Origin of the sequence: Nonomuraea sp. NPDC047897, assembly GCF_043204415.1 — a bacterium.
GTDB lineage: Bacteria > Actinomycetota > Actinomycetes > Streptosporangiales > Streptosporangiaceae > Nonomuraea.
Genome location: NZ_JBIDCC010000006.1, coordinates 284241 through 395350 on the forward strand (window position 1 = coordinate 284241; position 111110 = coordinate 395350).

104 protein-coding genes and 4 pseudogenes (1 of these 108 only partly in view) are annotated in these 111110 nt (G+C 73.7%); 48 read left to right on the forward strand and 60 right to left on the reverse strand.

Translation table 11 applies throughout. The annotated features are described in order from the left end of the window. Nucleotides 1–1000, reverse strand: partial view of a sensor histidine kinase gene (locus ACGF0J_RS16135; RefSeq protein WP_393146318.1) — the 5' portion only. It extends 281 nt beyond the left edge of the window; the window shows 1000 of its 1281 coding nt (coding positions 1–1000); its start codon is at nucleotides 998–1000; its stop codon lies beyond the left edge, outside the window. 186 nt (nucleotides 1001–1186) lie between these two features. Between ACGF0J_RS16135 and ACGF0J_RS16140 the strand changes: the two genes are divergently transcribed. Genes ACGF0J_RS16140 through ACGF0J_RS16150 form a run of 3 tightly spaced genes read left to right on the forward strand, consistent with a single transcriptional unit; the run spans nucleotide 1187 to nucleotide 3060 of the window. Then, nucleotides 1187–1750, forward strand: coding sequence for a ClpP family protease (locus tag ACGF0J_RS16140; protein ID WP_393146320.1), 564 nt, complete (start codon nucleotides 1187–1189; stop codon nucleotides 1748–1750). Nucleotide 1751: 1 nt separating this feature from the next. Continuing rightward, nucleotides 1752–2369 carry an ATP-dependent Clp protease proteolytic subunit gene (locus ACGF0J_RS16145; RefSeq protein ID WP_393146322.1) on the forward strand — a complete coding sequence of 206 codons (618 nt, stop codon included), beginning with the start codon at nucleotides 1752–1754 and terminating at the stop codon, nucleotides 2367–2369. 58 nt (nucleotides 2370–2427) lie between these two features. Further along, on the forward strand, nucleotides 2428–3060 hold the full coding sequence (locus ACGF0J_RS16150) for an IMPACT family protein (RefSeq protein ID WP_393146324.1): 633 nt from the start codon (nucleotides 2428–2430) through the stop codon (nucleotides 3058–3060). An 81-nt stretch (nucleotides 3061–3141) separates the two neighbouring features. Here ACGF0J_RS16150 and ACGF0J_RS16155 read toward each other — a convergent pair whose 3' ends face one another. After that, nucleotides 3142–4365, reverse strand: a complete 1224-nt coding sequence (locus ACGF0J_RS16155) for an isochorismate synthase MenF (RefSeq protein WP_393146326.1) — start codon at nucleotides 4363–4365, stop codon at nucleotides 3142–3144. A 205-nt stretch (nucleotides 4366–4570) separates the two neighbouring features. Between ACGF0J_RS16155 and ACGF0J_RS16160 the strand changes: the two genes are divergently transcribed. Continuing rightward, nucleotides 4571–5407 carry an SGNH/GDSL hydrolase family protein gene (locus ACGF0J_RS16160; RefSeq protein WP_393146328.1) on the forward strand — a complete coding sequence of 279 codons (837 nt, stop codon included), beginning with the start codon at nucleotides 4571–4573 and terminating at the stop codon, nucleotides 5405–5407. A gap of 239 nt (nucleotides 5408–5646) precedes the next feature. On the opposite strand, the gene ACGF0J_RS16165 is transcribed toward ACGF0J_RS16160, so the two are convergent. Beyond that, complete coding sequence (locus ACGF0J_RS16165; protein WP_393146330.1) at nucleotides 5647–6378, reverse strand: HNH endonuclease family protein; 732 nt, start codon at nucleotides 6376–6378, stop codon at nucleotides 5647–5649. Between the two features lie 684 nt (nucleotides 6379–7062). Between ACGF0J_RS16165 and ACGF0J_RS16170 the strand changes: the two are divergent. Both ACGF0J_RS16170 and ACGF0J_RS16175 read left to right on the forward strand, forming a co-directional pair. Continuing rightward, a pseudogene (locus ACGF0J_RS16170) lies at nucleotides 7063–8922 on the forward strand (N,N-dimethylformamidase beta subunit family domain-containing protein); the annotation flags it as partial. A gap of 73 nt (nucleotides 8923–8995) precedes the next feature. Then, entirely contained in the window at nucleotides 8996–9637 is a 642-nt protein-coding gene (locus ACGF0J_RS16175) for a DUF4082 domain-containing protein (protein ID WP_393146611.1), read from the forward strand. A 40-nt stretch (nucleotides 9638–9677) separates the two neighbouring features. Here the strand turns inward: ACGF0J_RS16175 and ACGF0J_RS16180 are convergent, their stop codons facing one another. Both ACGF0J_RS16180 and ACGF0J_RS16185 read right to left on the reverse strand, forming a co-directional pair. Then, the gene (locus ACGF0J_RS16180; protein WP_393146332.1) at nucleotides 9678–11099 is read right to left on the reverse strand and encodes a glycosyltransferase family 4 protein; all 1422 of its coding nucleotides are present in this window, start codon (nucleotides 11097–11099) and stop codon (nucleotides 9678–9680) included. Between the two features lie 488 nt (nucleotides 11100–11587). Then, a complete protein-coding gene (locus ACGF0J_RS16185; protein ID WP_393146334.1) occupies nucleotides 11588–12646 on the reverse strand; it encodes an Rv2578c family radical SAM protein in 1059 nt (352 codons plus the stop codon). A gap of 132 nt (nucleotides 12647–12778) precedes the next feature. Between ACGF0J_RS16185 and ACGF0J_RS16190 the strand changes: the two genes are divergently transcribed. Continuing rightward, nucleotides 12779–13057: a DUF3040 domain-containing protein gene (locus ACGF0J_RS16190; RefSeq protein WP_393146336.1), complete on the forward strand. Its 279-nt coding sequence runs from the start codon at nucleotides 12779–12781 to the stop codon at nucleotides 13055–13057. A gap of 100 nt (nucleotides 13058–13157) precedes the next feature. Here ACGF0J_RS16190 and ACGF0J_RS16195 read toward each other — a convergent pair whose 3' ends face one another. From ACGF0J_RS16195 to ACGF0J_RS16215, 5 genes are all read right to left on the reverse strand, one after another. Then, nucleotides 13158–13649: a general stress protein gene (locus ACGF0J_RS16195; protein WP_393146338.1), complete on the reverse strand. Its 492-nt coding sequence runs from the start codon at nucleotides 13647–13649 to the stop codon at nucleotides 13158–13160. Nucleotides 13650–13881: 232 nt separating this feature from the next. Then, the gene (locus ACGF0J_RS16200; RefSeq protein ID WP_393146340.1) at nucleotides 13882–15492 is read right to left on the reverse strand and encodes a penicillin-binding transpeptidase domain-containing protein; all 1611 of its coding nucleotides are present in this window, start codon (nucleotides 15490–15492) and stop codon (nucleotides 13882–13884) included. Between the two features lie 60 nt (nucleotides 15493–15552). Continuing rightward, nucleotides 15553–16212: a lysophospholipid acyltransferase family protein gene (locus ACGF0J_RS16205; protein ID WP_393146342.1), complete on the reverse strand. Its 660-nt coding sequence runs from the start codon at nucleotides 16210–16212 to the stop codon at nucleotides 15553–15555. 462 nt (nucleotides 16213–16674) lie between these two features. Continuing rightward, nucleotides 16675–17631 (reverse strand): polysaccharide lyase family 1 protein, encoded by a 957-nt coding sequence (locus ACGF0J_RS16210; RefSeq protein WP_393146344.1) that lies wholly within the window; start codon nucleotides 17629–17631, stop codon nucleotides 16675–16677. A gap of 164 nt (nucleotides 17632–17795) precedes the next feature. After that, nucleotides 17796–19784, reverse strand: a complete 1989-nt coding sequence (locus ACGF0J_RS16215) for a HelD family protein (protein WP_393146346.1) — start codon at nucleotides 19782–19784, stop codon at nucleotides 17796–17798. Nucleotides 19785–19853: 69 nt separating this feature from the next. Here ACGF0J_RS16215 and ACGF0J_RS16220 point away from each other — a divergent pair, with 69 nt between their 5' ends. Then, nucleotides 19854–20453 carry a TetR family transcriptional regulator gene (locus tag ACGF0J_RS16220; RefSeq protein WP_393146348.1) on the forward strand — a complete coding sequence of 200 codons (600 nt, stop codon included), beginning with the start codon at nucleotides 19854–19856 and terminating at the stop codon, nucleotides 20451–20453. A 360-nt stretch (nucleotides 20454–20813) separates the two neighbouring features. Next, nucleotides 20814–20954, forward strand: a pseudogene (locus ACGF0J_RS16225) (hypothetical protein); the annotation flags it as partial. 71 nt (nucleotides 20955–21025) lie between these two features. Here ACGF0J_RS16225 and ACGF0J_RS16230 read toward each other — a convergent pair. Then, complete coding sequence (locus tag ACGF0J_RS16230) at nucleotides 21026–21871, reverse strand: SDR family oxidoreductase (RefSeq protein WP_393146350.1); 846 nt, start codon at nucleotides 21869–21871, stop codon at nucleotides 21026–21028. Nucleotides 21872–21940: 69 nt separating this feature from the next. Between ACGF0J_RS16230 and ACGF0J_RS16235 the strand changes: the two genes are divergently transcribed. Beyond that, nucleotides 21941–22888, forward strand: a complete 948-nt coding sequence (locus ACGF0J_RS16235; protein ID WP_393146352.1) for an AraC family transcriptional regulator — start codon at nucleotides 21941–21943, stop codon at nucleotides 22886–22888. A 7-nt stretch (nucleotides 22889–22895) separates the two neighbouring features. Here ACGF0J_RS16235 and ACGF0J_RS16240 read toward each other — a convergent pair whose 3' ends face one another. Next, the gene (locus tag ACGF0J_RS16240; RefSeq protein ID WP_393146354.1) at nucleotides 22896–23867 is read right to left on the reverse strand and encodes a tyrosine-type recombinase/integrase; all 972 of its coding nucleotides are present in this window, start codon (nucleotides 23865–23867) and stop codon (nucleotides 22896–22898) included. Nucleotides 23868–23958: 91 nt separating this feature from the next. Beyond that, on the reverse strand, nucleotides 23959–24426 hold the full coding sequence (locus tag ACGF0J_RS16245; RefSeq protein WP_393146356.1) for a MarR family winged helix-turn-helix transcriptional regulator: 468 nt from the start codon (nucleotides 24424–24426) through the stop codon (nucleotides 23959–23961). A 72-nt stretch (nucleotides 24427–24498) separates the two neighbouring features. Between ACGF0J_RS16245 and ACGF0J_RS16250 the strand changes: the two genes are divergently transcribed. Then, nucleotides 24499–25323 carry an SDR family oxidoreductase gene (locus tag ACGF0J_RS16250; RefSeq protein WP_393146358.1) on the forward strand — a complete coding sequence of 275 codons (825 nt, stop codon included), beginning with the start codon at nucleotides 24499–24501 and terminating at the stop codon, nucleotides 25321–25323. Between the two features lie 12 nt (nucleotides 25324–25335). Here ACGF0J_RS16250 and ACGF0J_RS16255 read toward each other — a convergent pair whose 3' ends face one another. The 3 genes from ACGF0J_RS16255 to ACGF0J_RS16265 form a co-directional block, all read right to left on the reverse strand. Beyond that, nucleotides 25336–26526 (reverse strand): cysteine desulfurase-like protein, encoded by a 1191-nt coding sequence (locus ACGF0J_RS16255; RefSeq protein WP_393146360.1) that lies wholly within the window; start codon nucleotides 26524–26526, stop codon nucleotides 25336–25338. A 101-nt stretch (nucleotides 26527–26627) separates the two neighbouring features. Beyond that, a complete protein-coding gene (locus tag ACGF0J_RS16260) occupies nucleotides 26628–28148 on the reverse strand; it encodes a serine/threonine-protein kinase (protein WP_393146362.1) in 1521 nt (506 codons plus the stop codon). A 93-nt stretch (nucleotides 28149–28241) separates the two neighbouring features. Further along, nucleotides 28242–29636, reverse strand: a complete 1395-nt coding sequence (locus ACGF0J_RS16265) for a hypothetical protein (RefSeq protein ID WP_393146364.1) — start codon at nucleotides 29634–29636, stop codon at nucleotides 28242–28244. A gap of 163 nt (nucleotides 29637–29799) precedes the next feature. Between ACGF0J_RS16265 and ACGF0J_RS16270 the strand changes: the two genes are divergently transcribed. Both ACGF0J_RS16270 and ACGF0J_RS16275 read left to right on the forward strand, forming a co-directional pair. Further along, on the forward strand, nucleotides 29800–29928 hold the full coding sequence (locus ACGF0J_RS16270) for a hypothetical protein (RefSeq protein ID WP_393146366.1): 129 nt from the start codon (nucleotides 29800–29802) through the stop codon (nucleotides 29926–29928). Beyond that, on the forward strand, nucleotides 29925–30728 hold the full coding sequence (locus tag ACGF0J_RS16275; RefSeq protein ID WP_393146368.1) for a hypothetical protein: 804 nt from the start codon (nucleotides 29925–29927) through the stop codon (nucleotides 30726–30728). Before ACGF0J_RS16270 ends, ACGF0J_RS16275 begins: the two co-directional genes overlap by 4 nt. Before the next feature lie 55 nt (nucleotides 30729–30783). Here the strand turns inward: ACGF0J_RS16275 and ACGF0J_RS16280 are convergent, their stop codons facing one another. The 3 genes from ACGF0J_RS16280 to ACGF0J_RS16290 are packed head-to-tail and all read right to left on the reverse strand — an operon-like array spanning nucleotide 30784 to nucleotide 35269. After that, nucleotides 30784–32376, reverse strand: a complete 1593-nt coding sequence (locus ACGF0J_RS16280) for a bis-aminopropyl spermidine synthase family protein (RefSeq protein WP_393146370.1) — start codon at nucleotides 32374–32376, stop codon at nucleotides 30784–30786. Nucleotides 32377–32423: 47 nt separating this feature from the next. Further along, nucleotides 32424–33677, reverse strand: coding sequence for an aminotransferase class III-fold pyridoxal phosphate-dependent enzyme (locus ACGF0J_RS16285; RefSeq protein ID WP_393146372.1), 1254 nt, complete (start codon nucleotides 33675–33677; stop codon nucleotides 32424–32426). A 41-nt stretch (nucleotides 33678–33718) separates the two neighbouring features. Further along, nucleotides 33719–35269 carry a GMC oxidoreductase gene (locus ACGF0J_RS16290; RefSeq protein ID WP_393146374.1) on the reverse strand — a complete coding sequence of 517 codons (1551 nt, stop codon included), beginning with the start codon at nucleotides 35267–35269 and terminating at the stop codon, nucleotides 33719–33721. Between the two features lie 296 nt (nucleotides 35270–35565). On the opposite strand from ACGF0J_RS16290, the gene ACGF0J_RS16295 reads away from it, so the two are divergent. From ACGF0J_RS16295 to ACGF0J_RS16345, 11 genes are all read left to right on the forward strand, one after another. Then, complete coding sequence (locus ACGF0J_RS16295; RefSeq protein ID WP_393146376.1) at nucleotides 35566–36543, forward strand: hypothetical protein; 978 nt, start codon at nucleotides 35566–35568, stop codon at nucleotides 36541–36543. Next, a complete protein-coding gene (locus ACGF0J_RS16300) occupies nucleotides 36531–37988 on the forward strand; it encodes a condensation domain-containing protein (RefSeq protein ID WP_393146378.1) in 1458 nt (485 codons plus the stop codon). Before ACGF0J_RS16295 ends, ACGF0J_RS16300 begins: the two co-directional genes overlap by 13 nt. Further along, on the forward strand, nucleotides 37985–38896 hold the full coding sequence (locus ACGF0J_RS16305) for a transglutaminase domain-containing protein (RefSeq protein ID WP_393146380.1): 912 nt from the start codon (nucleotides 37985–37987) through the stop codon (nucleotides 38894–38896). Before ACGF0J_RS16300 ends, ACGF0J_RS16305 begins: the two co-directional genes overlap by 4 nt. Further along, nucleotides 38893–39192: an acyl carrier protein gene (locus tag ACGF0J_RS16310; RefSeq protein ID WP_393146382.1), complete on the forward strand. Its 300-nt coding sequence runs from the start codon at nucleotides 38893–38895 to the stop codon at nucleotides 39190–39192. The genes ACGF0J_RS16305 and ACGF0J_RS16310 overlap by 4 nt, the downstream gene beginning before the upstream one ends. Continuing rightward, complete coding sequence (locus ACGF0J_RS16315; RefSeq protein WP_393146384.1) at nucleotides 39189–40388, forward strand: acyl-CoA dehydrogenase family protein; 1200 nt, start codon at nucleotides 39189–39191, stop codon at nucleotides 40386–40388. The genes ACGF0J_RS16310 and ACGF0J_RS16315 overlap by 4 nt, the downstream gene beginning before the upstream one ends. Further along, a complete protein-coding gene (locus tag ACGF0J_RS16320) occupies nucleotides 40388–41593 on the forward strand; it encodes a glycosyltransferase family 4 protein (RefSeq protein WP_393146386.1) in 1206 nt (401 codons plus the stop codon). The genes ACGF0J_RS16315 and ACGF0J_RS16320 overlap by 1 nt, the downstream gene beginning before the upstream one ends. Next, nucleotides 41590–42429, forward strand: coding sequence for a PIG-L deacetylase family protein (locus tag ACGF0J_RS16325; RefSeq protein ID WP_393146388.1), 840 nt, complete (start codon nucleotides 41590–41592; stop codon nucleotides 42427–42429). Before ACGF0J_RS16320 ends, ACGF0J_RS16325 begins: the two co-directional genes overlap by 4 nt. 76 nt (nucleotides 42430–42505) lie before the next feature. Further along, a complete protein-coding gene (locus tag ACGF0J_RS16330) occupies nucleotides 42506–43444 on the forward strand; it encodes a phytanoyl-CoA dioxygenase family protein (RefSeq protein ID WP_393146390.1) in 939 nt (312 codons plus the stop codon). Between the two features lie 47 nt (nucleotides 43445–43491). Next, a complete protein-coding gene (locus ACGF0J_RS16335) occupies nucleotides 43492–44013 on the forward strand; it encodes a GNAT family N-acetyltransferase (protein ID WP_393146392.1) in 522 nt (173 codons plus the stop codon). A 36-nt stretch (nucleotides 44014–44049) separates the two neighbouring features. Next, nucleotides 44050–45069 carry a phytanoyl-CoA dioxygenase family protein gene (locus tag ACGF0J_RS16340; protein ID WP_393146394.1) on the forward strand — a complete coding sequence of 340 codons (1020 nt, stop codon included), beginning with the start codon at nucleotides 44050–44052 and terminating at the stop codon, nucleotides 45067–45069. After that, nucleotides 45066–46865, forward strand: a complete 1800-nt coding sequence (locus ACGF0J_RS16345) for an ABC transporter ATP-binding protein (protein ID WP_393146396.1) — start codon at nucleotides 45066–45068, stop codon at nucleotides 46863–46865. Before ACGF0J_RS16340 ends, ACGF0J_RS16345 begins: the two co-directional genes overlap by 4 nt. On the opposite strand, the gene speB is transcribed toward ACGF0J_RS16345, so the two are convergent. Further along, entirely contained in the window at nucleotides 46862–47701 is an 840-nt protein-coding gene (gene speB, locus ACGF0J_RS16350) for an agmatinase (protein WP_393146398.1), read from the reverse strand. The two genes, ACGF0J_RS16345 and speB, sit on opposite strands and share 4 nt — an antisense overlap. Before the next feature lie 170 nt (nucleotides 47702–47871). Between speB and ACGF0J_RS16355 the strand changes: the two genes are divergently transcribed. Together ACGF0J_RS16355 and ACGF0J_RS16360 are read left to right on the forward strand one after the other, a co-directional pair. After that, the gene (locus ACGF0J_RS16355; RefSeq protein WP_393146400.1) at nucleotides 47872–49113 is read left to right on the forward strand and encodes a YcaO-like family protein; all 1242 of its coding nucleotides are present in this window, start codon (nucleotides 47872–47874) and stop codon (nucleotides 49111–49113) included. Further along, nucleotides 49101–50993, forward strand: a complete 1893-nt coding sequence (locus tag ACGF0J_RS16360; protein WP_393146402.1) for a TfuA-like protein — start codon at nucleotides 49101–49103, stop codon at nucleotides 50991–50993. The genes ACGF0J_RS16355 and ACGF0J_RS16360 overlap by 13 nt, the downstream gene beginning before the upstream one ends. Here the strand turns inward: ACGF0J_RS16360 and ACGF0J_RS16365 are convergent. Genes ACGF0J_RS16365 through ACGF0J_RS16380 form a run of 4 tightly spaced genes read right to left on the reverse strand, consistent with a single transcriptional unit; the run spans nucleotide 50965 to nucleotide 57119 of the window. Next, nucleotides 50965–52386 carry a hypothetical protein gene (locus ACGF0J_RS16365; RefSeq protein ID WP_393146404.1) on the reverse strand — a complete coding sequence of 474 codons (1422 nt, stop codon included), beginning with the start codon at nucleotides 52384–52386 and terminating at the stop codon, nucleotides 50965–50967. The genes ACGF0J_RS16360 and ACGF0J_RS16365 overlap by 29 nt on opposite strands. A gap of 23 nt (nucleotides 52387–52409) precedes the next feature. Further along, nucleotides 52410–53831 carry an asparagine synthase-related protein gene (locus ACGF0J_RS16370; protein WP_393146406.1) on the reverse strand — a complete coding sequence of 474 codons (1422 nt, stop codon included), beginning with the start codon at nucleotides 53829–53831 and terminating at the stop codon, nucleotides 52410–52412. Next, nucleotides 53828–55705 carry an alpha/beta hydrolase family protein gene (locus ACGF0J_RS16375; protein ID WP_393146408.1) on the reverse strand — a complete coding sequence of 626 codons (1878 nt, stop codon included), beginning with the start codon at nucleotides 55703–55705 and terminating at the stop codon, nucleotides 53828–53830. The genes ACGF0J_RS16370 and ACGF0J_RS16375 overlap by 4 nt, the downstream gene beginning before the upstream one ends. Nucleotide 55706: 1 nt before the next feature. Next, nucleotides 55707–57119, reverse strand: a complete 1413-nt coding sequence (locus ACGF0J_RS16380) for an asparagine synthase-related protein (RefSeq protein ID WP_393146410.1) — start codon at nucleotides 57117–57119, stop codon at nucleotides 55707–55709. A gap of 368 nt (nucleotides 57120–57487) precedes the next feature. Here ACGF0J_RS16380 and ACGF0J_RS16385 point away from each other — a divergent pair, with 368 nt between their 5' ends. After that, entirely contained in the window at nucleotides 57488–59497 is a 2010-nt protein-coding gene (locus ACGF0J_RS16385; protein WP_393146412.1) for an AMP-binding protein, read from the forward strand. Nucleotides 59498–59511: 14 nt separating this feature from the next. Here the strand turns inward: ACGF0J_RS16385 and ACGF0J_RS16390 are convergent, their stop codons facing one another. Continuing rightward, nucleotides 59512–60000, reverse strand: coding sequence for a nuclear transport factor 2 family protein (locus ACGF0J_RS16390; RefSeq protein ID WP_393146414.1), 489 nt, complete (start codon nucleotides 59998–60000; stop codon nucleotides 59512–59514). Between the two features lie 112 nt (nucleotides 60001–60112). Beyond that, nucleotides 60113–62800 (reverse strand): AAA family ATPase, encoded by a 2688-nt coding sequence (locus ACGF0J_RS16395; protein ID WP_393146416.1) that lies wholly within the window; start codon nucleotides 62798–62800, stop codon nucleotides 60113–60115. A 141-nt stretch (nucleotides 62801–62941) separates the two neighbouring features. Here ACGF0J_RS16395 and ACGF0J_RS16400 point away from each other — a divergent pair, with 141 nt between their 5' ends. After that, nucleotides 62942–64819, forward strand: coding sequence for a thiol-activated cytolysin family protein (locus tag ACGF0J_RS16400; protein WP_393146418.1), 1878 nt, complete (start codon nucleotides 62942–62944; stop codon nucleotides 64817–64819). Between the two features lie 32 nt (nucleotides 64820–64851). Here the strand turns inward: ACGF0J_RS16400 and ACGF0J_RS16405 are convergent, their stop codons facing one another. Then, on the reverse strand, nucleotides 64852–65532 hold the full coding sequence (locus ACGF0J_RS16405; RefSeq protein WP_393146420.1) for a TioE family transcriptional regulator: 681 nt from the start codon (nucleotides 65530–65532) through the stop codon (nucleotides 64852–64854). 90 nt (nucleotides 65533–65622) lie between these two features. Here ACGF0J_RS16405 and ACGF0J_RS16410 point away from each other — a divergent pair, with 90 nt between their 5' ends. Further along, a complete protein-coding gene (locus ACGF0J_RS16410) occupies nucleotides 65623–66789 on the forward strand; it encodes an erythromycin esterase family protein (protein ID WP_393146422.1) in 1167 nt (388 codons plus the stop codon). A gap of 43 nt (nucleotides 66790–66832) precedes the next feature. Here the strand turns inward: ACGF0J_RS16410 and ACGF0J_RS16415 are convergent, their stop codons facing one another. Next, entirely contained in the window at nucleotides 66833–67747 is a 915-nt protein-coding gene (locus tag ACGF0J_RS16415; protein ID WP_393146424.1) for an NAD(P)H-binding protein, read from the reverse strand. 62 nt (nucleotides 67748–67809) lie between these two features. Here ACGF0J_RS16415 and ACGF0J_RS16420 point away from each other — a divergent pair, with 62 nt between their 5' ends. Next, nucleotides 67810–68580, forward strand: a complete 771-nt coding sequence (locus ACGF0J_RS16420; RefSeq protein ID WP_393146426.1) for a helix-turn-helix transcriptional regulator — start codon at nucleotides 67810–67812, stop codon at nucleotides 68578–68580. A gap of 28 nt (nucleotides 68581–68608) precedes the next feature. Here the strand turns inward: ACGF0J_RS16420 and ACGF0J_RS16425 are convergent, their stop codons facing one another. Beyond that, nucleotides 68609–69235: a TetR/AcrR family transcriptional regulator gene (locus ACGF0J_RS16425; RefSeq protein ID WP_393146428.1), complete on the reverse strand. Its 627-nt coding sequence runs from the start codon at nucleotides 69233–69235 to the stop codon at nucleotides 68609–68611. Between the two features lie 148 nt (nucleotides 69236–69383). On the opposite strand from ACGF0J_RS16425, the pseudogene ACGF0J_RS16430 reads away from it, so the two are divergent. After that, nucleotides 69384–70319, forward strand: a pseudogene (locus tag ACGF0J_RS16430) (RNA polymerase sigma factor); the annotation flags it as partial. A gap of 69 nt (nucleotides 70320–70388) precedes the next feature. Continuing rightward, entirely contained in the window at nucleotides 70389–71597 is a 1209-nt protein-coding gene (locus ACGF0J_RS16435; protein WP_393146430.1) for a winged helix DNA-binding domain-containing protein, read from the forward strand. Between the two features lie 208 nt (nucleotides 71598–71805). On the opposite strand, the gene ACGF0J_RS16440 is transcribed toward ACGF0J_RS16435, so the two are convergent. The 4 genes from ACGF0J_RS16440 to add form a co-directional block, all read right to left on the reverse strand. Next, nucleotides 71806–72309: a hypothetical protein gene (locus tag ACGF0J_RS16440; protein ID WP_393146431.1), complete on the reverse strand. Its 504-nt coding sequence runs from the start codon at nucleotides 72307–72309 to the stop codon at nucleotides 71806–71808. After that, the gene (locus tag ACGF0J_RS16445; protein WP_393146433.1) at nucleotides 72306–72668 is read right to left on the reverse strand and encodes a PadR family transcriptional regulator; all 363 of its coding nucleotides are present in this window, start codon (nucleotides 72666–72668) and stop codon (nucleotides 72306–72308) included. Before ACGF0J_RS16445 ends, ACGF0J_RS16440 begins: the two co-directional genes overlap by 4 nt. A 220-nt stretch (nucleotides 72669–72888) precedes the next feature. Next, a complete protein-coding gene (locus ACGF0J_RS16450) occupies nucleotides 72889–73815 on the reverse strand; it encodes an AEC family transporter (protein ID WP_393146435.1) in 927 nt (308 codons plus the stop codon). A 70-nt stretch (nucleotides 73816–73885) separates the two neighbouring features. Then, nucleotides 73886–74878 (reverse strand): adenosine deaminase, encoded by a 993-nt coding sequence (add, locus tag ACGF0J_RS16455; protein WP_393146437.1) that lies wholly within the window; start codon nucleotides 74876–74878, stop codon nucleotides 73886–73888. Between the two features lie 83 nt (nucleotides 74879–74961). Between add and ACGF0J_RS16460 the strand changes: the two genes are divergently transcribed. The 3 genes from ACGF0J_RS16460 (at nucleotide 74962) to ACGF0J_RS16470 (ending at nucleotide 76944) form a co-directional block, all read left to right on the forward strand. Further along, nucleotides 74962–75678 carry an ArsR/SmtB family transcription factor gene (locus ACGF0J_RS16460; RefSeq protein ID WP_393146439.1) on the forward strand — a complete coding sequence of 239 codons (717 nt, stop codon included), beginning with the start codon at nucleotides 74962–74964 and terminating at the stop codon, nucleotides 75676–75678. 1 nt (nucleotide 75679) lies between these two features. Beyond that, nucleotides 75680–76411: an SRPBCC domain-containing protein gene (locus ACGF0J_RS16465; protein ID WP_393146441.1), complete on the forward strand. Its 732-nt coding sequence runs from the start codon at nucleotides 75680–75682 to the stop codon at nucleotides 76409–76411. Between the two features lie 152 nt (nucleotides 76412–76563). Then, nucleotides 76564–76944 (forward strand): DUF4180 domain-containing protein, encoded by a 381-nt coding sequence (locus ACGF0J_RS16470; RefSeq protein WP_393146443.1) that lies wholly within the window; start codon nucleotides 76564–76566, stop codon nucleotides 76942–76944. Here ACGF0J_RS16470 and ACGF0J_RS16475 read toward each other — a convergent pair. The 7 genes from ACGF0J_RS16475 to ACGF0J_RS16505 all read right to left on the reverse strand — a co-directional run bounded on the left by ACGF0J_RS16475 (nucleotide 76926) and on the right by ACGF0J_RS16505 (nucleotide 82960). Continuing rightward, entirely contained in the window at nucleotides 76926–78041 is a 1116-nt protein-coding gene (locus ACGF0J_RS16475; protein ID WP_393146445.1) for a methyltransferase domain-containing protein, read from the reverse strand. The two genes, ACGF0J_RS16470 and ACGF0J_RS16475, sit on opposite strands and share 19 nt — an antisense overlap. Nucleotides 78042–78209: 168 nt before the next feature. Continuing rightward, entirely contained in the window at nucleotides 78210–78992 is a 783-nt protein-coding gene (locus tag ACGF0J_RS16480) for a TetR/AcrR family transcriptional regulator (RefSeq protein ID WP_393146447.1), read from the reverse strand. A gap of 122 nt (nucleotides 78993–79114) precedes the next feature. Then, nucleotides 79115–79735, reverse strand: a complete 621-nt coding sequence (locus ACGF0J_RS16485) for a class I SAM-dependent methyltransferase (RefSeq protein WP_393146449.1) — start codon at nucleotides 79733–79735, stop codon at nucleotides 79115–79117. Next, nucleotides 79732–80211 carry a MarR family winged helix-turn-helix transcriptional regulator gene (locus tag ACGF0J_RS16490; RefSeq protein ID WP_393146451.1) on the reverse strand — a complete coding sequence of 160 codons (480 nt, stop codon included), beginning with the start codon at nucleotides 80209–80211 and terminating at the stop codon, nucleotides 79732–79734. The genes ACGF0J_RS16485 and ACGF0J_RS16490 overlap by 4 nt, the downstream gene beginning before the upstream one ends. Before the next feature lie 16 nt (nucleotides 80212–80227). After that, nucleotides 80228–80500: a hypothetical protein gene (locus ACGF0J_RS16495; protein WP_393146453.1), complete on the reverse strand. Its 273-nt coding sequence runs from the start codon at nucleotides 80498–80500 to the stop codon at nucleotides 80228–80230. A gap of 139 nt (nucleotides 80501–80639) precedes the next feature. Continuing rightward, nucleotides 80640–81299 (reverse strand): response regulator, encoded by a 660-nt coding sequence (locus tag ACGF0J_RS16500; protein ID WP_393146455.1) that lies wholly within the window; start codon nucleotides 81297–81299, stop codon nucleotides 80640–80642. Continuing rightward, complete coding sequence (locus ACGF0J_RS16505; RefSeq protein WP_393146457.1) at nucleotides 81296–82960, reverse strand: sensor histidine kinase; 1665 nt, start codon at nucleotides 82958–82960, stop codon at nucleotides 81296–81298. Before ACGF0J_RS16505 ends, ACGF0J_RS16500 begins: the two co-directional genes overlap by 4 nt. A gap of 165 nt (nucleotides 82961–83125) precedes the next feature. Here ACGF0J_RS16505 and ACGF0J_RS16510 point away from each other — a divergent pair, with 165 nt between their 5' ends. Beyond that, entirely contained in the window at nucleotides 83126–84676 is a 1551-nt protein-coding gene (locus tag ACGF0J_RS16510; protein ID WP_393146459.1) for an FAD-binding oxidoreductase, read from the forward strand. A 205-nt stretch (nucleotides 84677–84881) separates the two neighbouring features. Here ACGF0J_RS16510 and ACGF0J_RS16515 read toward each other — a convergent pair whose 3' ends face one another. Together ACGF0J_RS16515 and ACGF0J_RS16520 are read right to left on the reverse strand one after the other, a co-directional pair. Further along, nucleotides 84882–85208: a branched-chain amino acid transporter permease gene (locus tag ACGF0J_RS16515; protein ID WP_393146461.1), complete on the reverse strand. Its 327-nt coding sequence runs from the start codon at nucleotides 85206–85208 to the stop codon at nucleotides 84882–84884. Then, on the reverse strand, nucleotides 85201–85950 hold the full coding sequence (locus tag ACGF0J_RS16520) for an AzlC family ABC transporter permease (protein WP_393146463.1): 750 nt from the start codon (nucleotides 85948–85950) through the stop codon (nucleotides 85201–85203). The genes ACGF0J_RS16515 and ACGF0J_RS16520 overlap by 8 nt, the downstream gene beginning before the upstream one ends. A gap of 80 nt (nucleotides 85951–86030) precedes the next feature. Between ACGF0J_RS16520 and ACGF0J_RS16525 the strand changes: the two genes are divergently transcribed. Further along, the gene (locus ACGF0J_RS16525) at nucleotides 86031–86471 is read left to right on the forward strand and encodes an Lrp/AsnC family transcriptional regulator (protein WP_393146465.1); all 441 of its coding nucleotides are present in this window, start codon (nucleotides 86031–86033) and stop codon (nucleotides 86469–86471) included. A 174-nt stretch (nucleotides 86472–86645) separates the two neighbouring features. On the opposite strand, the gene ACGF0J_RS16530 is transcribed toward ACGF0J_RS16525, so the two are convergent. From ACGF0J_RS16530 to ACGF0J_RS16550, 5 genes are all read right to left on the reverse strand, one after another. Further along, a complete protein-coding gene (locus ACGF0J_RS16530; RefSeq protein ID WP_393146467.1) occupies nucleotides 86646–87200 on the reverse strand; it encodes a calcium-binding protein in 555 nt (184 codons plus the stop codon). A gap of 181 nt (nucleotides 87201–87381) precedes the next feature. After that, nucleotides 87382–87570, reverse strand: coding sequence for a DUF4236 domain-containing protein (locus ACGF0J_RS16535; protein ID WP_393146469.1), 189 nt, complete (start codon nucleotides 87568–87570; stop codon nucleotides 87382–87384). Nucleotides 87571–87634: 64 nt separating this feature from the next. Beyond that, nucleotides 87635–87835 (reverse strand): DUF4236 domain-containing protein, encoded by a 201-nt coding sequence (locus tag ACGF0J_RS16540; protein ID WP_393146471.1) that lies wholly within the window; start codon nucleotides 87833–87835, stop codon nucleotides 87635–87637. Nucleotides 87836–88009: 174 nt separating this feature from the next. Then, the gene (locus tag ACGF0J_RS16545; RefSeq protein WP_393146473.1) at nucleotides 88010–88804 is read right to left on the reverse strand and encodes a Clp protease N-terminal domain-containing protein; all 795 of its coding nucleotides are present in this window, start codon (nucleotides 88802–88804) and stop codon (nucleotides 88010–88012) included. A 223-nt stretch (nucleotides 88805–89027) separates the two neighbouring features. Continuing rightward, nucleotides 89028–90773, reverse strand: a complete 1746-nt coding sequence (locus tag ACGF0J_RS16550) for a right-handed parallel beta-helix repeat-containing protein (protein ID WP_393146475.1) — start codon at nucleotides 90771–90773, stop codon at nucleotides 89028–89030. A 53-nt stretch (nucleotides 90774–90826) separates the two neighbouring features. On the opposite strand from ACGF0J_RS16550, the gene ACGF0J_RS16555 reads away from it, so the two are divergent. Continuing rightward, nucleotides 90827–91750, forward strand: a complete 924-nt coding sequence (locus tag ACGF0J_RS16555) for a TetR/AcrR family transcriptional regulator (RefSeq protein WP_393146477.1) — start codon at nucleotides 90827–90829, stop codon at nucleotides 91748–91750. Between the two features lie 75 nt (nucleotides 91751–91825). Here the strand turns inward: ACGF0J_RS16555 and ACGF0J_RS16560 are convergent, their stop codons facing one another. From ACGF0J_RS16560 to ACGF0J_RS16570, 3 genes are all read right to left on the reverse strand, one after another. Then, entirely contained in the window at nucleotides 91826–92944 is a 1119-nt protein-coding gene (locus ACGF0J_RS16560) for a S1 family peptidase (protein WP_393146479.1), read from the reverse strand. Between the two features lie 163 nt (nucleotides 92945–93107). Next, the gene (locus ACGF0J_RS16565; RefSeq protein ID WP_393146481.1) at nucleotides 93108–93245 is read right to left on the reverse strand and encodes a hypothetical protein; all 138 of its coding nucleotides are present in this window, start codon (nucleotides 93243–93245) and stop codon (nucleotides 93108–93110) included. Further along, nucleotides 93242–93517 (reverse strand): hypothetical protein, encoded by a 276-nt coding sequence (locus tag ACGF0J_RS16570; RefSeq protein ID WP_393146483.1) that lies wholly within the window; start codon nucleotides 93515–93517, stop codon nucleotides 93242–93244. The genes ACGF0J_RS16565 and ACGF0J_RS16570 overlap by 4 nt, the downstream gene beginning before the upstream one ends. A gap of 955 nt (nucleotides 93518–94472) precedes the next feature. On the opposite strand from ACGF0J_RS16570, the gene ACGF0J_RS16575 reads away from it, so the two are divergent. Both ACGF0J_RS16575 and ACGF0J_RS16580 read left to right on the forward strand, forming a co-directional pair. Beyond that, the gene (locus tag ACGF0J_RS16575; protein WP_393146485.1) at nucleotides 94473–95684 is read left to right on the forward strand and encodes a cytochrome P450; all 1212 of its coding nucleotides are present in this window, start codon (nucleotides 94473–94475) and stop codon (nucleotides 95682–95684) included. Nucleotides 95685–95745: 61 nt separating this feature from the next. After that, the gene (locus ACGF0J_RS16580) at nucleotides 95746–96507 is read left to right on the forward strand and encodes an ankyrin repeat domain-containing protein (RefSeq protein ID WP_393146487.1); all 762 of its coding nucleotides are present in this window, start codon (nucleotides 95746–95748) and stop codon (nucleotides 96505–96507) included. Nucleotides 96508–96514: 7 nt separating this feature from the next. Here ACGF0J_RS16580 and ACGF0J_RS16585 read toward each other — a convergent pair whose 3' ends face one another. Continuing rightward, complete coding sequence (locus tag ACGF0J_RS16585) at nucleotides 96515–96934, reverse strand: helix-turn-helix transcriptional regulator (protein ID WP_393146489.1); 420 nt, start codon at nucleotides 96932–96934, stop codon at nucleotides 96515–96517. Nucleotides 96935–97222: 288 nt separating this feature from the next. On the opposite strand from ACGF0J_RS16585, the gene ACGF0J_RS16590 reads away from it, so the two are divergent. Further along, nucleotides 97223–97567 (forward strand): STAS domain-containing protein, encoded by a 345-nt coding sequence (locus ACGF0J_RS16590; RefSeq protein WP_393146491.1) that lies wholly within the window; start codon nucleotides 97223–97225, stop codon nucleotides 97565–97567. A gap of 11 nt (nucleotides 97568–97578) precedes the next feature. Here ACGF0J_RS16590 and ACGF0J_RS16595 read toward each other — a convergent pair whose 3' ends face one another. Both ACGF0J_RS16595 and ACGF0J_RS16600 read right to left on the reverse strand, forming a co-directional pair. Continuing rightward, entirely contained in the window at nucleotides 97579–98358 is a 780-nt protein-coding gene (locus tag ACGF0J_RS16595; RefSeq protein ID WP_393146493.1) for a protein phosphatase 2C domain-containing protein, read from the reverse strand. 32 nt (nucleotides 98359–98390) lie between these two features. Continuing rightward, nucleotides 98391–98822: a hypothetical protein gene (locus tag ACGF0J_RS16600; RefSeq protein WP_393146495.1), complete on the reverse strand. Its 432-nt coding sequence runs from the start codon at nucleotides 98820–98822 to the stop codon at nucleotides 98391–98393. 169 nt (nucleotides 98823–98991) lie between these two features. Between ACGF0J_RS16600 and ACGF0J_RS16605 the strand changes: the two genes are divergently transcribed. From ACGF0J_RS16605 to ACGF0J_RS16615, 3 genes and pseudogenes are all read left to right on the forward strand, one after another. After that, a complete protein-coding gene (locus ACGF0J_RS16605; protein ID WP_393146497.1) occupies nucleotides 98992–99507 on the forward strand; it encodes a universal stress protein in 516 nt (171 codons plus the stop codon). A gap of 329 nt (nucleotides 99508–99836) precedes the next feature. After that, a pseudogene (locus ACGF0J_RS16610) lies at nucleotides 99837–100729 on the forward strand (serine hydrolase domain-containing protein); the annotation flags it as partial. A 57-nt stretch (nucleotides 100730–100786) separates the two neighbouring features. Continuing rightward, nucleotides 100787–101215: a DUF3471 domain-containing protein gene (locus ACGF0J_RS16615; RefSeq protein WP_393146613.1), complete on the forward strand. Its 429-nt coding sequence runs from the start codon at nucleotides 100787–100789 to the stop codon at nucleotides 101213–101215. Between the two features lie 50 nt (nucleotides 101216–101265). Here ACGF0J_RS16615 and ACGF0J_RS16620 read toward each other — a convergent pair whose 3' ends face one another. The 3 genes from ACGF0J_RS16620 to ACGF0J_RS16630 form a co-directional block, all read right to left on the reverse strand. Continuing rightward, complete coding sequence (locus ACGF0J_RS16620; RefSeq protein ID WP_393146499.1) at nucleotides 101266–102471, reverse strand: MFS transporter; 1206 nt, start codon at nucleotides 102469–102471, stop codon at nucleotides 101266–101268. Between the two features lie 47 nt (nucleotides 102472–102518). Then, nucleotides 102519–103619 (reverse strand): glutamate--cysteine ligase, encoded by a 1101-nt coding sequence (locus ACGF0J_RS16625; protein ID WP_393146501.1) that lies wholly within the window; start codon nucleotides 103617–103619, stop codon nucleotides 102519–102521. Between the two features lie 71 nt (nucleotides 103620–103690). Next, nucleotides 103691–104038: an anti-sigma factor antagonist gene (locus ACGF0J_RS16630; RefSeq protein WP_393146503.1), complete on the reverse strand. Its 348-nt coding sequence runs from the start codon at nucleotides 104036–104038 to the stop codon at nucleotides 103691–103693. A 246-nt stretch (nucleotides 104039–104284) separates the two neighbouring features. Here ACGF0J_RS16630 and ACGF0J_RS16635 point away from each other — a divergent pair, with 246 nt between their 5' ends. The 3 genes from ACGF0J_RS16635 to ACGF0J_RS16645 all read left to right on the forward strand — a co-directional run bounded on the left by ACGF0J_RS16635 (nucleotide 104285) and on the right by ACGF0J_RS16645 (nucleotide 107124). Continuing rightward, nucleotides 104285–104698 (forward strand): hypothetical protein, encoded by a 414-nt coding sequence (locus ACGF0J_RS16635; protein WP_393146505.1) that lies wholly within the window; start codon nucleotides 104285–104287, stop codon nucleotides 104696–104698. A gap of 181 nt (nucleotides 104699–104879) precedes the next feature. Next, the gene (locus tag ACGF0J_RS16640; protein WP_393146507.1) at nucleotides 104880–105845 is read left to right on the forward strand and encodes a hypothetical protein; all 966 of its coding nucleotides are present in this window, start codon (nucleotides 104880–104882) and stop codon (nucleotides 105843–105845) included. A gap of 433 nt (nucleotides 105846–106278) precedes the next feature. Continuing rightward, nucleotides 106279–107124, forward strand: a complete 846-nt coding sequence (locus ACGF0J_RS16645) for a nitroreductase/quinone reductase family protein (RefSeq protein WP_393146509.1) — start codon at nucleotides 106279–106281, stop codon at nucleotides 107122–107124. A 33-nt stretch (nucleotides 107125–107157) separates the two neighbouring features. Here the strand turns inward: ACGF0J_RS16645 and ACGF0J_RS16650 are convergent, their stop codons facing one another. Next, nucleotides 107158–107685 carry a GNAT family N-acetyltransferase gene (locus tag ACGF0J_RS16650; protein ID WP_393146511.1) on the reverse strand — a complete coding sequence of 176 codons (528 nt, stop codon included), beginning with the start codon at nucleotides 107683–107685 and terminating at the stop codon, nucleotides 107158–107160. Between the two features lie 33 nt (nucleotides 107686–107718). Beyond that, a complete protein-coding gene (locus ACGF0J_RS16655; RefSeq protein ID WP_393146513.1) occupies nucleotides 107719–108291 on the reverse strand; it encodes a helix-turn-helix domain-containing protein in 573 nt (190 codons plus the stop codon). 83 nt (nucleotides 108292–108374) lie between these two features. Between ACGF0J_RS16655 and ACGF0J_RS16660 the strand changes: the two genes are divergently transcribed. Then, a complete protein-coding gene (locus ACGF0J_RS16660) occupies nucleotides 108375–109259 on the forward strand; it encodes a DMT family transporter (protein WP_393146515.1) in 885 nt (294 codons plus the stop codon). Nucleotides 109260–109383: 124 nt separating this feature from the next. On the opposite strand, the gene ACGF0J_RS16665 is transcribed toward ACGF0J_RS16660, so the two are convergent. After that, complete coding sequence (locus tag ACGF0J_RS16665; RefSeq protein ID WP_393146517.1) at nucleotides 109384–110034, reverse strand: hypothetical protein; 651 nt, start codon at nucleotides 110032–110034, stop codon at nucleotides 109384–109386. A 79-nt stretch (nucleotides 110035–110113) separates the two neighbouring features. Then, nucleotides 110114–111061, reverse strand: coding sequence for a prolyl aminopeptidase (gene pip, locus ACGF0J_RS16670; protein WP_393146615.1), 948 nt, complete (start codon nucleotides 111059–111061; stop codon nucleotides 110114–110116). Between the last annotated feature and the right edge of the window lie 49 nt (nucleotides 111062–111110).

The window sequence follows — 111110 nt, forward strand, 5'->3', positions numbered from 1 at the left end:
ACTTGATCGCGTTGGTCAGGGCCTCCTGGATGATCCGGTACGCCTCGCGGGAGACCACCGCAGGGACGCCGGACAGGTCGCCGGCCTCGTGCCGCACCCGGGCCCCGGAGGCGGCGACCAGCGCGTCCAGGTCGGCCAGCGTCGCCTGCGGTGCGCGCGGGCCGGGTCCGGCCTCCTCCTCCCGGCCGGGAGGAGTCTCCCCCCGGCGCAGGACGCCCAGGACGTGGTCGAGGTCGTCGAGCGCCGAACGGGCCGACTGCTCGATCGCGGCCAGCGCCGTGCGTGCCGTGGCCGGATCGCGGTCGAGCACGCGCCCCGCAGCGGCCGCCTGCAGCGTGACGACGCTCAGCGCGTGGCCGACCGAGTCGTGCAGCTCGCGCGCGAGCCGGTTGCGCTCGGCCAGGGTGCGGGCGTGCTCCTCGGCCGCCGCCAGCCGCTCGGCCGGGGTCGGGCCGAGCAGGACGGGAGCCAGCCGGGCCAGCAGCGCCCCCGACCCCGCCGCCATGGCCACCAGCCCCGCCAGCGTCACCACGCCTACCAGCGCCCACCCCACCTCGGGCGCGCCCGCCTCCACCCGCAGCGAGAGCACGTCGATCGGCCCCGGGACGAACGGCTGCGCCAGCGTGAACAGCGTGAACGGCACCACCGCCAGCGTGCACCCGCTGACCACGCCGCCGACCGCCAGGTGCAGCGTGAACCAGGCCGCCGTGCGGCGGCGCTCCTGCCACGACCGGCGCTCCTGCCGCGGGGGCGTCAGCACCTTGGCCCCGAGCAGCCCCTGAGCGGCGCTCACCGCCAGCCCGCGCACCGGGAGGAACAGGCCGGTGAGCGCGACGACCGGCAGCACCGCCACGAACACCCCCAGCTCGACCGGCAGCATCAGCGTGGCGGTCCCCTGGCCGGCCAGGCCGCCGACCAGCACGCCGACCATCATGTACGGCATCAGCAGCGCCCCGCCCAGGATCAGGCACGCCCAGCGCCGGGCGAGGTTCACTCTCACATCCGGCATTCTATGTCGACGTGAATTCACTCTCGGAGTAATGCGCTTTCAGAGAAATGCGCCGCCAGCGAAAAACTCCAAGAATGGCCCTCCGCCGGGTCTAGCGTTTGAGGGGCAGTTCGACACGCATTCGGCGGCCGCGAAAAGCCCGGACGGCTGCCGCGGTCCCCGAAGGAAAGGCGACCGATGACGGAGACCATGCGCGCGTCCTGGCCCGACCAGCTCAGCCAGCGCCTGCTCAGGGAGCGGATAATCGTTCTCGGCCAGGAGGTCGACGACGATATATGCAACCGGCTCTGCGGCGAGTTGCTTTTGCTCGCCGCAGAGGACCCGAAGCGCGACATAACCCTTTACATCAATTCGCCCGGCGGCTCGGTGCACGCCGGTCTGGCGCTGTACGACATGATGCAGTTCGTGCCGTGCGACGTGGCGACGGTGGCCATGGGCTTCGCCGCGTCCATGGGGCAGGTCCTGTTGTCCGCCGGCGCTCCCGGCAAGCGCTACATCCTGCCCAACGCCCGGGTCGTGATGCACCAGCCGCTCGGCGGCATCGGCGGCTCGGCCGCCGAGATCCAGATCCAGGCCGAGAACATGCTCTACACCAAGCGCCGGATGGCCGAGATCATCGCCCACCACACCGGCCAGCCGCTGGAGCGCATCCAGGCCGACTCCGACCGCGACCGGTGGTTCACCGCCCAGGAGGCGCTGGACTACGGCTTCGTCGACCACATCGCCGAGGGGACCAACTGACATGAGTGGACGCTACGTGCTGCCCTCCTTCACCGAACGGACCTCCTACGGCGTCAAGGAGCTCAACCCGTACAACAAGCTGTTCGAGGACCGGGTCGTCTTCATCGGCGCCCCCATCGACGACACCTCGGCCAACGACGTGATGGCCCAGCTCCTCACGCTGGAGTCGATCGATCCCGACCGCGACATCAGCCTCTACATCAACTCGCCGGGCGGCTCGTTCACCGCGATGGCCGCCATCTACGACACGATGCAGTTCGTCCGGCCGGAGATCCACACGGTCTGCATCGGCGAGGCCGCCTCGGCGGCGGCGGTCCTGCTGGCGGCCGGAGCCCCCGGCAAGCGCGCAGCCCTGCCGCACGCCCGCGTCCTGCTCCACGAGCCGGCCGCCGAGGGCGGGCGCGGCCAGTCCAGCGACCTGGAGATCCACGCCCGCGAGATCCTGCGGATGCGCGACCAGCAGGAGGCGATCCTCGCCCGGCACACGGGCCGCCCCGAGCCGGACATCCGGCGCGACATCGAGCGTGACCGCATCTTCACGGCCGAGCAGGCGCGCACGTACGGGCTGATCGACGACATCTACGCCTCCCGCAAACGCGCCCTCACCCCGACCCGCTGACCCGCTGACCCACCCGTCACGTCCCTGATCTACGTTGTAAAGGCGGTAGCTTGGCAGCGTGACCTCCTACCTCACCGTCAAGGGCCGCGTCGAGCACGAGACCGAGGCCAAGCGCTCGCGCTTCCTCTGCGCCGTGGCCCCGGCGCGCACCGTGGAGGAGGCGGTGGAGTTCATCGCGGAAAGGCGCCGGCTGCACCAGGCCGCGACGCACAACTGCACGGCGTACGTGGTCGGCCGGCGGGTCCAGAAGGGCGACGACGACGGCGAGCCGGGCGGCACGGCCGGCACCCCGATGGTGCAGGCGCTGGTGGGGCGGGGGTTCAGCGACGTGGTTGCCGTGGTGACGCGCCACTTCGGCGGGGTGCTGCTGGGAGCGGGCGGGCTGGTCCGCGCGTACGGGTCGGCGGTGACCGAGACGCTGGACCGGGCGGAGGCGGATGGGGCGGTGGCGCGCATGGTTCCCGCGACGGTGGTGCGCGTGTCCGTCGCCCACGACCAGGCCGGGCGGGTGGAGAACGACCTGCGCGCCTCGCGGTACGCCCTGCGCGAGGTGGCCTACGGGACAGCCGTCGAGTTCGCGGTGGCCGTGGGCGAGGACGAGGTGGACGCGTTCGCCGAGTGGGTCGCCACGCTCACGGCCGGGCGGGCGCGCCTGGAGCGGGGCGAGGGCATCCACGTCCCCGCCGGGTGAACCACCAGCCGTATGGGCGGGCGGTCGGCTTCGACCCGGCCTTGAGGTCCTGAGCGGCCGCGGCGAGCGTGCTGTGGCTGGTCAGCCTTCCAGGGCGTACTGCATGACGCGGAACTTGGCCTGGGCCTCGGCCAGTTCGGAGCCGGGGTCGGAGTCGCCCATGATGCCGCCGCCGGCGAAGAGCCGGGCGCGGCGGCCGTCGATGAGTCCGGAGCGCAGGGCGATGCCCCACTCGCCGTCGCCGTGGGCGTCGATCCAGCCCACCGGCCCGGCGTAACCGGCGCGGTCCATGCCCTCCAGCTCGCGGATCACCTTGATCGCGGTGTCGGTCGGGGTGCCGCCGACGGCGGCGGTGGGATGCATGGCCGCGACCACGTCCAGGACGGACGCGCCGTCGGCGAGCCGGCCGCTGACGTGGCTGGCCAGGTGCTGGACGTTCGGCAGGACGAGCAGTTCCGGCTCGGCGGGGGTGTGCAGCTCGGCGCAGAGGGGGGCGAGGGTCTGGCGAACGGAGGCGATGGCGCACTCGTGCTCGTGCCGGTCCTTCTCGGAGGCGAACAGGGCTGCGCCGCGGGCTATGTCGTCGGCGGCGCTGGTGCCGCGCGGGGTGGTGCCCGCGAGCACCAGCGACTCGATCTGCTTGCCGGTGCGCCGGACGAGCAACTCGGGGGTGGCGCCGACGAGTCCCGCGACGGAGAAGGTGTAGCAGTCGGGATAGCGGTGCGCGAGGCGGGACAGCAGGAGGCGTACGTCGATCGGATACTCGGCGGTGGCGAGCAGGTCGCGGGCGAGCACCACCTTCTCCAGTTCCCCGTCGCGGATGCGGCGGGCGGCGCGGGCGACGATGTGCTCCCACTCGGGGGCCGTCAGGCTGCCGTCGCCGTAGCGGATGCGGCCGGGCGGGCGCGGCGGGCCGAAGGCGTGCAACTGCGACTCGCCGACAGTGGTGAGCCAGGTACGGCCGTCGCGGCGGGACAGGACGGTCTGCGGGACGACGAGGGTGGAGCCGGGGGAGTCCTCGTCGAAGGTGAACGTGCCGAAGGCGACGGGCCCGGGGCCGTCGAGCGGGCCGGCGGTGTGAGCCTCGCCGAGGACGGTGGCGAGCCACCGGCGCGCCCAGGCGAACCGGCCCGGCCCTGGCGGGACCGTGACGCGGGCGGCCTCCCCCCAGCCGACGAGCCCCTCGCCGTGCCGGACCCACGCGTACGGCGCGGTCCTGGGCAGGGCTGCCAGCAGGTCGCCGGGGTCGCTCGCAGGGGTTGTGCGAACCGGCAGCGGGCGGGTTGTTCCGAGCGCGACACTCACCCAAGACACTCTATGCGGGAACTGAACACGTTCGACTGGGACCCCCGCGAATGCCCGGATACCGTGCCGATCCAGGATATGGCCCTCATTGGGGGCATCCACCTCGACTCCGGACTGTCAAGCGGCGATATGCAGTGGGTTCGGAAACGGCCCTTGTGGCGGTGACGTCATGGTGGGGCGCGGGCGCGATCCCTACCGTGGGCGCATGATCAGTCACCTGACTCCCGTGGTCGCCGCCGTCGTGGTGTTCGCCGGGTCCGGAACGGCGCAGGCCGCGTCGTCGCGGGTGCCGGTGCCGGGCACGATGGTGGCGCTGGGAGACTCGATCTCGGCCGGGTACAACGGGTGCGGCTGGTACGTCGCGTGCACGTCCCGGTCCTGGTCGACCGGCGACCATGCCCCGGTCGACAGCCACTACCGGCGGCTGCTGCGGCTGGACGGCGGCATCAGGGGCCACAACACCAACCTGGCGGCGCCGGGCGCGACCAGTGCCGGTCTGATGGCCCAGGTGCGGCGGGCGATCGAACTGAAGCCGGGCTACGTGACGATCCTCATCGGCGCCCAGGACGCCTGCGTGCGCACCGAACGGGAGATGACGCCGGTCGAGACCTACCGGCGGCGCCTGGACGACGCGCTGGCCGCGCTGCGCGACGGGGTGCCCGGCGTGCGGGTGTTCGTGGCGAGCATCCCCGACCTGCGGCGGCTGTGGCAGGTCGGCAAGGGCAACGGGTTCGCCCGGGCGTTCTGGGCGGTGGGGCGGATCTGCCAGACGATGCTGGCCCGGCCGACGTCGGTCAAGCGGGCGGACGTGGAGCGGCGCGACCGGGTCCGGGAGCGGGTGATGGCCTACAACCGGGAGGCCGCCGAGGCGTGTGCGGCCCTGGGGGAGGCGTGCCGCACCGACGGGGGCGCGGTGTTCGGCTTCAGGTTCACCCTCGATCACATCAGCGGATGGGACTACTTCCATCCGAACGCGGACGGTCAGCGAGCGCTGGCCCGGCTGACCTTCCCGCGCGGCTTCGACTGGGCCGACACCCGCTGACCCGCGTCGGACCGCGTCGGACCGCACCGGACCGCGTCGGACCGCATCGGACCGCGTCGGACCGCATCGGACCGCATCGGCCCGCATCGGCCCGCATCGGCCCGCGTCGACACTTTGCCGACGCCCGACCGCGTGCCGACACGTGCCGACACCCGACGACGTCCGCTGAACCCCGCTGACATCAGCGTCGCAGCTCGGCCGGTCTGCCCGCTCGCCGCGGGCTCCGCGAACGGCCGTGGTCAGCGGCACTGGGCGAGCATGGCGTTCCGGTCGGGCCTGGTGACGGGCATGTCGTACTTGAGCGCCACCTGCGCGAAGCGGGTGACGTAGGCGCAGCGGACGCGGCGCTGCGGGGGCAGCCAGCTCGCCGGGCCGGAGGCGTCCTTCTGCTCGTTGGCCGCCCCGTCGACGGGCAGCAGGTTGAGCGGGTCGTTGGCGAAGTCGAGCCGCCTGGACATCGGCCAGCGGGCCGAGCCCATGCGCCAGGCGTAGGCGAGCGGTACGACGTGGTCGACCTGGACCTCGTCGGCGTCGCTCTTGCTCCAGTCGATCGTCCTGCCCGTGTAGGGATCTGCGAGCCGCATGGCGACCACCACGCACCGCGAGCCGTCCCGGTAGACGACGTCCTGCCCGTCGCGGGCGAGGAGGTCGTCGCGGGTACGGCAGCCGTTGCGGGCATAGGGGACGCCGGTGGCGGAGTCGGCCCAGTTGTCGCCGTAGCGGGTGCGGGCGTAGCCGGTGCTGGGGCCGCGTCCCCGCACGCGCAGGTCCTGGATGAGGGCGCGGGCGGCGGCTCGGTCGGCGCGGCCGGTGACCGGGGCCAGGCCCGGCAGGGTGCCTGCGGCGTTGCCGAGCGGGCTGGCGGCGGTGGTGTGCCCGGCGGCGGCCTCGCCCGCGCCGGTGCCCTTGCCGGCGAGTGCGGCGAGGATGACGACTCCGGCCAGCACGGCGACGACGTCTTTGGTGGTCAAGCGCGCCTCCGGGGGTGAGGAGACCGGGCACCTCTCTAGAGAGATGCCCGGGTTCGGCTGCTTCGACACGGTGTCGTGCCGGCGGTACTGCGGTAACCTCCGCCCTTCGTCTGGCGAGCACCGATATATCCGGCTATAGGTATGCGACTTGGATCGACACGCCCTTTTCCTGTCTAGAGCCGTCGTTTCATCACCAGGGCGATATGCGGCCCCGTGTTCTGCCTACCATCCCCGAGTACCGATGATCTTCATGGGGGTGCAGGGGTGACTGGGCGCATGCTGTTCCGGATCTGGTCCGCCGTCGTGCTGGCCGCCGGCGTGGCCCTGGTGCCACCGCCGGCGGCGGCCGCCGAGAGCCGCCCGCCGGGCGGGCGCACCGCGGGCGCGGCCGCGTTCGCCGCCCTGGCCGCCGACGGGGCCAGGCGGCAGGAGCGGGAGATCCGCGCGGGTGGCGGCGTCGCGGCGCAGGCGGCGGTGTGCGCGGGCGTGTCCGTCATCTGCGAGGAGAACAACAAGCCCGGCAACCCGCCCAGCGAATGGGACGTCGTGGGGTCGGGCAGCAGCGCCATCCAGGGTTACGCGACGCAGATGAGCGTCGGCCTGGGCGAGACCGTGCGGTTCAAGGTGGAGACCGTGGCGACGAACTATCGCCTGGACATCTACCGCATCGGTTACTACGGCGGGATGGGCGCGCGGAAGATCGCGACCGTCGAGCCGTCGGCCGCGCTGCCGCAGCGGCAGCCCGCGTGCGCCGTCGAGACGCAGACGGGGCTGATCGACTGCGGACGCTGGGCCGTGTCGGCGTCGTGGGCCGTGCCCGCGAACGCCGTGTCCGGCGTCTACATCGCCAAGCTGGTCCGGGAGGACGGGCCGACCGGCGCCAGCCACATCATCTTCGTGGTGCGCGACGACACCCGCGGATCGGACATCCTGCTGCAGACCTCCGACACCACCTGGCAGGCGTACAACAGGTACGGCGGCAACAGCCTCTACTTCGGCTCGCCCGTCGGCCGCGCCTACAAGGTCAGCTACAACCGGCCGTTCCGGACCCGGGGGACCACGACCAGCGACGCCCCGGAGAGCTTCTTCTTCAGCGCCGAGTACCCCATGGTGCGCTGGCTGGAGGCCAACGGCTACGACGTGAGCTACTTCTCCGGCGTGGACACCGCCTCCCGCGGTCAGGAGCTCGTGGAGCACCGGGTGTTCCTGTCGGTCGGCCACGACGAATACTGGTCGAACGAGATGCGGGACCACGTGGAGAGCGCCCGCGACGACGGCGTCAACGTGGCGTTCCTCTCCGGCAACGAGGTCTTCTGGAAGACCCGGTGGGAGCCGAGCATCGACGGCACGGACACGCCGTTCCGGACGCTGGTGTGCTACAAGGAGACGCACGCCAACGCCAAGATCGACCCCAGTCCCCAGTGGACCGGGACGTGGCGCGACCCGCGGTTCTCGCCGCCGTCCGACGGCGGCCGGCCGGAGAACCGCGCCACCGGGACCCTGTTCATGGTCAACGGCCCCGTCAACGACACCATGAGCGTCCCGGCGGAGTACGGGCCGATGCGGTTCTGGCGCAACACCTCGGTGGCCGCCCTGCAACCCGGGCAGTCCGCGACGCTCCCCGCGGGGACGCTCGGCTTCGAGTGGGACGAGGCGCCGGACGACGACTTCACGCCGCCCGGCACGGTGCGGCTCTCCCGGACGACGGTGACCACCTCGTCCAAGTACCTGCAGGACTTCGGCACCGTCTACGGCCCGGGCACGGCGACGCACAGCCTGACGCTGTACAAGGCGCCGAGCGGCGCGCTCGTCTTCGGCGCCGGCACCGTGCAGTGGTCGTGGGGCCTGGACGCCACCCATGACTTCCCCGGCACCCCCACCGACGTCCGGATGCGGCAGGCGACGGTCAACCTGCTCGCCGACATGCGGGCCCAGCCCGCCAGCCTCCAGCCCGGCCTGGTGCCGGCCACCGCGTCGACCGACACCGTCGCGCCGACCGTCACGATCACCACCCCGGCCGCCGGGGAGAGCGTGAGCTCCGGCACGATCGTGGTCCGGGGCACGGCGGCCGACACCGGGGGAGGCGTCGTGGCCGCCGTCGAGGTGTCCACCGACGGCGGCGCGCGGTGGCGCCAGGCGACGGGCCGCGCCGACTGGCAGACCACCTGGACGATCGAGGGCAGCGGCGAAAAGACGATCATGGTGCGGGCGGTGGACGACAGCGGCAACATCCAGGCGCCCCCCACCACCCGAACCGTCTCCTCCGGCTGCCCGTGCAGCATCTTCCCGTCGTCCGCGGTGCCCGCCGTGGCCTCGGCGAACGACGTCCGTTCGGTCGAGCTCGGCGTGAAGTTCCAGGCATCGACCGCCGGCGTCGTGACGGGGATCAGGTTCTACAAGGGCCCGGAGAACACCGGCACGCACACCGGCAGCCTGTGGACCAGCGGCGGCCAGTTGCTGGGCAGGGTGACCTTCACCGACGAGACGGCCAGCGGATGGCAGCAGGCCCGATTCGCCACCCCGGTCCAGGTGAGCCCCGGCACCACCTACATCGCCTCGTACTTCGCCCCCCGAGGGCGAGTACTCGCAGAACACCTCCTACTTCACCGCCCCGGTGGTGAACGGCCCCCTCACCGCCCCGGCCAGCGGGGCGAGCGGCGGCAACGGCGTCTACCGGTACGCGTCGGGCAGCGCCTTTCCCAACAAGACGTACGCCGCCAGCAACTACTGGGTGGACGTCCTGTTCACCCCGTCCGGGCAGCCTCCCGTGACGAGCAGCCTGTGGAGCGACGCGACGCTTCCGGCGACGCCGTCGGCGGACGACCCGAGAGCGGTGACGCTGGGCCTGAAGTTCAGGGCGACGACGAGCGGGACGGTGCGGGGCGTCAAGTTCTTCAAGGGAGCCCAGAACACCGGCACGCACACCGGCAGCCTGTGGACGGCCGACGGCCAGCCGCTGGCGTCGGTGACGTTCAGCGGCGAGACGGCGAGCGGCTGGCAGCGGATGGACTTCGCGACGCCCGTGGCGATCAACGCGAACACCACGTACGTGGTCTCCTACCACACCACGTCGGGGTTCTACGCGCTGAACAGGTCGTACTTCTCCGCCCCGTACGCCAACGGACCGCTCGTCGCGCCGGACAGCGGCGCGGTGGGCGGCAACGGGGTGTACCGGTACGGGGCGGCCAACAGCTTCCCCACCGGCAGCTACCAGGCCAGCAACTACTGGGTGGACGTCGTGTTCACCGCCGACCCGTGACCCTGTCTCGCGCGCCCGGCCCGCCGCCGCCGATCACCGCCTACCGCGACGGCGCGCTGGCCGACGTCATCGCCGAGCCGGTCGAGCGGTCGGCCCTCGAAGGGCCGCCGGCCGTCTCAGGACCGCCGGTCCTCTGCCGGCCGGCCGTCTCAGGGCCGCCGGACGGCCGCGAACCGGCCGTCTCAGACCCGCCGGCCGGCTGGGGCCGGACATAGGTGCCGTTGCGGCGGGCGACCAGCTCGTCCAGCAGGGCGTCCCAGCGCGCGCCGACGGCGTCGAGGTCATAGGTGCGGGCGGTCTCCAGCGCGCCGGCCGCCAGCCGCCGCCGCAGCTCCTCGTCCTCGATGACGCGGATGATGGCGGCGGCGAGGTTGGCGTTGGTGCGCGGCTTGACCAGGAGACCGTCGACCTCGTCGGTGATCATCTCCTTGGGCCCGTGCGGGCTGTTGAAGCTCACGATCGACAGCCCCTTGGCCATGGCCTCGAGGATGGTCATGGGGAAGCCCTCGTGCCGGGAGCTGAGCACGTAGATGGAGGCCCGCTCCAGCTCGGCGCCCACGTCGGTGGTGGCGCCGGGCAGGACCACCTTGCCCTCCAGGCCGGCCTCGGCGATCTGGGTGCGCAGGTTGTCCTCCTGCGGGCCCGCACCGAAGATGCGCAGCTGCCAGTCGGGATGCGCCTGGGCGACCTGCTCCCAGGCGGTGATGAGGCGGTGGAAGCCCTTGATCCGGGTCATCCGGCCCACCGCGATGGCGACCTTGGCGTCCAGCGTGGCGACGCCACCGGTCATCGGCGGCACCGCGTTGGGGATGCGGACGAGCCGCTTCGGCTTCTTGGGCAGGGTGTCGCGGTAGTCGCGCAGGTCAGCCTTGGTGAGGGTGACGAGGGCGTCCATGCGGCGGTAGCGCCACTTGATGAGCTCCTGCATCGGCTCGGCCTGGGTGCGCAGGGCGACGTGCTCCTGTCCGACCGTGATGACGCCGGGCGGCGCGAGCTGCGCCATGGCGAGGTTGAGCCCCGGCCGGGTGGCCATGAGCACCCCGCCGTCCAGTGAGCGGATGTAACGCGCCAGCTTGAGGTCGGTCCACAGGTTGAACCGGTGGTAGGCCGTCTCCTCCTGGGGGATCAGTTTGCTCGGCATCTTCGACAGCATCGCCCGCAGCGGGTCCGAGCTGGGGTTGAGCCGGTCGTCCAGGAAGCGGAACCTGACCCGGGGGTCGATCGGGAAGAACGGCTCCTCGGCCTCCTTGAGGATGGACACGATCTCCACGTCCCGGTCGCGCGCCAGGTAGCTGGCGAGATTGAACACGGTACGGATCGTGCCGCCCATGCCGTTGGCGTGGAGCAGCAGGATGCGGACCCGGTCGGCGGAGGGGGGCGGCGCGTTGCGCGCCTTGCGCCGGTTGTACCCCCGGTACAACCGGACCATCGCCGACTTGCCCTTGCGTGCCAGTGCGCGCACCTGTGGGATCCCCCTTGGCGTCAAGTGTCGTAAACACGCTTGGCCGACGATGAGGACACACCTCACCATCGGCACACTGTCTCGTTGAGGTGGAGTGCACCGTGCATCCCCGTGGCACTATCCCCACCTATGATCTTTAGACGCGATAAATGGTCTTAAGGTTGCATCTTGATCGAGACGAGTCTCGCGCGGCGGCGCGAAAGGCGGGTGAGAGGCGGGCGGCGGCCGCGCCGCCCGCCCAGGTCACCGGCTCAGGCGGGGTGTCACGCCTGGTCCGGCTTGCCGGCTTCCTTCTTGGCGTCCTTGGCCTGGCGGCCGGTCTTGATCGCCTGCTTCTTGGCCTTGCCGGACTTGGCGGCCGGTTTCTTCTTGGTATCGGACATGGCTATACCCCCCGTATGAACCATGCATGCCTCTTCGGCACACTAAGCCGCTTAGTACCCATTTGGCACTGAAAACCGACATAGTGCCATTAGTTACATGGCGATCTACAGCAGGGTGAGCTGCTCGGGCCCGGCGGGCAAAGGCGCGGGTCGGGGTGCGGACGGTGGAGCGGCCGGCCGGGCCGGGAGGCGGCGGGCCCGCGCCGGGGTGGCCCGGCCCATGCCATGGCGCTCGGCCAGCTCCCTGACCAGGCCCGTCACGCGCTGCTCGTAGGCCCGGGGAGCGTAGGCGCCCCTGCCGTACAGCTCCAGGTAGCGCGGCAACAGGCGCGGATGCTCGCGGGACAGCCACGCCAGCCACCACTCGCGTGCGCCGGGACGCAGGTGCAGCACGATGGGCGTGACGTGGGTGGCGCCCGCCTCGGCGATCTCCTTGACCGTGCGTTCGAGCTCGCCGGGGGAGTCGGTGAGGTAGGGCAGGATCGGCGCCATGAGCACCCCGCACGGCACGCCGTGGTCGTTGAGCGTGGCGCAGGTCTCCAGGCGCCTGGCCGGGTGCGGGGTGCCGGGCTCGGTCGAGCGCCAGGCGTCGGGGTCGAGGAAGCCCGCCGAGACGTTGGTGGCCACCTCGGTGACGCCGGCCGCCTCGGTGAGCAGGTCGAGGTCTCGCAGGATGAGGGTGCCCTTGGTGAGGATGGAGAAGGGGTTGGCGGCGTCGCGCAGGGCCGCCAGGACGCCGCGCATGAGCCCGTAGCGGCCCTCGGCCCGCTGGTAGCAGTCGACGTTGGTGCCCATGGCCACGTGCTCCCCGCGCCAGCGGGGCGAGGCCAACTCCTTGCGGGTCAGCTCGGCCGCGTTGACCTTCACGATGATCTTGGAGTCGAAGTCGGCCCCGGCGTCGAGGTCGAGGTAGCGGTGGGTGGCCCGGGCGAAGCAGTAGAGGCAGCGATGCCCGCAGCCCCGATAGGGGTTGATGGTGTGGCCGAACGGGACGTGGCTCCCCGCCGGGACCCGGTTGATGATCGACCGTGCGTGGATCTCGTAGAAGGTCGTGCCCCGGAACTCGGGGGTGTCGAACGTCCGGGCCACCGCGCCGCGTGCGAACAGCGGCACGACCGGATCGTCCTGATCAGTGCCCTCAAGGCGCAGATTGTCCCAACGCATGCCTTATTAGAACAGGCATTCGACCGTGATCGCAAAGGGAAAGAGGCTGCAATTACCTCACCAGGCGGCGGCTAATGATCTTCAGGGTTGGGCAGAAACCCCGCACAGAGCTTGCGTTCCGGAGGTGCATCTATGGCCTGGTCGCAGGACGAGGAGAGGATGCTGGCCCAGATCGAGCGTCACCTCGTCGACGACGATCCACGTCTCGTGGCGCGACTTGAGTCGTTCAACGAGCGGGCGCGGCGCAGTGAGGCGCAGGCCTCCGGCGTCGCCGGGCCTCGGCGCATGCCACGCCGCTCGACCGTCATCATCCTGGTGAGCTGGCTGCTCATCGCGACGTTGATCGCGACCTTGCTCATCATGGTCCTGCGTCAGGAGGCCGCCGGCCTGGCCCTGGCCGCCACTCTCTGAGCTGCCCACTCTCTGAGCCGTCCACTCTTTGAGCCGTCCACTCTTTGAGCCGTCCACTCTCTGAGCCGCCTCTCTCTGGCTCGTCGTCCCGCCCCACCGTTCAGGTCGTACGCCACCCGTGCTTGATGAGCAGGTTGCGTGCGTCCTCCGCCACGGCGTGGTCGGTGAGCACCTCGTAGCGGTCGGCCACGATCGTGCTGCACGACACCAGGTCGCCGCGCCCCCGCGTGGCCAGCCGGGTGCCGAGGGCGAAGAGTGCCCCGAAGACCGCGCCGTAGAGCAGCCCGCCCACCGCCATGGCCGGCAGCACGGCGCCGGGGGTGATCAGGCCCAGCAGCAACCCGGCCAGCAGGCCGAACCAGGCCCCCGTGACGGCCCCGGCGCCGGCCGCGCGAGCGCGGGTGAGCCTGCCCATGATCGTTTCCACTGTTCTCAGGTCGGCGCCCACGATGGAGACCCGCTGCACGGGGAAGTCGTTGCCGGCCAGGAAGCGCACCGCCTCCCGGGCCTGCTCGTAGGTCGGGTAGGTGCCCACGGAGGTGCGGAGTGCCACGTCGGCCGACGGGGTGGCGGGCGTGCCGGTGGGGAGCATCGCGGCTCTCCTTTCGGCTGGGCGGGCGGAGGGCGAAGGCGTTCTCCCTCTCATAGATCTCCGCTTGGAGAAAACTTAAACATGAAGTTATAGGTTTCGTCCCCGAAGGTTGCTCTCGCAGCGGTCGCCGCCCCGCCCGTTCGCCGCTGTCCGCGTCCCGGCCCGCGTCCGGGCCCGCCGCCCGTTCGCTGCTTCGCCCGGTCTTCCGGGCGGGGCTTCGGTGGTCCGCTCCCTACGTCGCGGGCAGGCCGCGGAGGAAGTCGGCCGCGATCGGGGCGGCGACCTTGCCGCCCCCGCCGCCCCCCTCGACCACGACCGCGAACGCCACGTCGCCCCTGAAGCCCATGAACCAGGCGTGCGAGTCGAGCTTCTCGCCCGAGCCGTACTCGGCCGTGCCGGTCTTGCCGCGGGTCCCCGCCGGCAGGCCGGCGGCCTTGGCCGTCCCCTTGGTCACCACGGCCGCCATCATCGCGTGCAGGTCGTCCTTGACACCGTCGGGCAGCGGCCGCTCGGCCGCCTTCTGCTCCAGGCCGGGCACCAGCGTGGGCGGGCGCCAGGTGCCGTCGGCGATCGCGGCCGCCACCGACGCCATCGACAGCGGACTCGCGGTGATCTTGGCCTGCCCGAACGACTCGGCCGCCAGCTCGGCGTCGGACGTCGCGCGGGGCAGGCTGGCCTTGGTCGCCGGGACCCCGATGGACAGCGGCTGGTTGAAGCCCACCTGTTCGGCCGTCTCCAGCAGCTTGGCCGCCCCGAGGCGCTGCTGGGCCAGCGGCGCGAACGTGGTGTTGCACGAGTGGGCGAAGGAGTCGAGGAACGACAGCGAGCCGAACTCCGCCCGCTCGGAGTTGCGGATCCGCAGCCCGCCCACGGTCGCGTACTTGGGGCACGTCACCGTGTCGCGCGGCGACATCCCGTCGGCCAGCAGCCCGATCGCGGTGACGGCCTTGAACGTCGAGCCGGGCGCGTAGCGGCCGTCGAGCGCCCGGTTGAAGCCGCCCCGGTTGTTGACCACGGCCAGGATCTCGCCGCTGCCCGGCTCGATCGCCACCAGGGAGGCGGGTTTGTCGACGTCCTTCACCGCGGCCACGGCTGCCGCCTGGACCTCCGGGTCGAGGGTCGTCCGCACCGGCTCGCCGGTGGCGCCCTTGATCCTGTGCAGCGTCTTGCCGCCGGACTGGATCTCGGTCGTCGGCGTGCCCGCGAGCCGCTTCTGGAACGTCTCCTGCAGCCCGCCCCGGCCGATCGCCTGTCCGGGCCGGTAGGCGGAGCCGAGCCGGGCGACGTCCTTCTTGGTCGCCTTGTCGAGGTAGCCGACGAGCTGCTGCACCGACCCGCCGGCGGTGCCGGTGTCGATGCGGTCGCCCTCGGCGTCGGTGATCGCGGCCCGCTCCGGCCATCGCGTCCTCAGCGTGAACGTCGTGCCCGAGGTCAGTGACGGGTGCAGCGCGGCAGGCGTCCAGGCCACCTTCCAGGTGCGGTCGGTCACCGCCAGGTCGAGATCTCCCTGGTAGGTCCACGAGCCGAGGTTCTTCAGCGTGAGCGTCGCCGTGTAGGGGACGCTGGCCCGGCCGTCGGTCTCGGTGGCCCGGCCCAGCCGCACCTTCGTCGACTCCACGCCGAGGCCGGTGCGCATCTGCTCGTACGCGGTGAGCGCCTGCGGCGCGGCCAGTTGGGCGCTCATCGCCGTGGTGTCGCCCCGCTCCCAGGCGGCGGCGAAGCGCTGCGCCGTCTCGGTGGGTGACCCCCTCGTGTGCAGCAGCCAGTAGGCGCCACCGCCGGCGGCCCCCGCCACCAGCACGGTGATGCCCGAGACGATCATGATGGTACGGCCACGCGCCACTGTCAGCCCCCTGATTGGTCGGCAGCGCTCGCTGGACAGGATCTCAGAGCCCGGCCAAGGCTAGGGCATCCCCTGCGCCGCCTTGAAACTCGCCGCGTAGGTCGGGACGTACTCCTGGCCGGACAGCTTCTGGATGGCGGCCATGATGTCGTCGGTGACGCGACGGCGGGCGCGGGCGTCGCGGTGGTCGCCCTCGAAGGTCAGCGGCGCGCCGATCGTGATGCCGATCCGGGCCGGCCGGGGGACCGAGGCGCCGACGGGGAGCACCTTCTCGGTGCCCTCGAGCGCGACTGGCAGCACCGGGGCGCCGGTCTTGAGCGCCAGCCAGGCCACGCCGATCTTGCCGCGGTAGAGGCGGCCGTCGGGGGAGCGGGTGCCCTCGGGGTGGATGCCGAACAGCTCTCCCCGCTCCAGCAGGTCCGCCGCCGCGTCGAGCATGGCCTGCGCGGCGTGGGCGCTCTCGCGGTCGGTCGGCAGGCTGCCGCCGAGCCGCATCAGCCAGCCGGAGACCGGGTTGCCGTTGAAGTACTCGTTCTTGGCGGCGAACGTGACGTGCCGGGGCAGCAGCGCGGGCAGCAGGAACGAGTCGAGCACGGACAGGTGGTTGGCGGCCAGGATCGCCGGACCCGTCCTCGGCACGTGGGCCGCCCCGGAGATGTGCGGGCGGCACATCATGTGGGCGAGCGGTGTCGCGGCGAACTTGACCACTTGGTACAGCAACGGGCTCTCCTGGGAGGGTCGTCGGACGGCCACCCCACCATAGAGCAGGCGCCCCGGCCGGAGCCGGAGCGCCTGGGAAAAGCGTTGAGGCCGATGTGGCGGTCGCCTCCTCGGCGAGATGCACAACACGGCTCCAGCCGAACGGTATTCCGTGAAGGCGGTAATTTGCGGCCCGGGGGACACAGACCACATCGGCCATTCGACTCTAACGGACATCGGGTGATCCGTATTCCATCCGGCCCAAAGATTCGGTCACGTCCTCGCCTGGTGTGGCTGGGCGACAGGCGAGAACCGCAGGTCACGGCCAGGCGGGCCGCCTCGGCGCGGGACGGCGATTTCGTGCGACCGGCGAGGATCGACGTGCTGGGCGGAGCCGCCGGCGGGCCGGGCGCCTCGGCGACGCCCTGGGGCGCACCGCCGGTTCTTCGCCACGGAGGAACCGGCGGAGACCGGGGTGGGCGATCAGAGGGACACGCGGCCCGCTCCCGCGCCGCTCGTCACGATCGACTTGACGGCCGCGGGCGCGTCGAGCCGGTACGGGTACGGGATCGGCTTGACGCTGCCGCCGGCGTCGCCGCTCCCGGAGTTGACGAGGAGGTTGTCGCGGGCCACCAGGGCGCCGGCGGGGGAGCTGCCCTCGCCGCGGTGGTAGGGGTCGTCGACGTTCTCGAAGGAGTTGGCCTCGACCAGGACGCCCGCCTCCTGTGTGGAGGCGACGCCGTAGCCGCCGTTGTCGGCGTAGAAGTTGTTGAAGACGTGCACCGGGTTGCCGAAGCGGACGCGCGGGTGGCGCTGGTTGGAGCCGTCGAACCAGTTGTGGTGGTAGGTCACCCTCAGCTTGCCGCGGTCCTCCGAGCCGTTGCCGTCGCTGTGGCCGAGCAGCATGGACTTGTCGTGGTCGTGGACCCTGTTCCAGGAGACGGTGACGTAGTCGCTGGCGCGCTTGACGTCCACCGCGCCGTCGTTGCCGTCGGTGAAGGTGTTGTGGTCGATCCACACGCGGGTGGAGTACTGCACGTTGATCGCGTCGTCGTTCCAGCCGCGGAAGGTGAGGTTGCGGATGATCACGTTGGACGCGCGGGAGACGTTGAATCCGCACCCGGAGATCGTCGCGCCGGAGTTGCCGATGACGGTCTTGTCGGAGGCGACCCGGAGCATGCCGGAGCAGGAGATCGTCCCGGACACCCGGATGACGGCGGGGGAGCCGGATGACAGGGCGCTGGACAGCGCCGAGGACGAGCTGACCGTGGTGGGCGGGGTGGAGCCGCCGCCGGTCGTGCCGCCGCCCTGGGTGGCCCAGCCGAGCGGGGTCGTGTCGGCCGCGGCCTGCCGCGTCGTGGCGGCGGCGGGCCACAGCGCGCCGGTCAGGGTGAGGGCGGCGGTCAGGCCGGTGATCAGGGTACGTCGTGGTGCGCGCATCGCTGGATTCCTCCCGTGGGGATGGGTGGGGGTGGAACACGTGGACGCCGCAACCGTAGGAAAGCGCTTTCCTTGCCGTCAAAGCCGCCTGCCCGCCCGCGCCGCCGCCGGTGACGTCGCCGCAGGCCAGGGCATGACAGCTCTCTTGACAGGTGGTGAAAGTTTCAGACACGCGCCGGGTCGGGGGCCCCGAGCTCGGCGGGCAGCGGCCGGGCGTGCACCACGTCGAGGCGGGAGACGGCGCGGGTGAGCGCCACGTACAGCCGATTGAGGCCGCGTCGCTCCGCCTCGACGATGGCGGCCGGCTCGGCCACCACCACGTGGTCGAACTCCAGCCCCTTGGCCAGCGACGCGGGGAGCACGCTCAGCCGCTCGCCGAGATCGAGCCCGCCGTCCCACAGGGCCGCCCGCAGCGCCTCGGCGTGGTCGTCGGCGGCGATCACCCCGACCGACCCCTCGAAGCCCAGCGCCTCGCGCGCCGCCGCGACGACGCCCCGCTCCAGGCCCGGCACGCGGACGACCCGCAGCCGTCCGTCGCGGCGGTGCGACCGCGCCTCGGGCACGTCGGCGTCGAGCGCCGCCAGCAGCCGGTTCGCCAGCTCCACCACCGTGGCCGGCACCCGGAACCCCGTCGTCAGCGCCACGACCCGCGCCTCCGGCTTGCCCAGCGCCGCCATCACCTCGGGCCAGGAGCGGGCGGCCCACGGCGTGGTGCCCTGCGCCAGGTCCCCGAGCACGGTGAGCGAGCCGTGCTCGCTGCGCCGGGCCACCGCCCTGCACTCCATGGGCGACAGGTCCTGCGCCTCGTCCACGATCACGTGGCCGTACCCGGCCGGCCGCTCCAGCAGCCCCGCGACCTCGTCCAGCAGGACCAGGTCGGCCCGCGACCAGGCGGCGCCCCGGTACGTGCGCGGCGACCTCGACCACGCGATCGCCCGTCGCTCCGCCTCGGTCAGCGGCCCGTCGCCCGGCGGGCGGGACAGCACCTCGCACAGCACCTCCTCCGGCCGCGCGACGGGCCACACGGCGTCCAGGAACGGGGTGACGCCCCGGCCGATCCGCCGCACCCAGGCCGCGTTCGCCGCCTGGCCGCGGGCCTCGGCCTGGCGGCGTACCAGCTCGACCACGCGGGCGCGCACCCGTTCGCGTCCGGTCAGGTACGGCAGGTCGTCGCGCAGCGTGCCGGCGACGACGTCGCGCAGCTCGTCCTCGCCCACCCGCCACCGGTAGGAGCCGTCGGGCACCGCCAGCGGCCCGTCCGGCTCGGCGATCCGCGCGTACAGGGCGCGGCGTAGCACCTCGGCCATCCGGGTGTCGTGCTTGACCGCCTCGGCGGCGGGGGCGTCGGTGGCCGTGACGGCCGCTGCCGGGAACGCCGTGGCCAGCAGCCGTTCGAGCGTGGTCTGCGCCACGCCCGACTCGCCCAGCGCGGGCAGCACGGCCGCGATGTAGCCGAGGAACGCCGGGTTGGGCCCCAGCACCAGCACGCCGCCGCGCTCCAGCCGCTGCCGGTGCGCGTACAGCAGGTAGGCGGCCCGGTGCAGGCCGACGGCGGTCTTGCCGGTGCCGGGCGCGCCCTGCACGCAGATCGACTGGCCGGCCTCGGCGCGGACGAGGTCGTCCTGCTCGGGCTGGATGGTGGCGACGATGTCGCGCATGGGGCCCACCCTGGGCCGCTCGATCTCGGCGGCCAGGATGCGGCTGTCGCCCTGCTCGCCCAGCTCCAGCCGTTCGTCCTCGTACGAGGTGAGCGCGTCGCCGGACCAGCCGAACCGGCGGCGCACCGCGACGCCCTGGGGATCGCGCGCGCCGGCCTGGTAGAAGGCGCGGGAGACGGGGGCGCGCCAGTCCACCACGAGCGGCGGGGCGCCGTGCTCGCCGGGGACGTGCCGCCGTCCGATGTGGTAGGCCCGCCCGGCGTGGTCGGCGGAGTCGCGGCCGAAGTCCAGCCGGCCGAAGAACGGCGGGCCGTCGGGCTCCTCGCTCAGCTCCTTGGCCAGGCTCTTGAGGTGCCTGCCCAGGCGTTCGGCGCTGTAGCGGTCGGCGGCCACGGTCTCGCCGGTGATCACGTTGTCGCGTGCGGCGTCGAGCATCCGGCGCAGCCCGTCGCGGCAGCGCTCGGCGTGCCGCCTCTCCTCGTCGAGGCCGTCCACGGCTGAACCTCCCAAAGCGTTAACCGAGTAAAAATTTTGACCAGGTTAACACTTTGCTAGAGTGGCCGCATGACGGGACTACGCGAACGGCAGCGGCGGCGGGTGCACGAGGCGATCTCGGCGGCGGCCGTCTCCCTCTTCCTGGAGCGCGGGTTCGAGGAGGTCAGCGTCGCCGAGGTGGCCGCCGCGGCGCAGGTGTCCAAGCCGACGCTGTTCAAGTACTTCCCGGCCAAGGAGGACCTGGTGCTGCACCGCATCGCCGACCACCGGGCCGAGGCAGCCCGCGTGGTGCGGGCCCGCGATGCGGCGGAGCGGCCCGTCGAGGCGCTGCGCCGCCACTTCCTCGACGGGCTGGCCCGCCACGACCCCGTCACCGGGCTGAACGACCAGCCGCAGGTGGTGGCCTTCCACCGCATGGTGTTCGGCACGCCCAGCCTGGCGGCCCGGCTGCTCCAGCACATGGCCGACGATGAGCGGGCCCTGGCCCGGGTCCTGGCGGAGACCACCGACGAGCTCACGGCCGACCTGCTGGCGGGACAGGTGCTGACGGTCCAGCGGGTCCTGGCCCGCCGCAACTGGGCGGCGATCGCCGCCGGGCGGCCCCTGGCCGAGGTCGAGCCGGAGGCGATCCGCGCAGCCGAGCACGCCTTCGCCCTCCTCGACCGCTGAGCCGGGGGCGCGCCCGCCTGCTCAGCCGGTCAGCCAGGTCTCGTGCAGGTGCAGCCAGCGCAGCCCGGCCCGGCCCCGCTCCAGGACGACCGTGGCGCGGCGGCCCGCGGCGTGCTGCCACTCGTCGTAGCGGGCGACGACGAGGCCCGGCGCCGTGGCCACCACGGTGACGGCGCGGATCTCGATCCGCGCGCCCGGCACGCGCCCGTACGCGGCCGCCACCTCGGCGAGCACCTCGGCCCGCGACAGGAGCCGCCCGTCCGGGCCGGCCAGCGTGAAGCCGGGCGCGTGCGCGTCGGCGAACCGCCCGAACGACGCCCGCGGCGCCGTCCCGGCCAGCCACCGCTCGATGACCTGGTGATGCCGCACCACCTCCGCCCGCACCACCTCCGCCCGCACCACCTCTGCCCGCACCACCTCCGCCCGCACCACCTCTGCCCGCACCGCCTCCGTGACGCCCGCCTCCGTGACGCCCGCCTCCGTGACGCCCGCCTCCGTGACGCCCGCCTCTGTGACGCCCGCCTCCGTGACGCCCGCCTCTGTGACGCCCGTCGGGGCGTCTGGCCGGGCCGTCATCGGGACGCCCGGGGCAGGGCGGACGCCCAGGCGGCCGGCGACGTCACCGCGATGCCGAGCCGCTTCGCGCCTCCGGACGGAGCCGCGTACAGGTCCCGTCCCCGCGCGGCGATCCACCGGTACGTCGACGCGACCCCCGCGGCCGTCCGCGGCCCCGCCGCGGCGGCCAGCCCCGCCTCGAAGGCGTCCACGTCCGCCTCCTCGTACCGGGCCCCGAAGGCCGACGCCAGCTCCGGCCCCGTCACCGGTTCCCCGCCGAGGTCCAGGGCGGTGCCCTCCAGCCCGTCGCCGGTGAGCGCGGCCAGGGTGGCGGCGGCCAGGTCGGCGTGGCTCAGCCAGGCCACGGGCACGTCCGCCGGCATCGGGTAGCGCAGCACCCCTTCGGCGGCCAGCCCCTCCCGCACCCACGGCGCCGCCAGGTTCTCCAGGTACAGCGGCGGGCACAGCACCACCGCCGGCACCGGTGACCCCAGCACCGCCCGCGCCGCGGCCCGCCGCGTCTCGAACGCCGCCACGCCCGTCTCGGCCACCGGCAGCCGGTTGCCCGTGCAGAACACCAGCCGCCGCACCCCGGCCCTCGTCGCCGCGTCCACCACGTGCCGCACGTAGGCGGCGACCCGGTCCGGCTCGAACTCCAGCGGCAGCATCACCGAGGCGTGCGTCACCTCCGCGAACGCCGCCGCGACCCGCCCGGCGTCCCCCAGATCCGCCCGGAACGGCTCCACCCCCTCGGGCGCGGCCCCCGTCCGGGACAGCCCCCGCACCGCGTGCCCCTCGTCCACCAGCCGCCGGGCCACGGCCCCGCCCTGGGCGCCGCCGGCGCCGAACACCAGAACTCTCATGCTCCCAGCCTGCGCGGCGCGGCCGGTACGCTCCATAAGGCCGGGTCCGCGAATCTTTAAGGATCGTCCATGAGTGAGGATCTGCTGAGCGAGCTCCTCGCGCCGCTGCGGCTGGAGGGCGTCTTCCACAGCCGCTGGACGGCCCGGGCCCCCTGGGGTGTGGCGGGCGAGGGCGAGGACTGCGCCCTCGTCCACTACGTGCAGGCCGGGACGTGCACGGTCGAGCTGCCCGGTCACGACCCGGTGCGGCTGGCGGCCGGCGACCTGGCCGTCTTCCCGCACGGGACCGCCCACCGGCTGGCCGACGCGCCCGGCCGGGCCACCGTGCCGCTGGCGAGCCTGCTGCCCGCCCGGCCGCCCGGCGTGGCGGGCACCGTCCGGATCGACGGCCCCGGGGCGGAGACCACGATGCTCTGCGGCGGCCTGCACTACGCCGCGGCCGCCGCGGCTCCCCTGTACCGGGCGCTGCCGCCCGTGCTCGTCCTCGACCGGGCCGCGCTGGCGGGGCAGCCGCTGCTGGCCGGCACGCTGGCCGGCCTCACGGCGGAGTGGGACGAGACGGCGCCCGGCCAGGCGCTGGTGGCCCTGCGGGCGTTCGAGCTGGCCTTCGTGCTGGCGCTGCGGGCGGCGCTGGGCGGCCTGGCCGCCACCGAGCCGGTGCTGCGGGCGCTGCGCCACCCGGCCGTGGGAGCGGCGCTGCTGGCGGTGCAGCGCAGGTTCGCCGAACCGTGGACGCTGGACCGGCTCGCCGCCGAGGCGGGACTGTCGCGCTCGGCGTTCGCGGCGACCTTCCGCGAACTGGTGGGCGAGGCGCCGATGCGCCACCTGACCGCGCGGCGGATGCAGGAGGCGGCGCGGCTGCTGGCGGAGACCCCGCTGCCGCACCACGCCATCGCCCGACGCGTCGGCTACCGCTCCGACGTCGGCTTCCACCTGGCCTTCAAGCAGTGGTACGGCACCACGCCCGGCGACTACCGCCGGGCCGGCCGCCCCGCGCGGGGGCGGGCGGCCACCTAGCGGCCACCTACGCGAGAGGACGGGGGGCGGGCAGGCGGATGCGGTCGACGGCCTCGCGGCGGGTCTTCTCCGGGCGGCGGTCGTAACGCGCCGTGGTGGCCGGAGACGAGTGGCCCACCAGGGCCTGCGCGGTCGCCAGGTCGACGCCCGCGTCCAGCAGCTCGCCGATGAACGTCCGGCGGAAGTCGTGCGCCGTCCGCCGCGACGCGCCCGCCGCGCCGAGCCGCCGCGCCAGGATGTCGGCGATGCCCTGCCCCGTCAGCCCCACCGGGCGGCCGTCGCGCACCCGGACCCGGCCGGCCCTGCTGACCGGGCTGAACAGAGCGCCCGGCGTCGCGCCGCGCACCGCGAGCCACCGCTCCACCAGCCCGATCGCGTCGGCGGTCAGGTAGACCAGGCGCTCCTTGTCGCGCTTGCCGCGAACGCGCAGCGACCGGGCGCCCGGGTCGTAGTCGGTCAGGGCGAGCCCGCCGATCTCGGCCCGGCGGCAGCCCGTCGAGTACAGCACCGCGATCAGGGCCGCGTCGCGCACCCCGGCCGGGGAGTCGTCGCAGGCGGCCAGCGCCGCGCCCACCACCTCCGGCGGGACGTGCTGTCCGGCCGGCAGCCGGCTCTGCCGCACCGGCGCCAGGTCGGAGGCGCGGGCGTAGTCCTCGGCGCTGGTCTGCCCGAGCCGCCACGCCTCCTTCAGCACCCGGCGCAGCGCCACGATGTGCTTGTTGACGTACGCGGCCGACCACCCCTGCTCGGTGAGCATGGTGCGGATGCGCACCGTGTGCTCGTAGCGCAGCAGGTGCCACGGCTGGCCGGCCCCGGTGGCCGTCTCGTCGCCGGTCAGCAGGCGGGCGAGCCGGTCCAGGCATCCGCGCATGGTGCGGCGCGATTCGGGGCTGGTGAGGGAGTCGAGGTAGACGTGGTAGGGGTCGCGGGCCGGCTCGACGGGCGGCGCCGCCAGGTCGGGTACGGCGGGCAGGCTCACCCCGCCGATCCTAACGGCGCTCTCCCGCCCGGCCCGGCCCTGACTCTCTCGGGCGGCCGAGCCGGGGCGGGTGTCACGTCGCAGGGGCCGGTCACCGGTTCCCGGCTCCGAGCCGTTCGGCCTGGGCGAGGCCGACCTCGGTGGTGCGCCGCAGGAAGCCGGCGATGAGCTCCAGCTCCGCCTCGGAGTAGTCGCCCAGCACCTTCTCGTAGGCCGAGCCGGGCTCGTCCCAGGCCTGGCCGATCCGCTCCCGAACGCCCGGCGCCAGCGACACCAGGGCCCGCCTGCGGTCGGCCGGGTCGGCCTCCCGCACCGCCAGCCCCGCCTTCTCCAGCCGGTCGACCAGGCGGGACGCCGAACCGGGGGTCAGCCCGGTGAGCCGGGCGATGTGGCCGGTGGTCACCGGAGCGGTCTCCAGGTCCAGCAGGGCCACGCACTGCAGGTCGGTGGGATGTAGGCCGAGCCGGTCGGCCATGGCCTGGTTGAACAGCACGTATGCCGCGTAGTTGCGCTGGCTCTCCGCGATGATCCGCTCCCGCAGCTCCCGCCGGTTTGACAATGCCCTCTCCTGCCGCGAATCATGTGCGTGACACACAATATTCGTCACACACATATTTGTGAAGGAACAACCATGTCCATTCTCGTCACCGGCGCCCGCGGCGGCGTAGCCCGGCACCTCATCGGCCTGCTGCGCGAGGCCGGCCAGGAGGTCAGGACGGCCTCCTCGTCACCCGGCGCCGCCGAGGTCGTCTGCGACCTGGCCGACCCCGCCACCTTCCCGGCCGCGCTCAAGGGCGTCACCGCCGCCTTCGTCTACGCCGAGCCCACCGGCGCGGCGGCCTTCGCGAATGCCGCCGCCGAGGCCGGCGCCGAGCACCTCGTGCTGCTGTCGTCGGCCGCCGTCCTCGACCCCCGCGCCGACGACAGCCCGCTGGCCAAGTCGCACCTCGACGCCGAGCGGGCCCTGCTCGCCGGCCCGGTCCCGGCCACGCTGCTGCGGCCCGGCTCGTTCTCCTCCAACGCCCTGGCCTGGTCGTGGCCCGTCAAGGCCGGGCGGCCGGTCAGCCTGCCGTACCCGGACTCGCACAACGACCCCATCCACGAGGCCGACGTCGCCGACGTGGCCTTCGCCGTGCTGACGAACCCCGGCGCGCCCGGCACGCCCCACACGCTCACCGGCCCGGCGTCCGTCACCTTCGCCGAGCAGATCGACATCCTGGCCGCGGTGACGGGCACTCCTATCGCCGTCGAGCAGGTCAGCAGGGAGCGGTGGAAGGAGGAGATGGCCGACTACATCGCCGGCCCGCACGCCGACGCGCTGCTCGACTGGTGGGAGGCGAACGTGGACAGGCCCGCCCCCATCACCGGCACCGTCGAGCGGCTCACCGGCCACCCCGCCCGCGACTTCACCACCTGGGCCCGCGAGCACGCCGACGCCTTCCGCCCGTCCGCCTGAGCGGCGGGGTGGTCACGGCTGCAGCGCGGCCACGCCGTCCAGCAGGCGGTCGACGTCCTCCCGGTCGTTGTAGTGGACGAGGCCGGCCCGCACCGCGCTGCCCGCGTCGCGGATGCCCAGCGCCGCGGTCAGCTCCCAGGCGTAGTTGTGGCCGTTCCACACGTTCACGCGCCGGGCGGCGAGCCGCTCGGCCACCTGACGCGGCGTGAGCCCGGCCACGGTGAAGTACGCGGTCGCGGTCCGCCGCGCCGGCTTGCCGTAGAGGGTGACGTGCGGCATCGCCTCCAGGCCCGCGACCAGCGCCGCGAACAGCTCCAGCTCGTGCTCCTCCGCCGCCGTCATCGACGCCAGCAGCCGCTCCCGCCGCGTCCCCGTCCCGGGCGTCAGCCCCGCCAGGTGGTCCACGGCGGCCGTCGCCCCCGCCAGGTCGGCGAACGCCGCCGTGCCGGTCTCGAAACGCTCGGGCACGGTGGCGGGGGAGGAGGCCAGCTTGTCCGGATGGATTCGCTCCAGCAGCGCGGGGTCCGCCACCACGGCGCCGACGTGCGGGCCCGACCACTTGTAGGCGCTCGTGGCGTAGCAGTCGGCGCCCAGCGCCCGCATGTCCACCGGCCCATGCGCGGTGGCGTGCACGCCGTCCACGTACGTCAGCGCCCCGGCGGCGTGCGCCAGCGCGCAGATCGCCGCCACGTCCGGCCGGGTGCCGAGCACGTTGCTGGCCGCGGTCACCGCCACCAGCCGTGTCCGCTCGCCGATCAGCTCCGCGTACTGCTCCACCGGCAGTTCCCCGGTCACCGGGTCGACCTCGGCCCAGCGGACGGTCACGCCGGTCTGCGTCCACGGCCGCACGTTGGCGTCGTGGTCGAGCCGCGACAGCACGACCTCGTCTCCCGGCCCCCACTGCCTGGCCAGCGCGGCGGCCAGCCGGTAGGTCAGCGTCGTCATGTTCGGACCCAGGATCACGCCGTCGGGGTGGCCGCCGACCAGGTCCGCGACGGCCTGCCGGCAGCCGGCCACGATGGCGACCGAGCGGTGGCTGGCCGGGAACGCCCCTCCGACGTTGCCGATGCCGCTCCGGTAGGCGCCGGCGATGGCGTCGATCACCGCCTGCGGGGTCTGCGTGCCGGCGGCGCCGTCGAGGTAGGCGTGGCCGTCGGCCAGCGCGGGATAGCAGGTTCGTACCTTTTGTACGGGAAAGGGCATGGTGTCTTCATGCTCACCCGCGAGAGGGCTCAATCCGGTCACCGGGCGGCGCAGCCGGGCCCCGGCGGCGGGGCGACCCCGAGCCGGCGCCTCCCGCCCCGCTACCCGCTTCCCGCCTCTGCCGTTGCCGTGATCTCCCGTACCAAGGCCGTGAACTCCTCCGGGTCGAAGAAGTCGCCGCTGTAGCGGACCTCGATCGTCAGGTTGCTGATCCGGATGCGGGCCTCACCCCGATCGTCGGAGTCGTCGATCACGAGTTCCGCCTCGTCCCCGAGCCGGGGGCGACTCGTCGTCGCAGCGCCCTGTCCGTCGGCCGCTCCGGCCGACTCCTTGAGGAGGGCGGCTGCCGACCCGGCGCTGCCATGAATCATGACGTTCACCCGTAATTCGGACTGGACCATGTATTTCCTGTCGGACCTCCACTCGCATCGGCTCACCTGACCGGTGTTGATCATGACGCCAGGCCGCGGATTCGACACGAGCTCCTCGACGCGAGCCGCGCTGAACAGGCCCGACCGGCAGACCTCGGGCACCGTCACGAACCTGCCGGTCTCCTGCGCCGTGGCGGATGCAGTGGCAGACGGCGTCTTCGGTGCCCCGCCGGGTCCCGCCGCACCGCCCTCGCCCGCCAGCAGCATGCCGGCGGCCATCCCGCCGGCGACGAGCGTGACAGCCGCGACGCCGGCCCCCGCCCACACCCGCCCGCGCCGGACGAGCAGCCGATCGGACGACCGTTCGGGACCCGGCGTGACCGGCGGGACGTCCTGTCCCCGCAGCGCGTCCAGGACCGGCCCGTTCGGCGCATCCGGATGGGAGAGACGCTTCGTCACGTCGACGAAGCCTGATCGACCCGAGAGCGCCGACCTCAGGTGCTCTCTGGCGGCCGAGGCATCCAGACGTGCGTCCGCGTCGCGGGCCATCAGCCCCGCGATGACCGGAACCAGCGGGCCGGCGCGCCGCATCGGCTCCGGCTCGCGGGACACGATCGCCGCGATCGTGGTGACGACATCACCGGTGTCGTAAGCCTGACGCCCTTCGACGGCGAAGTACAGCGTCGCGCCGAGCGACCACAGATCCGACGCCGGCCCCGGCGCGGCGCCCGCCAGCCGCTCCGGAGCCACATAGCCCAGAGTGCCGACCACCAGGCCGCTCTCGGTCATGGGTCTGGTGGCACCGGCGAGCAGAGCGATCCCGAAATCGCCCAGCACCGCGTTGCCGTCGCTGTCCAGGAGGACGTTCTGCGGCTTGACGTCCCGGTGCAGGACGCCTTCGGCGTGCGCGGCGGTCAACGCGTCGAGGAGTTGCAATCCCACCTCGGCCGCTCGGCGCGGACTCAGCGCCCCTGACGCCTCGACCTCCTCCGCCAGGGATCGCCCCGCGACGAGGCGCATGACGATCCACGGCCGACCGTCGTCCTCGATGACGTCGTACACCGAGACGATGCCGGGGTGGTCCAGACGGGCGGCCACCCGCGCCTCGGTCATGACCCGGGCCCGCTGCCGGTCGCGCTCGGACTCGCTCAGCCCTTCCGGAAACCGAAGCTCCTTGAGAGCCACGGCGCGCTTCAGCTTCCGGTCATAGCCACGCCACACCGTTCCCATCCCGCCGGACGCGATCGGCACCCGGTCGAGAACGTACCGGCCCTGGTCCAGCTCCCGCTGATCAGACATGTGCACGGACGATAGCGGACAGTGGGTGGCCGGGAGGCGGGACGTCTACCCCTGGTACTCGTAGGCGCCGGCTTCGATGCCGCCGTCGCCGCCCACCGCCGCCCCGTCGAGGTCCAGCTCGGCGTACCTGGTGACGCCGAGCCCGATCGCCGGGCTGCCTGCGCGCAGCCGCATCGGCCGGGCGGGGTCGAACAGGGGGTCCCGATGGACGTTGTCCCGGCCGGGCCGCATCTGGAACTGGCCGCCCCAGAAGACGTTGTGGTGGTTGTCGGTGAAGCCGGGGTCGGCGTACCCGCTCTTCCTGGCGGCCGAGACGACGTTCTGCGACAGCGACAGGTGGGCGTCGGCGCAGCCGGCGTAGCAGACGACTCCCTCGGAGTCGGGGTGGGTGAGGTGGACGGAGTTGTTGCGGAAGACGGTGCCGAGCACGGGGCCGTTGGGCTCGATGGGCCCGCCCTCGTCGCGCGGACCCCGGGTGATCAGCCCGGCCCGGGTCTTGGGGCCGTACACCGCGTTGTACTCGAACACGTTGCCCGTGGTGCCGTCCGGGTCGTTGGTGGTGCCGTCGGCGTCGGTGGAGGTGCCGAGTTCGGTGAACGTGTCGTTGTCCACCGCGATGTTGTGGTGGATCCGGTTGCGTGAGCCGAGGAAGATCTCGACGGCCGCGCCGTCCCATTCGTAGTCGTGGCTGAAGGCGATGGAGCCGCTGATCCGGTTCCAGCCGATGTTGGAGTCGTCGCCCTGGACGAGCACGGCGAACGCGCCGGAGTCGTCGTTGGGGTCGACGTCGGTCGGGGTGAGCGTGCTCATGTGGTTGTTGTCGACGAAGTCGTTGTCCGTCACCGCGGTGTGGCGGGCGGTGGTGGCGATGAACACGCCCGCCGCCGCGCCGGTGATGAGGTTCTTCTCCACGACGTTGTCGTCGCCGGTCACCTTGACACCGGCCCAGGAGCAGCGGCCCGCGTCCTGGCCGACGCCGATCTGCAGGTTGTACAGCTCGATGTGGTCGCCGGCCAGGTGGACGCAGCTCTCGGTGTCGCCCTTGACGACCGGGCGGGCGCCGCTGCCGTAGGCGTCGATGACGATGGGGGCGGCGGCGGTGCCCGACCGGGACACCGACAGGCGGCCGGTCCACGATCCGCCGCGTTTGAGCAACAGCCTGGAACCGGGTGCGAGGGCGGCGGCCGACGCCCTGGCCAGGGTCCGCCACGCGGTGGCGGCCGAGGTGCCCGCCGCCGAGTCGTCGCCGTTGACGCTGTCGAGGTAATGGACGGCGGGTGCCGACGCGAACGCCGACGCCGGTCCGGTGGCCGCGCCGGTCCCGGCGATCGCGACCGCCAACGCGACGGCCCCGGCCGTGCCCGCCCTGATGTTCCTGCCCGTCCTGATGTTCCTGCCCGTCCTGATGTTCCTGCCTGCCCTGATGTTCCTGCCTGCCACGTGTTCAGCCTCCCGATCGACCGTCGGCGGGCTCCGCGCCCACCCGAACGAAGATCACTCAGTGACTCGGGGACACCCTAGGCGGTCGATGATCGACGCGCCCGGTCTTTCGCGATCTTCAAGCGCGGTCCGTGAGCCGTCGCGCATCCCGCTGGAGGATGCGATGCTGCTCCTCGCACGCCTGCCGGACCACGCGCGAGGGGAGCACGGGATGGACGACCGCCGGCCGGACTCGTGGGGGGTGCCGGGCAGGGCCGCGTTCCTCGCCGACGGGTCGGTGAGCGGCCGGTGACCCCGGACCCGGTGGTCCCGCCCGTCACCACGTCCGCGCCCGGCGTGCTGGTCACCTCGGCGGGGGAGGAGGAGGTGCTCGCCGCCGTCGTCGCCGCGTTGCGGCGGCTGTGCGCGGGGGAGGCCGAACGGCACCTGAGGGCGCCGCCCGTGCTCGACGCCACGGTCGCGGACCGGGCCGGCTACAGCACTTCCTTCCCGCATCTGCTCGGCGCCGTGAGCCGGGGCGGGGCGGTCACTGATCTGGTGCTGACGCCCGCGGCCTGTTACCACGTCTACCCGCTGTACGAGGGCCGCGTCCTCGCCGCGCCGGCCGAGGTCAGCGTGCTGGCCGACTGCCACCGGCAGGAGGCCACGGCCGAGCCGGGCCGGCTGAGGTCGTTCCGCATGTTCGAGACGGTCCGGCTGGGTGGGGCTGCCGACTGCCTCGCCTGGCGGGACGACCGGCTCGAACGGCTCGGGCACTGGCTGCGGACCCTGGGCGTGCCCGCCGAGCGACGGCCGGCGAACGACCCGTTCTGGGGGCGGCCGGGCCGGCTGCTCGCCTCGGCCCAGCGGGCGGACGGGCTCAAGTGGGAACTGGCCGCCGACGTCGCCGACGGGGTCCGGCAGGCCGTGGTGTCGGTGAACTACCACAAGGAGCACTTCGGCGCCGAGTTCGGCATCCGGACGGCCGACCGGGAGCCCGCGCACACCGCCTGCCTGGGCGTCGGCCTCGAACGTCTGCTGCTGGCCCTGCGCCACGCCCACGGCCCCGCTCCGGAAGGCTGGCCCGCCCGCGTACGCGACGCCCTGTGCTGACCGGCCGCCGCCTGCCCGGCCGGGCTGTGGCCGTCGGGGTGGTGCGCGGCGGGCGTCAGGCTTCGGCGGCCGCCAGGCGGACAGTGGCGGGGACCGCCTCGGCGAGGTCGGCGAGCCGGTGGGCCGGCAGTTCGAGGGCGGTGACACCGTCGGCCCAGGGAGCCGCCCGCAGGACGAGGTCGCGGGCCTGACGCTTGGTGAGGCCGGGGTGGGCGGCGATCAGCGCCTCCCGCCAGGTGTTGACCAGCTTGCCGTGCGCGCGGTCGAGGAGCCGCCGCACCAGGGCGGCGCCGGGCTCGCCGGCGGGGTCGGCGACCGGCGGGCGGCGTACGGCGTCCACGGCGCCGCCGTGGACGGTGATGTCGTAGACCGGTGAGAGCAGGCGGGCCAGGCCCGTCACGTCGCCCGGCGGGTCGGCGGGGAAGGCGCGGACGTGGCCGGCGCGGGCGGCCAGCAGCAGGCGTGGCAGCGCCGCGTCCAGGCCCGGCGGCACGGCGATGGCCACCCGTTCGGGGGAGGCGGCGTAGGGCTTGGCGAGCCAGGTGGCCAGTCGCACGCGGGGGGTTCGCGGCAGGAATCCGGCCGGCCACTCGCCGACGAGCAGGTCGGGGGCGAAGTCGGTGGCCTCGGCCCGCAGGCGCGCGTCGTCGGCGCCGGCCTGGCTCTCCACCGACTGCGGCCCGTGGGTGTAGATGGCCGCGCCGAAGCGCTCCACTCTCGCCGCCACGGCCGGCTTGGACTTGGTGGTGGGGCGCAGGATGTAGAGGTCGGCCGCCGAACCGATCGCCTCCGCCCCGAAATAGCGGTTGAAGTCGGGATACATGGCTTCGTAGGCGAGGTTGAGGTCGTGCAGGGAGTTCTGCACCTTCAGGGCGAGCATCGGCGTGCGCTCGCTGGCCCCGTACGCCAGCAGCACCCGCCCCTGCTCGGGGTCCTGCAGCCCCTCCACGCACCGGGAGACGAACAGGCCGACGCCCTCCGGGGTGTAGGGCGGGTCGGTCACGGCCACGTCGGCGTAGCCGTGCAGCGACGGCGGCAGGCCCAGCCGCAGGTCTGCCCAGCGGGTGCGGACCGACAGCCGGAGCTCGGCCGCGCACCGGTCGATGTAGGCGAGGACGCGCTCGTCGATGTCGGCCACGGCGACCTCGGCGTCCGGGTAGATCGACGCTATGGCGAGCGAGGTCAGGTCGTGGTCGCCGACGCACAGCACGCGCGCCCCCGACGGCCAGAACCGGGCGCCGAGCAGCAGCGCGCGCCGCACGACGGTCTCGGGGGTGGCCGAGACGTGGTCGAGCGCCTGCCGGCCGCGCGGGGCGCCGGCGATCAGCTTCGCCATCCGTTCCACGGTCTCGGCGTGGCGGGGCAGGGCGTGGTCGACCGGGCCGGCGGGGTCGATCGGCCGGTGACCGGTGGCCGGCAGGTCGCGCCCGGCTTCGGGGCGGACCCGGAACCGGTCGCCGGAGCGCTCCACGTCGAGCCCGCGCAGCACGGCCTCGACCGAGCGCCTGGACGTGGCCGTGCGGCGCACCAGGTCGGCGAGGGTCCACCACGAGCCGTCGCCCAGCGCGGACAGCACCTCGTAGGCGCGCCTGGGGTCCAGGCCGGCGGCCGCCGACAGGGCGGGCACGTTCTGCTGCTCCTGTTCCACAGCGAGAACCCTAACGGGCCGCGGGAGCGGCGGCGACGTCTACGCGATCATGTGGCGGACCCGGCGGCCTGCCACCAGCGCTCGACCGTCTCGCGGGTGGCGGCGAAATGGTCGGCGGCGTACCGCACACCCGCCTGCGTGCCGTCCCCGCGCGAACCGTCGCCCGCCGCGGCCGCGGGCAGGGCGCGGGCTGCCGCGTCGAGGAAACCGGCGACGTCGTCGTCGGTGAGCGCCGCCGACGGCATGAAGCGCTGGCCGTACTCCATCGGGTAGCCGCTCTCCCGCAGCAGCGCGAAGAACCGTCGCCCCTGCCGCGGGTCGGCGAACACGACGTCGAACATGGTGGGCCAGGCACGCGACCAGGCCGCGACGGACTCCCGTGCGAACAGCTCGTCCAGCCCGGTCATCAGCCGGGCGCCCGCCGCCCGCATCGCCTCGACCGCGGTCCCGCCGGCGCTCGCGTCGAGGGTGGCCAGGGCCGCCGCGAACGGGGTGACCTCGCGCTGGTAGGTGTTGCTGAGGTGGGTGCGGCGCGCCGCCTCCATGACCGTGGCGCTCCCGGCGACGGCCGACAGGGCGACGCCGTTGGCCAGGCCCTTGCTCAGCGTGACGAGGTCCGGGGTCGCCCCGATGGCGGCGTGGTAGCCGCCCCAGGCGTAGCGGAAGCCGGTCATGACCTCGTCCAGGACGAACAGGCCGCCGTGGGCGCGGGTGATGCGCTCGGCCTCGCGGACGAACTCCGGGGGGAAGGCGTTCACCTCGGGAGTCACGATCACCGCCGCCAGGTCGCCGCGCCGCCGTGCCAGCCGGTCGAGCAGCGTGAGGTCGTAGCCGAAGTCGGCGGTGTCGGGGTCACGGTCGGCCAGGCCCATGCCCGGCCGGTACTGGACCTGCCAGTCATGCCATCCGTGGTAGCCGGCGGTGAGCACCGTCCGGGCGCCGGTGTGCACCCGGGCCAGGCGCACCGCGGCGGTCGTCGCGCACGACCCCGTCCGGAAGAACTCGACGGCCTGCGCGGCCGGGAAGATCTCGACGAGCCGGTCGGCCACCGCCTGGCGCAGCGGCGAGGTGGCCTCCGGCAGGATGCCGCCGCCGCGGCGCAGCTCGGCGACCATGGCGTCCACCACGGGCCGGTATCCGGCGCCGAGCGGCGCGGCCCCGCTGCAGGACGACAGGTCCACGTGGCAGCGGCCCTGCGTGTCCCACACCCTCGCGCCGGACGCCCGGTCGAACACCGGGCCGGTGCCGGGCCGCGCCAGGCTGGCCGGCCGGGCGGTGGAGGTGGGCGCTGTACGGGGCATGGGCTCTCCCTCGGGTCGGAAAGGGTGAAGGCGGCCGTCGGTCAGCCGGCGGCCGTGGCGAGGTTCCGGGCGATCAGCCGGGCGATCCGGAAGGCGTTGGCGAGGATGGTGAGGGTCGGGTTCACGCCGCCCGGATAGGGGAAGAACCCGCCGTCCACCACGTAGACGTTCTCCTGGTCGTGCACCCTGCCGTGCGCGTCGACCACGGAGGTCCGCGGATCGTCTCCGGCGCGGCACCCGCCGTGCAGATGGCGACTGCCGCGCTCGTATGCGGACGCTTCTCGGGTGATTTGTGTTGCCTCGGCGGAAATGAGCAGTTTGGTGGCCTGTTCTGCGAGGTAATTCAGCCGGGCGCCATCTAACGGGTGCGTTTCATACTCCATTACCAGCTTTCTGGCGCCAAGTCCGTTTCTCTGTTTCGACAGGCGGACCCGGTTGCGCCACATCGGCTGGTCGGCGGCCAGAAAGTGCACCCGCAGCGGCATTCTCCCGTCGCGCGGCTCCCGTTCGGCGGGGCTGGCCTCGTACAGGATGCCGCCGAGACCTCCGGGACAGGCGTCGGCGAGGTAGTGGTCGGAGAAGGCGACGGTCGAGAACGGCCCGCCGGAGCGGACCACCCCGCGCTCGGGCGCGGGCACCGTGCCGCGCACGTAGCCGCTGACCTTGAAGCACAGGCCCCGCCCGACGACGTCGTGGCGGTTGCCCAGCCCGGACGGCGACCACCGGGAGCGGGAGCGCAGGAGCAGGGCGGCGGACTGCACGGCGTTCGCGGCCAGCACGACGCACCTGACCCGGGTGGTGTGCCGCACCCGGGCGCGCAGGTCGAGCCATTCGACCGCGCCCGCCCGGTCGCAGGAGGCGGCCCGCACGCGCAGCGCCCGCGACCCGGTCGCGACCACGAGCGAGCCGTCGGCGCGGGCCGGGTCCAGCAGCGTGGCGACCAGGTCGGCCTTGGCCCCCGTGGGACAGGCGTGCTCGTTGCACGGGCCGCAGGCGTGGCAGGCGGGCCGGTCGCGGTAGGGGGCGGAGTTGATGAGCAGCGGGGTGGGGAAGGGGCGCAGCCCCAGGCGGCGGCCGGCGGCGGCGAGCAGTCGGCCGTGCGCGCTGTAGGCGTGCGGGGGTAACGGAGGGTGGGCGCTGTCGGGTTCGAGCGGGTCGGCGCCTGCCGCACGGGCCACGCCCATCAGGCGCTCGACCGCGTCGTAGGGCTCGCGCAGGTCCGCGTACGCGAAGGGCCAGCGGGGGTCGAGGGCGTCGTCGGCGACGTGCTTGCGGGCGTCGAAGTCGACGTGCCTGAGCCGGAAACCGATGCCGGCGAACAGGCCCATCCCGCCGCCCAGGCCCCGCGCCGACCACGGGCGCCCGACCGGGACCAGCCCCTGCGGGCCGGCGCGCACCAGGGCCGGCTCCCAGGCGGGTTCGAGTTCCTCCAGCGTCGCGCCTAGCGCGATCCGGTCGCCCTCCTCCAGCAGGAGCACCCGCAGGCCGCTGCGGGCCAGCAGATGAGCCGTGACGGCCCCGCCGGGGCCGCTGCCGATGACGCACACATCGGCCGACCGATAAGGGGCCGAGCTGTTCCGCACAGCGTCCACCCGCTCCTGGGGTGCATCATTCTTCGCGATGGCCACAGGCTAGCAACGAACCCGGCGATCACGTCAACATCGGAACATAACTACTTGTCACTAATAAGTGACAGACCGCGGTTAATTGAACCGTGTATCAGCAGCTCCCGACCAGAGCCGCGTTATGGACTATCCGGATCTTGTGTGCTCTCATATGTCCCTGTCCGCGGCGACGCGCGCTCGCACCGGTGACCGTCTCACACACCGGGGGTAATGTGGGAGTTCAGTCAGACCACGAAATAGATGAGCCGCGTCAGGTGTACGCGGTGCACATCAAGCTGTTGAAACGGGGAGACTCGCCTCGCGTCCTGGGCGTCGACGCCGACCACGTCCGCCGTCTGGCCGAGGTCGAGACCGCTCTGCCGCCCATCCTGGTCCACCGCGAGACCATGCGGGTGATCGACGGGATGCACCGCCTGGGCGCGGCGATACTCAACGGCCGCCAGATGATCGACGTGTGCTTCTTCGAGGGCAGCGAGGAGGCGGCCTTCCTCGCCGCCGTGCGGGCCAACACCGCGCACGGCATGCCGCTGTCGCTGCAGGACCGGCGGGTGGCGGCGTTACGCATCCTCGAATCCCGCCCCGGCATGTCCGACCGCGCGATCGGCGAGACGACGGGCCTGTCGGCGAAGACGGTGAGCGGCCTGCGCCGCTGTTCGACCGCTGATTCTCCACAGTTGAACACCCGCATCGGCAAGGACGGCCGGCGCCGCCCGCTCAACGCCGAGGAGGGCCGGCTGCGCGCCGCCCGCGTCATCGCCGCCAACCCGGACGCCTCCCTGCGGAAGATCGCCCAGGACGCCGCCGTCTCCGTCGGCACCGCCCACGCCGTACGCCAGCGGATCCGGCGCGGCGAGGACCCCATGGCGCCGCGCCCCACGGAACGGATCGGCGGCGCCGCGGCCACCGCGCAGCCCACCGCCGCGGCCACCGCCGAGGCGCGGCGCCGCCGCGCCGGACAGGGGGCCGACGTGCTGCTGCGGCTGCGGTCCCTGCAACGGGACCCCTCGCTGCGGCTGTCGGAGTCCGGCAGGCACCTGCTGCGCTGGATCCACGGCCACGTGATCGCCCAGGACATGCGGGGAGACCTGCTCGACGCCGTCCCCACGCACCTGGCGCCGATCGTGGCCGACATGGCGCTGCAGTGCGCCGAGATCTGGAACGACTTCGCCCACGACGTCCAGGAACGGATGCGGGAGCAGGCGGACCGCACGCAGGCCGGGGGGCGGACGTGGAACGGGTGACGCACCGCCCGATCCGGTTCGACGGGCAGAGCACCGGCTCCGGCCCCGCCACCTGCGGCCAGGTGTCCATGTGGCTCGACATCACCGACAAGGACCCGCGCGAGGCGTTCTTCAACCCCTCCGGCGAGGTGGAGACACCGGCCGGGCTGACCCTCGACGACCTGCTGGCCGAGCTGGGCGCGCTGGTGTGCCGGCACGAGTCGCTGCGCACGTTCCTGACCGACGACGCCGACGGCGGGCTGACGCAGACGGTGACCGGCTCCGGCGAGCTCACCGCGAGCCTGATCGACCTCGGGGACGACCCCGGCTCGCTGTGGGAGGCGCTCGCCGAGCGCCGGCGGGTCGTGGAACGCCTGCCCTTCGACCTGACCTCGGAGCTGCCCATCCGCCCGACGATCTTCCACGGCTCCGGGGAGCCGCTGGCCGTGCTGCTGAGCGTGGCGCACACCGCGGCCGACGGCACCGGCGTGCGCAACCTCGTCGCGGACCTGACCGCCCTGGTCCAGGCCCGCGCCAAGGGACAGGACCGGCCGCCGCCGCCCCCCGGCCGCCAGCCGCTGGAACAGGCCCGCTACGAGGCGTCGCCCGAAGGCCGCCGGCGGCTCGCTCGCGCGCTGACCTTCTGGGACGCCGGCCTGGCGACGGTGCCGCCCACCATGTTCCCCACGGCGTCCCCCACGGCGCTCCCCCCGGTGGTGGGCCCGCCCGCCTACCACGCCGCCGTGCTCCACTCCCGCGCCGCGGATCTCGCCCTGAACCTGCAGGCGCTGCGGTACGACGTCAGCGGCACGGCGGTGCTGCTCGCGGCCACGGGCCTGGTGCTCGGCGCGTACACCGGGATGCTGAGCTGCGCCGTTCGGCTCATCTGCGCCAACCGCACCAGCGAGCCGGAGCGGCGCGCCGTCGCCTGCATGATCCAGGGCGTGCTCGTCTCGCTCGACCTCGGCGGCGCCGGCTTCGGCGACGTCGTCGCGCGGGCCTGGCCGGCCTCCGTCCGCGCCTACCGCCACGGCCTGTACGACAGGCGCGCGGTGCGCCGGCTCACCCGGTCGGCCGAGCGGCGGCGCGGCGTGCGGCTCGACCTGTCGTGCGTTTTCAACGACATGCGCGAGGAGACGCGGCCGGACCGCCGGCTGGCCGCCCACCGGGCCGCCCGCCCCGGAGCCGCCGAGGAGGCGGCGGTCCGGGCGGCGACGCGGGACAGCGTGTTCCGGCCGGAGCCCGCCGTGGAGCAGGAGACCTTCGCCCTGTACGCCGAGGACACCCCCGAGACGCTGCGGCTGACCCTGCACGCCGACGCCCGCCACCTGGGCCCCGACGCCGTCCGCGGCGTGCTGTTCGGCATCGAGCGGCTGCTCGTCGAGTCCGCCTTCGGCGACGTCCGGCCGGCGGAGGTGGCCGAGCTGACCGGCCTCGCCGGCCCCGGGGCGGGTGAACCGGGATGACGGCGACCACGGTGAACGGCCCCGTGCCGGACGCCACCCTGCGCGCGCTCAGGCTCGTCCCCGACGGCGCCCGCGGCTTCGACGTGCCGTGGGACGCGGCCGCACGTGACTACGGCCTGGGCCCGGACGTGCTGCGGGCGATGCTCGCCGAAGGGCTCGGCCGGCCCTCCGGGTTCGACCACTTCGACCTGCTCAACGTCGCCCTGGACGTGGGCGCGCGATCCCTGTGGACGTTCGGGCCGGCCTCCTGGGCCAGGGGGCTGCGCGCGCCCGCCGGGACCGTCGTGCGGGCCGACGTCGAGTTCGTGCCCGAGTGCGCCCACGAACCCGGCGAGGGCGGGGTGTGCGACCTGCGGGTCCGGCTGCCCGACGGCTGGGCCGCCTGTCCCGGCGGCTCGGCCGTGACCCGCTTCGAGCTGCCCACCTCGTGGCCGCCGCCGGGGCCGGGCGCCGCCGAGTTGCTGCGGGAGTTCGGCCGGGTCAGGTTCGTCCGCCTGCCCATGACGGTCGGGCTGGACCCGGACTTCGTCGGGCGCACCGGCATCGCCGACTGCACGGGCGGCTCGCTCCACCTCGTGCGGGAGGGCCGCCGCCGCGGCCTGCCGGTCCGGCTGGCCCAGGGCGTGATCCTGTCGCCGCCGTTCTCCGTCCTGCACTACTGGGCGGAGATCGAGACCGACGGGGTGTGGGTGCCGTACGACCCGCTGATCGTGGGGGCGATGCTCCGCTGGGGCCTGCTCGACCCGGCCGAGTGGAACGTGCTGCGCTCGACCGGCGCGATCCTCGCCCGGATCTCGGGCGAGATGGGGCCGGTGGGCCTCGACGCCGGCCGTCCGGCGGGCGTCTCCTTCGCCACCGTCGTGACGACCCCGGCCGCACGGCCGGAACGAGAGGATGAGCGCAGGTGAGCACAGTGCCCGCGAGAGCGTTGCCCGGTGACGAGCGAACCCGTGTCGAGCGCAGGGTGCGGCTCCTGCTGACCGGCAGATCGGTGCTGCCCGGCGTCATCGAGTCGGCCGACGCCGGGGCGGACCTGTGGGAGCTGGGGATGGAGTCCTTGGCCATGGTGGGCGTCATGGTGGCCGTGGAGGACGAGTTCGGCGTCGAGTTCCCGGACGCGCTGCTCACCCGGGAGACGTTCCGGTCGTTGGCGGCCATCACCGACGCGGTCCTGTCCCTCACGTCGCCGGAGGGGCGTCCGTGACCGGGACCGAAGGCGGCCGCGCGGAGCGGGCGGCCCAGAGCTGCCGGGAGCTCGCCCGCGGCGTGCTGGCCGGACACGCGGCCGAGGTGGACGCGGACGCCCGTTTCCCCAAGGAGGCGCTGCGCGCTCTGCGCGGGCACGGCCTGCTCGCCGCGGCGGCCCCGGAGCGGAGCGGCGGGCTGGGCGCGGACGTGCCCGCGCTCGCCGCAATGGCCGCGGAACTGGCACGCGGCTGCGGCGCGACCGCCATGGTGTGGGCGATGCACCAGGTGCAGCTCGCCTGCCTGCTCGGCTGCGAGGCGGGCCCGGAGCTCGGCGCGGCCGTCTCCCGCATCGTTGGCGACCAGCTCCTCGTCGCCTCGGCCACCAGCGAGGCGGGGGTCGGCGGCTCGCTGCGGACGAGCGTGTGCGCGGTCGAACGCGACGCACTCCCAGGCGGGGCCGACGCGGCAGAAGGCCGCCTGGCCCGGATCGACAAGAGCGCCACCACCGTCTCCTACGGCCTGGAGGCCGACGCGCTGCTGGTCAGCGCCCGCCGGGAGCCCGGCTCGCCGCCGGGCGACCAGGTCGCCGTGCTCCTCGACGCCCCGCGGACCCGGCTGGAGGCCCTGGGCGGCTGGAACCCGCTCGGCATGCGCGGCACGTGCAGCCCCGCCCTGCGGATCCGCGCCGAGTTCGAGGACTGGCGGATCCTGCCGCTGCCGTTCGGCGACCTCGTCGACCGGGTGATGACGCCGCTGTCCCACGTGCTGTGGTCGGCCGTGTGGTACGGCCTGGCCGCCGAGGCCGCCGACCGGGCCGTCCGGTACGCCAGGACGCGCACGGGCGGGCAGGCCGGGCAGGCCGGGCAGCGGCCGCCGAGCGGGAACCTGGCCGAGATGCGCTGGCGGCTGGCCGCCATGGAGGCGCAGCTCGCCGAGGCGGCCCGCGAGACGCAGGCCGTGCTGGGCGGCGCCGCCCGGCCGACCGTCGGGTTCGCGCTGCGGATCAACTCGCTGAAGCTGGCCGTCTCCGAGGTCGCCGTGGACGTGTCGCTGGCAGCCATGCGGGTGTGCGGGATGGCGGGCTACGCCGAACAGGGCCCGTTCTCGGTCGCCCGCCTGGTCCGCGACCTGCTGTCGGCGCCCCTCATGATCGGCAACGAGCGGCTGGTGGCCATCGGGTCCCAGCTCGCCCTGATGGCGCGGGACCGGTGATGGGCCCGGTGATGGGTCCGGCCCCGCACCCGGCGAGCCGGGAGCCGGACCCGGGACCGGTCTGGGCGCACGTGCTGCCACCGGGTGAGGTGTTCTCGCCCGCCAGCGGCGGTTCGCTCGGCACGGTCGCCGCCGAGCTGACCCGCGCGCACGCCCGGCACGGCGGCGCCACCGTGATCGTCGCCGAACGCGGCCGGGAGCACGTGCCGACGGGCGTCCGGCTGGTGCCGTACGACAGCCCCGGCGAGACGCTGGGCGAGCGGGAGCGGCGGGAGGACGACGCGGCCGCCGCCCGAGGCGGGCGCCGCGCCCACTACGCCGGGTTCGTCCGGCCGGCGCTGGAGGCGCTGCCGGACGGGTTCGCCGGCCCGGTGGTGCTGCACAACGCGGTCGCCGCCGTGCCGGAGCTGCGGCGGCTGCGGCCGGGGGCCCGCATCTGCCTCTACCTGCACGCCGACATGTTCCGCTCGTTCCCGCCGGCCGAGCGGGCCCGCGTGGTGGCCGACGCGGACCTGGTGGTGTGCGTGAGCCGGTTCGTGGCCGAACGGTTCCTCGACGGCACCGGCCTGCCGCCCACGGCGGTGGCGGTGGTGCACAACGGCCACGACCCGGACCGGTTCCACCCCGCCTCCCGGCCGGCCGGCCGGGTGCCCGTCGTGCTCTTCACCGGCCGGCTCGCCCCCGAGAAGGGGCCGATGGCGCTGGTCAACGCGTGCGTGGAGCTGGCGGGGACCGGCGCCGCCTTCCGGCTGTGGCTGGTCGGCAACGCCGAACTGTCCGCGTCGTCGGCTCCCGACCGGTACGAGCGGCAGGTCAGGCACCGGGCGTCGCTGCTGGGCGACCGGGTGGAGTTCTCGCCGTTCGTGGACCGTGACGCCATCGGCGAGGTGTACCGGCGGGCCGACGTGCTGTGCGTGCCGTCGCTGTGCGAGGACGCCAGCCCGCTCGTGCTGACCGAGGGTCTGGCCAGCGGCCTGGCGTGCCTGGCCAGCGCGCGCGGCGGGGTGCCCGAGGTGGGCCGGGACGCGGTGCGGTACTTCGACTACCGGCGGCCCGGCGACCTCGCCCGGCAGCTCGGCCGCCTCGTCGGCGAGCCGCCGCTGCGGGCCGAGCTGGGGCGGCGGGCGTTGCGCCGCGGGCGGGAGCTGACCTGGGAGAGCCGCTACCGGCTGCTGTGGACCCGGCTCGCGGAGCCGTCCCGATGATCCGGGCGGCCGGGGACGGGCCGGGCGGCGGGCGGGCGCCGGTCCTGGTCGTGTCCGCGCACCTGGACGACGCCGTGCTGTCGTGGGGCGGGACGGTCGCCGCGCTGACCCGGCGAGGGGTCAGGGTGGTGGTGCTGACCGTGTTCGCCGGAGAAGGGGGCGACCCGCTGCCGCCGTACGCCGAGCGGTACCACTCCTGGTGGACGGCATCGGGCGCGATCGAGGCCCCGGTGGCCGCCACCGCGCGCGAGGGGATGCGGCTGCGCCGGGAGGAGGACGCGCGGGCGTGCGCCACGCTGGCCGCCGAGCCGGCGCACCTCGGCTTCACCGAGGCGCTCTACCGGCGCCGGGCCGACGGGTCGCCCCGCTGCGCCGCCGGCGACGACCTGTTCTCGGCGCCCGAGCCGGACGACCTCGCGCTGGAGCGGGCCGTCGCGGGCGCGCTGGCCGGCTGGATCGCCGCACTGGCACCCGGGGAGGTGCACGCGCCCGCCGCCGTCGGCGGGCACCTCGACCACGTGCTGACGGCCCGCGCCTGCGCGTCGGCGCTGCGCGACGGGCCCCCGGCCCGCTGGTACGAGGACCTGCCGTACGCCATGGAGCCCCCCGAGCCGGGCACCGCGGTGACCGGCCGCGGCCCGGCGGCGGCCTCGCCGCTGACCGCCGGCGACTGGCGGCGCAAGATCGAGGCGGCCGCCGCGTACCGGTCGCAGCACCCCATGCTCTGGGACGACGACTGGCCCGACCGGCTGCTCGCGCACGCCCGCGAGGCGGGCGGCGGAACCCCCGCCGAACGCCACTGGGCGGCCGCCCCGGGCCCGAACGGAGATCATTGACATGTCCGCGAAACCCGTTGATAGCATCCTGCCCGTCTCAGCCGGTGCTGATGGGAGGCCCGCAGCCGGAGGTCACATGGCCGTCGCCCCGCACGACCCGCACCCCCACGACCCGCACCCCCACGACCCGCACCCCCACGACCCGCGGCCGCACGACCCGCACCCGCACGGCCCGCGGCCGCCCGTCCCCTCCGTCGCCGCCGTCGACGTCTCGGCCGACCCCGCCGCCTGGCTGCCCGCCGCGTCCGGGGCCCTCGCCGCCGACGGCGCGGTGCTGCTCACCGGCACCGGCCTGGCCGGGCCCGCCCGCGACGTCGGCGCGCGCATGCTGGCGGAGGTGCCCCTGCTGATGGAGCACCAGGACGCGCTGATGGCCTACGACGACGGCCACCTGCGGCACCGGCCCCCCGGCGGGCGCGACGGGCACGTGACGGCGTTCCTCGGCCACCCGGCCGTCCTGGCCCTGTGCGCCGCGCCGCTGGAGGCGCCACGCGTGATCAGCTACCACGGGCACACCGTGCTGCCCGGCTCCTCGCCGCAGCCGGTGCACGCCGACTGGGAGCCGCTGTGGCCCGCCCCGGACCTCGCGCACCCGCCGTTCATGCTGGCGGTCAACATCGCGCTGGTGGACACCGGCGAGCACAACGGCAGCATCGAGGTCTGGCCGGGCACCCACCTCCTGGCCTCCCGCGAGGTCTACCGGCACGGATCGCTGTGCGTCCGCGAGGAGCTCCTCGCCGAGCGGCGGGCGGCGCGTCCGCCCGAGCGCGTCGCGATGCGGCCCGGTGACGTGCTGGTACGCGACGTGCGCCTGTGGCACCGGGGCACCCGCAACACCGGCGGCACGGCCCGCCCGATGCTGTGGCTGCTGCTGGCCGCGCCGTGGCTGCGCGCCGAGCCGTCCGTGCTGCTGGAGGCCGCGGTGCGCGGCGAGGTCGAGGCGCTGCCCGTCGAGGTGGCCGCCGAGTACACCCGCCACCCGGTCGGCGCCCTGTCCGGCGGCGACGCGGAGTGACCGCCGCCGGCCGTTCCCGTACCCGTCCGTCCGCCCAGGGAGGTCGCTTGCCGTCCGAGGTCCGCCTGATCACCGATCAGGACATCGAAGAGGTGCTCGTGCTGTGGGGGCTGAACGCGGGCGAGCACGTCCCGCTGCTCTCCTACGACCGGTGGGGGCCGGGCGTCGCGGTGCCGGCCCGGCCCGAGGTGACGGAGGTGGAGGCGTTCACCCGCGACCCGCTCGACGGCACCAGGGACCTGCTGCGCGCCGCGCTCACCGACGAGCTGTCGTTCTGCCTGGTGGTCGACACCGGGCACGGGCTGGACGGGTTCCTGACCGGGGAGCTCCACACCCAGAGCGTCAACGACTTCCGGATCGGCTCCGTCCGCGAGCTCTACGTCCGCCCGGAGGCGCGGCGCAACGGCCTCGGCTCCGCCCTGGTGGAAGCCGCCATCGCGGAGTTCCGCCGAAGGCGGGCGCGGATGTTCCGCGCCGAGGTGAACCCCGACTGGAAGGACGGCATGGCGTTCTGGCAGTCGCGCGGCGCGTGGCTGCAGGACGCGGTGGTGTTCAACCACTACGAGTGAGCCGGTCAGCCATCCGTTCGCGACACGCCTGGGAGCATGATGAGCCTGCAGAACGACGGCGGCACACTGGTCGCCGAGGACTCCACGCCGATCGCCGGCGATCCGGCCGCGTTGCGGCGGCGGCTCCGTGAGCAGGGCATGCTCCTGTTCCGCGGGCTGCTGCCCGAGGGCCGGCCGGCCGAGCTGCGCGCCCGGTTCGCGGCGGTGCTGCGCCGCCACGACTGGCTCGCCGACGCCTCCGGCTCCGGCTCCGGCTCCGGCTCCGGCTCCGGCTCCGGCGCCGGAGCCGACGGCGGCGCGGCCGGTGACGGCGGCGGCGGCGGCCTGCGCCCGGCGGCCAACCGCCGCGACGGCAGCCCGCGCTGGTGGCGCATGTACGAGGACCTGCAGCGGGTCGAGCTGATGCACGAGCTGGCGCACGCGCCCGAGCTGGTCCGGGTGATGACGGCCATCCTCGGCAAGCGGCTGCTGAACCACACCCGCCGCCAGGTCAGCCTGATGCATCCCGGCTTCTGGGTACCGCCGCACCAGGAGCACACCTACGTCCAGGGCACGCCGGACGTGCTCACCGCCTGGGTGCCGTTCACCGCCTTCCCGGCCGACGGCGGCACCCTGCGCGTGCTGCGGGAACGGGCCGTTCCCGGGGTCCGCCCGCTGACCGTGCTCGACTCGGGCGGCGTCGAGGCCGTGGTCGGGCCGGGCGAGGGCGACTGGTGGCGGGCCCCGGACCTCGGGCCGGGCGACGTGGTGGTGATGCACGCGCTGGCCACGCGGGCGGTGGACGAGAACGTCTCGCCGTTCCTGCGCGGCGCCGTCGAGTACCGCTACCAGTCGTCGCGCGAGCCGGTCTGCCTGGCCTCGGTGCGCCCGCACCACTACCCGCGGGTGCCCGGCTGGGAGGACCTGGCGGCCGGGTGGAAGGACCGGCGCTGGCTGCGCGTGCCGCTGCGGGTGCGGCAGGTGGACTTCCTGCTGCCCGAGCGGCAGGAGATCTGGCACGAGCTGCTGCCGCGGCCGGTGTCGCGGCTCGTCGACGTGGAGCCCGGCCGAACGTGACACCGTCCGGCCGTACCGGAGCGGGGGGCCCGGCCGGCGCGGCCAGGGTGGCGATCCGGCTGTGCTTCGAGGCGTCGCCCCGGCTGCTGGTCCTCGTCCTGCTCCTGTCCACGGCCGTGTCGACGCTGCCCGCGGCGCTCCTGCTGATCGTGCGCGAGATCGTCGAGGCGTTCTCGCGCGCGCAGGACGCCCGCGCGACCACGTGGATCCTCGTGCTGGGCGGGCTGACCGCGCTGCGCGTGGCGCTGGCCGCGATGCTGTCCGTGCGCCGCGAGGAGCTGACCGAACTGGTCGGCATCACCTCCGAGCAGCGGCTGCTCCGCGTCACCGGGTTCGCGCCGCTGGAGCGCTTCGACGACCCCGCCTGGTACGACGCGGTCGCGCGGGCGCACGACGGCGTGACCTGGCGGCCGGCCGCCATCGCCGGCATCCTCATCGAGTTCGGCGGCCAGGTCGTCTCGCTGGTCAGCATGGTCGGCGTGCTGGCCATCCTGGACGTGCGGCTCATCGGCCTGGCCCTGCTCGCGGGCGTGCCGCTGCTGGTGCAGCGGCGGATGGAGGCCAGGGCCATCTACCTGGCTCGGCGGGGCGTCACCGAGCTGGAGCGCCGCCGCGACTACCTGACCGAGCTGCTGGTCCGCTACGACCTGGCCAAGGACGTGCGCAGCTACGGGCTGGCCTCGCCGTTCGCGGGGATGCACGACGCGGTCAGCCGGCGCGCGCTGCGCGCCGTCATCGCGGCGAGCCGCCACAGCGTGGCCCGCGGCCTGGTCGCCGGGGTGCTGAGCGCCGTGTGCCTGGTCGTGGCGTACTTCATCGCGGCGGACCAGGCGTCGTCCGGCGCGCTGACGGCGGCCGAGCTGTTCCTCGTCTTCACCGCCTTCGGCACGCTGATGAACTCCACGGTCGACCTGTTCACCATCGTGGTCGACATCGAGGAGCACGCCGCGTACCTCACCGACTTCGTGGCGCTGGCCTACGGCGCGCCGCCGCCCGCCGAACGGGGGCCCTCGGACGAGCGTCCGGCGGCTCCCGTGGGCGGGCCGCCGCGGGTGGACTTCCAGGGCGTGGCCTACGCCTACGCCGGCGGGCCGCCGGTCCTGCGGGAGGCGTCGTTCACGCTGCTGCCCGGCGAGTTCGCGGTGCTGGTGGGACGCAACGGGGCGGGCAAGTCCACGCTGGTGAAGCTGCTGCTGGGGCTGCTGACCCCGGCCGGCGGGCGGATTCTCGTGGACGGCGCCGACGTGGCGGGGCTCGGCCCGGCCCGGCTGCGTGACCTGATCGGCGTCCTCTACCAGGAGTACGGCCGCTACGAGTTCACCGTGGCCGAGTCGGTCCGGCTCGGCCGGGCGGACCGGCCCCTGGACCGTGACCGGCTCGACCTCGCGCTGCGGGCCAGCGGGCTGAGCCGGGTGGTCGAGCAGTTGCCGCGTGGCGCGGACAACCCGGTGGGCCGGATGTTCCCGGGGGCCCGCGAGCTGTCCGGCGGCCAGTGGCAGCGGCTCGCCCTGGCCCGGGTGCTGTACCGCGACGCGCCCGTGTGGGTGCTGGACGAGCCGACGGCGGCGCTGGACGTGCAGGCGGAGGCGGCGCTGATCCAGCGGCTGCTGGCGGAACGCGGCCGGCGGACGGTGCTGCTGATCACTCATCGGCTGGAGACCGCGCAGGCCGCCGACCGCGTCCTCGTGCTGGACGACGGGGTGCTGGTCGAGCACGGCTCCCACGAGGAGCTGGTCGCGCGCGGCGGCAGCTACGCCCGGCTGTGCGCCGAGCACGCCGCCCGACGGCAGTCCTAACCGGTGGCCCTGCGCTGGGCGGTGGCCGACAGGAACTCCAGCACGCACCGGTTGGCCACCAGCGCGGTGACGTCGGCGTGGTCGTAGGGCGGCGCCACCTCCACGACGTCCAGGCCGACCACGTCGGTGTTGCGGACCAGGTCGCGGATGCCGGCCAGCAGCTCTCTGCTGGTCAGCCCGCCGGGCTCGGGGGTGCCGGTGCCGGGTGCGTACGAGGGGTCGAGCACGTCGATGTCGACGGAGATGTAGACCTTGCCCGTCACGGTGGAGATGACCTGCTGGACGATGTCGGTCAGGCCGGTCTCGTCCACGTCCATCATGGTCCAGTGCTCGACGCCGTTCTCGGCGGCCCAGGCGAAGGTCTCGCGGGAGGGGCCGTAGCCGCGCAGCCCGATCTGGAACACCTGGTTGGTGAGTCCCTCCTCGATGACGCGGCGGACCGCCGTGGCGTGGGTGAGCAGGTGTTCCGGGCCGCCGTCCCAGGTGTCGGCGTGGGCGTCCCAGTGCACGAAGCTCACCGGCCCGTGCTTGTCGGCCACGGCCCGCAGCACCGGCAGCAGCACGGAGTGGTCGCCGCCGAGCACGACGACCCGGTCGGTGACGGCCATGAGCTCGCGCATCCACTTCTCGGCCGCGTCGAGGTTGCGGTCGTGCTGGCCGGGCGTGACGGGCACGTCGCCGACGTCGACGATGCGCAGGTGCTCGAAGACCTCGGTCTCCAGCCCGACGTGGTAGAGGTTGCCCGCGATGAGGGTGGAGGCCTCCCGGATGGCGGCGGGTCCGAAGCGCGCGCCGGGTCGACCGCCCGTGCCCGAGTCGATCGGGACGCCCAGCACGACCACGTCGCTCGGACGCCCTTGGAACCGGCCGTCACTTGACGGTGGAATGTCATGAAACGTCCGCGAGGGCACTCGTATCCCCAATCGCACACTTGTCTCTTTGGTTATCGGTCGGCAGCATAGATCAAAGATCACCCGCATAACACTGTCCGGCGGAAAGTGGTCATATGGAGGGAAATCTCATCTCCGGTTCTGCTACTGAGGAAATATCCGGCCGCTGGGCCGCCGCCCGGGCCCAGCCGATCCCCAAGGCCTACCGCGACGGCACCGACCGCGCCGTGAGCCCCGCCACGACGCTCGCCCGGGTGTCGCCCGCCATGGCGGCCGCCGGCATCACCCGCGTAGCGAACGTCACCGGCATGGACCGGATCGGCATCCCCGTCTGGTGCGCCGTCCGCCCCGCCTCCCGCAGCCTGACCGTCTCACAGGGCAAGGGCGTCACCGAGGACGCCGCCCGGGCCTCGGCCGTCATGGAGTCGCTCGAACTCTGGCACGCCGAGACCCACCACCTGCCCCTGCGCTACGCCACCCACCGCGCGCTCACCGCCGCCGGCGAGGCCGTCCTCGACCCGATGACCCTGGTCCGCTGCCCCTGCAGCGAGTACGCGGCCGACCGCCCCATGCGCTGGGTGCGCGGCTGGGACCTCATCGGCCACCGGCTCACCTGGGTGCCGTACGAGGCCGTGCACTGTGACTGGCGGGTACCCGTCGCGCCCGGCGACCACGCCGTCCAGAACGGCTCCAACGGACTGGCGTCCGGCAACAGCCTCCTGGAGGCGACCGTGCACGCCCTGTGCGAGCTCGTCGAACGGGACTCCATCGTCGCCGCGCAGGACGCCGGAGACCTGCTCGCCGCGCGGCGGATGGTGCGGCCCGAGACGATCGCCGACGAGTCCTGCCGCGACCTGCTGGGGCGTTTCCGCCGTGCCGGCATCGACGTGCTGGTGTGGGACCTCACCTCCGAGATCGGGGTGCCCGTCGTCAACTGCCTGGCCGTGGAGACCGACACGCCCTGGTACCACCCGCTGCCGCAGACGCAGGGCTCCGGCTGCCACCCCCGCCGGGCCATCGCGCTGTCGCGCGCCCTCACCGAGGCCGCGCAGGCCAGAGCCACCGTGATCGTGGGCTCCCGGGACGACATCGGCCGCGACCGGCAGAGCTGGTACTTCGACCCGGAGCAGCGGCGCGCCGTCGGCGACGCCGTACGGGACCGGCCGCGGCGCGACTACCGGCAGACGCCCGACATCGACCACGACACGGTCAACGACGACCTGCAGTGGCTGCTCGGCCGGCTGACGGCCGCCGGAATCGGCGCGGCCGTGGTCGTCGACCTGACGATCGACGACCTCGGCGTTCCGGTCGTCAAGGCCGTCGTGCCGGGACTGCGGTGGCGGCCATGGGAGGAGTGAACCCGGCCGCCCGGCGCCCGCCGGTGGTCTTCCTCGGGCCCACCCTGCCGGTCGCCGAGGCCGCCCGCATCCTCGCCGCCGACTACCGCCCGCCCGCCGAGCTCGGCTCGGTCTACCGCGCCGCCCGCGAGCGGCCGGCGGCCATCGGCATCGTGGACGGCTACTTCGAACGCGTCCCGGCCGTGTGGCACAAGGAGATCCTGTACGCGCTGTCGCTCGGCGTCCGGGTGTACGGGGCGGCGAGCATGGGGGCGCTGCGGGCGGCCGAGCTGGCCGAGTTCGGCATGATTCCGGTGGGCGAGGTGGCCGAGCAGTACCGGCGCGGCGTGCTGACCGACGACGACGAGGTGGCGGTGCTGCACGCCCCCACGCAGGGCGGCTACCGGCCGCTGTCGGAGCCCATGGTCAACATCAGGGCCACGCTGGCCGCCGCCGTCCGCGAGACGGTGGTCGGCGAGGAGGTCGCCGCGGCGCTGGCGGCCCTGGCCAAGGACATGTTCTACCCCGACCGGGAGTGGGGTGCGCTGCTCGACCGCGCCGGTGCGGACGACCCGGCGGCGGCCGCGCAGCTCGCCCGGCTGCGCGCGTGGCTGCCGTCGGGCGCGGTGGACCAGAAGCGGCTGGACGCCGAGCGGCTGCTGGCGGAGATGGGGCGCTGGATCGAGTCGGGTGGCGGGCCGCCGCAGGTGGCGCCGTTCCCGTTCGAGCAGACGGAGAACTGGCGGGAACTGGTCGTGGGCGACGCCGGCACGGCCGCCCGCACCGGCGACGCCCGGCCCGGCACGGACGCCGGGGGAGTGGTCGAGCGGCGGTCCGCGCGAGGCGGCCGCGGGCGAGAGGAGTCCGGCGTGGTGAACGGTGACGGCAGGCCGGGAATCCGGGAGCGGTCGGGGACGGGCGCCCCGCAGCCGCCCGAGCCGACGACCGGGAGCACGTCCGAGCACACAGCCGAGCGCACGGACGGGCACACGGCCGGGCGCACAGCCGAGCGTACGGCCGGGCGCACGGCCGAGCGTACGGACGGGCGCACGGCCGACTGGCGCCGGCTGCGGGCGGGCGAGGTGCCCCGGCGGCGCGCCGACGACATCGGCGGCGTCCGCGAGCTGGAACAGGCCCGCCGGCCGCTGCTCATCGAAGGGGCGCTGGACCGCTGGCCCGCCCTGGACCGCTGGAACCCCGGCTACCTGCGCGAGAAGGTCGGCCGGACGCGGGTGCCCGTCGAGTTCTACCCCTCAGGCTCCTACTACGGGAGCTGGGTGCAGGCGCAGTTGCGCATGGACCGCTACCTCGACCTCCTCACCTCGCCGGGAGAGGCCGAACGCTGCTACCTGGCCCAGGTGCCGCTGCTGGACCTGCTGCCGGAGCTGGCCGACGACCTGTCGGTGCCCGGCTGCCTGGCCGGGGCGCCGGAGCTGGGGCTCGCGTTGTTCGTCGGCCGGGACACGGTGACCGCCCTGCACTACCACAGCAACGAGCAGGCGCTGCTGTGCCAGGTGAGCGGGGCCAAGGAGGTGCTCCTGTTCCCGCCCTCGGACCACCGCCACCTCCAGCACCATCCGTGGTATTCGTACCGGTTCAATTTCAGCCGCATCGATTTCTCCGCCGTGCCGGCCGGGCCGAATTCGCCGCTGCGGCACACGACGCCGCTGCGGTGCACGGTACGGGCCGGCGAGGCGCTTTACATCCCCCTTTACTGGGGGCACCTCGTCGAAGGGCCGGGCATCACGTCGTCGGTGACGTTCTTCTGGCGGCCCACCGCCGGACGGACCTGGTGGCCGCCGGCGATGCGGCTGCGGGCGGCCGTGGGCGGGGCCGTGCGGCGCCGGCTCGTCAGCCCGGTGGGGGACGCGCTCAGCCGCCGGTTCGGGCTGGGCGGCTGACCCGCCCGGCTCCGGCCAGCCACTCCTCCAGGACCGCCAGCCTCGCCGCCACCGCCGGCTCCATCGGCTCCGCCTGTTCCCTCGCCTCCGCCTGTTCCCTCGCCTCTGCCGGCTCCATCGGCCCGGCGTCGCGGTCCAGCACGCCCAGCGCCTGGCAGAGCGGGTGATCCGCCGCCCGCGCCGCCCGCGCCGTCGCGGGACCTGCCGGGCCGATCACGGCGGTCGTGGGCAGGACGTGGCGGGCGGCGCGGGGGACGAGCGAGACCAGCAGTCCGTTGCGCCGCAGGTGCGGGGCGGGCAGGCGCGGGTCGTACCGGGCGGCGGCCGGTAGCCGGACAGCCCACGCGGTGAAGGCGGGGTCCAGGAACGGCGACCTGCGCGGCAGCCCGGCGGCGGCGGCTACGGCGGCCGGGAGCGGCCCGGCGAAGCGCGTCGTGCGCGCCAGCACGTAGGCGCGGACCGGGTCCCGGTGCGCCGCCAGCCCTTCCACCAGTCGCCGGATCCAGCCCGCCGTCCACTCCTCCACGCGCGCCAGGCGGCCGGGTGGCAGCACCCGCGGCGGGTCTCCCAGGGCCTCGGCGAACGGCGCGAGAGCCACCTGCAGGCCGGCGCGGAGCCGCCGCGCCCGCGCTCCCCGGCCCAGCACGGACGTCGCGTCCGCGAGCACGGCGGCGGCGCCCTCCGTCCGCCAGCGGTCCGCGAGTTGCCTGCGGGCGGCCCACGTCCCTCGCGGGCGGGACGGCAACGGTCCGGCCTGCAGGACGTCCTCGCAGCCCTCGGCGGTGAGCAGCAGCGTCGCGCCCAGCCGCGCCGCCCTGGCCTCGGCCGCCCGCACCAGCGGCGTGCGCGCCAGGTCGGGCGCCACCGGATTCCACCCGGCGCCGGAACCCGCCGAAGCCGCCCAGCCCTCCTCGCCGAGTCCGGCTCCCGGCGGTGAGCCGGTGCCGAGGCGGCCGGTCTCGGCGAGGAGGAAGCGGTGCCCGTCATCGAGGGCCGCGACGACCCGCTGCGTGGCCACGGCGATGCCGGCGCCGTCCGCGTCGGGATGGTCGGCGACCACGACGGTCACCTCCGCGCCGAGCGCGCGGCCCGCCGCGGTCGCCGCCACCAGCAGCGCCGTCGCCCCGACACTCCCGTCATGCAGGACGGCCACCGTCCGGTGCGCCCCGATGGCCCGGGCGGCCGCGTCCCGCAGCCGTTCGGCCAGCTCACGCGGATCCGCCACACCCAGCCCGCGCGCATCCGTCACGCCCAGGGCGTCGAAGCCCGCGCCGAGCGGGGCGGGCTGCCCGGCCGGAGAGCCGTCCGCCCAAGGTGAGGCCGGATACACACCGAGGGCCAGGGAAGGCCGCGACAGATACAGCGCCAACGCGTCCACATCGATCCCCGGCACCGGCCCACCGGAACCGCCGCCGCTCACGCCGTCGCCCCCCGCTGCTCCGCGCCGCGCAGCCACAGCTCCACCGCGCTGGCCGTCGCCACCTCGAACGTGTCCCGGCACCGCGACCGCCAGTCCGGCCGCAGCAGCCCCCGCTCGACGGCCAGCACCGGTTCCACCCGCGCCAGCCGCCAGTAACGCGCGTACGACTGCGACCCCCGCTGCCGGTACGGCGGCAGCACCGCGCCCACGCCGTCCGGCAGCAGGTCGGCGACCAGCCGTTTCCGGCGCAGGTACTCGTTGTCGTACGCCCCCGAGTACCGGGCCGTCAGCGGCAGGTGGAAGGCGTACTCGGCGAAGACCGGGTCGTAGAACGGCGCGGCCTCGGGCAGCTCCGTGGCCGGCACCACGACGTCGTACGGGAACGTGCGGTGCATCATCAGCGCCTCCGCCCACGTCACCCCCGCCTCGGCCGCGACCCGGGCCGCCTCGGCCCGGTAGTCGTCCTCCCAGCCGCACGCTCGCTCGAGGACGTCCTCGGCCAGCAGGGCCGAGCCGTGCTCCCGCAACCGGCGCGGCCAGGCGGTGGACCAGTAGAGCCCGGAGGAGGCCCGGCGGCCGAGCCGGCCGGCCAGCGCCGCCAGCAGCTCACGCGCCGGCGGCCCGCCGCCGAGGGAGGCGTCGCGCAGGTAGGCGGCCAGGTCGCCGAACGAGCCCGCGGCGAGCAGCCGCGCGGACAGGTAGCCCGGCGCCTCCAGTAACTGGTCGGCGCCGCTTCCGTGGAGCACGATCTGCGCCCCCGCGCCGGCGGCCAGCTCGGCCATCCCGCGGTGCAGGCGGGGGAAGCCGTCGAAGCGGGGGCCGTGCGCGGACCAGTCCGGTTCCGGCCAGCGCCGAGGGGCGAGGTCCACGCGCAGGTGGGGACAGCTCAGGCCGAGGAAGTCCAGCAGCCGGTCCACCACCACTTTCGGGCGGCGGCCCCGGTCGTCGGCGATGTCCATGGTGACGGCCAGCAGCCGGCGGCCGGTGCGGCGGCAGACCCGGGCGGTGACGGCGAGCAGCGCGGCGGAGTCGAGGCCGCCGGAGGTGGCGACCGCGACGTGTTCCCGGTCGCCGATCGCCCGCTCGACCGCGGCTTCGAGCCGGTCGCGCAGCTCGTCCGGGCGGGCGTGCCCGCGTGGCCGGGGCGGGGCGTGCCGGACGCGTTCCAGCCCGGCCCACGGCGCGGCGGGGAACAAGTCGGTGCTCAGCCCCGGCCAGGTGAACCAGGCGCCCAGCGCGGCCAGGGAGTACGTGCCGCCGGTGCCGGGCGGGGCGGCGGCGCGACCGGAGCCGGCCTCCCGGTAGGCGGGCCGGGTGACGAACGGCGCGAGCCGGTCCGGCGCGGCGCTGTAGCGGAAGGAGGGGGCGGGTTCCCGGGCGGGAGCGGGCGGGGCGGTCGCGTGCTGCGGGGTGGTCATGTGCGCCTCTCTGCGAGGTGGTACGCGAGCTGGCGGCTCACCACGTGGGCGAGCCTGATCCGGTTGGCCGGGCGCGTGATGCCGTGGCCCTCGCCGGACAGGACGAGGCAGTGGTGCGGGTGGCCGTGCCCGGCCAGCGCGGCGGCCATCGTGGTCGCGTGCGTCCAGGGGACCAGCGGGTCGTCGCGGCCGTGCGCCAGCAGCACCGGCGTGTGGCAGCGGGCGGCGTGGGTGAGTGGTGAGCGCTCCCGGAGCAGGTCGGCGTCGCGGTCCGGGTCGCCGACGCGGTGCAGGAAGTGGGCCCGCTCGTGGTGCGCCGACCCCCGCACGTGCCGCAGGAACGCCACCAGGTCGGTCGGCGCGCAGACGGCCACGGCCAGCGCGAACGCCTTGGGGCGGGCGGTGGCGGCCATCAGCGCGGCGTACCCGCCGTACGACTGGCCCATGACGGCCACCCGGCCGGGGTCGGCGTGCCCTTCGGCGACGGCCCAGCGCACCGCGTCCTCCAGGTCGTCCTGCATGCCGCCGCCCCAGTCGGCGCGGCCCAGGTCCAGGAAGCGGGTGCCGTACCCCTCCGAGCCGCGGAAGTTGACGCGCAGGGACGCGTACCCGCACGCGGCCAGCCACTGGGCCTCGGGGGACAGCCCCCACGTGTCGCGCGACCAGGGGCCGCCGTGCACGAGCAGCACGGTCGGGTACGGCCGGGCGGCGGGACCGGACGGGGTCACCAGGTAGCCGTCGAGCGGCAGCCCGTCGCGCGCGGGGATCGTCACCGTGGTCGTGGGCGCGACCCCCGCGGTCGCGGGCCGGCTGCCCACGAGCCGGAGCAGGGACTTCGCCCGCCGGTTCGGCGGGCCGGCCGGGACGGGGTCGACGGCGCCGGTGCGGCGCTCCCACACCAGGTCCCGGGGCGGCGTCCGGCCGTCGTCGAGCCGCACCAGCCAGGTCGCGTTGTCGCGGGTGAGGCCGGCGAGCTGGAGCTCGCCCGGATGGCGGGCGGTCAGCGCGGCCAGGTCCGCGGCCAGCTCCGGGTCCAGCGCGCGGTGCTCCAGGCGTGCCCCGGCCGACACGAGCGCGAGCTGCGGCAGCCGCGTCACCGGGTCCAGCACCACGTCGAGGTCGTGCCCGCCGTCGTCAAGCACGGTGCGCACGGTGCCGCCGCGCAGGTCCAGCAGCCGTACGCCGAGGAACCCGCCGCGGCAGGGCGCGGACAGGTACAGGCCGTGCCCGTCCGCCGTGACGTCGATCGGATGGGTGACCAGCGCGCCGGGCGGCGGCGACCGCCACACCTCGTGCCAGCCGTCCGGCCCCGCGGCGCGCACGTCCGCCTGATCCGCCCGGCCCGCGGCCCGCGCCTGCGCCGCGTACACGACGAGGGCGCCGTCGGCGTCCCGGGCGGTGGCGGCGCACGGCCGGTCGTCCGGATCGCTGAACAGGCGGCTCACCCCCTCCGGGACGGGCACCGGGCGGGCGGGGCCGGTCCGCGCGGACAGCAGGTGCCAGGCACGGCCGCCGTCCGGGGTGGCGCCGGCCAGCAGCAGGCTGCCCCGGCGCGGCTGGTCACGGTCCACGACGTGCACCTCTCCGGCCCCCTCCGGTGTGACCTCCGCCGTACGGCCGGTGGCCTCGTCGTGCACCACCACCCGGGGGTGGCGGCCGGACAGGACGGCCAGCACGGCACCGCCAGCCGGCCACCAGGTGTGGTCCACGACCTCGGCACGGCCGAGCGGCAGCCTGCGCACGCCCGCGCCGCGCCGCCACACGAACAGCCCGGGCTCCCGCTCGCTCTGCCAGCTCACCGCCCCGCCGCAGGGGGCCAGGGCGAGGTGGACGGCCGGTTCGGCGCCGAACCAGCGGCGCGCCGCGGCGCGCATGCTAGCGGACGGTCACCGGCTCGGCGCCGGCTTCGAGCGCGCCCGCCACCCACCGCTCCACGTTGCGCACCACGATGGGCAGCCGCGGATGGACCCGTTCCAGGTCGAGCCGGTCCATGGGCCGGATCAGCCCCAGCTCCTCGACCAGCAGCGGCCCCTCGGGCAGGACGTCCAGCACGTAGCGGCGGAAGGCGTCGGAGTAGCTCTGCTTGTACTCCGGCAGCAGCGGCCGCAGCTCGGGCGGCAGCAGCCGCAGGTGCAGCGCCTTGTACCACTGGTACGGGTGCGGCCCGTCGGCCCGGAACCGGGCGGCGGGCGGCAGCCCGAAGGCGTACCTGACGAACCGGTCGTCCACGAACGGCGAGCGCTGCCGGATGGGGGCGCCCAGAGGGTGCGCGTCGTACGCCCACGGGAAGATCGAGTCGCGCAGGCTGGCCGTCGCCCAGTCGCCGCCCTCGGCCCGGAACGACGCGAACCTGGCGGCCAGCCAGTTCTCGACCCAGTCCCCGACCGAGTCCCGGTAGGCGTCGGTGAGCACCGAGCGGCGTCCGCTGTTGACCACGTCGCGCAGCGCGGTGGCCACGTACAGCTGGAACGACGTCTGAGGAGGCAGCCGCCCGGCGGCCAGGGCGGCCGCCTCGCCGGCCACCTCCACCACGGAGTCGCCACGGCCGAACGCCGCCAGGTAGTGGCGCAGGTCCCGCCACCGGCGCCCGCGCGCCAGCGAGCCGGACAGGTGGTTCCAGGCGCCCAGCACCTCGTCGCCGCCCTGTCCGCTGAGCAGGACGGTGGCGCCGATGGCATGGGCGTGGTCCACGGTGGCCTGGTGCAGGCGCGTGTAGTAGTCGTGCCGGGGGCCGAGCGGCGACCAGCACGGCTCGGGCAGCGCCCGCCACTCGGCCGGCAGGACGTGCAGGTCGCAGGGGATGCCGACGGCACGGAGCTGCCGGTGGACCAGGCTCGCGGTGGCCTTGCCGAACTGGTCGCGCAGGTTCCACACGACCGCGCTCAGCCTGCGGCCCTCGCGCCGGGTTTGCTCCCAGGCCTGGACGAAGACGGCCCACGAGTCCATGCCGCCGGACAGCAGGACGACGGCGGACTCGGCGTCGCCCAGGCAGCGCGAGACGGCCGCGGAGAACTCCTCGCGCAGCGCCGACTCGTCGGAGGAGCCGAGCGGGGGCAGGTCGAGGGGCGGGCGGTGCCGTACGACGCCCTCCCACGGGCACTCGGGCGGGAACTCCGCCTCGAACGGCAGCCCGTCCAGCAGCAGCGCCAGCCGCTCCAGGGAGAAACGTCGGGCGGGCGCGGCCAGCCGCAGCGGGTCGCCGCCGAGCGCGCCGTCCTCCGTACGCGAGTAGAGGGGCTCGGACAGGATGTCCGAAACCCCTCCAGAGGTGCCGAGTTCTGATCGCAAGGAGTGGTTACCGCTTCTTGTTCAGCATCTTCCGGGATGCCCGGAACGTCGCCCAGAACTCGGAGACGGCTCTCGCGTTGCGGCGGACCGCGGACTCGCTCGGCTGGGTGGCGTTGGCGACGAGGAGATTTCCTCCACACCGCCGGACACCGCCGCAACTGTCACGAGGTAGGTCACTGTGCCCCATCTCGTACCTCCAATCGGGTGCGAATTCGGGACGAGTCTTAGTAATGGCGGTAAGAGGGTCAACGATGAACATCAATCGCCTTGAGCATTCTGATCAAGACAGCCCGTGGTGCGTATGGTGGGAAGGCGTGCCGTTGGCCGTCCGCTGGTAGGCCGTTCGCGGGGAGGGACCGCCGTTGCCCGTGTCATCGCCTGTGTCGCTGGCCGGAATCCTCGCCCGCCGCGCGGCCCGGCATCCGGCGGCGCCCGCGTTCACCGTCGACGGGGTGGGCACGCTCGACTACCTGACCTGGCACCGGGAATCCGGGCGGGTCGCCGCCGGCCTGGCCGCTCGCGGGCTGCGGCCGGGGGAGCGGGTGCTGCTCGCGTTCGAGGACGGCGACTGGCTGGCGTTCGCCTCCTGCCTCCTCGGCGTGCTCGCCGCCGGCGGTGTGGCCGTCCCCGTGCGTGCCCCCGTCCCGCCGTCCCACCTGCTGGCCACCGGCGCGGCGGTGACCTCGGTGGGCCTGGTCGCGGGCGGGCCGGTCACGGGGGAGGGGCCGCCGGTGCCGGGCTTCGACGGGTGGCAGGCCCGTGCCGGCGAGCTGACGGCCGCGCCGAGCGCGCCCCCCGGCCCCGCCCCGACCCCGCCCGCCCCGACCCCGCCCGCCCCGACCCCGCCCGCCCCGACCCCGCTCCTCACGCCGGAGCCCGTCACGGAGCCGCGCAGCGGCGCCGACCCGGCCGTGGTGATCCTCACCTCGGGCACCACGGGCACCGCCAAGGCCGTCCTCAGCACCCACGCCTCGCTGACCGAGGACTGGCCCGGAGGCGACGACGTGCCGCCGCCACAGGTCAACGCGCTGCTCACGTCCGTCGCCATCGGCACGAACGCGGCGCTGTCCGTGCTGAAGGGCTGCCTGGTCAACGGCGTGCACGTGGTGCTCACGCAGCCGTTCGCCGCCGAGCGGCTGGCCGCCCTCATCGACGAGCACCGGGTGACGGCGCTGAGTCTGGTGCCGACCACGGCGCGGCTCGCGGTGGCCGCGCTGCGTCGGCAGGGGTGCGCGCCCGGACGGGTGCGGTCCGTGGTGTCGTCGTCCGCGCCGCTCGACCAGCCGACCGTCGCGGGGCTCGCGGCGGTCTTCCCGGCGGCGGAGATCTTCAACGTCTACACGGTGGCCGAAGGAGGCGCCGGGCTGCAGCACCGGTGCTCGCCGGACCGGCCGCCGGCGCTGGGCACGCTCGGACCGGAAGCGCGGCTCGTGGACGCCGCGGGCCGCGACGTGGGCCCCGGAGAGACGGGTGAGCTGTGGCTGCGGCACACCGGGCCCGCGCTCGGCTACCTGACACCCCTTCCCGCCGGAGCGGCCGGCGGTTCCGGAACGCGCTATCTGGCGGACGGGTGGATCGCGACCGGAGACCTGTGCCGGCGGGACGCCGACGGGTTGGTGCACTTCGTGGAGCGCGCCGACGACGTGGTCGTCTCGGGCGGCCTGAACATCGCCTCGGCCACGGTGGAGGCAGCGCTGCGCACTCACGGGGCGGTGGCGGAGGTGGCGGTGTTCGGGGTGCCGCACGCGGTGCTCGGCAGGGTCGCCGTCGCCGCGGTAGTCCTGTCCCCCTCGACCGCCCCCGCCTCGACCGCCCCCGCCTCGACCGCCCCCGCCTCGACCGCCCCCGCCTCGGCCGTCTCGCCGGCCGAGCTGCGCGACCACTGCGCGGCGCTGCTGCCTCGCGACCACGTGCCGGCCGACGTCGTCATCGTCGCGGAGCTGCCGCTCACGCCGAACGGAAAGGTCCGCAAGCGGTTGCTGGCCGACCGGTACGCGGGCACGCACCGGCCCGACGCGCACCGGCCCGACGCGCACCGGCCCGACGGCCGCCACGCCGACCCGCCCACCGGAACCGGCGCTGACCCGCTCGGCGCGACCGGCGTCACCACACCCCGCGCCGCGGCCGGGCACGACGGGCGGGCCCGCGCGGTGGAGGAGACGGTCCTCGCCGCGTTCCGCGAGGTGCTCGGCGTCGAGCAGGTCGGACCGGACGACAACTTCCTGCGGCTGGGCGGCCACTCCTTGCTTGCGGTCCAGCTCGCCGGCGAGCTGGAACGGCGCCTGGGGCGGCCGGTCCCGTCCGCGTGGATCCTGCGTTTCCCCCGCGCCGGCGACCTGTCCGACGCCCTGACGGGCACCCGGGCCGAAGCGCGTTGAGCGACGCCGGCTCGTCAAGGCTTCAGCTCGGTGACCTGCCAGGCCAGGCAGCGCCACCGGTCCTGCTCCACGACGAGGACGTGGAGGTTGCGGAAGCGCCTGACCGGTTCGTCCGTGGTGACGATGCTGCGCACGACACACAGGTTCGGACCACGGCCTGTCCATAAATCGTCCGCGTCGACGTCCCGGTCGAGATCAGGGTTCGCCGGCCGGGCGACCTCGGCGAGCAGCTCGTCGCGCGCCTGCTCCTCCCCGCGGGCGCGCGTGATGCCGACGAAGTCCGCTGCCAGGAGACGCTCGGCGGCCTCCCGGTCGTGGCGGTTCTCCGCCTCCACGAGCCGCCGCACGGTCTGGACGGGGTCCGGGCCGGTTGCGGGACGCGGCTCCAGCAGGCGGAACAGTTCCAGCCATCCGCTGAAGTCCTCCGGGCCGTCGGCGCCGTTCCGGAGAACCTGTCCACGGACGCCGTCTGACGAGTGGTGCAAATCCAGGACGAAGTGCACGCCTTCGCCTCCCTAGGTCGTTGCCGTACACGGCCATGGTCACCCTCGTCCGGGTCCGGCACCCCGGGGAGGAGCCCGGGGATGTCCCTGGGCGCGGCTCTGCTGGGGGCTGCTAGGGGTCGCCGCCGGGAGCGAACCGGGCGGCGAGTTCGGCCCGGTTGGTCACACCGAGCTTGGTGAAGACGTGTCCGAGGTGGTACTCCACCGTCTTGACGCTGACCAGCAGTTCCCTGCCGACCTGCTGGTTGCTCCTCCCGGTGGCCACCAGCCTGGCCACCGCCAGCTCACGGGCGGTCAGGTCTCCGCTGCGGGGACCGCGCCGCGGAGCGAGACCGCAGGCGGCCAGTTCCCGGTCGCATCGTTCGAGGAAGGGGGTCGCGCCCAAGGCGGCGAAGACGTGGTGTGCGGCGGTCAGCCGGGCCGCGGCCGCGCTCCGGGATCCGCGTCGCCGTAGGAAGCAGCCGAAGTCCAGCTCCAGCCGGGCGCGGTCGAAGGGGACGCCCGCCCGCGCGGCGTGCCGCAGGCCGCGTTCGAAGGCTTCGGCAGCCCCGGTGAGGTCTTCGCCGGCGGCCAGCAGGTTGCCCTTGGCGCGAAAGACCCGTACCAGGGAGACGTCGCGAGCTCGTTCCAGCGCCCGCCGCTCGAACGGCGCCAGCACGGCCTGGGCGCAGTCCGGTTCGCCGACGGCGAGGTGGGCGTCGCTGAGCAGGTCACGCCAGTCCATGACTCCGGGTTCGTCGACCCCGCCTCGGTCGGTGAGGTCAAGGAGCGGATGCAGCACCCGCAGGACCCGAGCGGGGTCACCTTGGGAGGTGGCCAGCCAGGCTTCGGCAACTCCCTGATAGAGCCGGTTGGCCGCGATCTTCTCCAGGCGGCGGCCTTCGGACAGGTGTTGCTCGGCGGTTGCCCGATCACCGCGTTTGGCCGGGACCAGCGCGGCCAGGGCGAGGACACCGCCCGCCATCCACCGCTGGTCGAACTCTTCCGTCAGCGTCACCGAGATCTCACCGTGGACGATCGCCTCGTCCCAGTTCCCGGTGAGGTGCAGGGCATTGCCGAGGTGTGCGTGGGCATTGATGCGCTGGAACGCCGACAGGCGCTCGCTGCAGGCGAGCAGGCCGGTCAGGTCGGCGATCGCGCCGCGGAGGTCACCGCTCCAGGTCCGGACCGCCCCTCTGCCCACCAGTTGATCGTGGTCACGTCTGGTGCCGGCCGCCGCCGTGGGAAGGTGGGCGACCCCGTCCAGAGCCTTGCCCGGACCGTGCAGGAAGAACATGGCGGGCAGGCGGATGCCGCGGACGATACCCATGTCGAGGTCATTCCCGGCGATGCTGAGCGCACGTTCCGCCCACAGGATCGACTGCGCGGTGTGGCCCTCCATCACGGTCAGGAGGGCCAGCTGCTCCGCCGCGCGAGCCGCCATCAGGGGGCCGGCCGCCCGATCGGCACGGTTCCATGCCTCGGTCAGGTGCGGGACGGCTTCGTCGCTGCGGCCCTGGATCTGGGCCAGGACCCCGTGGGCGAAGGCGCGGACGTCGGCCGGGCAGCCGGCGGGCAGCCTCTGAGCGAGGGTGGCCGCCTCCTGCATCCGGCCGGCATGGGCGAGCGCACCGATCGCCTCACCGAGCAGCTGAGCGCGGTGAGCTTCGTCCCCGGCCAGGTGAGCGGCCTGCAACAGGTGAGTCCCCGCGGCCGACCACAGGCCGCCGCGTTGCTCGTCCCGCGCGAAGGCGGCCAGTTCGGCGGCCAGCTCGGGGTCAGGTCCGGTGGCGGCCCGCACCCGATGATGGAAGCGCTCACCATCGGACAAGGCGAGCTCGGCCGCGCGGGCGTGCAGGCGATGGCGGGTCGCCACCCCCACCCCCTGATAGATCGCCGCCTGCGTCAAGGGGTGCGGGAAGCTCACCTGAAGGCCGTATCCGGCCTGCTGTTCCTCCAGAAGTCCAGCGCTGACCGCCTCGTCCAGGGCGGTCAGCGGCTCGACGGCGGCAAGCCGGGCGATGCCGTCGATGGGGCTCGGAAGAGTCAGGACGCTGGCCGCGGCCAGGAAGTCGCGGGTGGCCGGGCCGCAGGCGGCCATCCGCGCCAACACCAGCGAGGCGTACCCGTGGGGAGCCGGAAGCGGCCGGGTCAGATCGTCGAAGACACCCGCCGGCAGGTGTTCCAGCAGTTCGCGCACGTGCAGCGGGTTACCCGCGGTGAAGGCCCACAGGCGGTCCGCCGCCGCGCTGCCCAGCACCAGGCCGTCGACACTGCGCCGGAACTCGCGCAGCTCGGCGGCGGGCAGGCCGCTGAGGTGGATACGGGCCGTCCGGTCATCCTCCAGGAGTTTGCGCAAGCCCGTGGGCATGTCCGTCGCAGCCGGTTCACGTGCGACGACAACGGACAGCACCTGGTCGGCGCGCAGGCGGCGCAGCGCGAAGGTGATCGCCTGGAGCGACGGAAGGTCGGCCCAGTGGATGTCGTCCACGATCACCGCGACCGGCCCGCCGTCCTGGAGCGTTCCCAAGCGTTCCAGGAACTCGATCCCCGCCGCGATCGGATCCCGGTCCGCCGGGTGGGGGTTCCCCGTCAGCTGGGAGAGCACGCCGTAGGGAAGATCGGTCTCGTTCTCGTCACCACTGGCATGGAGCACGGGCAGTTCGGGCCGGCCGGAGAGGAAACGGCGGACCAGCGTGGTCTTGCCGATGCCGGCAGCGCCGTCCACCAGGACCAGGTGCGGGATGCCGGCTCTGACCTGTTCGAAGACCTTGTCGAGTCGTTCCAACTCGTGGACCCGCCCGACGAACGCCGAAATCATCTCTTCATCGTGGGCGGGTGACGCCGCAGCGCCTAGGCCCCAACGTGGTTGCCTTGAGGTAATTCCCCGGGCCGCGCCCTGGGGTGCGCGTTCTGCCGCCTTCCTATGGTCGAGCCATCGATTCCCGAGGAAGGAAACGGCATGACGACTCCCGCGGACAACGGAACCCTGGTCAAAGGGGAATCCTCCCCCCACATCTATCTGGTGGAGGACGGTCGCCGCCGGCTGGTCCCCGATGACGTCACCTTCACGCGGCTCGGCCGAGGCGGCTACGAGGCTGTCCGGGTCCTGCCCGACCGCCAGCTCGACGAGCTGGAACACGGCAGACCGCTGCCTTCGGTGATGGAAGGCACGGTCCACATCGCCCCGGACGCCACGTCCGCCTTCCTGGTGCGGGCGGGGACGCTCCGGGAGGTGCCCGACGAGCAGACCCTGGCCTGGCTGCCACGCGACCGCGCGTCCGTCGTGGAGCCGTCGGATCTGAAGCTGTTCCAGATCGATCAAGGGCCCGCCCTGCCGAGCATCACCGACACCCCGCCGAACGTCCTGGAGGTGGACGCCTACCTGCGTTCGCTGGCGCCGCTGCCCGCCGAACCGGCTGACGAACGCCAGATCGGCGTCAAGCGGCGGCAGGCGCGGGTGGACGACGTGGACGTCGAGGTCACGGAAGCCACGATGGAGATCGTCAACCTCGTCGCAACCTTCACCGAGACGACGCCGGTCCCCGACGCCCTGTGGGCGGGCGCGGCCGTGACGGGCCAGTCGGTGCGGACCGGCGCACTGGCTCCCATCAACCTGACGCGCTACCCGGGAACGATCACCGTCACCACCGATCTCAGGACCACGAGCCCGAGGTCTCGCAGCAGCCGCCTGGACACCCCCACGTTGCCGTCCTACATCGACACCCTCAACGCCCTCGTTGCCGAGCTCGCCCCCAAGGACGCCGCGGCCGCCCTCGACCACAGGGTGATCCAGATCAGCAGTCTGGAGGAGGGCATGGTCAACCTGGGCGTCAACGTCAAGGGAGCCATGTTCAACATCGGAGCCAAAGCCGGCTTCACCACCAGACTGGAGCGGTCCACCACTCTGGGCCTGTTCACGCAGACCTACTACGACGTCGCCTTCACCCCGGACGGATCACCCTCACGGTTCTTCGCCGACGACGTGACGCTCGACGAGGTCAAGCTGTACGCGGGACCCGACAACCCGCCGTGCGCCATCTCAAGCGTGTCCTACGGCCGGGCGATCCTCATCTTCGCCGAATCCACCAAGAGCTACACCGAAGTGAAGGCGGCACTGGAAGCGGCCTGGACGGCGGGTGTCTCCGGCGATCTCACCATCGACGGCAAGCACGCACAGGTCCTGCGGCAGTCCTCGCTCAGAGTGGTCGTCGTCGGCGGCTCCGCCGGCAACGCGGGCCGCGTCCTGGCCGATCCAGCCGCGACCCTCACCACGTTCATCCAGGACGAGATCCGGGTGACCCCCGACGTTCCGGCGGCGCCCATCAAGTACACAGCGCGATATCTGGCGCCCCCGCACAACCAGGTCGCGGTCAACCGCACCACGGAGATCGTCCGGGTGGTGGACGGCCGCGTCTCCGGCGGCCCGGTGCTGAGGGTGGGCGGCATCCTGGTCGGCGAGGGCCGCGACGGCGGGCCGGTCAACACCGGGATCAGGTTGAGCAGGGGGGACCGGATCAGCATCACCGCGACGGGCACCATCTGGGCGGGCTGGGTGTTCATCGACCGCAACGGCCCCGAAGGACTCGCCGGGCCGGGCAAACCCTGGTATCCCCTTCCCGAGGCGCGCGGATCCAGCCTCATCGCGGGGTTCAACAACGCCAACTGGTTCTACGTCGGCGGCGGGACCGACCAGCCTGTCGTCGTCCCCGACGAGCAGCACGGCTCTGAGCTGTGGCTCCGGCTCAACGACGACAACGTGACGAACGGCAACGGCGCCTTCAACGTCACCGTAATCGTGGAGCGCCGCCTGCCGGTCATCCCCGCGCGGTATGTGTGACGATCAGGTGCCGGGCGGCTCACGGCGCGCCGTCATCGGCGGGCGCGGAGGTAGGCGTCCAGGTCGGCGGCGCCCGTGAGCATGGCGCGGCCCCGGGCGGACAGGCGGCCCTGCCAGTCGCGCAGGGTCGACTCCAGCGGGGCGACGCCACCGGCGGAGCGGACCTGGGCGATCAGCGGGGCGATCTGCTCCAGCAGGTAGCCGCCGCGCCTGAGCTGGTGGGCCAGCCGGGCGTCCCGTACGTCGGCCGCGCTGTAGATCCGGTAGCCCGTCCGCGGGTCGCGGCGCGGCCGGACCAGACCGGCGTTCTCCCATTTGCGCAGGGTGGCGGGACGGAGGCCGAGTCTCCTGGCCAGGGGGCCGATGAAGGTGTCGCCGCGCTCCTGCGGCAGGGGCGCCAGGTCGCGGAGCGCGGCCTCGACGGCCTGGAGGGTGCGGCGGTCGTCGAGGAGCTGGCCGTGGCTCTCGTCGATGAGCCGCAGCGCGTCCTCGGTGGCGCCCCGGTTGACCGCCTGCATGATCGACGTGGCCGTCTGGTGGCCGTGCCCGGGCACAAGGGCGAGGAACGCGCGCAGGGCCTGTGCGTGCAGCGGCGTGTAGGTGCGGTAGCCGTGGGCGGTGCGTTCGGCGGCGGGCAGGATGCCGGCGTCCTCGTAGTTCCTGATCGCCTGGGTGGACAGGCCGTGCTCGCGCGCCAGGTCCACTGGTCTCATGGGTGCATCACCGATTGAAGGTCCGTTGCGACGGTAGCGGGAGTTCGGCGGCAAAGTTTACACCGAAAGTTCAACGATACGGTTGATGCCATGGATATCAAGGACACAGCCCGTCCGCTGGACGGCGGGGGCGTCTCGGCGTTCCTGCGGTCGCTGCCCGCCCGGCCCCTGCTGCTCGGCCTGGGCGAGGCCAGGCACTTCGTGGAGGAGCTGGGCGACGTGCGCAACGAGATCTTCCGGCATCTGGTCGAGCACGAGGGCTACCGGTCGTTCGCCATCGAGAGCGACTGTCTGATGGGCCTCGTGGTGGACGACTACATCACGACGGGCACGGGCACGCTCGACGACGTCATGGAACGCGGCTTCAGCCACGGCTTCGGCGCGTTCCCCGCCAACCGCGAGCTCGTACGCTGGATGCGGGCGTACAACGAGGAGCATGACGACAAGCTCCGCTTCTTCGGCTTCGACGGACCTGTGGAGTACTGGGCGGCGAGCCCGCGCGAGGCGCTCACCGGCCTCCACGCCCTCCTCGAAGGTCCGCTGCCGTGCGGCGCGGAAACCCTCGACACGCTGCTGGGCCCGGACGACCGGTGGTCCAACCAGGCCGCGGCCATGGACCCGGCCCAGTCGATCGGCCGGTCCGCCGACGCCCAGCGCCTGCGCGTGATCGCCGACGACCTGGTGGCGCTGCTCGAGACACAGGCGCCACGGCTGAGCGGCCAGGACAGGGAGCGGGCGGAACTGTACGGGCGCACCGCCACCGGCCTGCTCCGCTACCACCACTGGATGGCCGACGACTCCCCGGAACGGTGGGCCCGGTTGTCGGCCCTGCGGGACGCCATGATGGCCGCCAATCTGCGTGCCGTCGCCGAGCGCGGCCCGGCCCTGGTCTTCGCCTCCAACCTCCACCTGCAGCGGAACAAGACCGTCATGGCGTTCGGTGACCAGCAGTTGGAGTGGTGGAGCGCGGGAGCGATCACAGCGACCTCCCTGGGAGACCGGTACGCCTTCCTGGCATCCGCCTTCGGCACGGCCGGCGACGACACCCCGCCCCCGGACACCGTCGAGGGCGTCCTGTGCACGCTCCCGTGGGACCACGCCCTCGTCGACGCCCGCCGCCTGGCCGAGGCCGTCACGAAGGTCGCCCCGCGCACCTCCCGTGACTTCGCCTACTTCCCGCTGAACCCGGTACACCTCGACATGATCGACGGTGTCGTCTTCCTCAAGGAGGCCGTCAGGCTCGGCCCGTTGGGCTGACCGGCGCTGTGTGTACGCCGATGACGGGGCGGCCGGTGCCGGGTCACCCGGTTCCCCGGGCTCCGTCAGAGCCATGGAGAGCGGGACGAAGCTCGGCCCAGGCCCAGGCTGCGAGCGTCGTGTCCGTCGTGGTCTCGGGGGTGCGCGGCTGCTCGGGCACGAATCCCTCGCGCAGCCCGGTCGACATGCCCATGACGGCCTCGACCTGCGCCGCGGACATGCCGTAACCGGCCAGTGTGGCGCGCATGGCGTCGTCCTCGACGCGGTGGGCGGTGATCGTACGGCCCAGCACGTCGCCGACCGCGGCCAGGGCGTCGTTCCAGGACAGGTCCCGCGGCCCGTGCACGCCCTGGACCCGGCGGCCTGACCATCCGGAGCGGAGCAACAGGGACGCAGCCACCATGGCGATGTCGGCCGGCGCGACCCAGGAGAACGGCTCGTCGGTGGGGCGGAGCACGGCTACGGCGCCCGAACGGATGGCGTCGAGTTCGAACAGCAGATTGCTGAAGAAGTAGCCGCACCGCAGATGGGTGACGGCCGGGCCGGTGTCCGCGGCGGCGATCCGGTCCAGGGCCTGTTCCACGTGGGCCAGCCCGTCGATCTCGCCGGCGCCCCTGCGGAGCTCCGCTCCCATGCTGCTCTGCAGGACGGTGTGCGGGATGCGGTTCGCGGCGACCGCGGCGGCGACGGCCTCGCCGACCGTGGCGTACGCGGCGACGGGGTCGTCGCTCTGCTCGGCGGGCACGACCAGGTACAGCGCGTCGACGCCGCGGGTCGCCTCGGTGACGGCCGCGGCGTCCCGTAGATCCACCTCCCGCGCGTCCACGAGGTCGCCCCAGCCCGCGCGGGCCTGCTGGGGATGACGGCTCAGCAGGCGCGGGCGGACGCCGGCGCGGACCAGGTGGCCGACCAGGAAGCGGCCGACGTTTCCCGAAGGTGCTGTGACAGCGAGGTTCATGGCTGCCACCGTACGGCTAGTTGTGGCCGGATCCCGTCCACAACTGCGGCCACACTGAAGGCATGTCCGATCTCGCGCCGCCCGGCGGCGACCCCGCCGGCCGGACCCTTCGCCTGCTGGAGCTGTTGACCACCCGGCCGGGTTGGCCGGCTGCCGAACTTGCGCGGCGCCTCCAGGTCAGCACCCGCACCGTCCGTCGTGACATCGCCCGCCTGCAGGGCCTCGGGTACGCGGTTGAGAGCAGGCCAGGACCGGGTGGCCACTACGCGCTGCGTCCCGGAGCCCGGGTCCCGCCGCTCGTCTTCCAGGACGACGAGGTCATGGCCTTGGTCGTGGCCCTGCGCATGGTCGAGGGAGTCCTCGCCGGGGACGCCTCGCAGCGCGCGCTGACCAAGCTGTCGCAGGTGCTGCCGCGGCGGTTGCGCGGCGTGCTCGACCATGCCGCCGCGGGCAGTGAGAACGTCGACGGCGGGCGCGGAGACGTGGAGCCGACGACCCTGGCCGCGGTGCTCCGGGCGGCCGGCGCGGAACTCCCGCTGCGTTTCGTCTACCGCGACCGGCACGGGGCCGTCACCCGACGGCGGGTCGAGGCGGTGCGGTGCTTCTACGCTCGCGGCCGGTGGTACGCGCTCGCCCACGACCTCGACGCGGGCGACTGGCGAGTGTTCCGCCTCGACCGCGTGCACGAGCCGGAACCGGGGCCGGAAACGAGGCCGGAAACGGGGCCGGAAACGGGGCCCGGAACAGGGGCGCAGACGGTCGGCGAGCGCCGGCCGGTCGAGGACCTCGCCGCCTGGCTTGCCACCGACTTCGGCCGCCGCCCGGGCCCTTGACCTGCCGCCGGCCTGTGCGCGCCGCGGCTCAGCGGACGGCGTAGTCGCCGACGGCAGGTTCCAGCAGGTCGAACACCCGCGTCGCCGCCTCCGACAGCGCCGCGGCCAGTTCGTCGGTGTCCTGCCCGTCCAGCGTGCGCCGCTGCAGTTCGCGGAACAGCAGCCGGTGCGCCGCCCCGAGCTGCGCCGCCACGGCCTTGGCGGTCAGCTCGTCGCCCGTCTCCTCGGCCAGTCGTGCGGCCAGGGCGTCCTCCCGCTGGTCGTGCAGGTCGCGCAGGCGCGCCACCAGGGTCGGGCTGTCGGCCACCATGCGCGCGAACTCGATTCCGGTGAACCCGACGACCGGGTCGCGCCGCTGCGCCGCGTCCATGAACACCCGCCGCAGCGCGGCCAGAGCCGACTCGCCGGGAGCCCGTTCGGCCACGGCCGTCGCGAGACTCGCCACGAACTCCTCGTGGTGGTCGAGTGCCAGGTCCTCCTTCCGGGGGAAGTAATTGGTCACGGTCATCTTGGCCACCCTGGCGGCCGCCGCGATGTCCGCGATCGTGGTTCTGTCGAAACCGCGCTGGAGGAAGAGTTGGGTAGCGTGGTCGGAGATGGCCTGCCGGGTCTCTCGCTTCTTCTGTTCTCTCAAGCCCAAGGTGTCGATGCTCATAGCCGCCAGCCTCTCACAAATTTTTAGGTTCGACCTCATTTTAGGTTGACTCAGTTTCCGGGCTGACCTAAAGTTGTGCTGGGCCTAATTTTAGCTCCACAGGATCCCGAGCGAGGAGAGTGTCTTGTCCCAAGCAGCAGAGGTTCTCGACCTGGACGACTCCGCCGACTCCGCGGTGGCGGGCGCCGACTCGGTCAAGACCTACCTGAAGGCGATCGGACGGGTCCCGCTGCTGTCCGCCGAGCAGGAGATCGACCTCGCCAAGCGCATCGAGGCCGGCCTGTTCGCCCAGGAGCGGCTCGAAACCGAGCCCGACCTGCCCGCCGACCTCCGCGCCGACCTGGCATGGATCGCCGACGACGGAGCCCGCGCCAAACAGCGCATGCTGGAGGCCAACCTACGGCTGGTCGTCTCCATTGCCAAGCGCTACACCGGCCGTGGCATGCTCTTCCTCGACCTCATCCAGGAGGGCAACCTCGGCCTCATCCGCACGATCGAGAAGTTCGACTACCGGCTCGGCTTCAAGTTCTCCACCTACGCCACCTGGTGGATCAAGCAGGCCATCACCCGGGCCATGGCCGACCAGGCGCGGACCATCCGCATCCCGGTCCACATGGTGGAGCTGATCAACAAGGTCGCGCGCACCCAGCGTCGCCTGCAGTCCGACCTGGGCCGCGAGCCCACGCCCGAGGAGATCGCCGCCGAGACCGAGCTGCCCGTCGAGCGGGTCGTCGAGGTCCAGGCGTACGGGCGGGAGCCGATCTCGCTGCACACGCCGCTCGGCGAGACCGGCGACAGCGAGTTCGGCGACCTCATCGAGGACACCGAGGCGGTCTCCCCGGCCGACGCGGTCTCCTTCACACTGCTGCAGCAGCAGCTCCGTTCCCTGCTCGGCGAGCTGACCGAGCGCGAGGCGGGCGTGATCTCGATGAGGTACGGGCTCACGGACGGCAAGCCGATGACGCTGGACGAGATCGGCAAGGTCTACGGCGTGACCCGCGAGCGGATCCGGCAGATCGAGGCCAAGACCATGTCCAAGCTTCGCCACCCGTCCCGGGCGCTGGCCCTGCGCGACTACCTCTGATCCGCCCAAAGCGGAACGTCATATGCCGCATTGCCTCCTACGGTGGTCGCGAACCCCCGAGGAGGCGAAATGATCGAGGTCTCGTGGTCGCAGGTCAGCGCGAGGAGACTGGAACGCCAGGCGCTGGCCGCGCCCAGCAAGGGCGGCACTCCCGCGGACGTCGTCGCCGCCATGTGCGGGGCGCACGCCCAGGTGATGTCGGCCGCCGAGCTGTCGGTCGCGCTCCGGCTCGACGGCGCGACCAGGGTGGACGTGCGCCGGGCGCTGTGGGAGGAGCGCACCCTGGTCAAGACGTACGGGCCGCGCGGCACCGTTCACCTGCTGCCCGCCCGCGACCTGCCGATGTGGGTGGACGCGCTGTCCCGGCTGCCGCTCGGCCACAACGCCTTCCCCGAGGGCATCAGGATGACGGCCGAGCAGACGGCCGAGGTGATCGAGGCGATCCGCGTGGTGCTCGACGGACGCGACCTGACGATCGACGAGCTGAACGACGCGGTGGTGGGCCTCACGGGGCCGTGGGCGGGCGACCTGGTGATGCCGGCGTTCCAGACGATGTGGCCGCGCTGGCGGCAGGCGATGGCGACCGCCGCGCACCACGGCGCGTTCGTCTTCGGACCGCCCCGCGGCCGCAAGGTCACCTACACCAGCCCACCGCCGAGTCCAGCCCCTGCCCCGGCCGCCGTCCCCGCCGAGGAGGCCACCGGTGCGGGCGCGCACGCGGAGGAGCGCGCGCCGGGAGGCGGCGCGGCCTTGGACGGCGCCGTCGAGCTGCTGCGCCGCTACCTGACCGGTTACGGCCCCGCCACGCCGGAGCAGTTCGCCCGGTGGATCGGCGCGCCCCGCTCCTGGGCCGCGCGGGTGTTCGAGGCGGCCGGGCCGGAGCCGGTCGCGTTCCACGGCGGCACCGGCTGGGTCGTCCCCGGCGACATCGCGGCTCCCGCGCAGCCGCCCGCCGGGGTGCGGCTCCTGCCCTACTTCGACGCCTACGTCATCGCCGGCCGGCCCCGCGAGCTGCTCTACCCCGGCGCGGCGAACAGCCGGGCGCTGGCCGGCGGCCAGGCGGGCAACTTCCCGGTCCTGCTGGTGGAGGGCACGGTGGCCGGCGTCTGGCACCAGCGCCGCTCCGGCCGCCGGATCCGTGTCACGGTCGAGACGCTGCGCCCGCTCACCCGCGCCCAGTACCGCGAGCTGGACGACCAGGTGGCCCGGGTCGGCGAGATCCTCCAGGGCCGGCCCGAGCTGACCCTCGGTCCTGTCGCCGTCGGCCCGCACGCCTGACACCCCGCCCTGACGCCCCGCCCTGACGCCCCGGCATGACCTGGAGCGAGCGCGCCGCTGGTGGATCCAGTGCACGCGGCCCGCGTGCGGGACGCTCGGGGAGCGGTTGGAGCTGTACGACGAGGTGCTGTCCGGGTGGCGCCGCATCGACTACCGGGTGCGTCAGGCGTCGTCCGATGCGCCGCCATGGCCGTCGAGTCGATCTGGGTCAACAGGTAGGGTGCCGGTTCATCCGACCAACACGTTGGACGATGAGGTCCGCTGGAGGCAGTCCGCGAAATTGCACGGTGTCTATATCGCCGGTGTCCAAGCCGTTGCTGATCCAATGGGTATTGATGAGCATGCCATCGCGGCCGTCGTCGCTCTTGGTAAGGAAAACCCTGACATTGGCCGCAGCCGACGGATCGGCCTGGGAACGGTTGAGTTGTTGGCGGATCTGCCAGGAGAGCTGCATCCAGGTCAGCAAGCGGAACCCCCACGTCCCTCCCGCTTGAGCGGCGAACAGCAGGGCCGTGGCGAGCTTGAACAGCTTGCCGGGCCTGCTTTCTATGACGGCTTCGAGTTCTTCTGCACGAATCTCGGCCCGCCTTGGATCGAGATGGCGCATGTGGGCTGACCAGCGGGCAAGCGTCTTGGCGAGCCACGGGGCGATCTCGGTTCCTTCGGCCACCAGCACGCCGATAATGAGGGCGATGATCTCGTTGGCACTCATCGGCCACCGGCCGGCAGCGCACGGAACCGAGCCAGCGACACGAACCCGAACGCCGGCCGCGCCTGCACAGGAGCGGGACGGCGCTCCGCGATGAGCGCGCGAGCTGCGGGGGCCCCTTCGCCGGTCAGGTGGTAGAAGCGGCGCCGGGGACGGCTCGCTTCTGGTTCAAGTTCTTCCCATTCGCCGATGATCCATCCGGCGTCTTCGAGTCGGTCGAGGGCGTTGTAGACGGTGGGTCCGGAGCGCTTCGTCTCCTTCATGATTGCCCATCCGTGGATCTTTTCGCCCTCTCTGTGGGCTCGTAGCAGGACTTCCAGTACGTCCAGGGTCGGCTGGGTGATGCGTTGGAGACCTCCCATGCTCTTATCTTACCTACTCAAAATAAGGGCTGCGCACCTCCCCCGAGCACTGGAGGCGCCATGCCCGCCATCGGCTCCCGGACCTACCGCATGGTCCCGGTACGACCTCGAACCGCACCCCGACAGCCCCCGCCAGGGCGACGTAGACGTGATCGCCGAGCTCAACAGCCACCCGGCGGAGGGCGCCGGGGGCCAGAGACGTGCATCGTCACACTGAGTGTCATCCCAGCGTAGCCACTATCGCGGTCATGATCGGGATGGACAGCACGGTCGTGGCGAGCACCGCGCCGCGCGCCAGCGGCCTGGCCGTGTCGTAGTGCACGGCGTAGACGTAGATGTTCTGCGCCGTGGGCAGCGCCGCGAACAGGGTGGCGGTCATCAGATCCGTGCCGTCGAGCCCGAGGACGTACCGGCCCGCCAGATAGGCCACGGCCGGCTGGACGAGGTTCTTCAGCAGCACGACCAGGACCAGCTCCCGGCGCCGCCCGCGCTCGGCCGCGGGCCGGCTGCCGCTCAGGCTCAGCCCGTACGCCAGCAGCGCCAGCGGCACGGCCGCGCCCCCCACCAGCTCGACCGGCCGCATCAGCATGGCGGGCACCTCGGTCCCGGTCGCGGCGACGGCCAGGCCGAGCAGCGAGGCGACGGTGAGCGGGTTGCGCAGCGGCCGGAGCAGCGCCTCCCGCACCGAGGTCCGGCGGGCGCCCCGGCGACCGCCGTCGAGCAGGAGGAAGGCCGCCGGGGTGATCACCAGGAGCTGCGTCAGCAGGATCGGGGCGACGAGCGCGCCGTCTCCCAGCACGTACACGCCGACGGGGATGCCCAGGTTGCCGGCGTTGATGTACGAGGAGGCGAGCGCCCCGATCGTCACCTCCCCGCGGCTCCGGCGCCAGGCGAACCGCGCCACCGTGACGAACACGAGCTGCGTCACCACCACGCCGGCGAGGTTGGTCAGCAGGACCGGCGAGAAGACCGACCGAAGGTCGGCGGCGGACACGGTGGCGAACAGCAGCGCGGGCATGGCGACGAAGAACGCCAGCCGTGACAGCACCAGCTCGTCCTGGGCGCGCAGCACCCCGGCGCGGCCGACGACGAACCCGAGCACCGCCACCGAGACCAGGGCGACGAACGCCGCGACAACCCCCGACATCGCGCACCATGCTCCCGCATCCCGCCCGGCGGCCCTGACCCGGGGTCCCGGCACCGCCCCGAGGCGGTGGTCACCGTGCGAGGGGCGGGACGGCCGGGTCGGTGGCGAGCCAGGCGTCCACCTCCGCGAGCAGCCGCGCCTTGACCTCCTCCGGCGCGAACGACGCCGTGACCGAGGCGCGGGCCAGCCCGGCCAGGTCCGCGTCGCCGTACCCGAAGACCTCCCGCAGCCGGGCGTACTCCTCGGCCAGCGCCGTCTCGCCGTCGGTGTTGACCGTGACGACCAGTCCGGCGGCCCGCAGCCGGGGCAGCGGATGCTCGCGCAGCGACGGCACCAGCCCGAGCAGGACGTTGGACGTGGGGCAGACCTCCAGCGGGATGCCCCGTTCCCGCACCTCGGCCACCAGCTCGTCGTCGTCGAGCACGCGGATGCCGTGCCCGAGCCGTTCGGCGTGGCCGAGGTCGAGGGCCTCGCGGACGCTGGCCGGCCCGGCCGTCTCGCCCGCGTGGTGCACCAGGCGCAGGCCCGCCTCCCTGGCGGCGTCCAGCACGTCCGCGAACGGGGCCAGTGAATGGCTCTCGTCGCCCGCCAGCCCGATGCCGATCACCTCGTCGTGGCGCAGCGCCAGCTCCAGCGTCCGGCGTAGCCGCTCGGCGGGCCGCCGCCGGGAGTGGTCGAGCAGCACCCGGCAGGTGATCCCGTACGTCGCCGACCCCTCCGCCAGCCCCTCCAGCACCGCCTCCAGCGGCATCTCCGGCGCCCCCACCCGCTCGCCGTGCGCGGCGGCGGTGAACGTCACCTCCGCGTAGCGGGTGCCCTGGGCCGCCTCGTCCTCGCAGAACTCCCGTGCCACCCGCCGGAAGTGCTCCGCGGTGACCAGCCGTTCGCGCACCCGTGCCCGCTGGTCGGCGAACTCCCGGAAGCTGCGGAACGGTCCCTGCGGCTCGGGCGGGCCGCCCAGCTCCCGCACGGTCCGCGGCCGCACCGTGCTCTCCAGGTGGACGTGGAGGTGGGCCTTGGGCAGCAGCGTGATGTCGCGGAGACCGCCGATGTCTTCTCTCACGTGCCCGGACCTTAGGCGGCCCGGTGGCCCCCACGCACCTCGTTTATCTTGACAACTATTTTTTTCGGTGCGATCGTTCGGTCATGCAGGAAGTTACGGTGATCGAGGACCCTGCCGCGGCCGAGGCGTCCCTCGACCCCATGCGGTCGAGGCTCCTGGCGGAGCTGGTGGAGCCCGGCTCGGCCACCACCCTGGCCGCCAAGGTCGGCCTGGCCCGCCAGAAGGTCAACTACCACCTGAGGACCCTGGAGAGGCACGGCCTGGTCGAGCTCGTCGAGGAACGCCGCAAGGGCAACGTCACCGAGCGCGTCATGCGGGCCGCCGCCTCCTCGTTCGTGATCTCCCCGACCGCGCTGGCCGCCGTCCAGCCCGACCCGGCCAGGGCGCCCGACCGGCTGTCGGCGGGCTGGCTGCTCGCGCTCGCCGCCCGGCTCGTCCGCGACGTCGGCGCGCTCGTCACCGGCGCGGTCAGGGAACGCAAGCGGCTGGCGACGTTCGCGATCGACGGGCAGGTGCGGTTCGCTTCGGCGGCCGACCGGGCGGCGTTCGCCGAGGAGCTGGCGGCCTGTGTGACGGCGCTGGTCAGCAAGTACCACGACGAGAGCGCGCCCGGCGGGCGGGACCACCGGCTCGTCGTCGCCGTCCACCCCGCCGTCCCCCCAGTCGCCGACCCTCCCGTCCACTCCACCGCCCACCCAGCCGCCCGCCCAGCCGCCCGCCCAGCCGCCGACCCAGCCGCCGACTCCGCCGTCCAACCTGCCGGGCCGGACGCCGACCGGCGCTCGGGGCTGGAGGGCTGACGTGGGCCGCGCGTTCGAGCTGCCGCAGGAGGCCGCGGTCGGCGTGCCGCCCGAGGAGGTGTGGCAGGCCATCGCCACCGGTCCCGGCATCGACTCCTGGTTCCTGGGACGCACCGAGGTGGCCGACGGCGTGGTCCGCACCGCGTTCGGTGGCGGCGCCATGCCCGACTCGGCCATCACCGTCGCCGAGCCGCCGGGCCGGCTCGCGCACACCAGCGCCGTGGGGGAGGACGGGAGGTTCGTCGCCTACGAGTTCCTCGTCGAGGGCCGTGGCCAGGGCAGTGCGCTGGTGCGCCTGGTGACCAGCGGCTTCCTGCCGGGCGACGACTGGGAGTCCGAGTACGAGGCGATGTCGCAGGGCCTGGCCATGTTCTTCGCGACGCTGGTCGAGTACCTCACCTGGTTCCGCGGCCGCACGGCGACGCCCGTCACCGCCTTCGGGCCGCCGGTCCGCGACTGGCCGCGCGCCTGGCGCGTCCTGTACGGCGAGCTGGGCCTGCCGCCGCACCCCGTCCCCGGTGACCGGGTCGTGATCGCCCCGGCGGGGCTGCCGCCGGTGGACGGCGTCGTCTACTTCGCCAACGCCCAGACGGTCGGCGTCCGCACGCCGGACGCGCTGCTGAGGTTCCTGCGGGGTCTTCCCGGCTTCATGATGGCCGCGCACCACGTCTTCGCCGGCGATCCGGCGGAGGAGGCGTGGGCCGGGTGGCTGCGCCGCCTGTACGCGGACTGACGCCGGGCTTGATCGCGTTCCTGGTGCCGCGTGGGGTCGCGGGCGCGAAGAGGCCGGGCCCGCCGGTCCGCGGGTGTCGCGGACCTATGGTCGACCTCCCGTCAACCTGCCCTATTCTTCCTTTAGGCAGGTAAGATAGGGAAGGAAAGAGAATGATGGCCGCAGTCTATGTCCATGAGCAGGACGGGGAGCCGCTGCGCGGCGCGGACGACGCCCTCGACCTGATCTCCGCCGCCTGGGAGGCGGGAGCGACCTGGGTGGCCGTGCCCGCCCACCGGCTGCACGACGACTTCTTCCGCCTGCGCAGTGGCGTGGCGGGGGAGATGGCGCAGAAGTTCGTGAACTACCGCCTCGGGCTGGCGATCGTCGGTGACGTCAGCCGCCACGCCACCGCCGGCTCGGCCTTCCAGTCGTGGGTGCACGAGTCGAACCGGGGCGCCCACCTCTGGTTCGTCGACGACCTGGCGGAACTGGCGGCACGCCTCGGCCCGGCCGGCGGCGACGTGGGCGGGGCTCAGGGATCGAGCCGGTAGAGGCGGAAGAAGTCGTTGTCCACCGGCAGCACCGAGCAGGCCGAGAAACCGGCCTCCTCCGCATACGCGCGGACCCGGTCGGCGCGCAGCACCGTGCCGGTGGCCGCCGACGGCTGTTCGACGAGCTGGGTCGGCAGGCAGTGCGTGACGCTCCAGCCGTACATCATCCGCTCCACCTCGTCCCCGGGCGCCGTGAACCGGTCCGCCACCCGCTCGTCCACCACCAGCACGGCGCCGCCCTCGGCCAGCGACTCGCGCGCCGCCCGCAGGAACTCCACCGGCCTGGCCAGGTCGTGCAGCGCCTCCAGGACGACCACCAGGTCGTACGGGCCGGTCTCCGGCAGCCGGGCGGCGTCGCCGTGCATCAGCCGCACATGGTCGTCCACACCGGCCCGCTCGGCGTGCACCCGCGCGTCGGCGATCGACGCCGCGTCCGTGTCCACGCCGTCGACGAGCGCGTCCGGGAAGGCGCGGGCCAGCGCGATCGTCGACCAGCCCTGCCCGCACCCGGCGTCGGCGATGCGCGGGTGCGGCGCGTCCCGCAGGCGGGCCACGATGTCAGGCATGGCGGCCAGCCAGCCGGCGGGCAGCTCGTGGGTGAAGGCCGGCCGGTTCATGTGGCCCTGCCCATGGCGGAACGGCGCGCCGTACGTCTCGTAGGGGACGCCCGCGCCGGTCCGGTACGCCTGCGCCACGTCCCCGATCACACCGCCGACGCCGGCCAGCAGATGGGCGAACGGGGCGACATGCGCGGGGTCCTCGGCCTCCAGCAGGGCGCGGGCGTGGGCCGGGTCGAGCCGATAGCGGCGCTCGTCGGCCGGCAGGTCCGGGTCGGTCTCCAGGAACCCCGCGACGGCCTGCTGCTCCAGCCACTCGACGGCGTACCTGGGGGCGATGCCGGCGCGTTCGCTCAGCTCCCCGGCCGTCAGCGGGCCCTGCTCCCGCAGCACCCGGTACAGGCCGAGTTCGCTGCCCAGATAGACGGAGAAGAGTTCGAGCGCGCCGAGCGCGGCCGTGAAGAGGCGGTCGGCGAGCCGGTCGGTGCGGTCGGTGTCGGTGTCGGTGTCGGTGTCGGTGTCGGTGTCGACGGTGTTCATGAAGATCCCCCCAGAGCGGAACAAGGCGCCGCCAGCATCCGCGGCACGCCCGCCCCGCCGCCAGGGAGAAGTACGCACCGAGAAGTACGCGCAACGCCGGCGCCGGGCCTGCCCCCTATCACCTACGCTAGCTGGGAGGTCACCGCCGCGACAGCCCATGACCTGGGCCTATCCGGCGGCTTCGGCTCCGTCCAGGATGAGGCCGAGCCCGGCATGGAAGGTCCGCCTGGCCGCCGGCTCCAGGTAGGGGCCGGGCTCGACGGGGCCGGGCGGCGCCGGTTCGCTCTCCAGCCACACCACCTGCGGGAACCGGTCGGCGAAGTCCGGCGCCACCTCCTTCAGCAGCCCGGCGCGGTCGAGCCACCACTCCCGGTCGCCGACACCCGTCGCCGCCTCGGCCTGTCGTGACTCGGCGATCGTCGCCGCGGAGCCCCGGACGAAGTGGAACAGCGTCCCCACCAGGCTGCGCAGCGGCTCACGGCCGAGCCCGGTGACGCGCAGCAGGCGCAGCAGCGTGTCGAGCATGGTGTACTCGTTCGGCCCCAGCACCGGCCGGACCTGTGACACCTGGAGCATCCACGGGTGGCGCAGGTACAGCTCGCACAGGTCCCGTGCCCAGGCGCTGACCGCCGCCCGCCAGCCCGCCTCCAGGTCGTAGCGGGTGGGCAGCTCGGCGAACGCCTGGTCGTACATGAGGTCCAGCAGCTCGCCCTTGCCCGGCACGTACGTGTAGAGCGCCATCGCCGTCCGGCCGAGCCGCTCGCCAACGGCCCGCATGGACAGCGCCGCCATGCCCTGCGTGTCGGCCACGGCGATGGCCGCGTCCACGATCATGTCGAGGGTCAGCGCCGGCTTCGGCCCCGGCCGCCCGTCCGGCGCGGTCCCGGCGCGCCAGAGCAGCGCCATCGAACGGGCCGCGTCCCCCTGGCCGGCGAAGACCGCCACGTCCACCCCCTCGTCTCCGTACGGCGTAAGGATATAGGGCGGGCCCACCACCCGATCACATCCTCCTCCGGGCGCGAGCCGGGCCTGCCCCGGACGGCGCCGGACGAGCGAGCTTCACCCCCGTGGAGTCAACGCGGTTTACGGGCCTGGACGCGCTCGATCGCGCCCATGGTCAGGCGTTCGGCCTGCTCGACGACGGCACCGAGCCCGCGCAGGATGGTGAGGGGGCGGCGGGTGTAGTGCTCGCCCTGCAGGGGGACGCTGACCAGCTCGACGGCGTGCTGGAGCGCGCGCAGCGGCCAGAAGGACGCCGCGACGTGGTCGGCCAGCAGCAGGCGTCCCCCGGGCCGCAGCACGCGGAGCGCCTCGGCGAGCGCGGCGCGTTCGTCGGGCACGCAGCACAGGGCGAACGTGCTGACGACGGTGTCGAACGTCGCGGCGGGGAAGGGCAGCGCGGTCGCGTCGGCCTGGTCGAGCGTGACAGCGCGGTGGACGCGGTCCGCCTGCCGGCGGGCGGCGCGGACCATGGCGGGGCTCCAGTCGATGCCTGTCAGGCCGACCTCGCCGGGGTAGTAGGGGAGGTTGGCGCCGGTGCCGACGGCGATCTCCAGCGTGGCGCCGCGGGCCCGGCCGCAGACCCAGCGGCGGCTGTCGGCCAGGAACCGGCGTTCGACCCCGGCCGATCTGCTGTCGTAGGTGGCCGCCTGCCGGTCCCAGTAGCCGACGAGGTCCTCGGGTGACCGGTTCACGGGGCCGGGACCTTCGGCGCGTGGCCGCCGTGCGGCGCGGCGGCGTCCAGGATCTGCGCCAGCGCGGACCTGACGTCCTGGAGGCGGTCGGGTCCGACGGCCGCGCTCCACCGGGCCTCCATGTCGGCGAAGTAGGCGGCGCTGATCCGGGCGGCGCGGGCGCCCCGGTCGGCGTAGACGACGACGCGGCCCCGGCCGTCGGCCGGGTCGGGGACGCGCCGCACGTAGCCGCGCTGTTCCAGGTAGCCGACGAGCTCGCTCATCGCCTGGGGGGTCATCCCGGCCCGGCGGGCCAGCGTGGTGGGCCGGGTGCCGTCGCAGTCCATCAACCGGAACACGTTCAGGCAGTGGGTGGGTCGCAGATCCTCGTGCCCGGCCTCGGCGAGGTGGTGACAGAGCCCGTCGAGGACCAGATTGAACGCCTGGCCGATGAGCTGCGGCAGGAACGGCGCCGCATCTCCCTGTGCTTCGGACACCTTATTACCTAACCTTCTAAGGCTCCCTGAAGACTAGCCGGCGCAGCAGGTAGGTGTCCATGATCCAGCCCTTACGGGCCCGCGCCTCGGCCCGGAGCCGGACGATGCGCTCACCCACCTCCCGCACCGGCCCCTCGACCAGGATCTCGTCCTCGGTCCCGAGATAGGCGCCCCAGTAGATGTGGAAGTCGTCCAACCCGGAGAAGGCGCACCGGGCGTCGAGCATGATGACCATGTCGTCCGCCGTCGGCCCCTCCTCGGCCAGGCGGCGGCCTGTCGTGAGATGCACGGGCCGGGCGACGCTGGTCAGGGTGGTGCGGCCTCGGCGTAGGCGGTCGCGCAAGCCGCCATTGCCAGGCGGTCTTGTTGATCTCCTTGACCTGGAACGACGCCGCGACCGGCGTGGGCCGGTGGCGTGGCGTGGCGGGTCAGCGGCCGCGAGGGGTGACCAGGCCGGTCTCGTAGGCGAGGACGACCAGTTGGGCGCGGTCGCGGGCGTGCAGCTTGGTCATGGCACGGCTGACGTGAGTCTTGGCGGTGGTAGGGCTGATCACCATGTGGGCGGCGATCTCGTTGTTGGACAGGCCCCGGGCCACGAGTGCCGTCACCTCGCGCTCGCGGTTGGTGAGGGATTCCAGCCCCGAGGGGTGCGGTTCGGGCCTGCGGGCGACGTACTCGGAGATGAGGCGGCGCGTGATCGTCGGGGACAGCAGGGCGTCGCCCCGGGCCGCCACACGGACGCCCTGGATCAGGTCGGCCGGCTCGGTGTCCTTCACCATGAACCCACCCGCGCCGGCCCGCAGGGCGTGGAAGACGTATTCGTCCAGCCCGTAGTTGGTGAGAATCACGACGTGGACGTCGCTCAGCCGCTGGTCGGAGGCGATCCGCCGGGTCGCCTCGATGCCGTCCATCACCGGCATCTGCACATCCACGAGAGCCACGTCTGGCTGGTGCTCCAGCGCCAGGGCGACCGCCTTCGCGCCGTCAGCGGCCTCTGCGACGACCTCGATGTCCTCCTCGGCGCTCAGCAGGGCGCGGAAGCCGGCGCGGATCAGGGACTGGTCGTCGGCGAGCAGGACCCGGATCACGCGGTCTCCTCGAAGGAGGCCTTGGGCGCGGACGACCCCTTCCCTGTGCGCCCGGTGACGTGCGGGGCGGGGACCATCCGGTCGGTGATGTCACGCCCGGTGTCGTGGTGATCGGGGGATTCTCGGTCGGTGTCGTGGTGATCGAGGACCTCTCGGTCGGCGACGTGGTGATCGAGGATCTCTCGGTCGGTAGCGTGCTGATCGGGGGTGCTGGGTCGAGGGACGAGGGGAATCGGAGCGGGTTGTGCGGGGCCGGGGCGGCTCGGGGGCTGGGCGGCTGAGGGGAGGGGGAGATCGGCGCGTACGGTGAAGCCGCCGCCGGGGCGGGGAGCCGCCTCCAGACGGCCGCCGAGCGCGGACACCCGTTCGCGCATGCCCAACAGCCCGACGCCGGGCACCGGCTGGGTGCCGGGGGAGGCGCGGCCGTCGTCGTCCACCTGCACGAGCAGGCCGTCGTCGCAGTAGGCCACCCGCACAGACGCGGACGCGGGTCCGGCGTGCCGGGCCACGTTGGTGAGCGCCTCCTGGACGATGCGGTAGGCGGTGCGGTCCACCTCCGCCGGCAGGGGACGGCGGTCGCCGTCGATGGTGACGGTCGCGGGCAGGCCGGCGTCGCGGGCCCGCTTCACCAGGTCGTCAAGGAGGTTCAGCCCGCTGCCCGGTGGATCGTCGGCGTCCTGGCGCAGCACCTCAAGGGTCGCCCGTAGCTCGCGCATCGCCTCACCGCTCGCCTCCTGGATGGCCAGGAGCGCCTGCGGGACCTCCTCACCGCGCTTGCGCGCCAGGTGGACGGCCACTCCCGCCTGCACCTTGATGATGGAGATGCTGTGGGTGAGCGAGTCGTGCAACTCCCTGGCGATGCGCAGCCGCTCCTCCCCGGCGCGGCGCAATGCGGTCTCCTCACGGGTGCGCTCGGCGTCCGCGGCCCGCTGCTCGACCTGCTGCAGATAGGCGCGCCAGTTGCGGGCGGCGATGCCCGCGACCGCAGCCGCCATGAACCAGCCGAGCAGCAGAACGGTGCCCTCGACCACCGGCTGCGTGGCCCGGCCGGAGGCGGTGGCCAGGTCGGTGGCCAGGTCGGTGGCCAGCCCACCGCCGAGGAACGCGACCGCCGCCGTCGCAGCAGCCGTCCGATGGCCAGTCGCCACGGCGGCGAACACGGCGATCATCACCGGGAACGCCCCCACGGGGCCCGGGTCGGCGCGCACCGAGTAGAGCAGCATGCAGCCTGTCGCGACGGCCAGCGCCACGAGCGGGGCTCGCCGGCAGACGCCCAGCGCCAGCGACCCCGCCAGCACGAGCACATGGTCGAAGGGGCGTGTGGCGGGCGACGCCAGCGCCCCCGCCTCCAGCAGCGCGGCGATCGCCAGGACAGGCATCGCGTTGCGGATGCTCAGCGTCCGCCCCGGCTCGGCAGCCATGTGGCCGGTCGGGATCCGCGCCCGCCCCGTCTCCGCCGTGGCTTGGCTGGTCTGGGTGCGGGCCTGCTTCGTCTCGGCTGTGGCTTGGCTGGTCTGGGTGCGGGCCTGCTTCGTCTCGGCTGGAGGCTGTCCGATCGGGGGTCTCGCGCGTGTGAGGGCGGGCCCGGGTCCGGCCGGTGGCCGCAGCGGGGCGGCGGGGCCGGCGGGCGGGGCAGTGCCGGGGGAACGCTCAGAACTCACGCCTGCACACTAAGCCGTCGCGCGGTTGATGGCGTCAGACCACGGGCTGATCCTGGAGGTACTCCCGCCGCAGTAGTCGTCCCGCGCGTACCCCGGGGCGCATAGCCGCAGGTGTATCCGACCGCAGGACGACCCCGGACAGCCGCGGCGGACACGATCGGACCTATGAATCCGACCACGACCCCCGCCACGACCCCGACCACGGCCCCGACCCCGACCACGACCCCCGCCACGGCCCCGACCCCCGCCAGCACCTCCGCGACGACCTCCGCGACGACCTTCGCCACGACCTCCGCCACGGCTCGCAGCGCGGCCGACCGGGCGGTCGGCTCCGGGGCCCGCACGACAGGGCACGCCGTCGGCCGTGGGCTGCGTGACGTGTTCGACGGGACCGTTCACCTGCCGGGCGACGACGGGTACGACACCGCGAGGCTCGCCTGGAACCGCGCCATCGACCCCCGCCCCGTCGCCGTCGCCGAGGCGGAGCACGCCCGCGACGTACGCGCGGCCGTCGCCGCCGCGCGCGAGCACGGGCTGTCCCTCACGGTCCAGTCCACCGGACACGGCACCCACCTGCCCGCCGACGGCGGCCTGCTGCTCAGGACGGGCCGGCTGGCCGGTGTCCGCGTCGACCCGGAACGCCGCACCGCCCGCGTCGGCGCCGGCGTCCTCTGGTCCGACGTGCTCGCCGCATGCGCCCCCTACGGCCTCGCCTCCGTCTCCGGGACGCCCGCGATCGGTGTCGCCGGGTACACGCTCGGTGGTGGCACCGGCTGGCTGTCCCGCCTGTACGGCTACGCGGCGGACAACCTGCTGAGCGCCCGCCTCGTCACCGCCGGCGGCGAGACGGTCACCGCGAGCGCGGACGAGCACCCCGACCTGTTCTGGGCGCTGCGCGGCGGGGGCGGCAACTTCGGGGTCGTGACGGAGCTGGAGTTCCGGTTGTACCCGGTGGCCGAGGTGTACGCGGGGATGTCGGTGCACCCCGTCGAACGAGCGGCGGACACGCTCGCCCGCTACCGGGAGTGGGCCCTGACCGAACCCGACGAGCTGAACACCTCCGTCATCCTCCTGCGCGCGCCTGACCCGGCAGGCGGCCCGGGCGGATGGGCGCTGGGGGTGCGGGCCTTCTACGCGGGCGGGGCCGACAGCGCGCGCCGTCACCTGGAGCCGCTGCTGGAGGCAGCGGGTCCGGCCGTGACAGGCGGGTTCGGCGCGATGACGTTCGCCGAGGCGGTCCCGGCGTTCGGCGGTCCGCCACCCGCGCCCATGGTCGTCGAGCAGCACCTCGACCTGCTGCGCCAGGTGCCGGACGACGTGATCGAGGCGGTCATGACGGCCGTGGAGGCCTCCGGACCGGGGGAGGGGTCACGGCTGATGGCGATCGAGTTGCGGCACTGGGGCGGAGCGATGGCGCGGCCCGCACCGGACGCCGGCCCGGTCGGCCACCGCGACGTGCCCTTCTCGATGATCGCGACAGCCGTGCCCACCGACACACCGTCCGGGCGCGACCGGGCAGCGGGCGCGGGTGTGCGGGAGGTGGCGGCGGCGTTGCGCCCGCACGCCACCGGCGGCTCGTTCCTGAACTTCCTGACGAATCCGGCGCGCACCCGCGACGCCTACACCCTCGCCGACCACGCCCGCCTGTCGCGGGTGAAGCAGGTGTGGGACCCGGAGAACGTGTTCGGCCGCGTGCACAACATCCCGCCGGTCTGAGCGCCGGCCTGAGCGCCGGCCTGAGCGCCGGCCTGAGCACGGACCTGAGCGCCGGCCTGCGCGCGGTGCCGCGCGTGCCGCTCCTCCACCGAGGTCGGCCGCAAGGCCGCCGGACCACGGGACGGCGTTCCGCACGCCGAGGCCGCGTGCGGAACGCGCAGGCCAGACGGCACGGCGAGGAGGGTCAGCAGGGCGGCGAGGGCGGTCAGAAGGCGTTGACGAGGACGACGTAGACGGCGGTGCCGATCCCGACGCTCAGGATCGAGCGACGTCCGCAGGCGAGGTGGACGCCCGCGGTGACGGCGACCGCGAGCAGGGCGTACGGCGCGGTGTGCGGTTCGGCGGCGACGGCGCCATGCAGGGCGGTCACGGCGAGGATCGCGAGGATGCCCACCGGCATCCACGCCGACAGTTGCCGCACGGTCTCCGAGGCGCGCAGCGGTCGCAGGATCGCGAACGGGACGGCGCGCAGGGCGAGGGTGACAGCGAAGACGATCGTGATGACGGCGACGAGGTAGGGGGTGTCAGGCATCGGCCGGCTCCGGGAGGGGTCGGCGGGCGGTGAGCGCGTGGCGGGCCAGCAGGAGGGCGACGAACATCAGCAGCGCGGTGAACATGGCGACGTCAGGGGTGGCGATGAGCGCGACGGTCACGCTGGCACCGGCGAGCAGCACGGCGGGGATCTCGCCGCGGGAGCGGAACGCGTCCAGGGTGAGCACGGTGAACAGGGCGCACAGCGCGAACTCGAGGCCTTTGATCGGCCCGGTCAGGACGGTGCCGATGGCGACCCCGGCCAGTCCGCCGCCGACCCAGTAGGTGTGGCAGGCGATCTGCATCGCCAGCATCCGGTGCGCCGAGCGCTCCGTCTCGGGCAGGGAGGCGTTGACGGCGTAGGCTTCGTCGATCATCGCGTAGACGGCGTACGCCTTCGCCACCGGGTTCCTGATCAGGTGCAGGGGGAAGGAGAAGGCGTAGAACACGTGCCGGAAGTTGACCACCAGAACGGTCAGCGCGACGGCGGCGAGCGGCGCGACGGTGGCCGTCATGCCCACGAGCAGCAGTTCCACGGACCCGGCGAACGCGGCCAGGGACAGGGCGGGAGCGAGCCACCAGGGGAGGCCGGCCTGGACGACCAGCAGGCCGAGGGCGATGCCCAGTGGGAAGATCCCCAGCCCGGCGGAGAAGGAGTCACGCACGCCCGCGGCGATCCGCTGCCGTGGGGTGATCGGGGCCCACAGGGGCGCGGCGATCTGGGGAGAGATGTCCGGTTGCACCTCACTATGGTCTCGCAGAAGCGGCGCCATATGGTTGCATATATTGCTCACCCAGCCTGTCGTACGGCAATGTTGTCCGCATGGATGCGCTGGACCGAGCAATCATCGCCGAGCTGGAGCGGAACGGGCGGGTGACGAACGTCGAGCTGGCCCAGCGTGTGGGGCTCACCGCCGGGCCGTGCCTGCGGCGCGTCCAGCGGCTGGAGGCCGAGGGTGTCATCCGCGGATACCGGGCGGTCATCGACCCCGCCGCCGTGGGCCGTTCCTTCGAGGTTCTGATCGACCTCACCCTCGACACCCAGGACGCGGAGACCGTCAGGCACTTCGAGCAGACCCTGGCCCGGGCCGAGGAGGTCATCGAGCTGCGCCGGCTGTTCGGCAGTCCGGATTACTTCGTGCGCGTGGCCGTCGCCGACCTGGCCGCCTACGAGTCCTTCCTCAGCCGGCACGTCATGACGATCCCCCGCGTCAGGGGCATCACGTCCCGCTTCACGATGAAGAACGTCAAGCCGGCCCCCTGAGAGCGTCGATCCGCCGGTAGAGGTCGTCCTCGACTTCGGCGACCCGGGAGGGTCAGGCACTTCGAGCAGACCCTGGCCCGGGCGCTGACGCAGGTGCACCGCCTCCGGCGGGTGGGGCCGCGACGAACGGTGGACCGCCCCTGCCGGTCCGTCCGGCGGGGGCGGTCCGGGGGCCTACAGCTCGCAGTTGCTCTCGATCTCGCCGTCGCAGCGGTCGGTGTCGGCGCCGCCGTTCAGCGTGTCGGTGCCGATACCGCCGCTCAGGCGGTCGTTGCCCAGGCCGCCGTTGAGCTTGTCGTCACCGAAACCACCGAACAGGATGTCGGCGCCGGAGCCGCCGCTGACGTTGTCGAAGCCGTTGTCGCCGGAGAGCGTGCTCGGCAGCTTCGTGTTGTTGCGGATCGCGTCGATGCCGTCCCCCGCGAACACGTCGACGCGATCGATCCCACCGGCCGGGCACCGCGCCGTGCCACCAGCCTGCGCACATCCCGGACCGGCCGCGACCGAGCCGAGCGTGTTGCTGATGGTGACCACGGTCCCCGCCGCGTTGAGGTCGATCTCGATCCCGTCGTCGGCGGAGCTGCCGTTGACGAGGATCCTGCCGCTGTCGAGCTGCGCGGTGACGGTGGCCGCCGACGCCGGTCCGGCGAGCGCCACGGCGCCGGTGACGAGTCCCAGGGCCAGTCCTGCGCCGGCGAACATGCGACGACCCGTGCTGATGCTGAACATTTCGATGGTTCCCCTCGATGGTGTGTGTTCCGGACCCCTGGAACACTGTGAGGGAGCCCCGTCCCCCGCTCATCGCACAAGGACGCACTGGCCGGGTGTACTCCTGCGTTGACCGGGGCCCTGCCTGTCCGCGCGAAGAGGGGACCGCGGACATCCGCGGCCCCCTCTTCGGTGAGCGGTGTCAGGAACGGCCGCTCGTGGTCTTGCGCCAGTGGAACCCGCCCGGCAGGTTGACCGAGAGAGTGCGCCGGCCGTCGGCGTTGCGGGTGACCCGGAACAGGCGGTTGCCCCAGCTGTGGCCGACGCCGCCCCGGGAGAGGTTCAGCCGAAAAGGCCCCATCTTGATCGACTTCCGGTAGCTCCAGCCCATCGTTCTTCCTCCAGTGAGTACGGAACGACGACCAGCTACCCCGGAAAACCGAGATATATCGGGTTTAGTAATGGCGGTAGCGCCCACGGCCGAACGACTTTCCCACGTGGAAACCACCGGGCAGGCGTACGGACACGTGACGGCGGCCGTCGGGGGTCGTGGTCACGTGGAACTTCCGGCCGCCGAAACTGTGGCTCACCCCGTGCCTCGACAGGTTGATCCGGAACGGCCCCACTTTGATTGACTTGCGGTAGTGCCAGCCCATGTCGCCTCCTCCTGCCCGTGCACGTCGTACGACGATTCCCCCGGGACAACGAGCGGGCGGCAGGTACGGTTCCGCGGCGGTCACGCCACGATCGCCACCAGGAGCGCGATCACCAGGACGTGGTGGAGGGCCGCCGCCCGCAGCCGGGCGTCCCTCATGACGGCCCGCACCGGCTCAGTCCTCGGCCGGCAGACCGGCGTGCCGTTCCAGGCGCTCGATGCGCTCGGTGAGCGGCCGCAGCTCGGCGCGCAGCGCCGCCACCAGGCCCGCGGGCACGGCGGCGGCGCCCGCACCGGGCTCTCCTCCCGCCTCCCCGCCCGTGGCGCCCGGCCCGGCCTGGGTCTGGGCGCGCAGGTGCACGTAGCCGGCCAGGGCTGCCACCACGGCCCGGCGGACCGGTCGCGGCTCGGCCCCGAGGGCGCGCAGCGCCTGCCCGGCGGTGCCGTCGGGCTCGGCCGCCAGCCCCAGCAGCAGGTGCTCGCAGCCGATGTAGTTGTGGCCGAGCGAGGTCGCCTCGGTGACGGCGAGCTCCAGCGCGGCCGCGGCCGGCGCGCTGAGCCGCAGCCCGTCGCCGTCCGCCGGGGTGTCCGCCTCGGCGGCGGGCTGCCGGGCGAGCTCTCGCTCGGCGGCCCGTGGCTCGATCTCGATCGCGCGCAGCACGTGCAGGGCCAGGTTGGTGCCCTCGGCCAGCAGGCCGCCCAGCAGGTGACCCGTGCCGACCGCCGGCGAGCCGTTCGCGCGGGCGCGCTCCACGGCGAGCTTCAGCACGACCCGGGTGCGGGCCGTCATGTACGCCAGGGAGCCGGTCGGCTGGTCGAGATCGAGATCGCTGAGCGCGGTCTGCCGGATGGCGGTGATCCGCCGCACGGCCTGCTCCAGGGCACGCTGGCAGACCGCGGAGACGGGCACGCCGGCCTCCTTGACCGCCTCGGCCAGGTCGTCGGGCAGGTAGACGTTGATCTTCGGCATAACCCCGATAGTAACCCCTCTTGGGGTTATGTGAAAGGATGTTCGGGGCGCCGTGAAGGACGAGGATCGGCCACATCGGCCGGTACGTGCTCCACAGGTATGCGCCTGGTACGCGGACGGCCTGACTCCGCAGGCGGCCACGGACCCGCGGGAGCTCCTCGTGGAGGACATCCGCCGCGCCCTCCACGAGGAGCTCCCTCCGATCACGGCCCTGCCCGCCGGGTCAGGACGCGGCGACGCCCCGGGGGGTGCGCAGGCCCGCACGGGAGCGGAGGTGCGCCGTGGCGGCCGCCAGCTCGGCCTCGCCGGCGAGCGTGGTGTTGCCCTCGTAGACGACGCCGGCCGGCGGGGCGTCGGCGCCGACCGGGTCGGCGTCCCAGAAGTTGCCCCGGTAGACGACGTGCTCCAGCGGCGGGTACACGTGCAGGATGGCCGTGCTGTCCGCACGGGCCACCACGTTCTCCTCGATGGTGACCCAGGACGCGCCGTAGTCGGCGTACAGCCCGAAGTTGTACGGCGTACGCGTGTCCTCGATGACGTTGCCCCTGATGACGGCGCCGGCGTCGGACGAGTCGCCCTGCGGTCCCGCCAGGTAGACGCCGCCGCCGTCGGCCAGCGCCGCCATCGTCCCCGCTGTGCGGTTGCGCAGGATGCGGGTGCCGCGGCCGGATCCGGCGACGATGCCGCAGTGGGGTACGTCGGTGACGTGGTTGTGCGCCACGGTGCATCCGTCGGTGTCGGTCAGTGCGATGCCGGGGGAGCCGGGGTAGTCGAGGCCGGTGCGCCGCACCAGGTTGTCCTCGACCAGGACGGCACGGCCCCCGCTGACGACGACGCCGCCGGCTGCCAGGGTGTCGAAGTCGCAGCCGCGCACCGTGACGTCCGTGCCGCCGGTCACGCCGAGCCCGGTGGCGCCCAGCCGGGTGAAACGACACTCCTCGATCCGCACGCCCGAGACCTCCACGAGCGTCACGCACGCGGGGATCGTCTCGGTCTCGCCGGGCACGGTCACCGACGCGCCCTCGCCGAAGGCGACCGTGCTGACCGGACCGCCGACGTAGAAGCCGCTCCCGTGGTAGTGCAGGAACCCGTCGGGGCCGCTCGGCCGCAGCCAGGTGGCGTCGGCGAACGTCAGCCCGCGGAACGTGACGTCGCGGGCCCCGTTGACCCGTACCAGCGTCTCCAGGACGGGCGCGACGACGCGGGTGCGGTCCGGATGTTCGCCCGGCCGCGGCAGGTAGCGCAGGACGTGGTTGCCGGGGCGCGAGCGGTCGAGGACGAACGTGCCGGGCTCGGTGAGGAACGCGGCGTCGTTCTCCACCCGGGTCGGCAGGCCGGGGCCGCGTGAGGTCTGCCCCTCCCAGGTGGAGTTGTAGAGGTCCAGGGCCCGGCCGAACGCCGGCTGGACCATGGTGATCACCGTCTGCCCGGTGCCGTCCCGGGACACGGAGGCGACGCCGATGCGGGCCTCGGTCCACGGGTAGACGCCCCGGTGCACGAACTCGACGTCGGCCGGGCTCGGCCAGTCCAGTGGCGCCGTGCTGTCGGTCGTGTAGCCGGTCTCGGTGATGGTGACCTCGCCGGGCAGGCCTTCGATCCCGGCCCGTTCGGCGCGGCGGCCGTCGACGTGGAGCTGGCGGGTGTCGAGGTCCCCGACCTCGGCCGACCAGACGCCGTCGCGCTCCTGCCAGCCGGAGATCGTCCGGCCGCCGCTGACCACGACGTCCTCCTGCCCGGGCGTGCCGTGGCCGAAGGGCTCGTAGACGACGCGGTGGCCGTCCCGGCCGGAGTCGGCCTCGGTGAGCTCCAGTGGCGCGGCGAGGAGGTGCGTGCCCGCGCGCAAGCGGACGACGATCTCGCCGGTGAGGTCGCGGGCGGCGCGGCGGGCGCGGTCGAGGGTGGCGAACGGCTGCTCCAGCGTGCCGGACGCGGAGTCGTCCCCGTCGGGGGCGACGAACAACTCGGGCATGGGGGTCCCATCCGTTGGAGGTTTATGGTGTACACAAGGTATATACCATAAACATGGTGAGAAACGAGTCGGCCGATCCCGACCGCGTGGTGGAGCTGCTGTGGCGCCGGCGGGCGGACGAGGAGCCGAGGGCGGGGCTGAGCCTGGACCGGATCGTCCGGGCGGCCGTGGAACTGGCCGACGCCGAGGGGCTGGCGGGGCTGTCCATGCGGAAGGTGGCCGACCGCCTCGGGTTCACCACCATGTCGCTCTACCGGCACGTGTCCGGCCGCGACCAGCTCCTCGACCTGATGTGCGACGCGGTGATGGGCGAGCTGACGGACGAACCGTCCGACGCGCCGGGCGACAGGGCGGACCGCACGGTGGACGGCGGGACGGGCGGCCGGGTGGGCGGTCCGGGGGAGGGCGGGTGGCGCGCGCGGCTGGAGGCGTGCGCGCGGCGGAGCTGGGAGCTGTGCCGGCGCCATCCGTGGCTGGCCGAGGTGCGCGGCTCCCGCCGCGTGCCCGGTCCCAACGGCGTCGCCCACTACGAGCGCATGCTGGCCGCGGCCGACGGCGCAGGCCTGGCCCCGGCCGAGGTGGTCGCCGTGGTCGGCCTCGTCTCCCGTTTCGTCGACTCCGAGGCGTCGCTGCTGGTGGAGGCTGCCGAGACCGAGCGCAGCAGCGGCGTGAGCGAGGAGGAGTGGTGGGGTGCGCGTGAGACGCTGTTCGACCGGCTCGACGGCTACCCGACGATCACCCGGCTGTGGGAGGCGGGCGGCTACGACCGGCCGGTGGACCCGTTCGAGTTCGGCCTGGCACGGCTCCTGGACGGCGTCGAACTGCTCGCCCAACAGCGTTACGAAAGCCGTGACGAAAGTCGGGGATGTTTGGAGTGCGGCGCCCCTGTCGAGCCGCCCGCGTCCGGACGGCCCCGCGCCTACTGCTCGCCGGCCTGCCGCCAGCGCGCCTACCGGCGGCGCAGATCGGCTCCGTGACGACGGCGCGCACAAGTGCAGCGTGCCCGGCGATGACCGGACACGCTGCGGAGGGAGGGCCCTGCCGGGCCGGGGTCAGCCTGTGGTGAGGGTCAGTCCGTAGACGCTCAGGATCTCGTTGACCGGCTGGTGGTAGGTCGTGCCGCCGACGCTGCAGTTGCCGGAGCCGCCGGAGGTCACGCCCTGGGCCTGGCTGCCCGAGATGAACGAGCCGCCGGAGTCACCCGGCTGCGCGCAGGCGCTGGTGCGGGTCAGGCCGTAGACACTGCCCTGCGGGTAGGTCACGGTGGCGTTGTGCTGCTGGATGATGCCGCAGCGCCAGCCGGTGGTCGAGCCCGACCGGCAGATCGAGGCGCCGACCGAGGCCTGCTGCGAGCCGCGCACGGTCACCATCGCACCGCCGGAGCCGCGCACGTAGGGCGTCGGGGTGTTGCCGGGGGCCGCGACCCAGGCGTAGTCGTTGCCCGGGAACGACGAGCCCTGGAAGGTGCCCGTCGGGTTGGTCGTGCGGGAGCCGGTCCGGCCGCAGTGCCCGGCGGTGACGAAGCCGGGGGTGCTGCCGCGCGTCACCGAGAAGCCGACGCTGCACCGGCTGGAGCCGATGTAGTAGGCGCTGCCGCCGATGATGTTGATGAACGGCTGCGGCTTCTCGTCGCTCACCTGCACACGGACCAGGTTGCGGTCGACGCGGGCCGCCGTCGCCAGGGCGTCACCGGCCTCCTGGGTGGGGGCGTTGACGACCACGCTGTTGGTCGTCACGTCGACGTACCACAGCGTCGCGCCGGTGCGGGCCCGCTCGGCGACCCGGTCGAGCTGACCCTTGATCGCGTTGAGCTGCTCCAGTGAGCGGGCGACGACGACCGGCGAGGCGCCCTGCGCCTCGATGCCCGGCGCGGCGGCCGCGTCGGTGGTGGCGACCATCAGCTTGGAGGCGTCCTCGTTCAGCCACGCGCCGCCGAACGACGAACCGAGCGTGGTGCTGAGCCGCGACTCCGCCGCGGCGGCGCGCTGCTCGTTGGCCAGCCGCTGGACGGCCTGCTGCTCGGAGATGCCGAGGTCGCGCTCGAGTGCGTCGATCATGCCGGGTGGGGCGGTGGCCTGGGGAGCGGGGTCGGCGGCGGCAGGGGTGAGGGGGGTGGCCAGACAGGCGGCCATGATGGTGGCGCCTACCAGGCCCATGCGCTTACTCCACATGTGCACTCCTTTGTGGGGGGTGCTGTCAAGTTATCGGCTGGTAGGAATCCGGCTAGATGTCAAAGGTCATCTATTACGGTGTTATGGACGCGGGGTCGAGGGCGCGCGCCGTGGCCCTAACCCGCCGACCTCGGAGTTCGCCCGATGCCGGATCATCGTACGATCATCCGGCTACGATCCGTTGGACCTCGCGCACCAGCGTGGCGGCGCGCGAGGCCCCCACGCCGATCTCCCGCTCCGACGTCCCGAGCCCGCCCAGCCCTTCCCGCCGCACCCGGCTCCGCCCGCGGGGTGTGGTCACGGGGTGACGTAGAGGTGGCAGGCGCGGGCCAGCAGGGGGGCGGTGGTGAAGTTGTCCTCGCACCACTGGTGCAGCAGTCCCGGCCGGGGCCCGCGCGAGGAGGCGCGGGGGGCCGGACGGCCCTCACCGGCCCCGGCCGCGCCTGCGGTCCCGCCGGAACGCTGTCCGGGGGAGGCCGGTCGCCGGTCCCCGGCCACCGGCGAGCGGCGCGGCGAGGTGTCCCGCGACGACGTCTCGCGACCGGTCCCCGGCCTGGGGCGGTTCGATGTCATGTCGCCGGTCCCCGGCCTGGGGCGGTTCGGTGTCATGTCGCCCGTCTTTGGTCTGGGGCGGTTCGGTGTCATGTGGCTGGTCCCCGGTTCGGGGTGCCGCGGTGTCATGTCGCCTGTCCCCTGTCCGGGGGGTCGCGGGGTCCGGTCCCCGGTCCCCGGCCCGCCTCCGGTCCGTACGTGCCCACGCGGTCCGGCCAGGTGCCGCGTCCGCGCCTCCTGCCGCCTGGCCCCGGCGCCCTCGCGACGCCCGGCCGTGTCGGGCGCGCGGCCCTCGGCCGGTCCGGGCACGCCGGGTGCGCGGCCCTCGGCCGGTCCGGGCACGCCGGGTGAGCGCCCCTCCCTCCGTCCGGCCGCGTGCTCGGATCGCGAGGTCCGGGCCCGTCCCGCCGGGTGCCGCCCCAGGGGCTGCGGCCCCGCGCCCTCGACGGCACGAGGCGCGGACGCCCCGCTCCCGGTACGTGGCCCGGTGGCTCCCCCCGGCACTCCTCGATCCGCTTCGTGGCCGCGCGTACCGGCGTCACCCGGGGCCGGTGCCCGGTCGGCGGCGAGCGCTCCCGGACGGCCGGTCGGGGAGGGTGCGGCCGCGACGCCGCCGGAGTCCGCGCCGCCCGGCCCGGTCAGGCCCAGCCACGCCCCCAGGAGCACCGCCGACCCCATGACCAGCAGCACCAGCACCGTGGCGCGGTCCATCCCCGGCGGTGGGCCCGGCTCGTACTCGGGGAACGGCGCGACCGGCACGGCCCGGCGGAACGCCGACGGCGGCCTGTCGTCAGCCCGCTCATGCTTCTCCAGGTCAGCCATATCGCGCTCATTATGGGCGAGGGCACGGTGCAGGTCCCCGGCTTTGCCCCGCCTTGCCCTGCGCGAGTCGCCGCATCCACTTGACCAAGCGCTCGCTTGATAGTTGGATCGGGGAGGGCGCAGTCCGTAGGCCAGCCGACATCTCCGGAGCACCATGAAGATCGACCTTCTTGAGGACACCTGGGAACGCGAAGTGCCGCACGACCAGTTCGCCTGGCTGCGCCGCAACGCCCCGGTCCATTGGCACGAGGTCCCCGACGACACCGGGTTCTGGGCAGTCACCAGATACGACGACGTCAAGGCGGTCAGCCGCGACACCCAGACCTGGTCAACCCAGGTCGGCACGGCGTTCATCCGCACCCAGACGCCGGAGTTCATCGAGGTGGCCGGGCTCATGCTGCTCAACATGGACCCGCCCAAGCAGACCCGCTACCGGCGGCTGGTCAGCGCCGGCTTCACGCCGCGGACGATCGCCCGGCTGAAGGACAGGGTCCGGGAACGCGCCGAGAGGATCGCCGACACCGTGCGGGAGAAGGACGGCGAGGTGGAGTTCGTCACCGACGTCGCCGAGTACCTGCCGCTACAGATGATCTGTGACCTCGTCGGCGTTCCCGAGGAGGACCACGCCAAGATCTTCGAGTGGTCCAACCGCATGGTGGGCTTCCAGGACCCCGACTTCCGCACCACGTTCGAGGACGGCGAGATCGCCGCCGCCGAGATCTTCGCCTACTGCGACGGGCTGGTGGACGAACGGCGCGAGCGCCCGCGCGACGACATCCTCACGGCCCTGGTGCAGGCCGAGATCGACGGCGACCGGCTCACCCGTGAGGAGATCGACGCCTTCTTCGTCATCCTGTGCGTCGCAGGCAACGAGACCACCCGCAACCTCATCGCACACGCCATGCACGCCCTCATCGCCCACCCGGACAGCTACCGCGAGCTGGCCGCCAACCTCGACGACGAGGACCTGTGGCGCACCGCCACCGAGGAGTTCCTGCGCTGGGGGTCGTCGATCCACAACTTCCGGCGCACCGCGACCCGTGACACCGAGCTGCGCGGCCGGCGGATCGCCGAGGGGGAGAAGGTGGTCACGTTCTACATGTCCGCCAACCGGGACGAGGACGTCTTCCCCGACCCGTACACCTTCGACATCCACCGCACCCCGAACGACCACGTGACCTTCGGCGGCGGGGGGCCGCACTTCTGTCTCGGCGCGAACCTCGCCCGGCTGCAGATCTCCTGCATGATCAGGGAACTGCTCCGCCGCTTCCCCGCGGCCGAGCACACCGGGCCGGTGCGCAGGATGCGCTCGGACTTCATCAACGGCATCAAGCACATGCCGCTGCGCTTCACCATCGGCGCCTGACCGTCGCCGGCGGACGGAAAACCGGTGGACCGGCGGCGGGGCCCCCACCCAGACTGGCCCGATGACCGGAGATCGACTGGTGACGGCCGTGGCCACCGGCGCGGCCGCGACGGTGGGGCGGCTGCTCGGCCGGGGCGTGTCCGCCGACACCCCGGACTCGTACGGCAGCACGGCCCTCTACCGGGCAGCCGTCCAGGGTGACGCCGGGATCGTGCGGATGCTGCTCGCCGCCGGCGCCGACCCCGACCGGGAGAGCGGCGGAGACGGCGAAGGGCTGCCCCTGTGCGGGGCCGCGAGCTGGGGGCACGTCGAGGTGGTCCGCGCCCTGCTGGACGCCGGCGCCGATCCGGACCGTCGCGAGGCCGCCGGCGCCGGCGGGGTGACCGCCCTGTTCTGGGCCGCGTCGAACGGGCGCCTGGCCGTCGTGACGGCCCTCCTGGAAGGGGGCGCGGACCCCGACCCGGTCGGGCATGCCGGGCGCACGCCCCTCTCGCACGCGGCCGAGAAAGGGCTGGCCGCCGTGGCCGGGGTGCTGCTCGAACACGGCGCCGACCCCGCCGTGGCCGATGACCGCGGGTTGCGCCCAGCCGACCTGGCCCGGCGCCACGTAGGGCACGACCTCGAGGCCGGGCTGCGTGACGGGGCCGTGGAGCACGCCCCGCCGGGAGCGCGGGTGACGCTCCGCCGCGAGCGGGGGGAGGGCGGCGACGAGCGGCTGGTGGCCGAGGTTCGCGACGCGGCCGGGGATCCGCGTTCGGAACGCTGGATCGGCACCGGTCACGCCGAGGTGGTCCGCATCCTGGAGGCCGGGCGGGCTTCGTGACCCGCCCTCAGCGGGAGACCGCGGCAGGTCCGTTCGTGGCGCGGTCGTCTGTGGCACGTTCGTCCACGGCAGGTGCCCGTACGGTGGTCGTGTCGGCGAGGGACCGGTGCCCGGTGGGCGCGCCCGCGGTGTCGCGGTGGGTGAACATGTCGATCAGCACCTGTACCGGCATGTTCGCCTCGGTCGGATGCCGGAAGTGCTGGGCCGCGTCGATCGTGTAGTGGTTGCGTCGCCCCACCCGCACGGGATCGAGATAACCCGCCTCCCTGAGGTCGGTCACGATGCCCTGTGCGGCGCGCTCCGTGATGCCGATCACGGCGGCGATGTCGCGCACGCGCACCTGCGGGTCACGAGCGATCTCCAGCAGCACGCGGGCATGGTTGGTGAGAAAGGTCCAGCGCGGCCGGTCATCAGCGATCTTGCTCATGCAGCTCACTCCCCGGTAGCCCCCGGCGGGCTCCGTCATCCGCCGGGACGATCCACGGAAGATTTTATAGCGAAAATTCTTTCCTGTATTCTCTTACACGCCTAACCTTAGGGGCTACACCACCCATTGCCAAGAAGAGTGATCGCAAGCGCGAAGGACGATCGCATGTGCCCAGCAGTTCGCGTCATCGCCCTCACGTCCGCCCGCTGCCCCCGCACCGCGCGGTGAGTCGTGAGGAGCCGCGCTTCTGAGCTCGACCAGCAGCATCGCGACCGGGGAGGCGACGACATGCTCGACAGTGCCGGGCCGGCGCGCACCGACGGCCGTGGCGGGGTCCAGCGGGTGCTCCACGCCGACGGCCTGCTCCGCGTCGTCCTCGACGGCCCACCCGGACAGGCGGTGGTACACCTCGTCGGAGAGGCCGACACCACCAACAGCCGGGCGCTCGGCCGCGCTCTCGCCGACGCCCACCAGCGGGAGCCCGGCCTGACGATCGACGCCGGGCGGCTGTCGTTCGTCGACGTCTCGGGAGCGCGCACCCTGCTCGGCTTCGCGCAATGGACCTCCGTCCCGGTCCGCAACGTCTCCGACCAGCTCCGCCGGCTGCTGACGCTGCTGGACGTGACCCTCTGACGGGTGGCCCCTCAGGCGCCCCGCCGCCCGTCCCCGGCCGGAACGATCGAGATCCAGACGGCCGTCGCGTCGTCGTGCGGCTTGCCGTGGCCGGGGGTGCCGTGCGCCGACTCCGCCTCGCGCACCTCCGCCAGCAGGTGGGCCGGCCCGTGCGCGGCCGCCGCCGTCATGAGCTCTTGCCAGCTCCGCCCGTACCATTCGATCAGCCTCGTGACCCCGTCGGTGAACATGCCGACCGCCCGCAACCCGGCCACCGGCACCGACCCGGTCAGCGCCTCGAACGCCGCCCCGGGGTCCGTCCCGGCCACCCAGAAACCGCCTCTCCGGTTGCGCAGCGACGCGACCAGGTCCAGCGGGTACGGACGCCCGCCGGGCAGGCGGGCGGTGCGGTCGTCGTCGACGACGGTCAGCATGCCGTTCGTGTGCAGCACGCCGATGGGGGAGTCGCACAGCACGAGGTAGTCCAGGTGCTCCCCGGCCTGGCGGACGATCGCGACGGTGGACGACGGCGCGTGCGGGTTGCCCAGGTCGCAGGCGCCCCCGTGCGCGTCCATCGTCGCCGCGATCGCCCGGGACAGCGCCTCAGGCAGCGGATCACCGGCTTCCATCGGCTCCACCAGCGACCGGGCCAGCGTCCGCACCAGCCAGGGAACCCCGTGCCCGCACCCCGAGTCCACGCCGCGCGGGGCCGTCGCGCCGTCCAGTACCGCCACCCACGCCGGCCCCGCGATCACGTAGTCCTCGTTGACGCCGCCGGGAGCCGGAGCGGTGGCGTACGTGACGTGCAGCATCGATCTCCTCGTCGGTGGCGTGCGGCAGGGGGTCAGGCGGGCTGGTCCCAGATGCTCGCCGTGCCGGCCCGCTCGCTCAGGGTGCCGTCGACGGCGGCGACGGCGTTGTCCAGGTCGTCGGTGGCGATGACGACCTTGACGCCGCCGAAGACCGTGTAGGCGAGGTCGATGTTGACGTTCGCCTCGGCGAGTTGCCGGGTCAGCTCGCCCAGCGTGCCGGGACGGTCGTCGATGTCCACCACCAGCACCTGACGCTCGTCGGCGATTCCCATCCCCGCGCCCTGCAGCGCCTGCCGGCAGCGGGCCACGGCGTCGTCGTCGAGGAGGAGGTGGACCACGCCCTTGCCCTCGCCGGTGAAGGCGGCCAGGCCCCTGATGTTCACGCCGGCCTGGCCGGTGACCTGCCCCAGGCGGGCCAGCTCTCCCGGTCTGTCGTTGAGGATGACTGCCAGATCCGTGGACATCGCCCTTCAATCCTCTCACCGGGGCCGACATAGGACAATCCGCAGGTCGGTCCGCCTTTCACCGGCTGCGCCGCGCATTGGCGGAGGAATCGGTGCGGAGGTCGTAAGCCCCTAGTAAAGGGGCAAAACGCCTCTCACTGCCCTGGCCGGGACGGGGAACCATGAGTTCATGGAGGATCGACGCATCGTCGTGGGCGCGGACGGCACGCCCGGCTGCGCGGACGCCCTGCTGTGGGCGGCCGGAGAGGCGGAGCGGGCCGGGGCGCGGCTCGTCGTCGTGCACGCGTGGGACGCGCCCGGAGAGCGGCAGGCCCCGTACGCGCCGCCCGCCTGGCACGACGACCTGCCGTACCGGCGCGCCGGCGCCGCCGCCGTCCTCGACCGGGCGGTCGCGCTCCTGCGCGACGCCCATCCAGGTCTCCGCGTCGAGCGGCGGCTTCTCACCGGGCGCCCGGAGGTCACGCTCGCGCGGGCCGCCCGGGGCGCCGCGCTGCTGGTGTTGGGCTCGGCCGCCCACCATGCCGGTGACGGCAGGCTCGGGATGGTGCTGCTGTCGTGCCTGCGCTGGCCACCGTGCCCGGTGACCGTCGTGCCCTCCCGCTCGGGCCGGCCGTCGCACGCCGGCGTCACTCCAGACGCCCGGCTGCTCCAGTACGCGGGCGCCGGGGACCACGAAGCGCCGTGACAGGACCGCCCGGACGGCCCGGACCGCCCGGATCGTTCGGGGCGCGGGGCACGGCGGTCGTCGCCGTGGTGGCGGCGCTGCTGCTCGCGGCGTGCGCGGGCGCCGGTACGGCGGCCGGGCCGGCCGGCGTACGCCCCACCCCGCCGGACCGCTCACCCGGCGCACCGGCCGGTCCGCGGACCACCCCGCGGACCACCCCGCGGGAAACCCTGCCGGCGGCTCCGCCCGCCCAGCCGCCGCCCTCGCTCACCCGGGCCCGCGTCGATGCCGCCGTGGCCCGTCTCGACGGCGTCGTCCGCGACACGATGGCGAGGACCGGAGTGCCCGGCATGTCGGTCGCCGTCGTGCACCGGGACCGGGTCGCCTACCTCAAAGGGTTCGGCGTGCGCCGGGAGGGCCGCCCCGGCGCGGTGGGCCCGGACACGCTCTTCCAGCTCGCCTCCCTGTCCAAGCCGCTGGCCTCCACCGTCGTCGCCGCCGTCGCCGGGCGCGGGACCGTCGCGTGGGACGACCCGGTGGTGCGGCACGATCCGGGGTTCGCGCTGGCCGACCCGTGGGTGACGCGGCACGTGACGCTGGCCGACCTGTTCGCCCACCGCAGCGGCCTGCCGGACCACGCCGGTGACCTGCTGGAGGACCTCGGCTACCGCCGCGGCTACATCCTGCGCCACCTGCGTGACGAGCCGCTGTCCCCGTTCCGCGCCCGCTACGCGTACACCAACTTCGGCTTCACCGCCGCGGCGCTCGCCGTGGCCCGGGCGCGCGGCACGAGCTGGGCGGACCTGTCGGCGCGCACCCTGTACGAGCCGCTCGGCATGACCGCCACCACCTCGCGTTTCGCCACCTACGAGCGGACGGCCGACCGGGCCGTGACCCACGTCCGGGTGGGCGGCCGCTGGGAGGCCGGGCCGGGCCGGTCCGCGACCCGCAGGCCCAGGCGCCCGCGGGCGGGGCCGCCTCGACCGCCCGCGACCTCGCCGCGTGGATGCGGCTGCAACTCGGCGGCGGCACGTTCGAGGGCAGGCGGCTCGTCGAGCGGGCGGAGCTGGCGCGGACGCACCTGCCGCACATCGTCTCGGCGCTCCCGCGGGCCCCGTACGGCCGGGCCGGCTTCTACGGGCTCGGCTGGAACGTGGACTACGACGAGCTGGGCCGGCTGCGGCTCAGTCACTCCGGCGCCTTCGAGCTGGGCGCGGCCACGGCGGTGACCCTGCTGCCGTCCGAGGGGCTCGGCATCGTGGCGCTCACCAACGGCCAGCCGGTGGGCGCGCCGGAGACCGTGACAGCGGCGTTCCTGGACATCGCGCAGCACGGCAGGCCGACGGTCGACTGGCCCGCCTTCATCGGCGGGGTCGTCGCCGGTCTGGGGAAGGAGGGGCGGCCGGCGACCGACTACGCCCGCCCGCCGCCGGACGCCGCGCCGGCCCGGCCGCCGGCCGCGTACGCGGGGACGTTCGGCAACGGCTACTACGGCCCGCTCACCGTCACGCGCGAGGGCGGCGGGCTGGTGATGCGGCTCGGCCCGCGGGGGGCGCGCCGCTTCCCGTTGCGTCACTACAGCGGTGACACGTTCGCCTACAGGACGCGGGGAGAGAACGCCTCCGGCCTGTCCGGCGTCCGTTTCGTGGCAGGTCGCGGCGGGACGATCACCCGCGTCATCGTGGAGAGCCTCGACCGCACCGGCCTCGGCACCTTCACCCGCCGCTGACGGCTCCCCGACCGTCGGCCGGGGCCACCCGCCCACAGGCGCGCCGTACCTCAGCCCGCCGGCCCCCGGTCCACCGGCAGCCTTCGCGCGGCGACGGCCACGCAGCCGAGCCCGAGCGCCGTCACCCACAGCACCCCGGCGGCCCCCAGCCCGGCGGCGACCAGCCCGGCCGCGCCGGGGATGAGCACCTGGCCGGTACGGTTGCCGACGAGCCGCAGCGACATGGCCCGCCCGCGCAGCCCGGGCGGTGCGGCCTCGGCCAGCCACGACATGGTGAGCGGCTGTCCGACCCCCAGCCCGAACCCGACGACGAGCAGCAGCACAGCCAGCGCCCACAACGGCCACGGCAGCGGCACGAGCAGCAGCCCCAGCGCCGCCGCGATCGTGCTGCCCACCAGGAGCCTGCGCCGGCCGACGGCGCGCGACAGCCGGCCGAGGAAGAACCGCGACACCATGGACGCCACGCCACGCACGACCAGCAGCAGTCCCACGGTGCCCGAGGCGAGCCCGCGCTCGGCGCCCAGCGCCGGCAGGTAGACGATCGTGACGTCCAGCGCCGCCAGCACGACGCAACTGGTCGCCAGGGCCCGGCCGAGGCCCGGCAGCCGCAGCAGCGAGCGCAGCCCCGCCGCGCCGCCGCCCTCCTGCGCGCTGCGGGGCGGGCTGCCCGGCAGGAACGCCGACAACACGATCAGCGCCACGCCCAGCAGGCAGCTCCACCGGAACACGCCCTCGGTGTCGGGGATGGCCTGCCCGCCGCCGAACGCGGCGATCAGCCCGGGGCCGGCGGCCTGCCCGAGGGACGCGGCGAAGGTGTAACGGCCGAAGGCGGTGTCGTAGCCGCCGCGCGCGGTGGTGTTGGCGACCAGCGCCTGCTGGGCGATGACGCAGCCGAGATGCCCGGTGCCGAGCAGCACGCCGGCCAGGACCAGCCCCGCCACGCTGTGCCCCGCCACGACGAACGCGACGCTCGCCGCGGCGAACAGGACGGCACCGGCCACGGCCATTCGCCGCTCGCCGTAGCGGTCGGCGCCGTGCCCGGCGGGAATGGCGAGCACCAGCGGCGCGATGGCGAAACTCGCGCCCAGCAGGCCGAGCCAGGCGGCCGGGACGTCCAGCTCGATCGCCCGGTAGGACATGACGGGCCGCAGCACGAAGGTGAGCGCCTGTGTGCCGACGGCGTGCGCGAGCAGCACGGCCGTGCCCGCCCCGCGCCGCCCGTCGCCGGGCAGCGGCGCTCTTCCGCCCTGGCTCACCCGTCACAACGTATCGGAAGGCGGCGAAGCCGCCGCGCGGCGGGCGGCTACGTCCCCGATCGGGTTTCGGCGAGCAGGAGGTCCACCACGTCGGTCATCCGGCCGTGGCGGGCCAGGGCGCGGCGCTGGCGTTCGGCCGAGCTGCCCCGGGCGAGCGCCGCGCCGGCCAGGTCCGAGACGAGGTCCCAGTCGCCGGCCGCCTCCAGCCACGGGCGCAGGCCGTCCACCATGCCGCGCACCACCTCGGCCGCCGGCCGGGGCTCGCCCGCGTCCGGGTCGACCAGCTCGCCTTCCAGCCCGGAGCGGGCGGCCTGCCAGGTCGCCGCGCGGACCGGTTCGAGCGGCACCTCGTACTCCCGGTCACGCAGCACCGCCTCCAGCTCCCGCGCCACCACCGCCCGGAACAGCCCGGCGATGAGCACGATGTCGTCCACCAGCGGGCAGGAGTCGCTGACGCGCAGCTCCACGGTGGGGACGTGCGCGGACGGCCGGACATCGAAGTAGATCATGCCCGGGTCGGTGATCACGCCGGACCTGACGAGCCCCTTCACCATCTGCTCGTAGTCGGCCGCGGTGGCGAACCTGCTCATCGGCCCCGAGGTGGGCCAGCGCCGCCACACCAGCGTGCGGTAGCTGGCGTAGCCGGTGTCCTGCTCCATCCAGTACGGCGAGCTGGCGCTGAGCGCCAGCAGCGGGGACAGCCAGGGGCCGACCCGGTGCGCGACCAGGACCGCCAGGTCGCTGTCCTCGATCTCGGCGTGCACCTGTGTCCCGCAGATGAGCTGCTCGCGGGTCAGCACCTGGTAGTCGTCCAGCATCTGCTCGTACCGCGGGTCGGGGGAGACCTTCATCCGGTCCAGGTCGCCGAGCGGCACGCTGCCCGCCGCGGCGATGCCCAGGCCCAGCTCGTCCGCCGCCGCGATCACCGTGCGGCGCAGGCCGGTCAGGTCGCGCGCCAGTTCCTCCAGGGTGGGGAACGGCCTGCTGTTGGCCTCGACCGCCGAGCGCAGCAACTCCTGGGTGAAGCGGTCCTTCGGCAGCCTGTCCAGCAGGTCGCGGGATCGGGACACCAGGTGCCGGGTCCCGGCGTCGACGATGTGAAACTCCTCCTCCACTCCGACCGCGATGGTGCCCGTGGGGTTCGTCATGGGGGCCGCTCCGAAAGTTGTTCTGTTCAAGGGTGAACGACAACTCCCCTGAAAACGGCCTGACGAACCTGTTATGCGGCCGGGACCGGCGCCTTGACGTGGGAACCTGGCACGTGCAGGTGATCGTCGAGGCCGGCCGCGGCCAGCAGTCGTTCCACCGCGGGGGAGCGGCGGGTCAGGCGGACCGTCCCGCCCTTGTCCTCCATCGCCCGCCGCACGCCCACCAGGACGCGCAGCCCGGAGCAGTCGATGAACTCCACCTCACCCAGGTCGAGGTAGAGGGAGGAGACGGCCGGATGCTCGACGGCGTGGTCGAGGGCGCTGCGGAACGCGTCGGCGGTGGCGATGTCGATCTCGCCCCGAAGGCGCACCTCGGCGTGCCCGGTTCGGGTCTCGACGGTGACGGACAGCGGCTCCATCGCATCCTCCCAGCCTGGATCGACAGCGCTGCATTGCTCGCGAATGCGGCGATAGCAGGCAGGCCACCACATCCCTCGCTCAGCTGTCGCCCCCGCCCGCGTAAAATCTCCGTCTTCGCGTACGACGAGGACGAGGAGCACAAAAGCTCCCCATCACAACATTTACCTCAGCAAAAGCCGCAAACGCACCCATATCAGTACTGTCGTGGCAGGGGTCCGGCCCATCGTCTTGCGAGGAGATTCGCCATGACCTATCAAGCGCGGCAGCAGCACGTCACCGGCTGGGTCGGCTGGGTGTGGTTCGCGGGCATCATCCTGATCCTGTCGGGCCTGTTCAACGCCATCTCCGGCCTCAACGCCATCTTCCACCGCGACGTCTACGTCCAGACGGCCGGCAGCCTGCTGGTGCTCGACGTCACCGGGTGGGGATGGATCCACCTCCTGTTCGGCGTGCTGCTCATCGCCACCGGCATCGCGGTCAGCATGGGCCAGACGTGGGCGCGCGCGGTCGCCGTCGTCCTCGTCATGCTCAACGCGCTCACCCAGCTCACCTGGATCTCCGTCAACCCCTGGTGGTCGCTCGCCGTCATCGCGGTGGACGTGCTCGTCCTGTACGCGCTGATCGTGCACGGCAGCGAGGCGAAGGAACTCGCCGGCTGACCCGTCACCCTGGCGCGGCCCGTGGGCAGGGACCGCGAGATCGGGGAGACCGGGACGCAAGGGCTGTCCGGACGGGGCTTTCCGAAGTACCGTTCGGTTGTCGCCGGTAGCCGGACCACGCCCCGCCGTACCCCACCTCATGCGCGGCCGGGGGACGAGCCGGGGCGCCGAGGAGGCCAGCATGGTGTCGATGCAGGACATCGCCAAGGAGGTCAAGGCGACCGCCGAGATCATCGACACCGTGTCCAGAATCCTGGCCGACGCGTCACGCTCGGCGGTGGTCGAGGTGAACAACGCGACGAGCCGCACGCTGCGCCGGTTACGCACCGCCCACGCGCACGGCGCGTTCGCGAAGCTGCCCGCCGACTCCATCGGCCCCTTCCAGTCCGACGTCTTCGGCTCCAAGAGCAGTGAAGGGGGCATCGCGACGGGAACGACCGGGCTCGTCGTCTACGGCCTCGACGACGAGGGAACGGCGCTCAAGATCTCGTGGGTGGTCCCCTTCATCGGAGGCAACGAGGCCAGAGCCGAGGTGACGGGCCCGAACGCCGGCTGGTACGTGTGCCGGGGCGAGATCCCGGGCGGCAACAAGAAGGTGGCCGCCCGCTTCGCTATAGGGGAGAACGCGACGCTCGGCCCGCGCGTCCCGGACTGGCGCACCTGCGGGGAGTGCAAGGCGCTGGTGTTCGCGCTCGACGCCGGCCGCTGCCCGGGCAAGGTGGCGCGGGGGCGGCGGCCCCCGATCGTCATAGGCGAGGACGGCCGGTTGCTGGACGAGCCCGGCTACGGCGCTCACCAGGCCGCGGGGCTCGTCTTCCGGTTGCCGTTCGGTGTCCCAGGGCCGAACCGCGAGTCCGGATGGCGCAAGTGCGTCCGGTGCAAGGCGCTCTTCTTCGACGGGTTCGAGGGCGAGAAGGGCGTCTGCCCGAAGTGGTCGGCGCCGCGGCCGGGCCACGTGGCGGAGGTGGGCGGGCACGACTTCTTCCTGCCGTTCGACATGCCCGTCAGGGCCGGGCAGCAGAACGACTGGCGCTTCTGCGACCGGTGCTTCGTGCTGTTCTACTGGCCGCACAACGCCGACGGCGACTGCGCGGCCGGGGGGAGACACCACCCGCACCCCTTCAACTACGTGCTCGACCAGCTCTGAAAGCCCGGTCAAGCGGGATGGGCGCACGCCGGCGTCGCGGCCCGCGCCCTGAAGTCCGGCTGGGTCGCTCCGATCGGCACCGCGTGCCGGCGGGCGGCGGAAACGATGTTGCCGGGTCATGCCGCCACGGCTAGGGTGGACGACGTGACTGCCGGGTCGGCCATGGGCCAAGAGCGAGTGGGGCACCCGGCCGCGTCGTGATCCCGCGGCGGGCCCGCGGCCCGCCTGCCCGCACGAGCAGCCGCCTGCGCCGCGCCCTTCCGGCGCGTTCCTCCCGAGGCCGCGCCCCTTCCTGGCGAGCCCGTCCTCCTGACGTCCGGCTCTTCCCCCCTTTTTCTTCCTGCCCACGCCACGGCCCGCACGGGCCCCGTGGTGTGCTTCGCCCTGCCCGCGAACGGCTTCGCGGCATCCTGAACCGGAGAACACGACACCCATGCCCGCAGATTTCAACCAGCAGATCATCGAGGAGTTCCGCGCGAACGGCGGACGGGTCGGCGGCCCGTTCGAGGGAGCCCGGCTGATCCTGCTGACGACCACCGGGGCCCGTTCCGGAGCCCCGCACACGACCCCGCTCGGCTTCCTGCCCGACGACGGGGGACGCATCATCGTCATCGGCTCGGCCGGCGGCTCGCCGAAGCACCCCGACTGGTTCCACAACGTGCTCGCCCACCCGCGGGTGACGGTCGAGAACGGCGTGTTCACCTACGAGGCCGAAGCAGTCGTCCTCGACGGCGCCGAACGCGACCGCGTCTTCGCCCGCGCCGTCGAGGCCGACCCCGGCTGGGCCGACTACCAGGCCGGGACGGACCGCGTCATCCCGGTCGTGGCGCTGACGGAGGTGCCCGCCGCCGGACCGCCGAACATCAACGCCCCGTCGTTCGGCGCGGCGCTGAAGGCCATCCACGACGCCTTCCGGCGCGAGCTCGCCCTGGTGCGCAAGGAGGTCGCCGCCGCCGGGCCGGGCCTCGGCGCGCAGCTCCGGATCAACTGCCTGACCGTCTGCCAGGGGCTGCACCAGCACCACACCCACGAGGACGAGGGCATGTTCCCGGCCCTCGCCCGGCAGCACCCCTCGCTCGCCCCGACCCTGGAACGGCTCGGGGAGGAGCATCGCAGAGTGGCCGCCCTCCTGGAGGAGCTGCAGGCCGCCGTCTCCGGTGACGCCCCCGACCCGCTCCGGGTGGCGGCCGAGGTCGAACGGCTCGCCGACGAGCTGGAACGGCACCTCGCCTACGAGGAGGAGCAGCTGATCCCGATCCTGGACGGCGCGGCCGGCTGACCCGGCGGCCCGTCGCGGGCCGCGGGACCGGATTCAGCTCTGGGGCGCGAGGTCCAGCCGCTTGTAGTAGAAGCTGCAGTCCCTGAGCGTGCCCGCCGGGTCGGTGGCGTAGCCCGGCACGACGCCGTACCGGGCCCAGCCGGCGGCGGGGTAGAGGCGGTCGGCGGTGCTGCCGGTCTCGGTGTCCAGCAGCAGCAGGCTGACGCCGGTCGCGGCCGCCGCCCGCTCGGCGGCGCCGAGCAGGGCGCGGCCCAGGCCGTCCCCGCGGGCGCCGGGATGGACCATCAGCTTGACGATCTCGGCCCGGTGGCTGCCGTTGGGCTTGCGCGCCAGGACGAGGCCGACGGTGCCGACGATGCCGTCGGAGGCGCGGGCCGCCCACAGCATGAGGCTGCCGTCGGCCACGGCCGGCTCCTGGGCGCGCCACCAGGCGGCGGCCTCACCTCGGCCGAAGGGCAGCACGAAACCGAGGGAGGCGCCGCCGGCGACGACGTCGGCGAGCAGCCCGGCCAGGCTCTCCAGCTCGTCGCGGACGTCACCGGCGGTCAGACGGGTGATCATGGGCACAGTCGTTCCTTCGTGCGGTGGGTCGGGTCAGGGGAGAACGACCACGAGGGCGTAGCGGGCCGGATCGGGGCCGGGGTTGTGGAAGCGCGAGCGGCCCCACAGCCGGAACCGCAGGCAGTCTCCCGCCCCGATCCGGTGGGTGCCGCCGCCCGTCGTGACCTCCAGGACACCGTCCAGCACCCAGATGTGCTGTTCGAGAGCCGGGACCGGCGGCTCGTCGTAGGAGATGTCGGCGCCGGGCCGCAGCACGCCCTCGACCAGCTCACCGCGCAGCCCCGGGTGGGGCGGCGACACCGAGCGACGGGTGAAGCCGGACGTCTCGTCACGCCACACCGCCTGCCGGTCGGCCGGGACGAGCTGCGGCGGCTCCGCCTCGGCCTCGGCCAGCAGCTGCGACATCGTCCGGCCGTAGGCGGAGCAGAGCCTGCCGAGCACGGCCGCGGTCGGGCTGATCTCGGCCCGTTCCAGCCGCGACAGCGTCGAACGGCTGACCCCGGTGCGGGCCGCCAGCTCCTCCAGCGACCAGCCGTGCTCGGCGCGCAGGTGCGCGAGCCGCTCGGCCAGGCGCGCCTCGACCGGATCGATCTCGACGTTTCCCATATCAGGGACGATATCCCATATCTGGGAGATGTGTCGGCATCCTTCGACGAAGACGCGAACGTCCCCCCGCTAGGTTCGGCCATATGGCTCTCTCCTCGGAAACCGGCCGCCGCGGCACGCGGCTCGCCCTGGTCGCGGCCGGCGTCACCGTCGTCCTGTGGGCCTCCGCTTTCGTCTCCATCCGCAGCGCCGGCTCGGCGTACTCGCCGGGGGCCCTGGCGCTCGGGCGGCTGCTCGCCGGCGCCGTGGTGCTGGCGGCGATCAGCCTCGTGCGCCGCGAGGGCTGGCCGCCGCGCGCCGCCTGGCCGGGCATCGCCTGGTCGGGCGTGCTGTGGTTCGGCCTGTACATGGTGGCGCTCAACTGGGCGGAACGGGAGGTGGACGCGGGAACGGCTGCCATGGTCGTCAACATCGGCCCGATCCTCATCGCGCTGCTCAGCAGCAGGCTGCTGGGGGAGGGGCTGCCGCGCCCGCTCCTCGCCGGCATGGCCGTGTCGTTCGCCGGCGCCGCCGTGGTGGGCCTGTCGATGTCCGGAGCCGGCCACGCCTCCGTGCTGGGGGTGCTGCTCTGCGTGCTGGCCGCCGCCGGGTACGCCGCCGGGGTCGTCGCGCAGAAACCCGCCCTGCGGCACGCGAGCGCCCTGCAGGTGACCACGTTCGGCTGCCTCGCCGGGGCCGTCGCCTGCCTGCCGTTCGCCGGCGTCCTGGTGTCGGAGGCCGCGCGGGCGCCGCTCGCCGCCACCGCGAACATGATCTACCTGGGCGTGTTCCCGACCGCCCTGGCGTTCACCACCTGGGCCTACGCGCTGGCCAGGACGACGGCCGGGCGGATGGGCGCCACCACCTACGTGGTGCCCGCGCTCGTGGTGCCGATGTCCTGGCTCGCCCTCGACGAGGTGCCGGGCCCGCTGACGCTGGCCGGCGGCGCGCTCTGCCTGGCCGGCGTGGCCGTCTCACGCCGCCGCTGACCCGGCGGAAGACCGAGGACAGCCACGGCGCTGCTTTCCCTGCGCCCCGGCGCGGCCACGAGGTGATCACCTGCCCCAACACGTCACCGGCAGGGTCCGGGGGTCCGGGCCCGGGCGGTACGGGTCAGGAGGTCGAGGTCGGAGCGGGGGAGGCGGGCTGCCCGGGGCCGCCGGGCAGCCGGTCGTGGTGCCGGCGGCCGGGCCGCTCACCCCGCTCCAGCCCCGTGACGTCGAACACGGCGACCGCGGTGGCCGCCTCACCCCGCACCGTCGCCCTGACGAACACCTTCGTCCCGGTCTTCACCGAACCGAGGCCCTCGCGGCCGGCGTTGACGCGGGTGTCGTCGTCGAGCGCGTACTCCTCGGTGTGGCCGTCCTCGCTCCTGACCGTGATCGAGTCCTGGTCGACCGCGGTGACGTCGCCGTACTGGGTGGCCACGGTGACGTACCCGCCGTTGCCGTCCGGGACGACGTACTGGCCGTGGATGGCGCCGCGGCCCATGCCGTGGCCGCCGTGGCCGCGGCGCCATCCCCAGCCCTCGCGGTGTCCCGGGGCCGGCTCCGACGGCCTGGCGGACGGCGTCCCGGTGGGCGCGGCGGAGGGGGCGGGGCTCTGGGTGGGCGTCGGTGAGAGCGCCGCCGCCGCGACCCCGGCCCCCGTGGCGATCACCAGGGCGGTCACGCCCGTGAGGACCAGCGCGCGGGGGACGCGACGGCGGGGCGGTTCCTGGGCGAGGACCTCGGCGGTGCTGTGGTCGTCCGGTCCGACAGTCATGATCGTCCCTCCGATAGCGGTATCGCGGTATAACAGTGCATTTACTGCCGTAAGACCGCTATAAGCCCTTCCTGCGGGTTTACTGGGCGAACCCGTTCAGGGCGGCGAGCACCTCCTTGCGCATCGTGTCGCTGCCCGTGTGCCCCGAGTCCGGCACGACCACCAGCCGCGCGTCAGGCCAGGCCCGCGCGAGCTGCCAGGCGTTCTCCAGGGGGCCGCCCAGGTCGAAGCGGCCGTGGATGAGCACGCCGGGGATGCCGGCAAGCTTGTGCGCGTCGCGGAGCAGGACGCCTTCCTCGAGCCAGGCGGCGTGGGAGAAGTAGTGGCTGCAGATGCGGACCATGGCGAGCCGCGCGGCGTCGGGCCGGTCGCTGTAGGCGCCGGGATGGCCGTTGGACTCCAGGGAGATGACCGCGTCCTCCCAGGCGAGCCAGTCGTGGGTCGCCTTCTCTCGCACGTGGGGGTCGGGGTCGGACACCAGCCGGGCGTACGCGGCCAGCAGGTCGCCGTCACGGTCGGCCTCGGGGACGCCCTCGCGGAAGCGCTGCCACTGCTCGGGGAAGAACCGGCCGACACCCCGGTAGAGCCAGTCGATCTCGGAGCGGCGGGTCATGGTGACGCTGACCATCACCATCTCGGACACGCGCTCGGGGTGGGTCTCGGCGTAGGCCAGCATGAGGGTGGAGCCCCACGATCCGCCGTACAGCAGCCACCGGTCGACGCCGAGGTGCTCGCGCAGCCGCTCCATGTCGGCGATCAGGTGGTGGGTGGTGTTGGCGGACAGGTCGGTGGCGGGGTCGCTGGCGTGGGGCAGGCTGCGGCCGCAGTTGCGCTGGTCGAACAGGATGATGCGGTAGCGCTCGGGGTCGAAGACGCGCCGCGCGCCCACGGAGCATCCTGAGCCGGGGCCGCCGTGGACGACGAGGGCGGGCTTGCCCTCGGGATTGCCGCACACCTCCCAGTAGACGAGGTGGCCGTCACCGGTGTCGAGGTGGCCGTGGTCGTACGGCTCGATAGGGGGAAACATCACCCCAAGATACAACAGCGCTGTCATACCTTGCGGTCGAGAGGCCGTA

Coding starts and splice junctions, on each gene's coding strand:
- ACGF0J_RS16665 (WP_393146517.1), bottom strand. CDS start 110,034: ATGACTGTCGGACCGGACGACCACAGCACCGCCGAGGTCCTCGCCCAG.
- ACGF0J_RS16210 (WP_393146344.1), bottom strand. CDS start 17,631: ATGCGCGCACCACGACGTACCCTGATCACCGGCCTGACCGCCGCCCTC.
- ACGF0J_RS16470 (WP_393146443.1), top strand. CDS start 76,564: ATGATGGCCGCAGTCTATGTCCATGAGCAGGACGGGGAGCCGCTGCGC.
- ACGF0J_RS16395 (WP_393146416.1), bottom strand. CDS start 62,800: ATGATTTCGGCGTTCGTCGGGCGGGTCCACGAGTTGGAACGACTCGAC.
- ACGF0J_RS16475 (WP_393146445.1), bottom strand. CDS start 78,041: ATGAACACCGTCGACACCGACACCGACACCGACACCGACACCGACACC.
- ACGF0J_RS16140 (WP_393146320.1), top strand. CDS start 1,187: ATGACGGAGACCATGCGCGCGTCCTGGCCCGACCAGCTCAGCCAGCGC.
- ACGF0J_RS16595 (WP_393146493.1), bottom strand. CDS start 98,358: ATGCTGCACGTCACGTACGCCACCGCTCCGGCTCCCGGCGGCGTCAAC.
- ACGF0J_RS16325 (WP_393146388.1), top strand. CDS start 41,590: ATGATCCGGGCGGCCGGGGACGGGCCGGGCGGCGGGCGGGCGCCGGTC.
- ACGF0J_RS16460 (WP_393146439.1), top strand. CDS start 74,962: ATGCAGGAAGTTACGGTGATCGAGGACCCTGCCGCGGCCGAGGCGTCC.
- ACGF0J_RS16220 (WP_393146348.1), top strand. CDS start 19,854: ATGACGGGACTACGCGAACGGCAGCGGCGGCGGGTGCACGAGGCGATC.
- ACGF0J_RS16630 (WP_393146503.1), bottom strand. CDS start 104,038: ATGGAGCCGCTGTCCGTCACCGTCGAGACCCGAACCGGGCACGCCGAG.
- ACGF0J_RS16560 (WP_393146479.1), bottom strand. CDS start 92,944: ATGTGGAGTAAGCGCATGGGCCTGGTAGGCGCCACCATCATGGCCGCC.
- ACGF0J_RS16425 (WP_393146428.1), bottom strand. CDS start 69,235: ATGAGCATCGACACCTTGGGCTTGAGAGAACAGAAGAAGCGAGAGACC.
- ACGF0J_RS16305 (WP_393146380.1), top strand. CDS start 37,985: ATGACGGCGACCACGGTGAACGGCCCCGTGCCGGACGCCACCCTGCGC.
- ACGF0J_RS16510 (WP_393146459.1), top strand. CDS start 83,126: ATGAATCCGACCACGACCCCCGCCACGACCCCGACCACGGCCCCGACC.
- pip (WP_393146615.1), bottom strand. CDS start 111,061: ATGTTTCCCCCTATCGAGCCGTACGACCACGGCCACCTCGACACCGGT.
- ACGF0J_RS16405 (WP_393146420.1), bottom strand. CDS start 65,532: ATGAGACCAGTGGACCTGGCGCGCGAGCACGGCCTGTCCACCCAGGCG.
- ACGF0J_RS16650 (WP_393146511.1), bottom strand. CDS start 107,685: ATGATCACCCGTCTGACCGCCGGTGACGTCCGCGACGAGCTGGAGAGC.
- ACGF0J_RS16370 (WP_393146406.1), bottom strand. CDS start 53,831: ATGACCACCCCGCAGCACGCGACCGCCCCGCCCGCTCCCGCCCGGGAA.
- ACGF0J_RS16330 (WP_393146390.1), top strand. CDS start 42,506: ATGGCCGTCGCCCCGCACGACCCGCACCCCCACGACCCGCACCCCCAC.
- ACGF0J_RS16590 (WP_393146491.1), top strand. CDS start 97,223: ATGCTCGACAGTGCCGGGCCGGCGCGCACCGACGGCCGTGGCGGGGTC.
- ACGF0J_RS16145 (WP_393146322.1), top strand. CDS start 1,752: ATGAGTGGACGCTACGTGCTGCCCTCCTTCACCGAACGGACCTCCTAC.
- ACGF0J_RS16525 (WP_393146465.1), top strand. CDS start 86,031: ATGGATGCGCTGGACCGAGCAATCATCGCCGAGCTGGAGCGGAACGGG.
- ACGF0J_RS16340 (WP_393146394.1), top strand. CDS start 44,050: ATGATGAGCCTGCAGAACGACGGCGGCACACTGGTCGCCGAGGACTCC.
- ACGF0J_RS16360 (WP_393146402.1), top strand. CDS start 49,101: ATGGGAGGAGTGAACCCGGCCGCCCGGCGCCCGCCGGTGGTCTTCCTC.
- ACGF0J_RS16230 (WP_393146350.1), bottom strand. CDS start 21,871: ATGAGAGTTCTGGTGTTCGGCGCCGGCGGCGCCCAGGGCGGGGCCGTG.
- ACGF0J_RS16285 (WP_393146372.1), bottom strand. CDS start 33,677: ATGCCCCGTACAGCGCCCACCTCCACCGCCCGGCCGGCCAGCCTGGCG.
- ACGF0J_RS16545 (WP_393146473.1), bottom strand. CDS start 88,804: ATGCCGAAGATCAACGTCTACCTGCCCGACGACCTGGCCGAGGCGGTC.
- ACGF0J_RS16415 (WP_393146424.1), bottom strand. CDS start 67,747: ATGAACCTCGCTGTCACAGCACCTTCGGGAAACGTCGGCCGCTTCCTG.
- ACGF0J_RS16645 (WP_393146509.1), top strand. CDS start 106,279: ATGCCCGCAGATTTCAACCAGCAGATCATCGAGGAGTTCCGCGCGAAC.
- ACGF0J_RS16410 (WP_393146422.1), top strand. CDS start 65,623: ATGGATATCAAGGACACAGCCCGTCCGCTGGACGGCGGGGGCGTCTCG.
- ACGF0J_RS16660 (WP_393146515.1), top strand. CDS start 108,375: ATGGCTCTCTCCTCGGAAACCGGCCGCCGCGGCACGCGGCTCGCCCTG.
- ACGF0J_RS16655 (WP_393146513.1), bottom strand. CDS start 108,291: ATGGGAAACGTCGAGATCGATCCGGTCGAGGCGCGCCTGGCCGAGCGG.
- ACGF0J_RS16640 (WP_393146507.1), top strand. CDS start 104,880: ATGGTGTCGATGCAGGACATCGCCAAGGAGGTCAAGGCGACCGCCGAG.
- ACGF0J_RS16355 (WP_393146400.1), top strand. CDS start 47,872: ATGGAGGGAAATCTCATCTCCGGTTCTGCTACTGAGGAAATATCCGGC.
- ACGF0J_RS16580 (WP_393146487.1), top strand. CDS start 95,746: ATGACCGGAGATCGACTGGTGACGGCCGTGGCCACCGGCGCGGCCGCG.
- ACGF0J_RS16625 (WP_393146501.1), bottom strand. CDS start 103,619: ATGACGAACCCCACGGGCACCATCGCGGTCGGAGTGGAGGAGGAGTTT.
- ACGF0J_RS16635 (WP_393146505.1), top strand. CDS start 104,285: ATGACCTATCAAGCGCGGCAGCAGCACGTCACCGGCTGGGTCGGCTGG.
- ACGF0J_RS16570 (WP_393146483.1), bottom strand. CDS start 93,517: ATGACATCGAACCGCCCCAGGCCGGGGACCGGTCGCGAGACGTCGTCG.
- ACGF0J_RS16585 (WP_393146489.1), bottom strand. CDS start 96,934: ATGAGCAAGATCGCTGATGACCGGCCGCGCTGGACCTTTCTCACCAAC.
- ACGF0J_RS16440 (WP_393146431.1), bottom strand. CDS start 72,309: ATGAGTGCCAACGAGATCATCGCCCTCATTATCGGCGTGCTGGTGGCC.
- ACGF0J_RS16515 (WP_393146461.1), bottom strand. CDS start 85,208: ATGCCTGACACCCCCTACCTCGTCGCCGTCATCACGATCGTCTTCGCT.
- ACGF0J_RS16160 (WP_393146328.1), top strand. CDS start 4,571: ATGATCAGTCACCTGACTCCCGTGGTCGCCGCCGTCGTGGTGTTCGCC.
- ACGF0J_RS16435 (WP_393146430.1), top strand. CDS start 70,389: ATGATCGAGGTCTCGTGGTCGCAGGTCAGCGCGAGGAGACTGGAACGC.
- ACGF0J_RS16400 (WP_393146418.1), top strand. CDS start 62,942: ATGACGACTCCCGCGGACAACGGAACCCTGGTCAAAGGGGAATCCTCC.
- ACGF0J_RS16530 (WP_393146467.1), bottom strand. CDS start 87,200: ATGTTCAGCATCAGCACGGGTCGTCGCATGTTCGCCGGCGCAGGACTG.
- ACGF0J_RS16185 (WP_393146334.1), bottom strand. CDS start 12,646: ATGCGTTGGGACAATCTGCGCCTTGAGGGCACTGATCAGGACGATCCG.
- ACGF0J_RS16450 (WP_393146435.1), bottom strand. CDS start 73,815: ATGTCGGGGGTTGTCGCGGCGTTCGTCGCCCTGGTCTCGGTGGCGGTG.
- ACGF0J_RS16235 (WP_393146352.1), top strand. CDS start 21,941: ATGAGTGAGGATCTGCTGAGCGAGCTCCTCGCGCCGCTGCGGCTGGAG.
- ACGF0J_RS16190 (WP_393146336.1), top strand. CDS start 12,779: ATGGCCTGGTCGCAGGACGAGGAGAGGATGCTGGCCCAGATCGAGCGT.
- ACGF0J_RS16445 (WP_393146433.1), bottom strand. CDS start 72,668: ATGGGAGGTCTCCAACGCATCACCCAGCCGACCCTGGACGTACTGGAA.
- ACGF0J_RS16535 (WP_393146469.1), bottom strand. CDS start 87,570: ATGGGCTGGAGCTACCGGAAGTCGATCAAGATGGGGCCTTTTCGGCTG.
- ACGF0J_RS16255 (WP_393146360.1), bottom strand. CDS start 26,526: ATGCCCTTTCCCGTACAAAAGGTACGAACCTGCTATCCCGCGCTGGCC.
- ACGF0J_RS16195 (WP_393146338.1), bottom strand. CDS start 13,649: ATGCTCCCCACCGGCACGCCCGCCACCCCGTCGGCCGACGTGGCACTC.
- ACGF0J_RS16550 (WP_393146475.1), bottom strand. CDS start 90,773: ATGCCCGAGTTGTTCGTCGCCCCCGACGGGGACGACTCCGCGTCCGGC.
- ACGF0J_RS16270 (WP_393146366.1), top strand. CDS start 29,800: ATGCTGCTCCTCGCACGCCTGCCGGACCACGCGCGAGGGGAGCACGGG.
- ACGF0J_RS16605 (WP_393146497.1), top strand. CDS start 98,992: ATGGAGGATCGACGCATCGTCGTGGGCGCGGACGGCACGCCCGGCTGC.
- ACGF0J_RS16540 (WP_393146471.1), bottom strand. CDS start 87,835: ATGGGCTGGCACTACCGCAAGTCAATCAAAGTGGGGCCGTTCCGGATC.
- ACGF0J_RS16575 (WP_393146485.1), top strand. CDS start 94,473: ATGAAGATCGACCTTCTTGAGGACACCTGGGAACGCGAAGTGCCGCAC.
- ACGF0J_RS16320 (WP_393146386.1), top strand. CDS start 40,388: ATGGGCCCGGTGATGGGTCCGGCCCCGCACCCGGCGAGCCGGGAGCCG.
- ACGF0J_RS16375 (WP_393146408.1), bottom strand. CDS start 55,705: ATGCGCGCCGCGGCGCGCCGCTGGTTCGGCGCCGAACCGGCCGTCCAC.
- ACGF0J_RS16420 (WP_393146426.1), top strand. CDS start 67,810: ATGTCCGATCTCGCGCCGCCCGGCGGCGACCCCGCCGGCCGGACCCTT.
- ACGF0J_RS16600 (WP_393146495.1), bottom strand. CDS start 98,822: ATGTCCACGGATCTGGCAGTCATCCTCAACGACAGACCGGGAGAGCTG.
- ACGF0J_RS16555 (WP_393146477.1), top strand. CDS start 90,827: ATGGTGAGAAACGAGTCGGCCGATCCCGACCGCGTGGTGGAGCTGCTG.
- ACGF0J_RS16250 (WP_393146358.1), top strand. CDS start 24,499: ATGTCCATTCTCGTCACCGGCGCCCGCGGCGGCGTAGCCCGGCACCTC.